Source organism: Burkholderia alba (assembly GCF_034721475.1).
GTDB classification, from domain to species: Bacteria; Pseudomonadota; Gammaproteobacteria; order Burkholderiales; family Burkholderiaceae; genus Burkholderia; species Burkholderia alba.
Window position 1 is genome coordinate 252,198 of record NZ_JAWJWL010000001.1, and the last position, 115,343, is coordinate 367,540.

Sequence of the window (115,343 nt, forward strand, 5' to 3'; positions counted from 1 at the left end):
GCACCCGCACCCGCACCCGCACCCGCACCCGCACCCGCACCCGCACCCGCACCCGCACCCGCACCCGCTCGGGCGGGCGGACACCCGGCTGTCGTTTAAGTTTGCGTTAATGCAGCGCGCTTACGATGGCCGTGCCGGTGAACGGGTCGGAGCCCCCGATGCGTGGCCGGCAGTGCGCGCGAAGGCGCCGGCGGCTGCCGCCGAGCCTTCGCGCATCGACCTCCACTCGGCATCGGCGGGGAACCATGATCAAACACTTCGACTACACGCTCGACAACGAGACGATTTCGCTCTGCGCGAGTTTCGGCGCGGGGCCGGCGTTGCGCCGGGTGCTCGTCAGCCGGTCGGATTCGATGGAAACGCTGGTGGTGCTCGACGTGCGGGGTCTGTCCGGCATGCTCAAGGTCGTGACCGAGGCGCCGGAAGGGATGCTCGACGATGCGATCCGCAAGGTCGAGAGCGAACAGCTCGTCGAGCGGGCCATTCGCGGCCGGGCGATCGTGGAAGCCGCCCTTTAGCGGCCAATCCGGCGTGCGTCGCCGCGTGCGCCGGCTCATATCATTAGGAGAACGATGAAGATGATCGGAAAACTGCTCGTGGTGGGTGCGGCGCTCGTGGGCGTCGCGACGGCCAATGTCGCATTCGCGCAGTCGACGGCGAAGACGATCGCGCCCGCGAAGATGACGTGCGCGGATTTCGTGACGCTCGAGGACGCGTATAAGCCCGCGGTCGTCTACTGGGCGACGGGCGTGGACAAGCTGGGCGTGCGCGAAACCGATCAGATCACGATCGACACCGCGCATCCGGTCGCCGAGGAGGTCACGCAGGCGTGCCGGGCGACGCCGAAGGTCAGGATCGCCGACAAGATCCGGGACCTGGCGCACACGGGCAAACTCAGCATCTACAACGCGCACTGATGCGCACGGCCGGCCGCCACGGCGCGGACCCGCATCGACGGCCCGCGCAACGGAATCGCGGCGCGGCGCGCCACCCGCGCCGCCGGTTGCGTCCGCCGGTACCGCGCGCCGGATGTCGCGCGTTGCCCCGGCGCCCCGCCGTCAGATAGCGACGGCGCGCGATGAACGGGCGGCCCGGTCACGACGGCCGCGCCGTTGCCGTCACGCTGTCGCGCGCCGGCGGGCGAGGCGCCCCGTCAGGTCGAAGGCGACCAGATTGCCCGCAACGACAAGCGCGAGCCCGAGCACCGCGAGCGGCGACCATCGGTAACCCTCGAACAGCGTCGATACGCTCAGCGCGACGATCGGGAACAGCACCGTGCAATAGGCGGCGCGCTCCGGTCCGATCCGGCCGACCAGCGTCAGGTAGGCCGTGAAGCCGATCACCGACCCCGGCACGGCCAGATACACGAGCGCGCCGAGGTAGCGCGGGTCCGGATCGAGCGTGAACGGCAGCCCCGCGAGCGCGCTGCCGGCGGTCAGCACGGCGGCGCCGATCAGCATCGCCCAGCCGTTGGTCGCGAGCGGGTGGAGCCCCATCGACTGCATCCGGCTCGATAGCAGGTTGCCCGCGGAGAAGCACATCGTGCCGGCGAGCGCGATCGCCAGACCTTGCCAGATCGCGTGCTCGCCGAGGTGGCTCGCCATCTGCTGGAAGAACAGGCAGCCGATGCCGACGAGCCCGAGCAGCGCGCCGAGGAGCGCCGACGGCTGCAGCGGACGGCCGAGGAACAGGCGGCCGTTGATCGCGTTGAGCAGCGGCGCGAGCGAGAACACGACCGCGACGAGCCCGCTCGGCACGGTCTGCTCCGCGTAGTAGAAGCACAGGAAATTGATGCAGAACAGCGTGATGCCCTGTGCGACGAGATAGCGCCAGGCTTCGCGCGGCGGGCGGATGGGGCGGCGCAGCACGCGCAGCAGCGCGAACAGCACGGCGGCGGCCAGCCAGAAGCGCCAGGCGATCGAGACGGGCGGCGGGACCGAGCCGAGCTGCCATTTGATCGCGATCCAGGTGGTGCCCCAGATCAGCACGGTGACGGCGTAGAGAAACAGATTCATGACGGTTCACGGATGGGAAAGCGGGACCGGATGGTCCGCGAATGCGACTGTGCCCGGGTTTGCCGCCGCGCGATTGTCCAGGATTGCGGTCTTTCGAGGCGCGGCCGGCACGCTCGCCCGCGTCCGCTTATACTCGGCGCATCATGCCTCTGCCTATCTCCGACTCCTCCGGCACCCGATTCTTCGCGCCGCCGGCCGACGCGCTCGCGCCGGGCGACATGCCGTTCGGCCTGCAATCGGTATGCCGCACCCTCAGCAACGCGAATGCGACGCTCGAGCGCTTCGCGTGGCTCGGCGACCATCTCGCGATCGCCGAGTGGACGCGCGTGACCGACGAAGCCGAGACGATCTACGAGCAGCCGGGCCATCACACGCTGTCCTGCTATCTCGACGGCGGCTACCGGACCGAACGCCAGAAAGTGCCGGGATACGGCGGACCGAGCCGGCTGTGCGCACTGCCGGGCGACCACGAATCGCGCTGGTGGGTGCGTGGAGAGATGCATTTCATGCACCTCTATTTCCTGCCCGAGCACTTCACGCAGCGCGCGGTGCGCGAGCTGGACCGCGAGCCGCGCGAGCTGACGCTCGCCGATCGCACGTACTTCGAGGATCCGCGCATCGCGGCGCTGTGCCGGCTGCTGATACGCGAACGGTGGGACGACGTCGACGGCCGGCTGCGTACGAACGAGGCCGCGCACGAATTGCTGAGCCAGCTGCTGCGCGAGCAGAGCGTCACGCGCGCCGGTGTCGCGCTGAAGGGCGGTCTTGCGCCGGCCGTGCGGCGCCGATTGCGCGATTACATCGACACCTACCTGATGCGGCCGATGACGATCGGAGAACTGGCGGGCGTCGCCGCGCTGTCCGAATTCCACTTCACGCGCATGTTTCGCGTGTCGTTCGGCCGCCCGCCGCATGCGTGGATCGCCGAGCAGCGGCTCGCGCGCGCCCGCATGCTGCTGCGCACGACGACGCTGCCGCTCGCGCAGATCGCCGCAGCGTGCGGCTATGCCGACGCCGCTCACCTCAGCCATCGTTTCCGCGACCTGTTCGACGCGGCACCGAACGCCTATCGCCGGGCGTTGCAGGCGGCTTGAGCCGTCACGGAGGCCCGGCCGCCGCCCATCCTCCGGCGCGGCGATCGTCGCGCGTTTGAGGGGGTGAGCGACCCCCCCTGCTTGCGCCGCCCCGCGTTTCCGCGCGTTCTCCGAAAGCCGTTCAGGCCCGGGCGCGCATTCCCCTCGCATCTCGCGCAAGCGGCGCCTGCCGCGCCGCGCTCCCCGACGACGAAGCGCCCCCAACGATTCGTCTGAAGAGACAAAACCACACAAAATTCCGCAGACGTCGACGTTGCCGGCAGTAATGGATATGTAATATGCGTGGGCGTTCGTATCGCCGCCGCAGGCTGCGTGCGAGACGCGACGGCGGGTCGGGGATGCCTTCATGCATCCGGGTGGTCGTCGGAGCGAAATCGAGTGAATCCATTAATAAGGCTTCCTGACGAAATGCAATGGCAGGGGATTTGAGCGCTTCATCATCATGAATATTCTCTACACGAACTTTCACGGCGAGTTCGGCGGCGGACACGATACCTACATCCACGATCTGGCCGCCGAGATGGGCCGGCAGCATCAGGTGACGGTCGCGTCGCCGGAAGGCAGCCGCCTGTCGCGCCTGCTGAGGCAGAGCTTCGGGGTTTCGATCGTCGGCATGGAGTTCAAGCCGCGCTGGAATCACTTCTTTCAGGAGCTGTACCGTCTGAGACGGCTGATCGACGCCGCCCGCTTCGACGTCATCCATGTGAACGGGGCGGCGGATCACCGGCAGGTCATGTTCGCGCTGCTCGGCTGCCGGACCCGGCCCGCGATTGTCTTCACGAAGCACAACACCTACCGCGCCGATAGTTTCGGCAACCGCTTCCGCGCGCGTTTCGCGACGACGCACACCATCGCGGTGAGCGACTACGTCCGGCACATGCTGGAGCAGGCGTCGCCGTACGAGCGCGTCACCGTGGTCAAGCATGGCGTGCGGGCATCGACGTCGGATCCGCTGTGCCGCGACGAGATTCGCCGCCGCAAGATCGCGCGTTTCGGTCCGGCCGGCGCGGACGCGATCGTGCTCGGCAGCACCGCCGGCACGGCCCTCGAGAAAGGCTGGCTGGATCTGATCGCCGCGCTGGGCCGGTTGCCCGACGCGCAGCGCGAGCGGTTCCGCGTGCTGATGGCCGGCGAAGTGCCGTCGGACGACGTGCGCGCGCTCGTGGCGCGGCACGGCATGGCGTCGCGAACCGTGTTCACGGGCCGGGTCGACTGCACGCGGGATCTGTTCTCGATCACCGACGTGTCGTTCGTGCTGTCCTACCGGGAAAGTCTGTCTTACGCGTGCCGCGAAGCGATGTCGATGGGATGTCCGGCCATCGTGTCGCGCGTGGGCGGCCTGCCGGAGAACATCGCGCACGGCGTCGACGGATGGATCGTCCCGGCGCGCGCGCCGGAGGCGATCGAACCGATCCTGTGCGCGATCGCGCGCGAACCCGGACTCATCGAATCGATGGGGCGCAACGCGCGGCTGAAGGGCAGCCGGGAATTCTCCTTTGAACAGTTCGTCGACGCGACGATGGCTGTGTACGAAAGTTCGGTCCGGAGGGGCGCAAGCCGCCGGACATCATCGATAAGGTCAGTGCAATGGTAATGAACATCTGGAAGAAGTACTGGGATCTTCGCGTCGACGATTGCCCGTGCGACGTTCATTTCGTCGAATGGCTCGAGGCTTGCGGCCTCAAGGAGGTGCGCATCTATCACTTCGGCACGGGCGGGCATCACTATGTCGGACAGCAGTGCGCGCGGCCCCACCTGAGCAACACGGTGTTCGGGATCACCGCCTCGCCGAAGGAGTACAAGTCGTACGTCGACCTCGTGACGATGCAGCCGGAGATCAGCAAGCACTATCTGGCGTACTTCGGCGACATCTACACGAGCAACCAGGACCTGCTTCCCCGCTTCGAAGTCGTCACGCTCTTCCATCTTTGCGAGTTCCGCAACGAGGCGAACAGCCGCTACGGCGCGAAGACCGACGAGGAGGTGCTCGACCTGTTCGCGTGCCATACCGTGCCGAACGGCCATCTGCTGTTCTACACCGGCTCGTCGGCTTACCGGCAGGCCGAACCGATCATCGCGAAATGGGCGGAGCGCGCCGATTTCACGGAAGTCGGCGGCTTCAAGACCTTGCGGATCTTCCGCAAGGCGGAATGACGCCGCTGTCGAACGAATCCTTCATGCAGGCGCCGTCCGAGATGTCCTATCCGATTCTGATGTACCACCAGATCCGCGCGCTGCCGCCGCGCAGCGACCCGTTGCGCGGGCTGAGCGTCGAACCCGCGGCGTTCCGCAGCCAGATGAAGCTGTTCAGGCTTCTGGGCTATCGCGGCCTGAGCGTGGCCGAGTTGCAGCCGTACCTGCGCGGCGAGCGGCGCGGCAAGGTGTTCGGCATCTCGTTCGACGACGGTTTTCTCAACGTGCTGACGGACGCGATGCCGGTGCTGGACGAATTGGGATTTACCGCGACGTGCTATTTCGTTGCCGACCGCTTCGGCGGCACGAACGACTGGGACGCGGACGGCGGTTCGGCCGGCTCTCCGTTGATGTCGAGCGGGGACATGATCGAATGGCGCGATCATGGGCACGAGATCGGATCGCACACGCTCGACCACGTCGCGCTGTCGCGGGTCCCGGAGCGGATGGCCCGCCTGCAGGTACGGGAATCGAAACGCCGGCTCGAGGCGCTGAGCGAACGGCGCGTCGAATCCTTCTGCTATCCGTACGGCGACCTGAACGAGCGGGTGCGCGATCAGGTCGAGGCAGCCGGATACCGCACTGCGACCACGACGCGGCGCGGACTCGCCGGCGCGCGCGACGACCCGTTCGCGTTGCCGCGGATTCCGGTGGCGGGGGGCATCGGCGCGGCTCGCCTGCTGTTCAAGTGCTCGCGATGGCGTGCTCGGCGTCGCGGCTAACCGGGAGACGTCGACGAGCGGTGTCGCGCAACGGGGATGAACGGATGGGGAGCGGGAAACGGGGGCAGGGCGGGAGGAAGGGCGCGACCGGTTGCCCGAGGGTCAAACCGGCAAGGGATCGATCCGAGCACGGAACGCCGAACGTGTGACGCGTGTCGCATCGGGCTGGCCCGGCGGTGCGGCTCGACAAGCCCCGACACCGGCGGCTTGCCGTCCATCGACTCGCGTTCGAGCGCCACGCGCCGCCGCCCGCCCCGGCGGTTCAGCGCGTCAGCGCGCTGAAGCCGTCCAGCAGCCGGTCGACATCCGCGGGCTCGATCGCGCCCATCGTCGAAATCCGGAACAGCGCCTTCGAGAGGCCGCCCTGGCCCGCGTAGATCACGAAGCCGCGCGCCTTCAGGCCGTCGTGCAGCTGCTCGTAGCTGACGCCGGCCGGCAGCCGGTACGCGCGCAGCACGACCGACGACTCGTCGTCCGGCAGCACGCTGGCCATCCCGCGCGCGGCGAGCCCCGCGCGGGCCTGTTCGGCGAGCGCGGCGTAGCGCGCGTGGCGGGCTTTCCAGCCGCCCGCCTCGTCGAATTCGCGCAGCGCTTCGACGAGCGCGTAATACGCGTGCACCGACGGCGTGAACGGCGTGTTGCGCTGCGCCTGCAGCTTCGCGAGCCGGCCGAGATCGAGGTAGTAGGTACGGCTGGCCGCCTGCGTCAGTGCACGCTTGCGGACGATCACGAACGCCGCGCCGGGCACGCCGTGCAGGCACTTGTTCGCGGTGGCGGCCACCGCGTCGATCTCGTCGCCGGCGAAGCCGATCGCCTCCGCGCCGAAGCTGCTGACGCCGTCGACCAGCATCCGCACGCCGCGCGCGCGGCACGCGGCGGCCAGCGCGTCGAGGTCGTTCAGGCGGCCGGTGGTGGTTTCGTGATGAATCACCGCGACATGCGTGAACGCGCGGTCGGCATCGAGCCGCGCGGCGACCCGATCGAGATCGGGCGCCTGCATCCAGTCGTGCTTCAGCACCTCGTGCGCGATCCGGTACTGGGCGGCGATCTGCGTGATGCGCTCGCCGTACACGCCGTTTTCGATCACGAGCAGCTTGCCGTGCTCCGGCACGAGCGCCGCGATCATGCTTTCGACGGCGGCGGTGCCCGAGCCCGTCATCAGCACGGCGGCCCATTCGGCCGGGTCGAGCGCGTACGCCGCGACGAGCCGATCGCGCGCTTCGTCCTGAAGATCGAAGAACTCGCCTTCACGGTGGCACAGGTCGGGCTGCAGCAGGCTCTTGCGCACGCGTTCCGTCAGCGTGACGGGGCCGGGGTTGAGCAACAGCATCTTCACACTCCTTCAGTCTTGCGTCGCGCCGATATGGCGCATCAGGCGCGTCTTGACTTCGACGGGCGTCACGGTCGGGCGGGGCAGGCCGTCGGGCACGCCGGTCCGGATCGACAGGCGCGCGAAACGGGCGCCGTCGGCCGGCGCCGCGTCGAGCGCCGCGTCGAGCGCCGCGTCGATCACGCCGAGATCGTCGCCTTCGCTCGCGGCCGCGTAGCCGCACGCCGCCGCCACGCCGGCGAACGACACCTGCCGAGAGACGGTGGCCTGGCCGCCCGTCGATTCGTGCGCGCCGTTGTCGAGCAGCACGTGGGTCAGGTTGGCGGGGCCATAGGCGCCGAGCGTCGCGAAGGCGCCCATGCGCATCAGCGCCGCGCCGTCGCCGTCGATCGCGACGACCTTCAGGTCGGGGCGGGCGAGGGCGAGGCCGAGCGCGAACGGCGTCACGCAGCCCATCGAGCCGACCATGTAGAGCTGGTTCGGACGATCGTCGAGCGCGTAAAGCTCGCGGCCGCAGAACCCGGTCGACGCGAGCACGACGGTCGATTCCACCGGGGTGCGGGCGATCACGCGCCGCAGCGCATCCTGGCGGGTCGGCCAGGCGGCGGGCGACGCCGCCCGCTGCGTCGCTTGCGGCGCCACGGGCGCGCGCTGCGCCGGCGCGTCGGCCGCCTTCAGTTCATACGGGGCAACGCTGCCCTTCTGCATCACGAGCGCGTACGGGCGGCCCGTCGCATCCATGTGCGCGATCGCGCGATCGAGCGCGGGGCCGATCGCGGCGGGATCGGTCGGGAAGGTCTCCCAGGGGATTTCCATCGTGTCGAGCAGGGCGGGCGTGATCGGGCCCATCAGCGCGTGCTGCGGTTCGTCGGGCACGCCGGGCTGGCCGCGCCACGTGACGATCAGCAACTGCGGCAGCCGGAACGTCCAGGTGAGCGACGTGAGCGGGCTCACCGCATTGCCGAGCCCCGAGTTCTGCATCATCGCGACGCCGCGCTTGCCGCCGAGCGTCGCGCCCGCGACGAGCGCGACCGCGTCGCCCTCGTTCGCCGCCGACACGTAGTGCAGTGCCGGATCCTGCAGCACGTAGTTGATGAACGGCGTCAGATACGAGCAGGGCACGCCCGCGTACCAGTCGAAGCCGCGCTCGCGCGCCGCTTCGACGAACTGTGCCGCTTCGATCATTGCGCCGCCCCGTGGTCCGTGCGCTGTTCGGCGAACGGCGTCTGGCCGTGCGCGAAATCGCCCGCGCGACGGAAATCCTCCAGGTCGTTCACGCCGCGCCAGTGGCCGTGCACGTACTGCACCTCGATCTTCTCGCCGGCATCGATCAGCGCGTTCAGCAGCGCGGGGATGTCGAGCGTGTCGAAATCCGGGCGCGCCTTCAGCGTGTCGATCATCGTCTTCAGGCGGGTCACGCCCGCGCCGCGCACGTTCAGCAGGCCGATCCAGCGGCCGTGGGGCTCGCCGTGCCGCGCATCGCTCGACACGCGCTGCAGATGAGCCTTCTGGCCGAACAGGCCGCGGTCGTCGGCGGCGGAGCAGAACGCGAAGTCGCGCACGCTCTGGTTCGACGGCTGGGTTTGCGACGAATCGACGACGACGCTGAACTCCGCGTCGCTTTCCGCCAGATCGCGCAGGATGTAGCTGCGGAACAGCAGGTCGCCGTAGGAGATCACGGTGTCGCCCGTCAGGCGATCGGCCGCGCACGCGAGCGACGCGAGTTCGCCGGTTTCCGCATGGCGTTCGTTGACGACGAGCTTCACGCCCGAGGTATCGATCGCGTCGGCGCGATAGCCGCCGACTACGGTGATGTCGTTGACGCCCTGTTTCTTGAAGCCGTCGACGAGCCAGCGCAGCAGCGGCTTGCCGGCGATCGGCAGCATGACCTTCGGCTTGTCCTCGGTGACCGCCTCGAGCCCGGCGCCGCGGCTCGCGGCCAGCACCAGCGCGGCGTTCGACGCGCGCGCCGACGACGACAGGTAGAGGCGTTCGGCCGCCGAATACTCGTCGGCGTCCTGCAGACGGAAGATTTCGTTGACGGTCGCGACGCGATCCTCGACGTTGACGAGCGTTTCGCTGTCGTGGATTTCGCGGGCGACGGCCTGCATCGACGACGCGGCCGCGCGGATCAGGTGGTTCGCCCAGATCACGGTGCTGATGCCGGCCTGGCGGAACGCGTCGGTCGGCGTGCTGTAGTACTTGGTCGGGACGATCACGAGCGGCGCCGCGCCGCTCCATTCGCGTGCGAACTGGAGGATCTCGTCCGGGCGCGACAGCTTGCTGTGGATCAGGATCGCGTCGGCGCCGGCTTCCGCGTAGGCATTCGCGCGGCGCAGCGCCTCGTCCATGCCCCAGCCGGCGATCAGCGCCTCGACACGCGCGACGATCGAGAAATCCGGATCGCTCTGCGAATCCTTGCCGGCCTTGATCTTGCCGCAGAATTCCTCGATCTCGGCGAGCGGCTGGCGCTCGCCGTCGATGAAGCTGTTGGTTTTCGGGAACTGCTTGTCCTCGATGCACACGCCGGCGATGCCGCGCTGCTCGAGCTTCCGCACCAGCCGGCGCACGTTGTTGAAGTTGCCGTAGCCGGTGTCGCCGTCGAGCAGGATCGGCAGGTCGCTCGCGTCCGCCATGAATTCGAGCGTGTCGACCACCTGGGTCCAGCTCGCTTCGTTGTTGTCGCGCACGCCGTATTGCGCGGAGATCGCGAGGCCCGACGCCCAGATGCCCTTGAAGCCGGCTTCGCGCACGATCCGCGCGGACAGGCCGTTGTGCGCTTCCATCAGGAATTCGAGTTCCTTGCTCGCCAGCATCCGGCGCAGGCGCGCGCTGCGCGATTCGGTGAAATTGGGTTCACGTGCGTTCATCGTGCCACTCCTACGGTGCGTTGAATCTGCGGCAGCACTTCCTGGCTCGCGCGCGAGACGTCATTGGGAAAATCGATTTCGATCCACGGGGCGCCCGTGACATCGGCGATGTCGAAGCTGCGGCCGCCTTCGAGCAGCAGGTCGCGCACGGCTTCCTCGTGGGGCAGGTTGGCGCGGCCGCTGTCGACGTAGCCGGCGACGATCTCGGTCAGCCGGCGCGCGGTGTCCTCGCGGAAGCGGAAGAAGCCGACGGATTCGCCGATCGTGTCGTAGTCGAGATCGACGGCGAGCTGCTTGCGCAGCTCGACCGGCACGCCGTTCTTCACGCACAGCTTGACGGGCTCGTCGCCCGCCTCGAAGTCGCGATCGATCAGCAGGCGGTCGATCTCGCGCTGCGGATCGGCGACCAGTGCGTGCAGGATGCTGTCGTCGTACAGCACGTCGGCGTCCATCAGCAGGACGTCGCCGCCGCGCGTCATGGCCTGCGCGGCGGTGTGCACCGTCAGCACGCTGCCGAGGTCGTAGCGCGGGTTCAGCACGACGTCGGCGCGGCGGCCGAGCCGCTTCAGTTCGGCTTCGACCTTCTCCGACTGGAAGCCGAGCGCCAGCACGACCTCGTCGACGCCGACCGCGTCGAGCAGGCGGAAGTGCCGCTCGAGGAGCGACACGTCGTCGAAGCGCAGCAGGCACTTCGGGAATTGCGCTTCGGGGGGCTGCTGCAGGCGCAAACCGAGGCCCGCGGCAAGAATGATGGCTCGCATGAATTCTCCACGCTATTAAGGCCGACCGTCCGGATCCGGATCAGTCGGCAATGGGCTGCGGCGCGCGGCGCCGCTGCCAGTTTCGTTCACGGAAATGCAGGTACAGAAGGCCGGGCAGGCCGAACGCGAGTTCCCGCGCGCGCTTCGCGAGCGACAGCGCGAGCGCCGCTTCGGGCGGCAGCCCGACGAGCGGAGCAAGCAGCAGGTAGCCGCCTTCCTGCGCGCCGAGCGAACCCGGAATCGCGAAAGCGGCGCCCCGGATCGCCTGGCCGACGCTTTCCAGCAGCAGCGCGTCGAGCCAGCTGACCGGATGGCCGAGGAAATGCAGCGCGAGCCACACTTCGCCCGTGCCGACCACCCAGCCGACGAAGCTCAGCCAGAAGGTGGACGCGACCCGGTCGCGGCGGCGGTACAACTCGCCGACGGCCGTGTCGATCGCGTCGGCGCGGGTCGCGAGCGACGACCAGTCGCGCGGGCCGAGCACCTTCGAGACGAGCCGCAGCCCGCGTCCGAACAGGCCGCGCCGCTGCGCGACGTAGAACGCGAGCGCGAACACGGCGAGCAGCGCGGTGGCGACGAGCGCGGGCGTGCGCAGATGCGAGACCGAGCTGTGCGTCGCATACAGGCTGAACGCGGCGATGCCGACCAGCGCGAACAGCAACTGCGCGAGCGCCTGCATCGTCGTGCTGACGGTGATCGCGGCGGCGGCATCCTGCATCCGCACGCCTTGCTGCGCGAGGTAGCGGACCATCAGCACCGGGCCGCCGATCTGCCCGGCGGGCAGCAGGCTGTTGACCGATTCGCCGACCCAGCGCGCGTACAGCGCCTCGCGCATCGACGCGCCGGGCGTGCCGCGCGGGAACATCGCGGCGATCGCGCGCGCGTCGATCACGAGCGGCAGCAGGTGGAACGCCGCGACGAGCGCGAGGCCCCAGCCGGCGGCGAGCAGCGTCGACGCGACCGCGCCGAAGCCTTGCCACGCGAGCAGTGCAACGAACAGGGCTGTCCCGATCGACAGCAGGATCATGCCGGCCCGCGTCATGATCCCGACGTGCGGCGCGGCACCAGCTGCTTGAACACCTGGCGGAAGCCGAAGTATGCGATCGCGTCCTTCATGTTCGAGATGAAGCGCTTCCACGGCCGCATGCCCGGATCGGTCACGTATTCGAACGTCAGCGACACGCGCATCTCGTTCTCGCCGAGCGGCGTGATCCGGTGGCGCAGCTTGTCGCCGTCGAAGAACACGATGCCGCCGTGCGCGATCTGCACCGAGCCCGGTTCGTCGGCGACGTCCGGATTGCGGGTGTGCAGCTCGTAGTCGAGGCGGCACGACGAATCGTCGATCACGCCGAACAGCAGCGTGTAGCGGCGGCCGTCGTAGTACGACGTGTCGTAGTGCCAGCCGATGTGGTCGCCGGGGCGCGTGTAGTAATAGAGCGCGTAAGCGTGCGGATCGTCGTCGGGCGACGGCTGCAGCGTGTCGCCCGTCAGTTTTTCCAGGAAACCGATCAGCGCTTTCGAGCGGTACAACTCGGCGATATACGGCGCCTTCTTGTCGATCGTATGGCGGCTCACGCTGCCGCCCTGCTTGTGGCCGGGCAGGTAATTGCGGTTCAGGTCGCCCTGCAGCGCGCGCGCCGCGTCGGCGAGACGCGCGGCGGCTTCCTTCGGCAGGAAATCCTCGAGGTACAGGAACGCGCCCTGGCGCGTGAAGTCCTGTTGGAGACGGGGAGTGTCGAGCTGGCCGACGCGGGACGCGACGGCGCGGTCGGGGGAGAGCCCCGTGCCCGCTGCCGCGGAGGGCGGCGCGTCCAGCACGGAGTCGGCTCCGGTACGCGTAGTCATTTGGTAGCTTGGATTTCGGTGGAGTGAGGGGCCGCATGGCCGCGCCGCACGATGCGCCAGTAGTCGATCACGACCCAGGCGGCGAACAGCGGGGCGCCGATCGCCGCGGCCAGCAGGAACGGCGCGACGCCGTTGAACAGCGTGACGAGCGGCAGCAGGTACAGCACGTCCTCGGTTTCGAAGCCGCCGACGAACGCCTGCTTCGTGCCGGCCTTGCCGGCGAACGACTCGATCCGCATCCGCAGGAAGAAGATCAGCGCGACGGCCGCGCCGGCGAGCGCGCCGAGCAGCACCGGGTGGGCGATCATCTGGCCGCCCCGCGCGACGATGCCGGCGCCCATGCTGACGAACAGCGCGACCGTGATCAGCGCATCGCTCGCCAGGTCGTAGAAATGGCCGATCTTGCTGGATTTGCCGCTGATTCGAGCGAGTTCGCCGTCGGTATGGTCGACGAAGTTCGACAGCACGATCAGGAACGCGCCCGCGTTGATCCAGCCGAAGCCGCCTTGCGCCAGGCAATATGCGCCCGCGAGGCCGATCAGCAGGCGCAGCGTGGTGAGGTGGTTCGGCGTGACCGGCGTATCGATCAGGGGCGTGACGAGCCAGCGGGCCAGCCGGGCGTCCCAGGTGCGCGGCGGCGGGCTTTCCACGGCGATTTTGTTGGTGGTTCTTTGGTCCATCGACGGAATATATACGGATTTACAATTTGTTGCTTTTTGATGACCAAAAACTTTGATTTTACCGGTTCAGAGGGCGGATTGGACCAGGTTTTTCGGAAAATGGGCAGCGAACGCTGAGACAATCGGGGCGGGATCGGATCGCGCGCCGCGCACCGGATACCCGGCAAATCCAACAAGGCAGTTTTGCAGCGCGCGCGTCCTATGGCCGGCCGGGCCTCTGCGATACTCCGGCCGTACCTCGTCGCCGGGCCTGCCGGGCCGGCCGCCGGGGTGGCGCGCCGCTCCCGAGACAAGCTGCCGCGGCGCCCGCGTCGTGATTGATACCAAGACAACCGTTCGACAATTCGCCATGCCCACCTCTCGTATTCTCGCCCCCCGCCTGCGTTCCCTGATCCGCACCGCCGACGAGGCGGCCGCCCTGATCGATCCGGATATGACCGTCGCGATGAGCGGCTTCACCGGCTCCGGTTACCCGAAGGCGGTGCCGGCCGCGCTCGCGACGCGGATCGCCGCCGCGCATGCGCGCGGCGAGGATTTCCGGATCAACGTGCTCACGGGCGCGTCGACCGCGCCGGAACTCGATGGCGCGCTGGCGCGCGCCGACGGCATCTCGATGCGGCTGCCGTATCAGTCCGATCCGACCCTTCGCGACAAGATCAACGCGGGCGAGCTCGATTACCAGGACATCCACTTGAGCCACGTCGCGCAATATGCGTGGTTCGGCCTGTTCGGCGAACTGGACGTCGCGGTGGTGGAGGTGGCCGGGATCCGCGAGGACGGGCTGCTGATCCCGTCGGCGTCGGTCGGCAACAACAAGACCTGGCTCGACCGGGCGAAGCGGGTCATCCTCGAAGTGAACGCGCGCCAGCCGATCGGGCTCGACGGAATGCACGACATCTACTACGGCACCGCGCTGCCGCCGCACCGCGTGCCGATCCCGCTGGCGGCGAGCGGCGACCGGATCGGCGAGCCGTATCTGCGCTGCGCGCCGGAGAAGATCATCGCGATCGTGGAGACCGATGCGCCCGATCGCAGCAATGCGTTTTCGGCACCCGACGCGACGTCCAGGCAGATCGCCGCCCATCTGATCGACTTCCTGCGCCACGAGATCGCGCGCGGCCGGCTGCCGGCGAATCTGCTGCCGCTGCAGTCGGGCGTCGGCAACATCACGAACGCGGTGCTGGCCGAGCTGGGCTCGGGCGGATTCTCGGGGCTGACGGCGTTCACGGAGGTGATCCAGGACGGCATGCTCGATCTGCTCGAGAGCGGCACGCTGAGCTTCGCGTCCGCCACGGCGCTGTCGCTGAGCCCCGATGCGGTGAAACGCTTCGCCGATGAGATCGACCGGTTCCGCGACAAGATCGTGCTGCGCCCGCAGGAAATCAGCAACCATCCGGAACTGGTACGCCGTCTCGGCTGTATCGCGATGAACGGGATGATCGAGGCCGACATCTACGGCAACGTGAATTCGACGCACGTGATGGGCACGAAGATCCAGAACGGTATCGGCGGCTCGGGCGACTTCGCGCGCAACAGCTACTTGTCGTGCTTCATGTCGGCGAGCACCGCGAAGGGCGGGACGATCTCGCGGATCGTGCCGATGGCGAGCCACGTCGACCACACCGAGCACGACGTGGCGGTGGTGGTGACCGAGCAGGGGCTGGCGGATCTGCGCGGCCTGTCGCCGAAGCAGCGGGCGCGCAAGATCATCGCGAACTGCGCGCATCCGGATTTTCGGCCGATGCTCGACGATTACTTCGCGCGGGCGAGCCGCGAGAGCTTCGGCAAGCAGACGCCTCACCTGCTCGGCGAAGCGCTGTCGTGGCACGAACGCTACGTCAGGACGGGGTCGATGAAGCCCTGAGCCCGGGATGCCCGCGGCGGGGGGCGCGCCCGCGTTCGCCCGCGCGCGGCCGGCGGCTCTTCTATTGCGCCTTGCGCGAGGCGAACAGTTCGACGTCGTTGCGGACCCCGAGTTTGCGGTACGCGGACTGCTTCTGCGCGCTGATCGTCTTGCGGCTGCGCGAGAACTTCACCGCGATCTCCGACACCGTCATGCCGTTCAGGCAGCAGCGCAATACCTCGTGCTCGCGCGGGCTGAGCGGCGTCTCGGCCAGTTGCTCCGGCGAGGGCTGCGTGACGTCGCGGTCCGCCGGCGCCCCGGCCGTGCGGCCCGGACGGCTCCGCCCGGCGGCCGGTACCACGCTCGCCAGCTCCACGCTCAAGTAGGTCCGGCCGGCCGCGACGACGTGGATCGCGTGCGCAAGTTCGCGCAGGTCCTGGCTCTTGCCGACGAAGCCCCGCGCGCCGGCCCGCAACATCAGGTTGACCGTTGCGGGCACCTCGATGCTCGACGTCATCAGAATCCGGCAGCGGGCGAACCGTGCGCGGATCAGCCGGATCAGGTTGAGGCCGTCGATCTGGTCGGGGCCTAGCACGTAGTCGAGCAGCACGACGTCGACCTCGTGGGTCTGGAGCCAGCTCAGCAGATCGCGCGAGCGCGAGAAATTCGCGCTGACCCGGATCTCGGTCAATTCGTCCAGATAATGCTCGATCCCATACTGGCACGCTGCGTGATCGTCCAGGATTGCGATCTTGATCGACTTGCGTTGCGGAATCATTGGCGGCCTCTTTCTACGAACGGTGGGCGGCGGGCGCGACGCCGGCTCCATCCGGACCGGACGCGCGGATCGGAGGGATGACGGGCTGAGCGGGTTTCGATGTGTCGCGCACGGTTATTGGTATGGCGTCGCGGATCGACTGTTCCGGATCGAAAGATTCGTCGATGGCGCAAGATTTTATAATTCGAAAACGGGTTTGTCTGCTGTTTGCGCGGTGAATGTATTTCATCGAATGAATATGGGTTTTGGGATGCCTTTATTCGTACAAGTAAATCCTCAACGATTCGGGTTTCGATATACGGAAAATCGGAGGGGTCGGGTTATCCGGATGCGCGTCCGCTCCGGATGGGACATGGAGCCTGCGGCATACGCAAGCAATCGTCGCGGACGGTGTCGATGAGTGATGTCAGCCGGATTGGCCGAACGGAGAGGCGTCATGCCGGAATCATGCATCTTGAAATGCGTTCGCACCCGTTCCCGGATAGGCGAACGATGAAAGGGTGACGGGATCGAGTGGTTCGGCCGCATGGCAGCGGTTATATTGTCGGCGAGATAGCGACGTCGCCGCATCGCGGTCGACAGGCCGTCGGCCGGCGGACATCGAGCGGGTTGGCGTCGCATCGCGCGCGGCCCGAACCGTATCCGCGATGCCGGCACGCTCGCATTGGGAGCGGCGGCGCGTCCGGCACCGATACGTTGCGCCGCGTTGAGCGGATTGATCACGAGAGATATGCCCGCAAAACTGAAACGACTCGCCGCGTCCGTCGGCACGACAGGCGGCAAGCCATTCGAACCGGGCCGGATCCGGCGCCAGCAGCAGACCCTGCTGTACGGCGGCGGCGTGGCGGTCACGGTCTTCATCCTGGTCTGCGCGGCGCTCGTCGCGCGGCTCGATATGCTGGAATACCTCGGACAGGCGCGCGCGACGTTTCTTCAGCGCGAGATGCAGTTCCATGCGAACGCAATGACGACCGATTGGCTGCTGACGACCTACGGCACCAAGGCGGAGCTGATTTGGCGGCGCGGCGTCGAACCGCAGCCCGAGATGCTGCGGACCTTCGAGGCGAACCACGGCAAGCTGGTCTGGCGCAACGCCAACGGCGGGGAGCCGTTTCTCGCCTTGGCCTACATCACCGCGGCGCGGCCCGCTGCGTCGTATGCGCGCTACCTGGCCATCGTGATCAACCAGATGGATTCGGACGGCATGCCCACGGCCGACACGGCCGATATCGAGCCGGTCGGCGGTTATCTGATCGGCCTGGACGGATCGTTGCTCGGCGTGATGGGGCGGGGGCTCGTCGTCCGAGCGCGCGCGCTCCGGGCCGACGGCAATCTGCCGGCGTTGATCGCCGCATTGATGCCGACGGGGGCCTCGGTGCAGCGCTCGGGCGTCAGTCACGGCACCTTCATGCTCGACCAGCGCTTCGATCCGGTGGTCGGGCGCACTGTCCTGCGATTTGCTCGACGACTCGACGATGCGGCGGGCCGGCCTTTCGCCTGGATGGTCTTCAACGGCAGGTTCGGGCTCGCCGAGATCATGGCGCCGCAGTCGGACGACGAGGACACGGCGGTGGTCGATGCGCGCGGAAATATCGTGATCGGGCGGATGCGCGACCGGGCGATGCTCGAGCGAGGGCTGGACAATGCGCGCGCGCCTTTCGGCGAGCATGTCGTCGCGCGCCGGGTCGGCGCGCGCTTCGTTATCAGCGACCGTTTGCCCGATTCCGGTCTGGTGATGATGACCGCCTTTTCGTGGCGCAGCGTGGCGAGCGCCACCATGGCTCGCGTGGGTGCCACGCTCGGAATCGCGCTGTTCGCCATCGGGCTGCTCTGGTTCGCCATCGTCGCGTTCGACCGGCGGGAATTGCGGCCCGCGAACCGGCGCGCGATCCGCCTGATCGAAAGCGAGGCGCTCAACCGGGCGCTGATCCGCACGGCACCCGCCGGGCTCATGCTGCTGTCGGCGGCCGACGGCGAGACCATGGTGCGCAACGACGCGGTGCTCGCGTACGACAGCGGGTCGTCGGGCGAGTCGCTCGGCAAGCGGATCTGGCAGGCATATCGCGCGCGCGAGGCCGGCGCCGGCCAGAAGCGCATCGTCACGCGGCAGGAACTGGCCGTCGAAAGCCCGGGGCAGGAGACGACGTATCTGGCGGCAAGCATCGTCCGTACCCGGTTTCGCGGCGTCGACGTGCTGCTCTGCACGCTGACCGACGTCACGGCGCGCAAGCTGACGGAAGACAAGCTCCGCGAGGCGCGGACGGCGGCCGAGGATGCGAACAAGGCGAAGTCGACGTTCCTCGCGACGATGAGCCACGAGATCCGTACGCCGCTCAACGCGATCGTCGGCCATCTGGCATTGCTGGAACGCGCGCCGCTGCCGCCGTCGCAGCGGCAGCGGCTGAAGACGATCGTGTCGTCGTCGGACGCCTTGCTGCACATCATCAACGATGTGCTCGATCTGTCGAAGGCGGAATCGAGGCAGATGACGCTGGAGAGCACGCCGTTCGATGTGCGTCGCCTGTTGCTGGGCGTCGCGGCGACTTTCCGGCCGCTCGCCGACGCGAAGGGGCTGACGATCGAGTGCGCCGTTTCGGCGGAGCTGGCCGATGGGTATCTGGGGGATCCGGCCCGGCTGCGGCAACTGGTCTCGAACCTCGTCAGCAATGCCATCAAGTTCACCGAACACGGCGGTGTGGTCATCGACGCGCGGCCGATGCGGGAGGGCGCGGATGCGCGCGGATTCGAGATCCATGTCATCGATACCGGCATCGGCATTCCCGCCGAAAGCATGCCGTCGCTGTTCGACGTCTACATTCAGGCCGATGCGTCGACCTATCGGCGCTTCGGCGGCACCGGTCTCGGGCTGGCGTTATGCCGCCATATCGTGACGCTGATGCATGGTGCGCTGACCGTCGACAGCCGTGTCGGCGAGGGCACCGCCTTCACGGCGGCGCTGCCGTTGCCGGCCGCGCCGGCCGGATGGCGGGCCGATGCGCAGCAGCCCGACGCGGCGACGGACGGCGAACCCGAGCCGGATCGGGCGACGGCACCTCTGCGCGTGCTCGTCGCGGAAGATCATCCCGTGAGCCGCGCGCTGCTGCGCGATCAACTCGAGGCGCTGCACTACGACGCGACGCTCGTCGCCAACGGCGCGGAGGCGTTGCGGGCATTCTTCGAGCAGCCTTTCGACATCGTGCTGACCGACCTCGGCATGCCGGAACTGGACGGCTACGCGCTGACGCATTTCCTGCGCGAGCAGGGGGCGCAGGTCCCCGTGATCGCGATGACGGCGCACGCGACGGAGGACGATTACCGGCGCTGCGAGCGCGTGGGCGCGGTGGACGTGGTGCTCAAGCCCTTGTCGATGCCGGCGCTGGATGCCGTGTTGCGGCGGCACGGGCATCGCGCCGCGCCTGCCGTGGTGCGCAAGGATGACGGCAAGCTTGCCGTGATGACCGGCGAAGTGCGGGAGAAATTGCACGCATCGACGCTGCGCTCGCTGGCCGCGATCGACGATGCCTTGGCGATCGGCGATGCCGATTCGATCAGGGTCGAACTGCACTCGATGCGAGGCGGGCTCGCGCTGACGGGTGAAAACGAAGCGACCGGTGCCTGCGCGCGTGCGGAAAAGATTGTGGCGGAAAGCGGGGCGGAGGGATTGGCGCCGGCCTGGCCGGCATGCCGGGCCGCGATCGAGCGGGTGCTGGACGGCATGTCCGGGCCTGAACCGCGCGAGGGCGAGCGGCGACCCGGTCAATGATGACGGGCGTGATTTTCCTGCCAGAAACGGGTGCGTCGGGCCCTGGATTGCGAGGTGCGATTGGGGGGCTGTCAGCCCGGCGGGGCGTGGAAAAACGGATGCCGAGGCCGTCAAGCTCAACTGGCCGCCTTTTTCGCCGAGGCGCTGGCTGACCATCAGCGATGCGCGATTGCGCTGTCGCCAGACGGTATCGATGGCGTAGCCGTTGCGAATCGCATCGCGCGTGCTCATCGCGTCGTTGAGGTTGAAATGCATCGGCTTATGAGTGACATCCGCGCGCGGATGCCGGGTCAACGAGGACATTCCTCAATTCCGGTAGACCCCGCATCGTCAGCGGAAGAGCCGAGCGCCTTGCCCGGGATGGAACGGCCCTCGAACCAGGGGTTCCGACATGGCTGTCATCGTTTTGCCTTGAATCACGGTTCGCGATTTCAATGATCTGAATGAAAAGCAAGCCGTCTCGGAATGGCGGTATGTCACATCCTGAAGCTTGATGGTTGATCACGGGTATTTCGGCGAATTCCGTCGCGTATGCGTGTTCCTGGAGCGGGTATCGCAGGCGTATTGATCGGCGGGCACAAGCGCCGCCGAGATCGGACAACCGGTGTGCGGAGAAGCGCGCCGGTTGCGCCGATCGGCTACCGCGCTTGCCTGCCGCATCCGTCTGTCGCGATGCGGTATCCACGGGGCCTCGACGTCGAAGGCGGGCCCGCATGCCCATTTCGTCCGGCCACGCGGCACAGATCAATAGGCGGCAGTTCGTCGGCATCGCTGAATAAAGCGCCGACCCGGCACTGCCCCAATCCTCTGCGGAATCGCCGATTCATCGCGTTACCCGCCGTAGCCCGCCTCGCACTGCTCCCCCTCCCGCCGCAAATCAGATCCCCGCCTATCCCGGCCACGTCGGCGCTTCTTTGGAAATGAAAAATAATTGGTTCGGCTTTGCTCACGGATCTTTCATAGTGGGTGCCTGATGGCTATAGACGGCGAACGCCGCCGGCCGGAACCCATGTTGCGCGCCCACGAGGCGCGAGATCCCGAAGGAGACGCCATGACGGTAGAACTCGAAGAACGCCCCGCCCATGCGGTGCTGCAGGCCGCGCGCGCCGCGGCCGAAGCGGCCGGTTTGCCCTATGCGGGCGGCGTGTCGCCGCGCGACGCGTGGGCGCTTGCGACATCCGGCGCCGCGTTGCTGGTCGACGTGCGCACGGCGGAAGAGCGGGCCTTCGTCGGCCAGGTATCGGACACCCTGCACGTCGCCTGGGCGACCGGCACCAGCCTGACCCGCAATCCGCGCTTCGTGCGCGAGCTGGAAGCGAAAACCGGCAAGGACGCGGTCGTCCTGCTGTTGTGCCGCAGCGGCAACCGCTCCGCGCTGGCGGCCGAAGCGGCCGCGAAGGCGGGCTTCACGCAGGTATACAACGTGCTCGAAGGCTTCGAGGGCGAACTCGACGCCGACGGCCATCGCGGCGCGATCAACGGCTGGCGGCGGCACGGACTGCCGTGGCAGCAGGGTTGAGATCCATCCAGTAGCGGAATCAGGAGCAGCAGCCGTGGCCGTATTCGATATCGATGAAATCGTGCAGTCGCTTCAAGGTGTGCGCCAGCGTTGGCGCGAAGTGCAACGGCGCTCGCTCGAGCCGGGTGGACGGGATCTGCCCGCCCGCGAGGCGCTGGCCGGCATCGTCGACACGCTGAAGGGCGTGCTGTTCCCGATGCGGCTCGGGCCGCCCGATCTGCGGCAGGAAAGCGAGAATTTCTACGTCGGCCATGCGCTCGACGAGGTGCTGCACGCGCTGCTCACGCAGGCGCAGCTCGAATTGCGCTACAAGGGCCGCCATCAGTCCGGCGCGGCCGCCGACGCGGCGCTCGATGCGCAGGCGGCCGCGGCGGTGCAGACCTTCGCGGTGCGCCTGCCGGAGATTCGCGCGCTGCTCGACAGCGACGTGCTGGCCGCGTTTCACGGCGATCCGGCGGCGGGCAGCGTCGACGAAGTGCTGCTGTGCTATCCCGGCGTGCTCGCGATGATCCACCACCGGCTCGCGCACGTGCTGTACCGGCTGGGTCTGCCGCTGCTCGCGCGGATCGTCGCGGAGCACGCGCATGCGGAAACCGGTATCGACATCCATCCCGGCGCGCAGATCGGCGCGGGTTTCTTCATCGACCACGGCACCGGCGTCGTGATCGGGGAGACGGCGGTGATCGGCCAGCGGGTGCGCGTGTACCAGGCGGTCACGCTCGGCGCGAAGCGCTTTCCCCGCAACGCGGCAGGCCATCTGGAAAAAGGCCTGGCCCGCCACCCGATCGTCGAGGACGACGTCGTGATCTACGCGGGTGCGACGATCCTCGGACGCGTGACGATCGGCGCGGGCGCGGTGATCGGCGGCAACGTGTGGATCACCCAGGACGTGCCGCCCGGCAGCCATGTGACGCAGGCGGTGTCCCGCAGCGACGCCGCGCGCCCCGACGCGGCGCCGGTTCCGGCCGTGCGGGCGGCGTCATGACCGCGCTCGTCCGGCGGTTCGGCGCGGTGATCCGTCAGTTGCGCGAAGCGCACGCGTGGTCGCAGGAGCAACTGGCCGAGCACGCGGGCCTCAACCGTTCGTACGTCGGCGAGCTGGAGCGCGGCACCGCGATCGCGTCGATCGTGACCGCCGACAAGCTCGCGCGCGCGTTCGACGTGCCGATCGCGCACTTGCTCGCCGCCCCCGGCGACGCAGTCGCGCCGCTCGGCGCGGTCGCGCCCGCCGACCTTCGCTGAACACCTCGCCAATCCCCCGCGCGTGACGGCTATAGCATGTTGAGCGGCCCGGACGGCGTCTCGATAATGCTTTTTCACGATAAGCATTGCAGTTTTTGTTCTATAGACCCCGGAGCCACCTATGTCGACGATAGCGAGCGGCCAGACAGCGCTCGGCGATAACGCAGCACGGCAACTAGCCAATGCCACCAAGACCGTCCCCCAACTCGCCACGATCACGCCGCGCTGGCTCACGCACCTGCTGCAATGGGTGCCGGTCGAGGCGGGCATCTATCGCCTGAACCAGGTGAAGAACCCGGAGGCGGTGCGGGCCGCCTGCACCGCGCGCGAGGACGAGGGCACGCTGCCGACGACCTTCGTGCCGTACGAGGAGCAGCCGCGCGAGTACTTCCTGAATGCGGTCAGCACCGTGCTCGACGTGCATACGCGGATCTCCGACCTGTACAGCAGCCCGCACGATCAGATCAAGGAGCAGCTGCGCCTCACGATCGAGACGATCAAGGAGCTGCAGGAAAGCCAGCTGATCAACAATCCCGACTACGGCCTGCTGGCGAATGTCGCCGACGAACAGCGCGTGTTTCCGCTGACGGGCGCGCCGACGCCGGACGATCTGGACGAACTGCTGACCAAGGTATGGAAGGAGCCGGCGTTCTTCCTCACGCATCCGCTCGCGATCGCCGCGTTCGGCCGCGAATGCACGCGGCGCGGCGTGCCGCCGCCCACCGTCAGCCTGTTCGGTTCGCAGTTCCTGACCTGGCGCGGCATTCCGCTGATTCCGTCGGACAAGGTGCCGGTCGCGGACGGCAAGACGAAAATCCTGCTGCTGCGCGTCGGCGACAAGCGGCAAGGCGTGGTGGGCCTCTATCAGCCGGGTGTCGCGGGCGAGCAGGGGCCGGGCCTGTCGGTGCGCTTCATGGGGATCAGCAATCAGGCGATCGCGTCGTACCTGATTTCGCTGTACTGCTCGCTGGCCGTCCATTCGCCGGATGCGCTGGCGGTCCTCGATGATGTGGAGATCGGCAAGTACCATGACTATCCGGACACCTACCGCTAACCCGCTGGCGGCCGCCGCCGCGCCCGAGGTGCCGGCGGCGCTGCCGCCGGCCGGGCTGCCCGACCCGGCGACGCTTGCCCGTCTCGCGAGCGAATTTCTCGCCGCGCTGCCGGGGCAGCCGGTCGCGCCGGACATGGCGACGGGCAGCGGCGCGGTGGGGGGCGTGCCGTCGGCGTTGCCGGCTGCCGCGCCGATCCTCGCGTCGGTGGGCAATCCCGCGCCGGCGGGGGCGCCGCTCGCCGGCCCAGGCGGCACCGGCACCGGCGTGCCGGGGCTTGCGCTGCCGCAGGGCAAGGTGCCGGGCGCGAACCTCGCGCCTTCCGCGCCGACGCACCTGCTGTCGCTCGGCAATCGCGCGCCGGCGCTCGCGCCGCACGCGGCCGCGCAGAACGGGCTGCCGGACAGCGTGGTGTCGGTCGCGCCCGCGCTGGAACCGCGCGTCGGCGGAGCCGCGCTCGGCGTGCCCGAGGCGCGGGAGCCGGGCACCGCAGCGCGCGGGGCGCCGTCCGCCCCGGCATCGCCGTATTACTTTGCCGACGGCGGCCGGCACGGCTGGCACGGCGACGCACAGGAGATCGTCGTGCCGGACCATGGCGTCGCGTCGCCGCTGGCGTTCGGGCTGCCGGGCGACGACACGCTGCGCGAGCTGCTGTCGATCCAGCGTCATGCGCCGGAGCCGCATGCGCCGTTCGGCACGACGTCGCGCTATTTCATCGACGATGCGGGCATTGCGCCGCCGCCGCCCGTTCTTGCCGGCGGCGTTCCGCAGGGCGCAGCGCATCCGCCGTTCGACGTGCATGCGGTACGACGCGATTTCCCGATCCTGCAGGAGCGGGTGAACGGCAAGCCGCTCGTGTGGTTCGATAACGCCGCGACGACGCACAAGCCGCAGGCCGTGATCGATCGGCTCGCCTATTTCTACGCGCACGAGAACTCGAACATCCATCGCGCCGCGCATGCGCTGGCGGGGCGCGCGACGGATGCCTACGAGCATGCTCGCAGTACGGTGCAGCGCTTCATCGGCGCGGCGTCGCCCGACGAAATCGTGTTCGTGCGCGGCACGACGGAAGCGATCAACCTGATCGCGAAGACGTGGGGCGCGCAGAACGTCGGCGAAGGCGACGAGATCGTCGTGTCGCACCTCGAACATCACGCGAACATCGTGCCGTGGCAGCAACTGGCCGCGTCGACGGGCGCGACGCTACGCGTGATCCCGGTCGACGATTCCGGCCAGGTGCTGCTCGACGCGTACCGGAAGCTGCTGAACGACCGCACGAAGATCGTGTCGGTGACGCAGGTGTCGAATGCGCTCGGCACGGTCGTGCCGGTACGCGAGATCGTCGAGATGGCGCATCGGGCGGGGGCGAAGGTGCTGATCGACGGCGCGCAGTCGATCTCGCACATGCGCGTCGACGTGCAGGCGCTCGATGCCGATTTCTTCGTGTTCTCCGGCCATAAGATCTACGGGCCGACGGGAATCGGCGTGGTGTACGGCAAGCGCGCGCTGCTCGAAGCGATGCCGCCGTGGCAGGGCGGCGGCAACATGATCGCGGACGTGACGTTCGAGCGCACCGTGTTTCAGCCGCCGCCGAACCGCTTCGAGGCGGGCACGGGCAACATCGCCGATGCGGTCGGGCTGGGCGCGGCACTGGATTACGTGACGCGGACCGGTATCGAGAACATCGCGCGCTACGAGCACGACCTGCTCGCCTATGCGACGAGCGTGCTCGCGCCGGTGCCGGGCGTGCGGCTCGTCGGCACCGCGCGCGACAAGGCGAGCGTGCTGTCGTTCGTGCTGAAGGGCTACGAGACGGAGGAAGTCGGGCAGGCGCTGAACGAGGAGGGTATCGCGGTGCGTTCCGGGCATCACTGCGCGCAGCCGATCCTGCGCCGGTTCGGACTGGAGGCTACCGTGCGGCCTTCGCTAGCGTTCTACAACACCTGCGACGAGGTCGACGCGCTGGTGGCGGTCGTGCGGCGGCTGGCGTCGCGGCGCGGGTAGCGGCTTCGAAGGTGATCCGTTGACGGATGAGCGCCGGTTCGTGACGAGCCGGCGCTTTTTTTCATGCCGACGATGGCGGGCGGGGCCTTCGTGCGTGCTCCCGTTTGCGCATCGGATCGAGGCGGGCGGATGCGGCCTGAGAGGGCGGAAGCCGGTGCGCAATGCCGAATGGATGCGCGGCGCGACCGCGATCGGATTCGCACGCTCGCCGTCACGACAAACGACGTGCGGCGACGGGGCAGGGCAACTGCGCGCGGCGGTGGCGCACGGCTACGACCCGCGCCCCCCCGATGCCGTGGGCCGGCGATGTCGCGTAGTATCGCCCTTCGTCCTTTGCGAATCCGTGTACCGCACATGACCGACCTTCGCCTGCTCGAACCCGCCGATGCCTCCGCTTTCAGGGCGCTGCGCCTGATCGCCATCGATACCTCGCCCACCGCCGTCTGGCCCACGCGCGCGGAAGAAGAAGCGGCGTCGCTCGCGCAGCTCGAGGCCCGGATCACGGCGACGCCGATGCAGGCCGTGCTCGGCGCGTGGATCGACGGCGCGCTGGTCGGCTTCACGGGCGTGCGCAAGGAGCCGTTCGAACAGGTTTCCCATCGGGTGTGGATCTGGGGGGTGTTCGTCGATCCCGCGCAGCGCGGCAAGGGCCTGGCGCGCCGTCTGGTCGAGCGGTCGATCGAGCATGCCGTTCGCGAGTGGGGCGTGATTCAGGTCAAGCTGTGCGTGAACACGGAGAACGCGCCGGCGATGGCGCTGTATGCATCGCTGGGCTTCGAGACGTTCGGTATCGAACGTCGCTCGATGAAAGTGGCCGGTCGCTTTGACGACGAGGCGCACATGGTCAGGATGCTCGACTGATCGCCGCCGCGGCCGGCGTCCGGCCGGCGGCGCGGGCGCGTCAATTCACGACGGCGATCGCAAAGCCGTCCCACCCCTTGCTGCCCACTGTCTGGATCGCGGTCGCGCTTAGGCGCGGCTCGTTCGCGATCGCATCGAAGAAGCGGCGCACGCCCTGGACGCTCGGGTCGGGGTGCGCCGGATCGAGCACGCCGCCGTCGCGGATCACGTTGTCGCCGATGATCACGGTGCCCGGCCGCGACAGCTTCAGCGCCCACTCGAGGTAGGCCGGATTGTTCGGCTTGTCGGCGTCGATGAAGATCAGGTCGAACGGCGCGTCGGCGGGCAGCGCGGACAGGCTGTCGAGCGCCGGACCCACCCGCAGTTCGACCGCGTGGGCAACGCCCGCGTGTTCGAGGTTCGCGCGGGCGACGCGGGCATGCGCGGGGTCGGCTTCCAGCGTGACGACCCGGCCGCCCTCCGGCAACGCGCGCGCCAGCCAGATCGTGCTGTATCCGCCGAGCGTGCCGATCTCCAGAATCCGGCGCGCGCCGATCATGCGCGCGAACAGATGCAGCAGCTTGCCCTGGTTCGGCGCGACATCGTGCGGCGGCAGGCCGGCGGCGTGGTTGGCGGCCAGCGCGTGGTCCAGAGCCGGATCGGGCGAGGCGAGGCGGTCGACGAGATAGGCGTCGACCTCGGTCCATTGCGTGCGCGTCATTCGACGCTCCTGAGCGGGGTGGGAGGAGATGGCGGCCGGGCGCGGTGGCGATCGGAGACGATGCGCGCGCTGCTGCCGTTTTGCGACACCGCGCGGCGGCGCGGATCGCGAGACAGATGGTATACGGCACGGGCGAAACCCGCGACGGCCTGCGTCTCGATGGAACTGCGCGTGCCTAAACCATGCGATGCCGGCTCGGACTACGCACCGTGGCGCCGAATGTCCCGCCTGCCTCGGCCTGCCCGGTCGGGTGCGCCGGTTGCGGGCGGCGCGGCGGATCCGCGTGCGCGCAGCCATGCCAGCGCTTGCGCCAGCGGGGCGAGCCGCCGCCGTCGCGGGCCCGGGTGGACGGAGATCGCACTGTGCGCGGCGCGCGGGCCCACCGCCGAGAGGTCGGCGCGGACGTCGTAAGGCAGCACGTGGCATTCGCCTTCGTCGAGGACGACCGACACCGCCGGGGGGGCGGCCATGAGCCAGTGAAGGGTCTCGTCCCGATACGTGATCCGCAGCCGTCCGTCCAGCACGACCAGCACGCTGCCGCGCGCCAGATTGCATGCGTGGACGGAGCCGGGGAGATGGCGTTGTTCGCGGGTGTGCATGTGGGGGCCTCCGGATCGTGTCTTTCGCGCGGTTGCGCCGCGTCGCGGGCCGGTTGCGGTCGCCGTCCGGCCCTGTCGGACAGAGTAAAAAAACACGCGGATCGGCAACAGATCCAGCACACTAGAATCTGTTGCGATGCAGAGCGCGGTTTTGCTCATCTGTTTCCGTTCGAAATTCGCGGATCTGTATCTGGCGAATGCTTGACCTTATGGGCACGATCCCCGCATGAAATCGAATCACGACGAGCGCCGCGCGCATCTGCCGATCGCGGGCGAACCGCTGTACGAGCGCCTCGCCGAGCACTATCGCCGGATCATCGCCGCGGGTACGCTCGTGCCCGGCGACCGCATGCCTTCCGTGCGCGCGCTGATGGACCAGCACGACGTGAGCCTGTCGACCGCGCTGCAGACCTTTCGTCGCCTGGAGGACACGGGCTGGCTGACCGCCAAGCCCCGCTCCGGCTACTTCGTGCGGCGGCCGGCCGCGGCGAAGCTCGCGGCGCTGCACGAACCCGAGGTGCCGGCGCTGCCGCCCGAAGCGCATTACGTCGGCCTGCACGAACGCGTGTCGCGGGTGATCGAACTGGGACACGCACACCCCGGTGCGCTCAATCTCGGCGGCGCGACGGCGACGGCCGCGCTGTATCCGTCCGCCCGGCTGCAGGCGCTCGCGATTCGCACCTTGCGCCAGCGGCCGACCTTGCTGACGGAGGCGGGCCAGGACGCCGGCGCGATCGAATATCGGCAGGCGGCGGCGCGGCGCGCGTTGTCGTTCGGCGTGGCGGTGTCGCCGGACGAAGTGCTGGCGACGAGCGGCGGCGTCGATGCGGTGAATCTCGCGCTGCGCGCGGTGGCGCGGCCGGGCGATACGATCGCGATCGAGTCGCCGGCGTTCTTCGGCCTGCTTCAGATCCTGGAGAGTCTTGGCCTGCGCGCGCTCGAGATTCCGGCCAGCCCGACGACCGGCTTGTCGCTGGAGGCGCTGGAGATCGCGCTGTCCGCCTACGACACGATCAAGGCATTGGTTGTAGTGCCGAATCTGCAGAATCCGCTCGGCAGCATCATGCCGGACGAGCGCAAGGCGGCGCTCGTGAAGCTCTGTGCGCGCCATGGCGTCGCGATCATCGAGGACGATCCGTACAGGGAACTGGTCGACGAGGCGGACGCGGCGAGACCGATCAAGGCGTGGGACCGCGACGGCGGAGTGATCTACTGCCCGTCGTTCAACAAGGTGCTTGCGCCGGGTATGCGGCTCGGCTGGATGGCGGCGGGCCGCTGGCATGCGCGGGCACGGATGCTGAAATTCGCGCAGAGCCGCCACAACGAGGCGCTGCCGCAGGCGGTGGCGGCGGATTTTCTCGGCTCGGGCGCGTTCGACCGGCATCTGCGACAGCTGCGCGAGCGGCTGCGCGTGCAGCGCGAGCAGACCGTCGATGCGATTGCCCGGCATTTTCCCGACGAGACGCGCCTGAATGCGCCGCCGGGCGGTTTGCTGCTGTGGGTGGCGCTGCCCGAAGGCGCGCGCTCCGAAGCGCTCTTTCACGCCGCGCTGGCCGAAGGTATCCGCGTGGCGCCGGGCGCGATCTTTTCGAACTCGGATCGCTTCGATGCGTTCGTGCGGCTGAGTTGCCCGCGGCCGTTCGATCAGACGATGGACGCGGCGTTTCGCACGCTGGGCCGACTGGTGCGGGAGGCCGGGTAGCGCCGGCTGAGCGAGGGCTGGCGTGACGACAGGCCGGCGCGCGCGGCGAAGCCAGAACGGGCTGCACGCGGATCCGGCGCCGGCGCGGTGACATCCGCCCGAACAAGGGCGTGCCTACCGGTTGGCTTGCCCGGCGAGATGCTGCCGGATCAGGGACAGATAGCGGTCGCCGACCGTGTGATCGGCCTGGGACCGGGGTGCGGGGCGACGCACCGCGACGGGCGGCCAGACCCCAAGATAGCGGCAGACCGCCGACAGATAAGGCTTGCGAACGCGCCCCATTTGATGCGCCGCGCGCTCGATGCGCTCGTCGCCGACCTGGCTGCGCAGCCAGGCGAGGATTTGACGGTCGGTTTCATTGACGATACGAACCAGGTGTTCCATCTCACACCTCACTGGATATTGATACAGTGCTGTAAATATATCCAGTATTTTCGTGGAGCGCAATCGACCTCCGAAGATTTTCTTCGCGAGTCGGCCGGGTGCGGCGTCTGCCGCGATCCGGGGCCAGGCCGGGCCGTGCGTGCCCGAAAGCGGGGCGATCGACGAGATGTCCGCGGAGGGTTGTCGATTCCCCATTCCGACGCGGCAGATCGCGGTTCCGCGATGGCCGTGTCCCGATCTTTGCCCGCGCGCAGTCTTGGCCGACCGACCCTCGCGCGGGAGGGCGTCCACGCGGGAGCCGCGCTGCGGCCGTAACGCCGGCGCGATGGCGCGGCGTTTCGTGGGGATGCCGGAAGTCGGCGCGACGCCTCGAACACGCGACGCCCCGCCGCAATCGACGCACGCACGAGCAACCGCCGACGCGCGCGTCCGGCATCACCGCGTCACTTCCCGATAACGGCCTTCGGCATCGCATCGACGTAGCGCGCATCCGTCAGCGTGCGCAGGAACGCCACGATGTCGTCGACTTCCGACTCCGTGAGCGCGGGCGTCGTGCCGGGGCGGCGGTTCATCGGCGTCGAGTTCACGTTGATGTTGCCGTGATACGCGGCCGGCACGTCGTCGAACGTCCGGCTGCCGTGATACCAGCGGGCCGGATCGGTGGAGCGGGTGTTGTAGAACGCCACGGCATCGCGCAGCGTGTCGAACACGCCGTTGTGCATGAACGTCTGCCGCAGCGCCACGTTGCGCAGCCCCGGCGTGCGCAGATAACCGCACCACTGGGCCGGTTCGGGCCAGCGCAGGCGTGTCGCCGTGTCGCAGAGGCCGTTGTCGAAATGGCGCGGATCGCGATTCGCGGGCAGCGCGCGATTGCGCGGCACCGCGATCGCGTCGTAGCCGAAATCGGTGAACAGCGAACGCTCCGGACGGCTGGCGGTGTCCGACAGCGCATGGCAACTCATGCAGTTGCCCTTGTCCGGGTTCTTGAACAGTGCGAGGCCGCGCATCTCCGGCGCTGCCAGCGGCGCACGCTTCGTCAGGTACGCGTCGAAGCGCGACGAGAAGGGCGCCATCTCGTCGCTCTGCAAATAGGCCTGCACCGCTTCGCCCAGCGCGCGCATCATCCGTTCGGGGTCGCGCCGCACGCCGGGGCCGAAGCGCTCGGCGAACGCGGGCGCCAGCTCGGTGCCGTTGAGCTTGCGCAGCAGCGCGGCCGGCGAAGCGTTGTTCATCTCGTCGGGATCGAGGAACGGGCCGCGCACCTGCTCGGCGAGCGTGTCGGCGCGGCCGTCGGCGAACAGGCCGCCGAACGGCGCGGGCGCGGGCGCGTCGTCGTCCTGGTAGAAGTGGCGGCGCGGCACGTAGCGCACGTACAGCAGCGACGGCGCATTGCGCGCGCTGAAGCGGCCCGCGCGGCTGCCCTGCGGCACGCCCGGCCCGGCGAGCGCCGCCTTCGACAGCGTCGGCGCGAACGCGCGGCCCGGGTCGTGGCAGCCGGCGCAGGACATGCCGCTCGGCGCCGAAAGACGCGGATCGAAAAACACCTTGCGGCCGAGCGCGGCGAGCGCCGGGTCCGGACGGAACACGGCCGAGGTCGGATCGATTTTCGCGGCTACCTGCGGCGTGCCCCGGCCGATCGTGTCGATCACGCGCTGCGGCGGCGCGCCGGGCAGCAGCACCGCCGTGGCGGATGAGGCGGGCCCGGCGGCGGTTGCCGGCGCGGCGGCAAGCATGCCCGCCGCCGCGAACAGCAGGGCGCGTTTTCGCACGGCGGCGCGTGTGGCGGCGTGCCGCGTCATGGCGCGATGAAGCCGGTCTTGTCGCAGGCGAGCGTCGTGCCGGCCTGGTTGCAGGTCGCGAGCAGCTTGCCTGCCGCCGTATAGGCCTTGAAGGACCAGCCGGTCGCGGGCGCGGCGCGGCGCTCCATCATCATGAAACCGAAGCTGTTGTTGTGCGACAGCCGCTCGATCACCGCGCCGGGCGCGGGCGTCAGGCCGGCCGGGAACGGATCGGGCAGCGCGACGTCGAGATTGTCCCCGCCGTTGCCCGACACGATCGTGGCCGGATGGCCCGACGAGAAATTGATGGCCTGGAAATCGTGCACGTGACCGTGCAGCGCGACCTGGATGCCGGGCGGATAGTATGCCTGCGCGTTGAGGCTCGACATCACCGACTGCAGCGCGAGATTGCCCGGCGCGGGGGTGCTGCCCGCGATCGGCGCGAAGGCGAGGATCGGATGGTGGTTCGTGAAGATCGTCGTCGTCATGCCGGCCCGGTTCGCGAGGGCCGCGACCGTCTGGAACTGTTGCTGGTAGGTCTGGAATTGCGCGTCGGAGGTTTTCAGCGCCGCGCGGCCGACCTTCGCGGTATCGAACACGATCACCTGCGAGCCGGTGCCGAGCGGGACCGCATAGGGCTCGGAGTAGTTCGCGCCGCTGTCGTTGGCCGGATCGTTGCACGACCGCGCGGCCGAGTACGGGCGCGGATCGAGGAAGCGGAACCAGCCCTGGCCCGCGCGTGCGCATTCCTCGTGATTGCCGCGCACCACCACCCAGGGTGCTTTCGCGAGGAGCGGGGCGGCGGGCTTGAAGAGATCGGCCTGCCAGGTATCCCAGCCGTAGCCCCACGGGCTGTCCTTGCAGCCCGCGATGTCCGGCGGGCAGACGTTCTCGCGATAGTGATAGTCGCCGATGTGCATCACGAGGTCGGGGTTGAGATTCGCGACGCTGGCCGCGATCGTCGCGAACGGCCAGACCGATGCGTCGTTGCAGGCCTGGAATGCGTTGTCGGCCTTTTTCATCCGACAGCCGGTGTCGGCGATGATGGCGATCCGCAGCGGCTGCGCTTTCGGCAGCGGCAGCGCGCGGCCCCCGACGCTCACCCGCTGCGCGCCGGCGGGCAGCGCGGTTTCGCAGACGGCGACCGGAAAGCTCGACGGCTTCGAATCGGCCGGATCGCTGGCCGTGGTGCGCAGCGCCGCCGTGCCGGGGCCGACGCGCAGCGTCATGCGGGCGATCCGGCCGTCGGCGTCCAGCAGTGGACAGACCGCGGCCGTTGCGTCGGCGGGGCGGTAGGTCGTGACGACGCGCGCGATCGCCTGATTGCCGTCGCCGATCTCGACCCAGGCCGCCTGGAGGTTGGCGGCCGCGCTCGCGGCATCGGGCGGGGTATCGATGTCGGTCGTGCAGGCGTGAAGGATGGCGGCGCCGGCGAGCGCGGCCGCGAGCGCCGCGACGCTGCGTGGAGTGGGTCGGTGCATGGGTATTCCTGTAGGAAAACCGTAAAAATACGCACGACCTATGTAATAAATGTGAAGCCTGATTGAATGGATCGCGCAGGGTGCGGGCGGAACGGATCAGGCATGTCGGGACGGCGCGCGTTCCGCGACGCGGGACGCGCGCCGGATGCATGGCCGGCGGCGCGGCGGCGCGATCATCCGGCGCGCATGCGCCGGATGCGGATCAGGACTCCGTGGCGGCCGTCTTGCGCGGACGCCGGGCGCGTGCCGCCGTTTTGCGCGCCGGCTTGGCGGCGGGGCTGTCGGCCGCCGCTTCCTGCGGGGCGGCTTCGGCGGGCGCGGGGGTTTCCGCGGCGGCCGGCGCCTGGGCGGCGGGCGCCGGCGCTTTCTTCGCAGCGGTCTTGCGTCCGCGCGCGCGCGCCGGCTTCTTGTCGGCCGGCGCCGGGGTGTCGTGCGCGTCGTCGCGCTCGATCGCCGCGGATTCCGGCGTCACGGCCGCGGATTCGTCGGTGGTGGCCGCCGCCGCCGCTTCGACGAGCAGCGGAATCTGCTCGTGCGCCGGCTTGCGGTTGCCCTGGCCCTTGCGATGGCCTTTCTTGCCCGCCTGCTTGGCCGGCGCCTGCGCGGCGTGGCCCGACGGCTCCGTCACCTTCGCGGCGTCGGCCTGGCGAGCCGGATCGGCGACGACCGTCAGCAGTGGACGGAACACGAAGGTGCCGGACTTATCGTCGCGGCCGATTTCCAGCAGGCCGCGCGCCTGCGCTTCCTCCAGCAGATTGCCGAATGCGCGGAACCCGTAGTAGCTCTCGTTGAAGCCCGGCTTGCGGCGCTTGATCGCGCTCTTGAGCACCGACGCCCAGATCTTGCCGCTCTCGCCGCGTTCCGAGGCGAGCGCGTCGAAGGTCTCCACGGCGATCGCGATCGCTTCCGCCTTGCGCGCCTCGCCGTCGTGCTTGCGGTGCTTCTCTTCGTCGGGGGAGCGCTTCGCGGCGGTGCGGGCTTCGCTCTTCGCGACCGCGCGCTGCTGTTCGCGTGCGAGATCGTCGTAAAAAATGAATTCGTCGCAATTCGCGACCAGCAGGTCGGACGTCGAATTCTTGACGCCCACGCCGATCACGCGCTTCGCGTTCTCGCGCAGCTTCGACACGAGCGGCGAAAAATCGGAATCGCCGCTGATGATGACGAACGTATCGACGTGCGATTTCGTATAGCAGAGATCGAGGGCATCGACGACGAGACGGATGTCGGCCGAGTTCTTGCCCGACTGGCGCACGTGGGGGATTTCGATCAGCTCGAAGCTGGCTTCGTGCATCGACGCCTTGAAGGTCTTGTAGCGATCCCAGTCGCAGTAGGCTTTCTTCACGACGATGCTGCCCTTGAGGAGCAGCCGTTCGAGGACGGGCTTGATATCGAATTTCTCGAACTTCGTGTCGCGCACGCCGAGCGCGATGTTCTCGAAGTCGCAAAACAGCGCCATGTTGACGCTTTCCTGGGGCAATGCCATGAGTTCTCCAACCGGTGGCCTGGAAGCAGGCGGAATCTGAGTTGCGCACATGATAACGGGTTGCGGCGGCGCGCCCCCGGATTTGCGGGCGGCCGCGCGGATGCGGTGCGGGGATCGACGCATGCCGGCACGGCGGATCCGGGGAAAAGCCTCGGCCGCCGCGCGGCACATGCCGCCGCAATCGCCTCATCCGGCGAAGTCTCGACCCGGGCCGCGCCGGGTACCCGACGAAGCCCGGGGCCGGGATCAGAACCGGTAGTTGACCGCGCTGAACAGATTCAGCTCGGTCTTGCGCTCCGTGATGGGGCTGTCGGCGGCAACGCGCTGGAGGCGTCCGAGCGTGAGCGCGACCGAACCGGTCCAGTGCCGGGTGAAATCGTAGCTGACATAGGTGTTCAGGTGGAGGTCGCGAATGCCGGAGCCGGTGTCGTAGGCGGGCAAGCCCGACGCCGCGCTTTGCTTCGCGTTCACGCCGAACAGGGTGTGCATGTAGGTGGCGTTCGCCCAGGTCACGCCGGGGCCGACGGAAATCAGCAGCCGCTGCGTCACCGGCAGGTTGGCGGCGAGATCCGCGCTGACGAGCAATCCCTGTCCGGTTCCGGCGATATCCTGATAGGCGGCGAGGGAGCCGGTCAGCAGCGACACCGAGTAATCCGCGAAGACCTTCAGCTTCGGGCCTTCGTTCACGTTGCCCAACCCATGCAGATGCGGATCGTCGGACGCCTTGCGGGACTGGAAATCGAAGCTGATTGCCGTGCCGAAGTGATAGTTGCTGCCCTTGAGCAGATTGACGCCGAGCACGTCGAGGCCCTGCGAGAAAATCCGGTCGTCGTACGAAATATCGAGCGACGGCAGCGGCAGCAGGCGAAGGTCGCGCGAACCGGGATACTTCGGCGAATACATCAGCCCGGGGCCGATCGAGATCTTCCACTTCGACGCGTCGCCCGGCATCGCGCCGGCGGCGGGTTCGTCCGCCAGCGCGTGCGTGAAAGCGCCGCACGCCGCGCAGAGCAGCAGGCAACGCGGTAAATCAAGCCATGTCATGAGGGCGTCCTTGCGGTCGTGCCGCAGGCGTGAGCGGGAGCGGCCGGCATGCGCGCCGGCTCACCGGTTGAGCGCGGCGATCTGCTTGAGCCGCCGCGCCAGCGCTTTCGATACCACGGGAGCGGCGCCGTCGCCCGCGCCGCTCGCCGCTGCGCTTTCGCGCAGGAAGAAGAGGATTTCTCTCGCCACGATCTCCCGCTCGTTGTCGGAGGTGATCATGTGATACGAATCGTCCAGGTAGATCGAACGCAGGAACGTCGCGCCGATCTGCGAGTCGATCAGCCGCGCGTTGAGCGGGCTGGAGGTCTCGTCGTCGATCGCGTGGATGATCAGGCAGTCGGTCTCGATCGACCGCACGAGACCCCGTACCTTCCTCGCCAGGCGGCTGGCCTCGTGCAGGGCCGGCAGCGAGATGGTGGAGGGCCCCACCTCGCTGAAATCGCTCTTCTGCATCGCGCGCGCGACCTTGGCCCGCAGCGCCTCGTTGCGCAGGCCGAACGGCGGGCCTTCCCGGTATCGCCAGCGGTGGCGCAGCGGCGTGTAGTACGCCCAGCCGAGCAGGAAGCGGTACCACGGGATCGCCCAGCCGTCGTAATCCAGCGTGATCGACAGCAGCAGCACGGCTTGCGCGGCCGGGCGTTCGTGCACGAGCGCCAGCGCCAGCGCGGCGCCGATCGACAGCCCGCACACGGAGACCCGCGCGTAGCGCTGCTGGAGCGCGTCGAATTCGCGCACCGCCGCGGCGAGCCACGCTTCCATCCTGAGTCCGCGCGAGCCGGCGCTGTAGCCGTCGAGCACCGGCGCCGTCACGCTGAAGCCTTCGCGATGCAGGGCGCGCGCCACGAAGCGCATTTCCAGCGGCGAACTCGACAGGCCGTGCAACAGCAGCACCGCGTGGTCGCCGCCTTCGTAGACGATGGGTTTCACGTCGCTCATGACGATTCCTCCACGCGGAACACGAGGAAATCGCCCGCGTGCGTCGCGAAGCGCTCGCACAGGCAGCCGACGGTGCGATAGGCGCTGCCGGTCGCGACGCGCACGCGGTGGCTGCCGGCGTGGCTCGTCGTCGACAGGCGTTTCACGTCGTCGGCATGCACGCTGTCGAAGCGGCTGCCGGGCGCGATGGCGGGAAACGCGGCCTGCCCGGGCGCGGCGCTCGCGGGTATCCGGTCGAGCGCCTTGATCAGGATGATGTCGCGCTGATAGTGCGGCAGATGGCGCAGCAGCCGGTGCGTTTCGTCGATGGCGAGATCGGCGATCGCGCGCTCGTTGTCGAGCCGCAGCAGCATCTCGTAGCGAGAGCGCGCGACCTGCGCGATGAGTTCGGCGCGGCACTGCGCGCGCCGCAGCCGCTCGATCAGACCGATCACCAGCAGGGTGACGAGCGGATACGAAATGATCAGCGCGAGATCGGATTGGTCGAGACCGTCGAACTGTCCGTAGGGCGGCACGAACAGGTAGTCCGCGATGCCCAGCCCCAGCACCATCACGGCGATGGCGGGCGCGAGCCCGAGAAAATACTCGACCAGCGCGGCGGCGATGAAGAACAGGGTCCCGGGCATGATGGGGCCGACCAGCGGATGGATGAGCGCGCGGCCGCCGCTGGCGATCGCCAGTGCCGCGCCCGCATAAAGCCAGCGCCGGGCGCCTCGCGGCGCCCATCGGCTGGCATTGTTAACTTTCATATGGCCTGCAATCTTGGAAGGCGCGAGTGGGCGTACGGTAGGCCCATGCGCGCGACGAAAGGCGCAATGTTACTCATTTTTACGTAAGGTTGGAGAGGGTGAATCGGGGGACTGAAACGCTAGCGGGTGAAAAGGGCGAGCCACGCACCGGCAGCCGGGGTCGGCCTGCCGGATCGATCGGCATCGCCGAAAGGCGATTGGAATAATTTGAGCAGTATTTTGAAAGAAAGCGATCGGCGAAATCCCTCGGTTCCCGCCGGAAAGCGGGCGCCGTGCAAGCGGCCGACGAGGCTGCCGCCGCGCGGGCCTGCCGCCGCGACTCGGCCCGCGGCGCCCGGGCGGCGATCGTGCTCGAGGCGCCGTTTCGCGCGAGTCCGGATGAGCGGCTGCACATCCGCTACCATCGGCGTGCCATGCCGGCCCGAGCCGGGCGACCCCATTCCGTCTCCCCGGGCGGGGGAACACGACGGCGCAACAGGACGACCCATCGATGCGCATCACCGATATCCGGGAACGCACCATCGCCGTTTCCCGCTACGCCGACCCGTCGATCCCGCCGGGCGGACTGACGACCAGCCTCGTCGCCGTCGTGACCGACGCCGTGCGCGCGGGGAAGCCGGTGGTCGGGCTGGGCTTCGCGTCGATCGGCCGGTTCGGCCAGGGCGGCCTGATTCGCGAACGGTTCGCCCCGCGCCTGCTGAACGCGGCGCCGGGCGCGCTCGACGACCTGCACGGCGATGGGATCGATCCGCTGCGCGCGTGGGACGTCATGATGGCCGGCGAAAAACCGGGCGGGCACGGCGAGCGGTGCGTCGCGGTCGGCGCGCTCGACATGGCGGTCTGGGATGCCGCCGCGAAGCTCGCGGCGCTGCCGCTGTACCGCCTGCTGGCCGACCGGCTCGGCCGCGAGCCGCAATCGCGCGTGCGCGTCTACGCGGGCGGCGGGTACCGCTATCCGCACGACGACATCGCACGCCTCGCGCACGAGATGCGCGCGTGCGTCGACCTCGGCTACACGCACGCGAAGATCAAGATCGGCGGCGTCGCGCCGGACCAGGATCTGCGCCGGATCGAAGCGGCGGCCGCCGTCCTGCCGGATGCATCGCGTCTCGCCGTCGATGCGATGAATCTCTACGATCCCGCGCAGGCGCTGGCGGCGGCCAACGCGTTGCGCTCGGCCGGGCTCTGGTGGTTCGAGGATGTGTGCGATCCGCTCGACTTCGCGACGCTCGCCGCCGTGGCCTCGGTCTACCCGGGGCCGCTCGCGGCCGGCGAGGCGTTGTTCTCGGCGGCGGAGGCGAAGCTGCTCGATGCGCATGGCGGCCTGCGGCGCGACCGCGACATCCTGCTGTTCGATCCGGTGCACTGCTACGGGCTGACCGGCTTTCTCAGGATCGTCGACCAGCTCGCCGCGCGCGGCTGGCCGCGCGACGCGTTCTGGCCGCATGGCGGGCACCTGTTTTGCCAGCACATCGTCGCCGCGCTCGGGCTGGGCGGCGCCGAGATCAATCCGTTCGCGTTCGGTCCGTTCAGCGGGACAGCCCGCGGCACGGAGATCGTGGACGGTCACGTGAACCTCACGCAGATCCCCGGCATCGGGTTCGAACTGCACGATCGGGCTGGGGCCGCCTTTCGCGCGCTGAGCGAGGCGGCGTGACGCCCGGGGCGCGGTTCTCGCATCGTGTCCGACGACGGTCCGGTCCGCTCACGCGGCCGGGAGCAGCGACGCGATTTCTCCGATGCTTCGGCCGACGGCCTGATGCCCCTGAGCGCGCCAGCCTTCATGGGAAGTCGTGCCGGTCACGGCGCCGATGAAGCGGATGCCGGCGGCTTGCGCCGCGAGCGCGTCGACTTCGTGGTCGCCCACGTATACCGCATGTTCGACGGGCACCGCGAGGCGGGCCAGCGCCAGTAGCAGCCCGTCCGGATGCGGCTTGTGGCGGCCGACATCCTCATGGCCGACGATCAGGTCGACCCGCTCGCGCATGCCCGCCGCGTCGAGGATCGCTTCGATCCGGTGGCGGAACTTGCTCGACACGATCGCGATTGCGACATCCATGGCGCGCAACCGGGAGAACAGCGCGGGGACGTCCTCGTACAGGCGCGTCATCGGCACCATCACCTGATCGGCGCGCGCGACGAAGCGCCGCGCGAATTCGTCGGCGCGCGCGGGGTCCGGGTCGGCGGCGAGCATCGTGAAGGTGGCGGGCAACGGCAGGCCGATGGCCGCGAAGATGCGCGCATCGCTCACGTCGCGCATGCCCATTTCCGACAGCGCATGCCGCGTGCACTCGGTCACGGCGGCGGAGGAATCCGCGAGTGTCAGGTCGAAATCGAATGCGACGGCTTTTACGGTCATGGCTGGCGGGCATGGAGTGCGTCGCGCGCGCAGCGGCGCTCGCGACTGCGATGAACGGGGGGGGGGGGCGGGCGGTCTGTTGCGTCCGGCCCGGCAGTGTATCGCGCGCGGCGCGCGAACGCAGGGACGTCGCGCACGCCGGCAGGCGACGCAACCTCGGGCTTCGACGATGTCCTCGGCGAACCGGAATGCCCGATGGCGGCGCGTGCGCGAGGCCTTGTCCGCCTCTTCGTCTGTTGCCGTGCGGCAGATTCGCCGCCTCGTCGCGCCGGACAAAACTACCGCCGGTCCGTCGCGCGTGCGTTCCGCGCGAATCCGCGTTCGGTCGTTCGCGCGGATCGTTAAGGATTCCCATTAGATGGGACGGCACTAAAAACTTTGAAACTCGCCGGCTCGCTGCTTATAGTCACTTCCCAAAACCATCGAGCTTCGTGAATCAGGCGATTTCAACGAGGAGACAACCATGGTCTGGGCGGGCAGGAAACGAGTGATGGTCGCGCTGCTGGCGGGGTGGGCGTTGAGCCTGTCCGGTTGCGGAGGGGACGCCGATTCGGCGTCGAATCCGGCGGCGAGCGTGACGAGCATGCTGAACGCGTCGAACGCGTCGGCGTCGGGGGCAAGCGCATCGGCAACCGACGCGCAGGCCGATGCCGAGGCCGCGTCAACGTCGTCGACCACGCTGCGGCAGATCGCCAGCGTCCCCCCGCCGATGGGCTGGTCGTCCTGGAACAGCCTCGAGGAAAACGTCAGTTTCGACACGATCAAGGCGGAAGCGGACGGCATGTCCGCGCTGAACGCGAAGATCTCGAGCGGCGCGAAATACCAGTACGTGAACATCGACGAAGGCTGGTGGACTTCCGGCCAGCGCGATGCGAACGGCAACTTCATCGTCGACACGACGCAATGGCCGGGCGGCATGCAGGCGATCGCGCAATACGTGCACAGCAAGGGCCTCAAGGCCGGCATCTACATCGATGCCGGCCCGCAGGGCTGCGGCACGCGCAAGGACGGCACGCACTTCGTCGGCAGCGACTTCTCGCACTACGATCACGACTTCCTGCAGTTCGCGCAGTGGGGCTTCGATTTCGTGAAAGTCGATTTCTGCGGCGGCCGGGTGGCCGGCTACGATCCGCAGCAGGCGTACACGGCGGTCTCCGCCGCGATCGACAACGCCTACGTGCAGACCGGCCAGCGCGTGACGCTCAGCATCTGCGACTGGGGCACGATCGGCAGCAACAGCACGTATCCGGACTTCAATCAGGGGCCGTGGGACTGGGGCGCCGGAGTCGGCCGGATGTGGCGCACCACCGGCGACATCTACGGCCCGAACAGCGGCGTGCCGAGCTTCGGCAGCGTGGTCGGGAATTTCAACGGCAACTACCATCCGCAAGGACAGCACACGGGCTACTACAACGATCCCGACATGATGGTGGCGGGCATGGGAATGTCGTCGGTGCACGACCAGTCGCACGTCGGCCTGTGGGCGATCGCGGGCGCGCCGCTGATTCTTGGCAACGATCTGTCGAAGCCGCTGACCGACGACGCGATCCGGCTGCTGACCAATCCGGAGGTCATCGCGATCGATCAGGATCCGCTCGGCACGCAGGGCCTGAAGGTCGCGCAATCCGGCGGGCAGCAGGTCTGGGCGAAGCTGCTGAGCGGAGCCGGGCAGCGCGCGGTGCTGCTGTTCAACAACTCGGCGGCCGACGGCCCGATGACGTTCAGCTTCGCGCAGCTCGGCCTGGTGCCGGGTGCGCGAACGGCCGTGCGGGACGTATGGGCGCGCAAGGATCTCGGCACGGCCACCGCCGCCTACACGGTGCCGAACGTGCCGGCGGGCGGCGTCGTGCTGCTCCGCCTGAGCGGGCGCGACGTCGCGCCGTCGATGTTCCTGCCGACGTCGCTCGCGGGCGGCGCGTCGTGGGCGCGGTGTCCGGAGTGCGTGGGCGGCAGGAAGGTGAAGAACCTGGGCGTGGCGAACTACGCGAACGTCGTGTCGCGGACGACCGGCGGATTCGTCGAGATCGCGTACCTCAATCGCCGCAGCGACACCCTGAAGGTGCAGCTCGTCGCGAACGGCGGCACGCCGACCACCCTCGCGTTCCCGCCGACCGGCCGAGGCGGGCGGGTCGGCACGGTGACGGTATACGTCGATCTGCAGCCGGGCAAGAACACGCTGGCGTTCTCCAGCATCGACAGCGCGGCGCCGACGCCGGAACTCAGCTCGCTCGCGGTCGTCGCGGGGCCGGTGCGGCTGCTGCCGTTCAAGGCCGCGTACGAGGCGGAAGCGCCGGGCAACACGCTGGCGGGCGGCGCGCGCGTCTCGGCCTGCTCGGGCTGCTCGGGCGGACAGGACGTCGGCTACATCGGCAACGGCGGCACGCTCACGATCAACGGCATCGCGGCGGCGGCCGACGGCGCCTATACCGTGCAGATCGGCTATGCGAACGGCGACAGCGCCGATCGCGTCGCGCAGATCAGCTTCGACGGCGCGGCCCCCGTCACGGTGTCGTTTCCGCCGACGGGCGGCTGGAGCACGACGTCGACGCTGACCGTCAGCGGCACCTTCAAGGCGGGCGGGGCGAACACGCTGATGTTCTCGAATCCGTCCGGCTGGGCGCCCGACATCGACGGTATCGGCGCGCCGGCCACGCAGTGAGCCGGGGATGCTGGCGGGCTATGCCGCCGGCGCGTCGTGCGCGGCGGCCCGATCGCAGACATCGGTCAGGCCTTGCACGACCGCCGGGATGTCATGTTCCAGCGCGGGCCCGGGCATCGGGAGGATGAGGTCCAGGTCGAGCGCCTGGATCTTGCGCGGCGCCGATCCGAGGTACGCGAGCGACGGCAGGAAATTCGATTGCCGGACCGCGGCTAGCTGCCCTTCATCAGCCGTCCCAGCCGCCGGATCGCCGTCGTCAGTTCGTCCTCGTCGAGATTGCCGTAGCCGAGCCGCAGCCCCTGCACGTCCTCGCCGTGCGCCGAGAAATACGCGCCCGCGAGCAGATGGATGCCGGCCTGCCGCGCGCGCTCGGCCAAGGCGCGAACGGGCAGATGCTCACCGAGCGTCAGCCACAGCGCCAAGCCGCCGCCCGGGAGCGTGAACGAGACGTCGTCGCCGCACGCCCGCGCGACCAGCTCGGCGCACAGATCGCGGCGGCGTTCGTAGGTTTTGAGCGCGCGGCGGATGTGCCGCTTCAGCTCGCCGCTGGCCATCAGTTCGGTCACCGCCATTTCGGTCAGCGCGTTGCCTTGCCGGTCGATCAGCATGATCTGCGCGGCGCAGCGTTCGATCACGTCCGGCGACGCGGCGACGAAGCCGAGCCGCAAACCGGGCGCGAGCACTTTCGACAGCGAGCCGATGAAGAACACCCGCTCCGGCGCGTCCATGCTCGCGAGCGGAAAGACCGGACTGTGCGCGAAGTGGAATTCCGGATCGTAATCGTCCTCGACGATCGTGAAACGGTAGCGCCGCGCGAGATCGAGCAGCTTGAGGCGCCGGTCGGCCGGCATCGTCACGGTGGTGGGGAACTGGTGATGCGGTGTCGTGAAGACCGCGCGCACCGGCTGCCTGCGGCACAGCGCTTCGAGCGACTCGGGCACGAGCCCGGACGGGTCGAGATCGACCGACGCGAGCGTCGCGCCGCAGGAGCGGAACGCCGCGCGGGCGGGCGGATAGCTCAGCGCCTCGAACGCGACCGTGTCGCCTGGCCGGGTCAGCAGCCGCGCCGCCAGAAAGATGCCCATCTGGCTGCCGCGCACGATGCAGATGTTGTCCGGGCCGACGTTGAGCGCGCGTTCGGCGCGCAGCATCGCGGCGATCGCTTCGCGCAGCTCCGGGGCGCCGCGCGGATCGGCGTAGCCGAGCGCGTTGGCCCGGGTGGACGTGACGAGCGCATGCCGGAACGCGCGGGACAGCACGTCGAACGGAATCAGCCGCGTATCCGGCACGCCGTCGGCGAAGCCGGTCTTGCGGCCGCGCCGGTCGGCCGGCGTGCCCGACCCGGCAAGGCTCCGGTACAGATCGAGACCGTCGTCGGGCAGCGCGACCGGAAACGGCTGGTCGCGCGCGCCGGCCGGCTCGGCTTCCAGCGGCGGCAGTTGCGACGACACGAAGCTGCCGCGCTTCGCCTCGGTCTCGAGCCAGCCTTGGGCGGTCAACTCGTCATAGGCGAGCACGACGGTCTTGCGGTTCACGCCGAGGTCGGCGGCCAGCACGCGCGTGCCGGGCAGCGCGGTGCCGGACGGCAGCCGCCCGCGCCGGATGTCGTCGACGATCGCCTGCACGATCTGCAGGTGAACCGGCTCGTTGTGCCGGCGCGCGGGCTTGAGCGTCAGTTTCCATGTCCGCAGCATCGGCGGTGCTCCTCTATCTGGACCAGATGAAATTCTAAATCTGGATGTTTCATGGGGTCCAGGATCTTTCTACGATGACATCCGGCGTCATGGCGCGCCGCACCGGTTCCACCCGGATCAATCATCGTATGGAGTTGCAGATGGCAGACACCCTCACAGTCTCGAAAGCCGAGCTGGTCGCGACAGCGCACCGGCAAATGACCACCGCCGTCCCCGAACTCGCGTGGAATACCCGCGAGAAACTCGCGCTGACCTGCCGGATCCTGTTCGAACAGGGTCACGATTCCGGCCTTGCCGGGCAGATCACCGCGCGTGCCGATACGCCGGAGACCTACTACACGCAGCGCTTCGGTCTCGGCTTCGACGAGATCACCGCGTCGAACCTCGTGCACGTGAACCAGGATCTGCAGCTGGTGTCCGGCGACGGCATGCCGAATCCGGCGAACCGTTTCCATACCTGGGTCTATCGCGCGCGGCCGGACGTGAACTGCATCATCCACACGCATCCGCTGCACGTCGCGGCGCTGTCGATGCTGGAGCAGCCGCTGATCGTCTCGCACATGGATCTGTGCCCGCTCTACGACGATTGCGCGTTCCTCGGGCAATGGCCGGGCGTGCCGGTCGGCAACGAGGAGGGCGAGATCATCTCCGCCGCCCTCGGCGACAAGCGCGCGATCCTGCTGTCGCATCACGGGCAGCTGGTGACCGGCCGCACGGTCGAGGAGGCCTGTTCGCTGGCGCTGCTGATCGAGCGCGCCGCGCAGATGCAGCTGCTCGCGATGGCCGCGGGCGACGTGCGGCCGATCCCCGACGCGCTCGGGCGCGACGCCCACGACTGGATTTCCACGCCGAAGCGCAATCAGGCGACCTTCGCCTATTTCGCGCGGCGCGCATTGCGCCACGCCGCGCACCGCGACTGCCTCGCGTGAGCGCTCGACCCGAACCCTTGAAGGAGAACCGCAACATGAACCTCAGCGCATTCCACGGCATCATTGCCTATCCGGTGACGCCGTTTCACCAGCACGACGGGAGCGTCGACGTGACGATGCTGAACCGGTTGATCGACCGGCTCGTCGCGGAAGGCTCGCACGGCATCGCGCCGCTCGGCAGTACCGGCGAGAGCGCCTACCTCGGCGACGAGGAGTGGGATCGGGTGGCCGAAGCGTCGATCAAGCGGGTCGCGAAGCGCCTGCCGGTGATCGTCGGCATCTCCGACCTGACGACGCGCAACGCGGTGCGCCGCGCGAAGTTCGCCGAGGCGGCCGGCGCCGACGCCGTGATGGTGCTGCCCGTGTCGTACTGGAAGCTCGGCGAGGCCGAGATCTTCCGGCATTACGCGGCGATCGCCGACGCGATTCGACTGCCGATCATGGTGTACAACAACCCGGCGACGAGTGGCATCGACATGCAGCCCGACCTGATCGTGAAGCTGGCCCGCGAGATCGACAACGTCGCGATGATCAAGGAGAGCACGGGCGACATCCAGCGGATGCACCGGATCGCGCAGTTGTCGGACGGCCGCGTGCCGTTCTTCAACGGCAGCAACACGCTGGCGCTCGAAGCGTTCGCGGCCGGCGCGGCGGGCTGGTGCACCGCGGCGCCGAATCTGGCGCCCGCGTGGCCGGCGCGGCTCTACGACGCCTGCCGGCAGGGCGACCTGGAGCGGGCGCGCACGGTGTTCTATCGCCTGCTGCCGTATCTGCAGTTCCTGATGAAGCACGGCCTGCCGACCGCCGTGAAGGCGGGGCTCGCGCTGCGCGACCTGCCGGTCGGCCTGCCGCGCCTGCCGCTCGCGCCGCTGGCCGATCCGGCCGCGCTGCGCCAGTTGCGGGATCTGCTCGACGCGCTCGATCTGGATCCGGAGGCCGCGGCATAGCGGCGCGGGCGGCGCGGGTTGTTCCGTTTTGCCAACGCCGCACCGAACCGCTAGTCTTCGGTCATTCCACACGACATGCCGGAGACCCGTCGATGCCTTTCCGCTCATTCGCCGCCGCCGCGACCGTGGCGGCCGCCGCGCTTGCCGCCTTCGCGCCGCCGCCCGCCCGGGCGGCGGACCCGGAACCGCTGAAGCTCGACGTCTACAACCCGGGCACAAAGAGCACGTTCCCGGTATCGTCGTCGATCGTCGAAGGCCGGCACGATGCGCTGCTGATCGACGCGCAGTTCCAGCGCAACGACGCCGAGGCGCTGGTCGACCGCCTGAAGGCGAGCGGCAAGACACTGACGACGATCTACATCAGCCATCACGATCCCGACTATTACTTCGGCCTCGACACGGTGCGGGCCGCGTTCCCCGACGCGAGGATCGTCGCGACGCCGCAGACGATCGCCGCGATCAACGCGAGCAAGGACGGCAAGCTCGCGTACTGGGGGCCGATTCTGAAGGACAACGCGCCGCGCGCGCTCGTCGTGCCCGAGCCGCTCGCGGGCGGCACGCTGACGCTCGAGGGCCGCACGCTGCGCATCGTCGGCCTGCGCGGCCCGACGCCGGAGCGCACGGTGCTCTGGATTCCGTCGCTGCGCGCGGTGGTGGGCGGGGTGCCGATCGCCGCGAACCTCCACGTATGGATGGCCGACACGCAGACGCCGCAGTCGCGCCGCGACTGGCTGAAGACGCTCGACCGGATCGCCGCGCTGAAGCCGCGTCTCGTCGTGCCCGGACATTTCCTGCCGAACCCCGACGGCAGCGAGCCGCATACGCTGGCCGCCGTGAAGTTCACGCGCGATTACGTGAAGGCGTTCGATCTCGAGGCGGCGCGCGCGAAGGATTCGGCGGCGCTGATCGACGCGATGCGCAAGCGCTATCCGGACCTCGGCGATGTCGAATCGCTCGAACTGAGCGCGAAGGTGGCAAAGGGCGAGATGAAATGGCCCGCCGAATGACGGCCCGCGAGGCGGCGGACGATGCGCCGCCTCGCTTCGCCTGTCAGGCGGCATACCGCCATCTGCATGCGCTGCCCGACGCCGTCGCAGCGGCGCCTTGCCGGGGAGCGGCGGGTGTCGGTGCCGACGATCCGGTATGCGTATGCGTTGCTCGAACGCGAGGGCAAGGCGGTCGCGGTGCCGAAGTCCGGCTACCGCGGCGCGGCCGCGCATGTGCCGCCGGCCCGGCGGGGCGCATCCGTCAGACGCGCATCCGCCGCAGCCGCGCGACCGTTCGCCACGCGCAGCCGGCCGTGGTGCCGGCGATGCCGGCCAGGACGACCAGCACGCCGAGCGCGAAGCCGGGCGGCATCTCGCCGGAATCCGGCGTGGCGGGCGCAGAGAACAGCATCGCTAGCGTGCCCGCGACGATCAGCGCGACGCAGGCGAGCCAGTAGAGGCGTCCGCGCGGATGCACGCAGGTCTGATACAGCGCCCAGCCCAGGCCGAACAGATAAAGCAGCGCGAGCACGCCGAGCGGGATCAGTTCGGTAGGCGTGAGCGCGGCGGCGGGAGCGAGGGCGGTGGCGGCGGACATGGAATGGCGGGTTCTCGACGGACGGGCGCGCCGACAGGATGACGCGCGAAACGACGCTATCTTAACGAATCGCCGGGTATCGGCCGCGCGGCTATCGCCCTGCCGGCGGCAGGGTTACGCGAATTACGCCGGGGCTGTCTAGAATCGACGCTTTCCGACAGACGAGGGCATCACGATGAAAACGGAGATCGACGCCGCCGCGCTGGCCGCGCGCCTGGATCGCGTATTCGATACCGCGCTGCGCGAGCGGCGCATCGTCGGCGCGGTCGCGCTGGTCGCGCGGCACGGCGACGTGCTGTACCGTCGCGCGCACGGCCAGGCCGACCGCGAGGCGCAACGTCCGATGCGGGAGGACACCCTGTTCCGGCTCGCGTCGGTGACGAAGCCGATCGTCACGGTCGCCGTCCTGCGGCTCGTCGCGCAGCGCGTGCTGACGCTCGACGACCCGGTCACGCGCTGGCTGCCCGACTTCGCGCCGAAGCTGCCGGACGGCAGCACGCCGGTGCTGACGCTGCATCAGCTGCTCACGCATACGGCGGGCCTGAACTACGGCTTCCTCGAAGAGCCCGATGCGGCGTGGCACCGCCTCGGCATCTCCGACGGCATCGACCGGGCCGACTTCGATCTCGCGGAAAACCTGCGCCGGCTCGCGCGCGCGCCGCTGTCGTTCGAGCCGGGCAGCGCATGGCGCTATTCGCTCGCGCTGGACGTGCTCGGCGCGGTGCTGGAGCGCGCGAGCGGCGTCGCGCTGCCGCAGGCGATCGCGCGGCTCGTCGGCGAACCGCTCGGCTTGCGCGACAGCGGCTTCGTCTCGCGCGACGAGGCGCGCTTTGCCGCCGCCTATGCGGAGGCTCGCCCGGAGCCGGTGCGGATGACCGACGGCATCGATGTGCCGTTGCCCGAGGGGCACGGCGTCGCGGTGCGTTTCGCGCCGTCGCGGGTGTTCGATGCGGCGGCGTTCCCGTCCGGCGGCGCGGGCATGTACGGCAGCGCGGACGACGTGCTGCGCGTGCTCGAGGCGATCCGCACGGGCGGCGGCGGGTTCCTGCCGGCCGAGCTGGTCGCCGCGATGCGCACCGATCATGCGCCGGGCGCCGAGACGCGCGGCCCCGGCTGGGGTTTCGGTTATGGCGGCGCGGTGCTGTCCGATCCGGTGGCGGGGGCTTCCCCGCAAAGCGCGGGTACGCTGCAGTGGGGCGGCGTCTATGGACACAGCTGGTTCATCGACGCCGTGCGCGGCGTCACCGTGCTGCTGCTGACCAATACCGCGTACGAAGGGATGTCGGGGCCGCTGACGGTCGAGCTGCGCGACGCGGTGTACCAGGACTGACGCGCGCCCCGCGGTCCGCCGGGCGCGCGCAGCCGTTGCGGATCAGGCCGGGCCGTCGGTGCCGGCGTGCCCCGGCGCACGGTTGAGCAGGTGGGTGCGCCGGTCGCCGGCGAGCGACACGTAGCGCTCGTACTGCCGCAGCACGTCGGCGATCACTTCGTCGCCGCGCAGGTACTCGATGTCGTAGCCGAGCCGTCCGTCCTCGAAGAACGTGACGATCTCGTACACGTGCGCGCGCTGCGGTTCCGGCTCGGCCGCCTCGCGCAGCAGAAATGCGGGAGCGGATTTGCGCGACACCCGCGCGCCGTAGACGAAGTCGCGCTGGTCCGGCGTCGGCACCGTGAGGCGCACCGTGTCGTCGTCGTCGCGCTGCACGTGCGCGTCGACGCCGCCCGCGCGCAGCTCGTCCGCGACCTTGCGCAGGGCGGGCAGCACCGTTTCGGCGACGAACTGCCGGGCTTCGGCGGCGGTGGTCTGCCGCAGGATGTGCGACAGCCGGTGCCGCCAATGCTGGCCGGTCCAGAAGTTCGTCGCGGGCGCCATGTCCTGCGAGTAGTGCGCGTGATCCGCCGTCAGTCCGCGCCATAGCCCGTAGCACAGCGCGAGCATGATCAGCGCGACCGGCAGCGCGGCGATCAGCGTCATCGCCTGCAGCGCCTTCAAGCCGCCCGCGACCAGCAGCACCGCCGCCGTCACGCCGAGCAGCGCCGCCCAGAACAGCCGCTGCCACACCGGCGAATGCGCGGCGCCGCGCGTCGCGATCGCATCGATCACGAACGCGCCGGAATCGGCCGAGGTCACGAAGAACACCGCGATCAGCAGGATCGCGACGATCGACAGCAGTTGCGACAGCGGCAGGTAATCGAAGAAGCGGAACAGCAGCGCGTCGACCTGGGTCGCGGTCTGCGCGAGCGCGCCGCCCGCGACATGGGTATCGAGCCAGATCGCGCTGTTGCCGAATACCGTCATCCAGACCAGGTTGAACGCGGTCGGCACGAGCAGCACGCCGATCACGAACTGGCGGATCGTCCGGCCCCGCGAGATGCGCGCGATGAACATCCCGACGAACGGCGACCACGATACCCACCACGCCCAGTAGAGGATCGTCCAGCCGCCGAACCAGCCCGCCTCGCGCGGCGGCGCGTAGGAGTAGGTGCGGAACGACAGTTCGACGAGGTTCGACAGGTACTGGCCGACGTTGTCGGAGAACGCGGCCAGCAGGAACGAGGTCGGCCCGGTCACGACGACGAAGGCGAGCAGCAGGAACGCGATCAGCAGATTGAGTTCGGACAGCCGCCGGACCCCCTTGTCGAGCCCGCTCGCGGCGGACAGGCCGGCGAGCAGCACGACCAGCGCGATCAGGCCGATGCGGAACGTATTGCCCGCCGTGTCCCAGCCGGCCACCGTATGCAGCCCCGCGCTGATCTGCAGCACGCCGTAGCCGAGCGTCGCCGCGATCCCCGCCACCGTGCCGACCAGCGCGAACGCGTCGACCGCATGGCCGATCCAGCCGTTCACGCGTTCGCGCAGCACGGGATACAGGCCCGAGCGCAGCGTGAGCGGCAGGTTGTAGCGAAACCCGAAGTAGGCGAGCACGAGGCCCATCACGCCGTAGACCGCCCACGCGTGGAAGCCCCAGTGGAAGAAGGTCATCAGCATCGCCTCGCGCGCCGCCTCGGGCGTGCCGCCCGCGACGGTCGGCGGCTTCAGGTAGTGCTGCATCGGTTCGCCGACGCCGAAGTACATGAGGCCGATCCCCATGCCGGCCGCGAACAGCATCGCGGTCCAGGACACGAAGCTGAATTCGGGCTCGGCATCGTCGGGGCCGAGCTTGATGTTGCCGTACTTGCTGCCGGCGATCAGCACGAGGAAGACCAGGAAGGTCGTGACCGCGAGCACGTAGAACCAGTCGAAGCGGCTGATGATCCATTGCTGGCCGGCGCCGAACAGCGCGCCGGCCTCGTCGGGCCGCAGCGCGCACACGACGAGCAGCGCGCCGATCACGAGCAGCGACGGCACGACGACGGCCGGCTTGAAGGTCGTGCGGGGTGTGGGTCGGTCTTGGGACATGGTGTTGGCATCCAGGAAAGGGCATCACGAGGTGAGAAGCCGCTCGGCCGGCGGAGCGCCGGCAAGCCCAGATGCGGCGGGCTCGTGTGATGTTACCCGGTGGAAGGACTGCAAGAGCGGGCGATGCAGATGTCTGGCTGACGAATTGTAAGCTATGCTGGCGAGCGGCCCGGAAAACGGCGCGGACGAGGCCCGGCCGCCGGATGGGGCCGATCGCCGGCCTTCGGAGCGAACGTGGATGAAAATTTATTTTTTTCCATCGAGTAAATTGTGTAAATTTACTTTCATTACGATTTCGCGCCGCCCGCTCACGCCGCATGTCCCGCTCACACCCAACCGCTCCGATCGACGCCGAACCCGCAATCGCCGTGCGCATCGAGACCGCCATGCCGTCGCTCACGCCGATTCACCGGCGCATGGGCGAGTACGTGCTGGCCAATCCGTTCCGCGCGGCGACGATGCACATCGACGAATTGGCGAACGCGGTAGGCGCGTCGGTCGCGACCGCGAACCGGTTCGCGCGGGCGCTCGGCTTCGACGGCTATCCGGCGCTGCGCGCGGCGCTCGTGCGCGGTTTCGAAGCGACCCTCGCGCCGGTCGAGCGGCTGCGCTCGGCGCAGGAGCAGGACACCGCGCTGCGCGGCGGCGAACTGATCGACGCGGCCTTCGGGCAGGCGGTCGCGAACCTCGAAGGCACGCGCGCGCGGATCGACCGCGCGAACGTCGAGGCGGCCGTCGACGCGATTCTCGGCGCGCGCCGGATCTTCATCCTCGGCACGGGCGCGAGCGGGTTCCTCGCCGGCCTGATGGAGCACGGGCTGTCGGTCTGCCATGACCACGTGCAGTCGCTCGCGCTGCTCGGCGGCCCGACGCACGCGGCGCGGCGCCTGTTCAACGCGGGGCCGGGCGATCTCGTGATCGCGATCGCGTTCCCGCGCTACGTGCAGGACACGATCGAACTGGCGCGGCGGGCCGCCGAACGCGGCGCGGCCGTGCTCGCGCTCACCGACGGCCCGGCGTCGCCGCTCGTGCCGGTCGCGTCGCTGAAGCTGTACGTGACGGCGGAGCGGCGGCTTGCCGCCACCTCCGAAGCCGCCGTGCTGGCGATGATCGAAGCGCTGATCGACGCGGTCGCGCATCGCGCGCAGCGTTCCGCGAAAGCCGCCGCGGAGATGACCGAATTCGTGCTGCCGTGGCTCACCCGGCCGCAGGCGGCGCCCGCACCCTTGCCCCGCAGTTCTCCCCGTTCGAAGAAATCATGAGCACGACCGCCGTTGTTGCGATTCACGGTGGCGCAGGCACGATCCTGCGCCAGGCGATGAATACCGAAACCGAGGCGCAATACCGCGCCGAACTGAACGCGATCCTCGCCGCCGCGCAGCAGGTGCTGGCCGACGGCGGCAGCGCGCTCGACGCGGTGAGCGTCGCCGTGCGGATGCTGGAGGATTGCCCGCTGTTCAATGCCGGCCGGGGCGCGGTGTACACCGCCGAAGGCCGGCACGAACTGGACGCCGCGATCATGGACGGCGCGACGCTCGACGCGGGCGCGGTGTGCTGCGTGACGCGGCTGCGCAATCCCGTGCTCGCCGCGCGGCGCGTGCTGGAGGCGAGCGAGCACGTGATGTTCGCGGGCCCGGGCGCCGAGGCGTTTGCCGTCGCGCAGGGGCTGGAACTGGTGGAGCCCGGCTACTTCGCGACCGAATTCCGGCACGCGCAATGGCTGAAGGCGCGCGAGGCGAACGGCACGCCGCTCGATCACGACGCGGGCGCGTCGTTCGCGTTCGGGCAGGCGCCGCGCGCGCCCGAGCCGCTCGATCCGGACCGCAAGCTCGGCACGGTCGGCGCGGTCGCGCTCGATTGCCGCGGCCATCTCGCGGCCGCGACGTCGACGGGCGGCATCACGAACAAGCAGCCCGGGCGGGTCGGCGACACGCCGCTCATCGGCGCCGGCTGCTACGCGAACGACGCGACCTGCGCGGTGTCGTCCACCGGCACGGGCGAGATGTTCATCCGCCTGGCGACCGCGTACGACGTGGCCGCGCAGATGGAATACCGGGGCGCATCGCTGCGCGACGCGGCGCACGACGTCGTGATGAACAAGCTGCCGCGCATCGCGGGACGCGGCGGGATCATCGCGGTCGATGCGCAGGGCCATGTCGCGATGCCGTTCAACACCGAAGGCATGTATCGCGGCTATGCCCGCGTGGGCGAAGCGCCGGTGACGGCGATCTACCGGGAAGAGACGGCGTAAGCCGCGGCCGCCCGGCCGACGGGCGGCGCCGCCGAACAGGAGACCTCGATGAATGCAAACAGATCCGCCACCGACCTGAGCCTGCCCGACGCGCGCGTCGTCGCGGTCGACGACCTGTCCGTCCGGTTCCGCCGCGACGGCGGCACGTTCGACGCGGTGCGCCATCTGTCGTTCCACGTCGATCGCGGCGAGACGCTCGCGATCGTCGGCGAGTCGGGCTCGGGCAAATCGGTGACATCGCTCGCGCTGATGCGCCTCGTCGAACACGGCGGCGGCGCGCTCGCCAGCGGCACGATGACGTTCCGCCGGCGCGGCGGCGCGCTGCTGGATCTCGCGAAGGCGTCGTCGGCCACGATGCGCACCGTGCGCGGCGCGGACATCGCGATGATCTTCCAGGAGCCGATGACGTCGCTGAACCCCGTGTTCACGGTCGGCGACCAGATCAGCGAGGCGATCGCGCTGCACCAGAACAAGCGCGCGGCCGACGCGCGCGCGGAGACCCTGCGCCTGCTCGACCTCGTTCGCATCCCGGAGGCGCGCCGCGTGTTCGACCGCTATCCGCATCAGCTGTCGGGCGGGATGCGCCAGCGCGTGATGATCGCGATGGCGCTGTCGTGCCGGCCGGCGCTGCTGATCGCCGACGAGCCGACCACCGCGCTCGACGTGACGATCCAGGCGCAGATCCTGCAGCTGATTCGCGGGTTGCAGGACGAAATGAACATGGGCGTGATCTTCATCACGCACGACATGGGCGTGGTCGCCGAAGTCGCGGACCGCGTGCTCGTGATGTATCGCGGCGAAAAGGTCGAGGAGGGCGCGTCCGACGCGCTGTTCGCCGCGCCCGCGCACAGCTACACGAAAGCGCTGCTGGCCGCGGTACCGCGCCTCGGCTCGATGCAGGGCACCGAACTGCCCGCGAAGTTCGCGCTGCTGAAGGTCGATGCGGCCGATCCGGCCGCCGCACCCGGCGCGCCCGCCGCCCAGCCGGCCGTCGATCGGGCCGCGCCGCCGATCCTGCGGGTGCGCGATCTGGTCACGCGCTTTCCGGTGAAAAGCGGCGCGTTCGGCCGCGTGTCGCAATACGTGCATGCGGTCGAGCGCGTGAGCTTCGAGCTGCGCGCGGGCGAGACGCTCGCGCTCGTCGGGGAGTCGGGCTGCGGCAAGTCGACGACCGGGCGCTCGCTGCTGCGGCTCGTCGACAGTCAGAGCGGCTCGATCGAATTCGACGGCCGCGAGATCAGCGCGTTGAAGGGCGCGGATCTGCAGGCGCTGCGTCGCAATATCCAGTTCATCTTCCAGGATCCGTTCGCGTCGCTGAACCCCCGGCTGACGGTGGGCTTCTCGATCATGGAGCCGCTGCTGGTGCACGGCGCGGCGAGCGGCAAGGCGGCGCAGGAGCGGGTCGACTGGCTGCTCGACAAGGTCGGGCTGCCCGCCGACGCCGCGCGCCGCTATCCGCACGAATTCTCCGGCGGACAGCGCCAGCGGATCGCGATCGCGCGGGCGCTCGCGCTGAACCCGAAGGTCGTGATCGCCGACGAGTCGGTGTCGGCGCTCGACGTGTCGGTGCAGGCGCAGATCGTCAACCTGATGCTCGACCTGCAGCGCGAACTGGGCGTCGCCTATCTGTTCATCTCGCACGACATGGCGGTGGTCGAGCGGATCAGCCACCGGGTCGCGGTGATGTACCTCGGCCAGATCGTCGAGATCGGCCCGCGCCGCGCCGTGTTCGAGGCCCCGCGCCATCCGTACACGAAGAAGCTGATGAGCGCGGTGCCGGTGGCCGATCCCGCGCGCCGCCACGCGCCGCGCCTGCTGGCCGTCGACGAGATCCCCAGCCCGATTCGCGCGGCCGGCGACGAGCCGCGCGTCGAGCCGCTCGTCGCGGTCGGGCCGGATCACTACGTGGCCGAACACCGGATCGGCGGCGCGTACTGAGCGCCGCCGCTTCGCCCGGATATTCCCGTCGACGCGGGCGCTGTTCACAACAACAAGACGAAGTTGCACTTTCCGAGCAAACACGATTCAGATCCATCCAAAGGAGCCTCTCAGATGACCACGCCGTATTCGTTTCCGTCGTTCCGCCTGCGCGCGCTGCTCGCCGCCGGCGCGGGCGCGTTCGCCCTGCTGTCCGCGCTGCCGGCCCACGCGCAGCAAACGGCGGTGATGGCCGTCGACTCGACCTTCACGACGCTCGATCCGTACGATTCGAACGACACGCTGTCGCAGGCGGTGTCGAAGTCGTTCTATCAGGGCCTGTTCGGCTTCGACAAGGACATGAAGATCGTCAACGTGCTCGCGACGAGCTACGAGGCGAGCCCGGACGCGAAGGTCTACACCTTCAAGCTGCGCCAGGGCGTGAAATTCCAGGACGGCACCGATTTCAACGCGGCGGCCGTGAAGGCGGTGTTCGACCGGGTGACGGATCCGGCCAACAAGCTGAAGCGCTACAACATGTTCCGTCGGATCGACAAGACGGAAGTCGTCGATCCGTACACGGTGAAGGTCACGCTGAAGGAGCCGTTCTCCGCGTTCATCAACGTGCTCGCGCACCCGTCGGCCGTGATGATCTCGCCGACCGCGCTGAAGAAGTGGGGCCGCGACATCGCGCTGCATCCGGTCGGCACCGGCCCGTTCGTGCTGGCCGAGTGGAAGCAGACCGACGACCTGAAGGTGAAGAAGTTCGCGGGCTACTGGAAGAAAGGCTATCCGAAGGTCGACGGGATCGACTGGAAGCCGGTGGTCGACAACAACACGCGCGCCGCGCTGATGAAGACGGGCGAGGCCGATTTCGCGTTCCGCCTGCCGTTCGAGCAGATCGGCGACCTGAAGACCAACCCGAAGGTCGACGTGATCGAGCGGTCGTCGATCGTGCAGCGCTACATCAGCCTCAACGTGCTGCAGAAGCCGTTCGACAATCCCAAGGTGCGCGAGGCGCTGAACTACGCGGTGAACAAGGACGCGCTCGCGAAGGTCGCGTTCGCCGGTTACGCGACGGCGTCGACGGGCATCGTCCCGCAGGGCGTCGACTACGCGGTGAAGCTCGGCCCGTGGCCGTACGACCCGGCGAAGGCGCGCGCGCTGCTGAAGGAGGCCGGCTATCCGAACGGCTTCGAGACGACGCTCTGGTCGGGCTACAACAACTCCACGTCGCAGAAGGCGATCCAGTTCGTCCAGCAGCAGCTCGCGCAGGTCGGCGTGAAGGCGCAGGTGCAGGCGCTGGAAGCGGGCGAGCGGGTCGCGAAGGTCGAGAGCGCGCCGGAGCCGGCGAAGGCGCCGGTGCGGATGTACTACATCGGCTGGTCCGCGTCGACCGGCGAGTCCGACTGGGCGATCAGCCCGCTGCTCGCGTCGGCGTCGTTCCCGCCGAAGCTCGTGAACACCGCGTACTACAAGAACGACGCGGTCGACAACGATCTGTCGCAGGCGCTGCAGACCACCGACCGCGCGAAGAAGGCCGAGCTGTACACCGATGCGCAGAAGCGCATCTGGGCCGACGCGCCGTGGATCTCGCTGGTGCAGGAGAAGATCGTCTACGCGCGCAGCAAGCGCCTGCAGGGCGCGTATGTGCTGCCGGACGGCTCGTTCAATTTCGACGAGATCTCGATCAAGTAACAACGGCTCGCGCCGTCGATGCGCGCGGGCGGCCGGGGACGGCCGTCCGCGCGGAACCAGGTTTAGCCTATGCTGAATTTTCTCGTCAAACGCCTGTTCGGGCTGCTGCCGACGCTGCTGATCGTCGCGGTGCTGGTGTTCCTGTTCGTGCATCTGCTGCCGGGCGACCCCGCGCGCCTCGCGGCCGGGCCGGAAGCGGACGATGCAACGGTCGCGCTGGTGCGCGCCGATCTCGGCCTCGACCAGCCGCTGCCCACCCAGTTCGTGAATTTCTTCGCGCGCATCGCGCAGGGCGACTTCGGGCTGTCGACCCGCAGCAAGCGGCCGGTGACGACCGAGATCGGCGAGCGCTTCATGCCGACCATGCTGCTGACGCTCGTCAGCATGGCGTGGGCGACGCTGTTCGGCATGGCGATCGGCATCGTGTCGGCGGTATGGCGCAACCGCTGGCCGGACCGTCTCGGCATGACGCTCGCGGTGTCCGGCATCTCGTTCCCGGCGTTCGCGCTCGGCATGGTGCTGATGGAAATCTTCTCGGTGAAGCTCGGCTGGCTGCCCGTCGTGCCGGACGGCACGTGGCGCAGCTACGTGCTGCCGTCGCTCACGCTCGGCGCGGCCGTCGCGGCGGTGATGGCGCGCTTCACGCGCGCGTCGTTCGTCGAGGTGCTGAACGAGGATTTCGTGCGCACCGCGCGGGCGAAGGGCGTGCGCGAGCCGGTCGTCGTGCTCCGGCACTGCCTGCGCAACGCGATGATTCCGGTCGTCACGATGATGGGGCTGCAGTTCGGCTTCCTGCTCGGCGGCTCGATCGTGGTCGAGGCCGTGTTCAACTGGCCGGGGCTCGGCCGGCTGCTCGTCGACGCTGTCACGATGCGCGACTACCCGGTGATCCAGGCGATCGTGCTGCTGTTCTCGCTCGAATTCATCCTGATCAACCTGACCGTCGACGTGCTGTACGCGGTCATCAATCCGACGATCCGTTTCAAGTGAGGCGCGCATGACCGCGACTGTCCAACCCACGCAGGCCAACGCCACCGCGAGCGCGATCCGCACGCCGTGGAGCGAGTTCTGGCGCAAATTCAGGAAGCAGCACGTCGCGCTCGCGGCGGGCGTGTTCGTGCTGCTGCTCGTCGTCGTCGCGATCGTCGGGCCGCATCTGGTCCCGTACGACCCGGAGAATTTCTTCGACTACGACGCGCTCAATGCGGCGCCGTCGGCCGCGCACTGGTTCGGCGTCGATTCGCTCGGCCGCGACATCTTCAGCCGGATCGTCGCGGGCACCCGCATCTCGCTGGCCGCCGGCTTCTTCTCGGTCGCGCTGGGCGCGGTGATCGGCACGTTCTTCGGGCTGCTCGCCGGCTACTACGAAGGCTGGTGGGACCGCGTCACGATGCGCGTCGCCGACGTGCTGTTCGCGTTTCCTGGCATCCTGCTCGCGATCGGCGTGGTCGCGATCCTCGGCAACGGGATGGTGAACGTGATCTGCGCGGTCGCGATCTTCAGCATCCCGGCGTTCGCGCGGCTCGTGCGCGGCAACACGCTGATGCTCAAGCACCTGACCTATGTCGAGGCCGCGCGCAGCATCGGCGCGTCCGACTGGACCATCATCATGCGGCACATCCTGCCGGGCACGGTGTCGTCGGTGGTCGTGTACTTCACGATGCGCATCGGCACCTCGATCATCACCGCGGCGAGCCTGTCGTTCCTCGGGCTCGGCGCGCAGCCGCCGACCCCGGAGTGGGGCGCGATGCTCAACGAGGCGCGCGCCGACATGGTGACGGCGCCGCACATCGCGATCTTCCCGAGCCTCGCGATCTTCCTGACCGTGCTCGCGTTCAATCTGCTCGGCGACGGGCTGCGCGACGCGCTCGATCCGAAGCTGGAGCGGCGCTGATGCGCGGCGCTTCGGACGGCGCGCCGCGCGTCGGCGCATTGCCCGCCGGACCGCTCGCGAGCATCGCGGACGTCGCGGGCGTGACGGTCGGACACGCGACGCTCGAGGCGGGCGCCCTGCAGACCGGCGTGACGGTGGTGCGGCCCCATCCGGGCGACGTGTATCGCGACAAGGTGCCGGCCGCCGCGGCAGTCATCAACGGCTTCGGCAAGAGCATCGGGCTCGTGCAGGTCGATGAACTGGGCGTGTTCGAGACGCCGATCGCGCTGACCAACACGTTCGGCGTCGGCGCGCTCGCCGACGCGCAGATCCGCGCGGCGTTCGCCGCGAACCCGGAGATCGGCCGCGCGTGGCCGACCGTGAACCCGCTGGTGTTCGAGTGCAACGACGGCTACCTGAACGACATCCAGGCGCTCGCCGTCACGCCGGCGCACTACGCGCAGGCGTTCGCCGCCGCGCAGCCCGTGTTTGCGCGCGGCGCGGTCGGGGCGGGGCGGGGGATGTCGGCGTTCGACCTGAAAGGCGGCATCGGCACGGCGTCGCGCGTCGTGCAGGCCGGGGGATTATCGTGCACGGTCGGCGCGCTGGTGCTCGCGAATTTCGGCCGGCTGCCGATGCTGACGCTCGCTGGCGTGCCGCTCGGCCGACTGCTGGCGGAGCGGCGCCGCCGCGCGGAGCAGACGCCCGATACGCAGGCGGGCGGCCCCGAACAGGGTTCGATCATCATGCTGGTGGCGACCGATGCACCGCTGTCGTCGCGCCAACTGAAGCGGGTCGCGCTGCGGGCGGCGGCGGGGCTGGCGCGCACCGGCTCCGTTTACGGACACGGCAGCGGCGACCTCGCGCTGGCATTTTCGAGCGCGTACACGGTGCCGCACGACGCGCAGCGCATCGCGCTGCCCGCGCTGCTCGCGGACGCGACGCTCGATCCGCTGTTCGCCGCGGCGGCCGAAAGCGTCGAGCAGGCGATCGTCGACGCGCTGTGGCAGGCCGTGGCCGTCACGGGGCGCGACGGCCACACGCGGCGCGCGTTGCGCGACGTCGCGCCCGATCTCGATCAATTATTGCGCGCGGCGCGCGCGGAGGCCTGATGAAAATCCTGATCTCGACCGACATCGAAGGCGTCGCGGGTGTTTTCCACACCGAGCAGACCCGTGCCGGCAATCCCGAATACGAACGCGCCCGCCGCTGGATGACGGCGGAGGCGAATGCGGCCGTCGAAGGGGCGTTCGCGGGCGGCGCGAGCGAGGTCTGGGTCAACGATTCGCATGGCGGCTTTCGCAATCTGCTGCCGGACGGCCTCGACAGCCGCACGCGCGTGGTGCTCGGCAAACCACGTCCGCTCGGCATGATGGCGGGGCTCGAGGCGGCGCCCGATCTCGTCTTCATGATCGGCTATCACGCGAAGTCGCAGACGCAGGGCGTGCTGGCGCACACGATCAACAGCTTCGCGTTCGCGCGCGTCGTGCTGAACGGAACGGAGCTTGGAGAGGCCGGGATCTACGGCGCGCTGGCGCGGGAATACGGCGCGCACGTCGCGCTGCTGTCGGGCGACGACGTATTCGCCGCCGAAACGCGGCCGCTCTTCCCGGAGGCGCGCTTCGTGACCGTGAAGCAGGCGGCGGGATTCGCGAGCGGCGCATCGATGACGCCGTCCGCCGCGTGCGCGGCGATCAGCCTGGCCGCGCGGGAAACCGTCGTGCGCGCGCGCGAGGCCGGACAGCGGGGCGAACCCCGCCGCCCGGCGGCCGCGACCTGCGAGCTGCGCACGCAAAGCACCGCGGCGGCCGACCTGTTCTGCCAGTGGCCGACGCTCGAACGCGTGGATGCCGTCACGCTCCGTTTCTCCGCCCCGTCGGTCGAGCATGCGGTACGGATGCTCAACAGCCTGTCAGCGATGTCGTTCATGCTGCGTTGATCCCGATAGCGGACGGGCGTGCCGAGGGCGGGCGGTTCCCGCTCACCCTCCTGTGCGCAGAGGCGGCGCGCGATGCCGCGCGTGCGGACATATTGACAGCCATGCGTAGCCGTGTTTTGATTGCGTCTATGTACGCCGCCCGGACCTCCCTATCGCTACGACTACTAGCCCCGCTATTCGGGCTAGGTCTGCGGCTGCGCGCTTCCAATCTGCTTCTATCCTAAAGCGCCTTCCTCCCCTGCATCACTGACCTGGCCCGGTTTTCGACCGGTGCTCGTGTTCGCCTTCAGTCCCGTCCCGGCCGATTCTCCGCCAGAACCGTATCCCAGCCGTACCCGCTGCACCTGTTTGTCGTTGCGACCGATGCCGCTTTTGTCCGGCGGTTTGCCGCGATGTCTTTTCGAACCCAGAATCCGACCGAGGACCGATCATGCTGAAGAACCCCGCTACCAAATACCGACCGTTTACGCCGATCAATCTGCCGGATCGCCAGTGGCCGACGCGCACGATCGCGCGCGCGCCGATCTGGATGAGCACCGACCTGCGCGACGGCAACCAGGCGCTGTTCGAGCCGATGGACGCCGCGCGCAAGATGCGGATGTTCAAGACCCTCGTCGCGATCGGTTTCAAGGAGATCGAAGTGGCGTTTCCGTCGGCGTCCGAGACCGATTTCAATTTCGTTCGCGAGCTGATCGAGGGCGGCCACATCCCCGACGACGTGACGATCGAGGTGCTGACGCAGGCGCGCGACGACCTGATCGAGCGTACCTTTGAATCGCTGCGCGGCGCACCGCGCGCGATTGTTCACCTTTACAACGCGACGGCGCCGGAATTCCGCCGCATCGTGTTCGGTCTCGACCGCGACGGCGTGAAGCAACTGACGGTACGGGCGGCGCGCACGATCAAGCGGCTCGCCGATGCCGCGACCGGCACCCGCTTCACGCTGCAGTACAGCCCGGAAACGTTTACGGCGACCGAACTCGATTTCGCCAAGGAAGTCTGCGACGCGGTGTTCGACGTCTGGCAGCCGACGCCCGAGCACAAGGCGATCGTGAACCTGCCGGCCACGGTCGAAATCGGCACGCCGAATTTCTACGCGGACCAGATCGAATGGATGCACCGCCATCTGGCGCGCCGCGATTCGCTGATCCTGTCGGTCCATCCGCACAACGACCGCGGCACCGCGGTGGCCGCGGCCGAGCTGGCCGTGATGGCGGGCGCGGACCGCATCGAGGGCTGCCTGTTCGGCAACGGCGAGCGCACCGGCAACGTCGATCTCGTCACGCTCGCGTTGAACCTGTACACGCAGGGCGTCGATCCGGGCCTCGACTTCTCGGGGATCAACGATGTCGCGCGCACGGCCGAGGAGTGCACGCAGCTGCCGGTGCATCCGCGCCATCCGTATGTCGGCGATCTCGTTTTCACCGCGTTCTCCGGCTCGCACCAGGATGCGATCAAGAAGGGCCTCGCGGTACAACAGCCGGATACGGTCTGGGAAGTGCCCTATCTGCCGATCGATCCGAGCGATCTCGGCCGCACCTACGATTCGATCATTCGCGTCAACAGCCAGTCGGGCAAGGGCGGCATCACCTACCTGCTCGAACAGGGCTACGGCGTGGTGCTGCCGCGCCGCCTGCAGGTCGATTTCAGCACGGCCGTGCAGCGCCTGACCGACGAAAGCGGCCACGAAGTCAGCGCCGCGCAGATCTGGACGCTGTTCCAGCAGGAATATGTCGCGAGCGATACGCCGCTGCGCTACGTCGGCCACGAATTGAGCGAGCGCGACGGGCGCGAGTTCATCGCGCTGACGGCCGATGTGCACGGCGAACGGCGCGTGTTGCGCGGCGAAGGCAACGGCCCGCTCGACGCGCTGATGAACGCGCTGCGCACGCCGCTGCGGATCCAGCACTACGAGGAGCGCGCGCTGTCGCAAGGCGCGGATGCGAAGGCGGTCGCGATCGCCGAGCTTTCGGGCGCACAGGTGCGCGGCAGCGCGTTCGGCGTCGGCATCGACGCGAACCTGACGACCGCGTCGATTCGCGCGGTGATCAGCGGGGTCAACCGTGCCTATGCGCGTGCCGACGCCGACGCCCAGCGCGGCTTCTTCGTGACCGGCCCGGTCGAGGTCGTCGCGGTCGCGTAACCGCAGTCAAAGGGAAGTAAGGCGGGAAGCAGGGCGCGGGGAGAACGGCATGCCCCGCGCCACGCGGTTCGGCATGGCGCCGGACCGCGGCCGCCCACCCTGGCCGCCGTCACGGCCGCCGCGGTCATCGCGTTTCTCCTCCACGCGCCCGTCCGGCGGCGCTTTTCTGATTTACATCAACAAACCCAGCATCGCGGCCTTCGTCGCGGCGTGCGTCTTGTTCATCGCATTGAGCTTCAGCATCGCGTTCTGCAGGTGGAACTTCACGGTGCGCTCCGCAATGCCGAAAATCCGTCCGATTTCATAAGCGGTCTTGCCGTTCGCGGTCCAGGTCAGCACCTCCCGTTCGCGCAGCGTCAGGTCGCCGCCGCCCGCCGATGCCGGCGCGCCGGCGAAGCGCGGCATCAGGTAGCCGTGCGCGGCTTGCGCGAGGCTCGCGCAGGGCGCACGCAGCGCGTCGATTTCGTCCTCGTCGAGCGGTGTCGTGTCACGCACCAGCGTCAGGATGCCCAGGTTGCCGAACCGGTCGTAGCCCGCCTGCGACCAGCCGTAGCGCAGCCCGTAGCTGGCCGCGTCGCGCCAGAAGATCGCGTCGCCGGTTTCGGCGAACGCGTTCCAGACGATCGGCCGGGGATCGTCCGCCGCGCGCCGCAGGATGGGATCGATGCCGGCATAGCCGAGCTGCGTGTAGCGGGTCTGCCATTCCTCCGGCAGGTTGCCGATGAAGTGCACGTCGGGGCGCGTGAGCGGCATCGTGCGGCGCAGCCCGTACGTGCAGTACCGGAAGCCGAGCCCCGCGGCGGCGGCGGCCAGCGGGGCGAATGCCGCATCCGCCGTGTGTGTGCGTTGCAAATGGTTGAAGCATTCGTTCAGTGTCGTCAGGTTCATTTGTTTTTCCTCGTATGGCCACGGCGCCGGTCCGTCTTGCGGCCGGCGCTCATCCTGTTCTAAAGGACAGTTTTGATGCGGGTGCGATGCCTGTTTAATGACGCTTATCGTTTCATGTCCTGCCACCGTTCGAGTTGCTGGAGAGCCTCCATGCCGGTTCTGTCGCTTGCTTCCGTCCGGATTCCCGCTGCGCGCGTGGCGGAACGTCCGCCCCCCGTCGTCGGGCGTCCGTAGCCGCTTTCCCGCGCGCAGTCGTCGTCGCGCCCCGATTTTCCGATTTCCCGATTTCACATCAGGAAGGTCCCCATGCAGAGCGTTATCGACGTGTCATCCCCGCCGTCCGCCGCGGCCCGCGCTTTCTCGGCAGGCGGTATCCGCCCGGCACCGGCGCCGCGCCCACCGGCCGCCCGTGTCGCGTGCCAGCTTCCGCACGAATACGCGCCGCACGCGCATCTGCACGGCCAACTGCTGTTCACGACGCGCGGCGTGCTCGTGCTCGACGTCGAGGGCAAGCGCTGGATCGCGCCGCCGCTGCGCGCGCTCTGGATTCCGCCGCGCGTTGTCCATGCGATGCGCCTGCCGGACGACGTACAGCTGTGCTCGTTCTATTGCGGGCCGGCACTGTGTGCGCGCATGCCGTCGACGCTCTGCGCGATGGCGGTGTCGCCGTTGCTGCGCGAGCTGACTGCCCGCGTGACGAACCTGCTCGACTATAGCTGCGACGACGGCGACGCGCTTGCGCAGTTGATCGCCGACGAACTGCGCGTCCAGGCGCAGATGCCGCTGGCGTTGCCGATGCCGGTCGACCGCCGCTTGCGCAAGCTGTGCGAACGGCTGCAACGCGAACCGCACTGCGAACTGCCGCTCGACGAACTCGCCCGCGAAGTCGCGCTGAGCCCGCGCCATCTCGCGCGATTGTTCCGCTCCGAGACCGGCATGAGCGTCGCCGCCTGGCGCCAGCAACTGCGCCTGTCGATGTCGCTCGTGCTGCTCGCGGGCGGCATGCCCGTCACGCAGGCGGCGCACCAGGTCGGCTATCGCAGCCCGACCACGTACGCCGCCACCTTCAAGCGGACCTTCGGCGTGGCGCCCAGCCAGTACTTCGCGGCGGCGGGCGCTCCGGCGGAGGGGGTATCGGCGGCCAGCCTCCCGGCGACCACCGCCAAGACCGGCGGCCTCCCGGCGACCGGTCTTCCGGCGGCCACGTCCCTCGCGGTCGCCGCCTCGGCGCGGTGAATGCGCGGCTCAGACTGCCTTGGGTCGCGGCACCCGCTCGAACGCCAGGTTGATCGCGTGCACGATCTCGTCGACTTCCTTGCGGTTGATGACGAGGGGCGGCGCGATCGCCAGGCGGTTGCCGAGCGAGCGGATCAGCACGCCGGCGTCGCGCGTCGCGTCGGCAAGCGCCGCCGCGTAGCCGTCGGACGGATCGATCGGCTCGCGGCTCGCCTTGTCCTTCACGAGGTCGATGCCGACGAGCAGGCCCTTGCCGCGCACGTCGCCGACCGCCGGATAGCGATCGACGAGCGGCTGCAGGCGTTCGAGCAGATACGCGCCTTCGCGCGCCGCGTTGCCGGTCAGATCCTCGTCGACGATGATCTGCAGGTTGGCCAGCGCGGCCGCGCAGACGATCGGGTGGCCCGCGTACGTGTAGCCGTGCATCAGCGTGCCGATGCCGGCCGGGTTCGCGGCGAACGCGTCCTCGATGCGCCGATTGAGCACGGTCGCTCCGAGCGGCAGGTAGCCGGACGACACGCCCTTCGCGAGACACATGATGTCGGGCGCGACGCCCCAGCCGCGGCTGCCGAACAGCGAACCGGTGCGGCCGAAGCCCGTGACGACCTCGTCGGCGATCAGCAGCACGCCGTGGCGATCGCAGACCTCGCGCACGAGCGGCCAGTAGTTGGCCGGCGGGACGATGATGCCGCCCGTTCCCTGGACCGGTTCGGCGATGAACGCGGCGACCGTGTCCGGACCCTGGAACACGATTTCGCGTTCGACGAGCGCGGCGCACAGGCGCCCGAGCTCCTCGGGATCCTGCGTGAACGGGTTGCGGTAGATCCACGGCGTCTCGACGTGGAAGCAGCCGGAGAGCATCGGCTCGTAGTTGCGCCGGTACGCGGTGTTGCCGGTCACCGAGTTTCCGCCGAAGTGCGAGCCGTGGTAGGCCTGGCGCAGCGCGATGAACTTGGTGCGCTCCGGCTGGCCGACCACCTTCCAGTATTGACGCGCGATCATCAGCGCCGCCTCGACGGCGTCGGAGCCGCCTGAGCCGAAGATTACCCGACGCATGTCCTCCGGCTGCAGCATGCCGACGATGCGGCTCGACAGTTCCTCGGCGCGCGGATGGCTGAAACCCGCGAACACCGGGTGATATTCAAGCTCGTCGAGCTGCTTGACGATCGCTTCCTTGATTTCCGCGCGGCCGTGGCCGACATAGACGTTGAACAGCGAGGCGACGGCGTCGAGGAGCGGCCGTCCGGTGTCGTCGTACAGATAGCAGCCTTCGCCGCGGACGATGCGCACGGGCGGGCGGCTGGCGGCGAGCGGGTGCTGACGCGGATGCCAGAAACGCGATTCGGAATACGACATGACAAAACTCCGTAATGAGACGTTGATAGGGGCGCCATTCGACGCAGATGGAGCAGATGACGCGGAAAACGGCCGAGACTTTCAGTCGGCGAGTACGGCGGATTGCGGATCGAGCGCGCCGAGGCTGCCGAGCGGCGCGAACGGATCGTCGAGCGCGGCGCGCATGAACGTCAGGAACCGGGTGACGTGGGCGTTCAGTTCGTCGCGCCGGTAGTACTGCGGGCTGGCGTCGAAATCGAAGCGGAGCGGATCGCCGTTGCGGCGGTCGATCAGGTTGACCATGAAATCGTCCGTGGTGCCGACGGCGAGGTTGTGCGGCGTCAGGGTGCAGTCGCCGAAGCGCAGGTCGAAGTCGAACGACATGATGTTGATCTCGGGACCGAATACGCCCTGGCCGTTGTCGAGCGAGGTCAGTTCGCGATGCAGGTCGCCCATCCGGTAGCGCTGGTGGCGGCTCAGTTCGCCCATTTCGCGATGGGCTTGCCGGCACAGGTCGTCGAGCGTGTGGCTCGGCTCGACATAGAGCCGCAGCGGCAGCATGTTCGCCATTTCGCTCGGGGTGCGCCGCTCGCGCGGCGACGTGCGCGACATCGCCGCGACCGACAGGATGATGTCGTGCGCGCCTGTTTGCAGGAACAGATACGCCGCGGTCAACGCGGTGAAGAGCCTCGGCACCGTCGAGTTGAACAGCTGTTTCGCGACGTGCTCGATGCGGGCGCGCTCCTCGCTCGAGACGATGCGCGTCTCGCGGAGATCGGCCAGCCCCTCGCGCTCGGGGAGCAGCGCCGGTCCGGCAAGCGTGACGGTGCGGGGCTGGTCGGCGAACCGCTCGAGCCAGTAGCGCCGGTCCTCCGCGTATTGCGGGGAGGACCGGTAGGCCCGCTCGTCTTCCAGCAGCTCGGCCAGCGTGCCGAAGTTCACGGGCGCCGGTTCGGTGCCGGCCGTGAGCGCGTTGTAGATGTCGGCGATGCGCGACGTGAGCAGGGTGACCGAATAGCCGTCGATCAGGATGTGCGCGTAGCCGTAATACCAGTAATGCCGGTCGGGCGCGATGCGGAACAGCTTGTAGCGGAAGAACGGCCCGTGCGCGAGCACGGTCAGGCTGGCGAGATGGGCGCGCATGTCGGCGAGCGCGACGGCGTGGGCGTCCGGCTCGCCGGCGAGATCGGCGTACTCGAGCGTCCAGGCATCGGCCAGCGCGGCGTCCAGCTCGCGCACCGGTGCGCCGTCCACTTCGACGATACGCACCGTGTGCAGCGTCTGGGCTTCGCGAATGCCCTGTCGCAGCGCGCGTTCGAGGAGCACCCGATCAAGCGAACCGCGAATCTCGATGTATTCGGCCGCATAGATATTCGTGGAAGGCGCGGCATACCCGCAGGCGGCTTCCCAGAAATCGAGCTGAGGAGCGGAAAGGGGTAATTTCAGCGGCGATACAGGCACGGCGTTCTCCTGGAAATTTCAATCCGGTTGATTTTGTTTCTGAAAAAAAGAACAATGAATCCACGAATTAATAATATTGCCTGATTTTTATAAGGTTTTATCGTCCAATTGGCCGGGCGTATCCTAATCAATGAAAAGCTCGGCTGTCAATTGCACCCCTCATACCTTGAGTATTTCCCGAAAACGTTGTCGAGAAAGGTTTCTGGAGGCGCGTATTTCGTCTGGTCTGGAAATGATATGGAAATGTCCGATTTGAATAGGCGCCCACTGATAAACCTATTTAGCATCTCATCCGCATATCGAGACGCCTTTTTCGGCGGATGTGCGAAAAAGACACGAGAGGTTTTTTAAGCGATTTCCGCCGGTGCATCGCCGGTGGAAGCAAGGCGGAAGCCATAAGGAGAGTGCTGTGAATCAACTGGAATTGCTGGAAGGGAAAATCGCTGAGCAGCACGAGCGACTCGCGCATCATCCGGTGTTCGGATCGATCCGTACGGTGGAAGAACTGCGCGTGTTCATGGAATGGCACGTGTTTGCCGTGTGGGATTTCATGTCCCTCGTCAAACGCCTGCAACTCGACCTGACGACGGTTTCGGTACCGTGGATCGCTCCGCGCAATATCAATGCCGCGCGCCTCATCAACGAAATCGTGCTCGGCGAAGAGTCGGATGAAACGCCGCGCGGCTATATGAGCCATTTCGACCTGTATCTGCACGCGATGCGCGATGTGGGCGCATCGACGTCGCGCATCGAGGAAATGATCTCGCTGCTGCGCTCCGGTTTCTCGGTATCCGCGGCATTGAAGGCCGTCGACGCGCCGGCGCCGGTGGTCCGCTTCGTCGAGGCGACGATGGCGACCTGCACGAACGGTGCGACGCACCAGGTGCTCGGCAACTTCTTCTATGGCCGCGAGAACGTCATTCCCGACATGTTCCGCACGCTGCTCGACGAATGGAAGATCGAGCGCTCGTCGATTCCGCTGCTCGTGTACTACCTCGACCGCCACATCGAAGTGGATTCCGGCGAGCACGGTCCGGCCGCGCAAGCCATGATCCGCGAAGCGGCGGACGGCGATGCGGCGCGTCTCGAACAGGCGCTGTCGGCCGGTCTCGAAGCGATCGACGAACGCATGCAGCTGTGGGACGGGCTGCTCGCGCATCTCGATCAGACGCGCAACGTGGTGACGGCATGAACGCCACTGTGCTGACGGAGCGGCTCGTCGATCTGACGCAGCTGCACTGGGAGCATCCGCCGCACTTCGACGCCGGCATCGATCAGGTGGTGCTCGTCGACACGCTCGACGAGCGTGCGAAGCGCGGCGTCCGCACGCGGATCGTGCGCTTCGGGGAGGGCGCGCAAACGCGCGTGCCGTTCCTGCACGACTATCACGAGGAGGTCTACCTCGTGAGCGGCGACCAGAGCCGGCTCGACAGCGTCACGCTGGAGCGTCGCGAGCGCTACGAGGAAGGCAGCTACTTCGTGCGGCCCGCCGGCACCCAGCATGGCCCGTTCGGCAGCGAGGCCGGCTGCGTGCTGCTTGAAATCCACTATTACGGCACCTGAGAGGAAACACGATGACGATCACAGAGAAATACGTGAGTCACGTCGACCGCTGGGAGGCGCGCGCGACGGTCCGTTCGCGACCGCGGCGCGTCGTCGAGGACGACGAGCTCAGCTACTACCCGATCGAGCGGCAGCCGCTGTGCGCGCATCCCGCGATCGTCGACGCGGGCGACGCGGTACGCGACTTCGTGCTGCTGCAAAGCTTCTACAAGTACATCAACGACGTGATCATCTTCGAAACGGAGATCGTCAACGCAACCGCGCTTCGCATCGCGCGCGGCCGCTTCGCGCACGATTTCCCGTTCGCCTGCCGGCAGGACGCGATGACCGTCGTGATCGACGAGGACTATCACGCGTACGTCGCGATGGACTATCTGAGCCAGGTGGAGTCGACGAGCGGCATCGCGCCGCTCCCGCCCAACGGCGAGATCGAGCTGTCGCGCGCGATTCCGCGCGCGGTGGAGCGGGTCGGCCCGCAGTATCGCGACGGCATGGAGCTGCTGTGCGTCGCGATCTCGGAAAACACCGTGACGGCCGAAGTCGCGGCGTTCTCGCGCGACGCCACCCTCAAGCGCTCCGTGAAGGGCGTGATGGCCGATCACCTGGCCGACGAGGGGCGTCACTCGGCGTTCTGGATCAATCTCGTGAAGCTCTATTGGTCCGAGATCGACGAGACCGCCCGCGTGGCGCTCGGCGAAGGCCTGCCGTGTTTCCTGCGCGAATACCTGAGCGCGGAGCTGCAGCTGCAGTTCGACCGTCGTCTGATCGACGCGCTCGACCTGCCGGCCGAGACCCGCGCGCAGATCGCGAACGACATGGTCGGCTCGTATCCGATCACGAGCCAGCATCCGATGATCGTCAACATCCGCCAGTTCTTCCGGATGAGCGGTCTGCTGGATCACGCGCCGACCCGCGCGGCGCTGGCCGACTACCTATGAGCACCGAGCAATGAAAGCGATCACGATTGCGATCGGCGGGCAGACCCGCCTGGCGGCCCGGCTTGCCGCCGACCTCGAGGAAACCGGCCATACCGTGTGTATCGCCGACGGCCGCGACGGCCCGCTGCGGGATGCGGGCGACGCGCTGCTGCTGCCCGTGCCGGCGCCCGCGGCGTTGCGCGAGCGGGCCGGCTGGCTGATCGTCTGCGGCGCGCTGGATCCGTCCGTGCCGTGCGCGGACGCCCGGCCGCTGCGCTGCGCGATTCTGGCCGATGCGCCGGCGCCGAGCCGGGCGCGGATCGAATGGCGGACCGAACTCGAAGCGGGCGACTGGCGCGTGCTGGCCGACGACGCGCTCGAATTCGACACGCTCATGTCCGGCGCGGATCTCGCCGACGCGATCGGCCAGTGCGCGGTGGAGCTGATGCACGACATCGCGAGCCGGATCGCCCGCGATCTGTGCGACCCGGCCGCCGCGCCGCGCGTCGCGCCCGCCGCGGCCGGCGAGATCGAACTCGATCTCGAACGGCTGGCCGGCTGGCACGCGTCGAACGGCGCGGCGGCGGTCTACGCATGCGAGCCGTCGTTGCCCGACATGGTGTCGCGCGCCGCGGCGGCCGCGCCGGACGCGCTCGCGCTGACGGCGGCCGACGGCAGCCTGACCTACGGCGCGCTGGTCGGCCGCGCGGCGCGGTTCGCGCGGCATCTCGCGCAGTCGCCGTCGATGCCGCCCGTCATCGCGGTGCGGCTCGACAAGGGTGTCGCGTTGTACCCGGCGCTGCTCGGCGTGCTGGGCGCGGGTGCGACCTATGTCCCGCTCGATCCCGCGTTTCCGGCCGAGCGCATGCGGATGATCCTGCGCGAATCGGGCGCCGGGGCGATCGTCGCCGACGAGAGCCTCGATCCGTCCGTGCTTGACGGCCTTGACGTCGAGATCCTCCGTTACGAAGCCGATCCGCGCGCCGATGCCGAACCGGCGCCGGCCTGGCCGATCGAGCAGGATGCCGCGCGCGCCGGGCGCTGCGCGGTCGCGATCTACACGTCCGGTTCGACGGGCGTGCCGAAGGGCGTGATGCTGTCGCACCGGAACATCGTGCATTTCTGTCACTGGTATCGCGAGCACGTCGAGATGGATGCGACGTCGCGCGTCGTGCAGTTCTCGACGATCGCGTTCGATGCGTCGCTGCTCGACATGTTTCCGACCTGGCTCGCGGGCGCCACGCTCGTCGTGCCGACGGATCTCCAGCGCCGCGAGCTGGACGCGCTGAGCGCGCTCGTCGCGCAGGAGCGAATCACGCATGCGTTCCTGCCGCCCGCGCTGCTGGCCGCGCTGCCGGACAGCGACTGGCCGAGCCTCGCGCATCTCGTCACCGGCGGCGATGTCTGCGATCCCGACACGATCGCGCGCTGGAGCGCGGGCCGGCATTTCCACAACATCTACGGACCGACCGAATGCACGGTGCTCGCGACCACCGCGCAGTTGCGGCCGGGCGACAACAATCGCCGCATCGGCTGGCCGATCGCGAACGTGCGCTGCTACGTGCTCACGGAGAGCGGCCGTCCCGCGCTGACCGGCGAGGAGGGCGAGCTGTGCATCGCCGGCGAGGGCGTCGGGCTGGGTTATCTCGGGCAGCCGGAGCTGAGCGCCGAACGCTTCGTCGTCGACCCGTTCGCGTCGCCGGACGAGGCGCTGGCGGGCGCGACCATGTACCGGACGGGCGACATCGCCTACTGGGATGCCGACGGCTCGCTGCGCTATGTCGGACGCCGCGACACGCAGCTCAAGATCCGCGGCTTCCGCGTCGAACCGGGCGAGATCGAGAACGCCGCGCTCGCGGCGGGGCTCTACCGGCAGTGCGCGGTCGTCCCCGACGAGCGCAAGCGCATTCGTCTGTTCGCGGCCAAGCCGGTCAGCGCGGCGGCGACGCCCGACGCGCTGCGCGCCGCGCTGGCGGCCGCGCTGCCGGACTACATGGTGCCGTACGACGTGACGGCGCTCGACGTGCTGCCCGCGACGCCGAACGGCAAGATCGACCGCGCCGCGCTGGCCAAGCTGCCGCTGTCGCGCGCCGCGGCCGACAGCCACGCGCCGCCGGAAGGCCCGCTCGAAACGCGCCTTTGCGCGATGTGGGCGGCGTTGCTGGAACTCGAACCCGACGAGATCGGCCGCGAGGATTCGTTCTTCGAGCTGGGCGGCCATTCGCTGCTGATATCGAAGCTGATGCTCGCCGTGAAGCGGGAGCTGGCCGGCAATGCGCCGCTTGCCCGCTTCATGGAGCAGCCGACCATCGCCGCGTTGGCCGCGCTGCTGACGGACGGTTCGCTGCAGCGCGGCTCGAACGTGCCGGCGCGCGTGCATGACGATCGCCGCCTGGCCGACGACGTCCGGCCCGCGCCGGACCAGCCGTCGGGCGAAGGCCCGGGCGCGGTGCTGCTGACCGGTGCGAACGGGTTCCTCGGCACCTTCCTGCTGAGCGAGCTGATCGCGCGCACCAACCAGATCGTCTACTGCGTCGTGCGCGGCGCCGACGATTCGGAGGCGAGCCGCCGGCTCGACGAGGCGGCGTTCATCAACGGCCTCGGCCACCTGTGCGGGCATCCGCGCGTGCGCGTGGTCTGCGGCGATCTCGGCGCGCCCCGGCTGGGCCTGTCCGAAGCCCTCTGGCGCAAGTTCGCCGACGAAGTGGGCGCGATCTATCACAACGGCGCGCACGTGAACCACGTGTACGACTATCCGTACCTGTTTGGGGAAAACGTGGGCTCCACGCTCGCGTTGTTACGCCTCTGCTGCATGGGGCGCCGCAAGGCGCTGCACTACGTCTCGACGCTATCCGCGGCGAGCGCGACCGACGCGGCGGGCCGCCTGATAGAGGCCGGCCCGTCCGACGCCGGACCCGCGTTCGTGAACAACGGCTACAACCTGACGAAGTGGGTGTCCGAACACCTCGTCGCGACGGCGGCCGAACGCGGAATCGACGCGACGATCATGCGCCCGGGCAACATCACCGGCCATACCGCGACCGGCCTGTGCCAGCCGGGGCGCAACCGGATCCTGCTGCTGCTGAAGGGCTCGCTGCAGCTGGGCCACGCGCCGCTCGTCGGCGATGCGGGCGGCCTGTTCGACGTGAGTCCCGTCGACTATCTGGCGCGGGCGATCGTGGCCTGCGCGCTGGACGGCGAGCGGCGCGATCTCGTCTTCAACCTGCACAACCCGCTGCCGCTCGACTGGGCGGGCTACATGCGCGCGCTGGTGCGGCACGGCTACCAGCTCACGCTGGAAGATCCGGATACGTGGCGTCAGCGCCTGCTGTCGATCGACGAATCGAATGCGCTGTTCGACGTCGTCGCGTTCTATCTCGACGACCGGCAGGACGACATCGGCGACATGTCGACGATCGACCACATGCGGACCGAAGCGGCGCTGCGCCGGCTCGGGGTCGCTTATCCGGAGAAGGACGAGCAACTGCTCGACGCGCATTTCGGCTACCTGATCGACAGCGGCTTCCTGCCGTCGCCCGATGCCTCCGCGCGTGACGCGGACGCCGAGCGGCGCGACGCGGAACCGGCCTGGTGATGCACGGCCGCTTGACCATTCAACGTTTAACCCAAGGAGAAACCATGCTGCAACGTACCGCTTCCGAATACCGCCCGTCGACGCTCGTCTATGCGCCGCAAACGCCGATCGTGTCGGGCTCGGCCGAGCTTGACGTGCCCGCGCGCGATGCATGGCGGGTGGTCGGCGATTTCGCCGGCTTCTCGCAGTTCATCACCGGCCTCGAGCGCACCGAGATGACGGGCGAAGGCGTGCGCTCGCTGCGCAGGAAGATCTTCGCGGACGGCAATCTCGTGATCGAGCAGTTGAACAGCCACGACGACGAGGCGATGGTGATGACGTGGAGCCTCATCTACACGACGTTCGACATCGGCAATCTGTGGGCGCTGATGCGCGTCGAGCCGCGCGGCGAGCGCGCCTGCACCGTGACCTGGGACATCGCGGGCGAGCCGTCGCACGGCGGCGCCGCCCGTCAGCCCGAGTTCGAGGCGTTCGTCGCGGGCTTCCTCGACATGGCGATGACGAACCTGCGTGCGCTGTTCAAGCAGCAGTAACGCGCGCGAGCGCCGCGCCGCCCGACGCGCGGCGCTCACACCGCCTCGGCCGCGCAAGCGGCCGAGGCGGGCGCGTCGTCCTCATCCCGGGCGTACGCGAATGCGATGCGCAGCTCGTGTTTCATGAAGTCGACCCACGCGCGCGTTTTCGCGTCGAGGTACTGGCGCGACGCATACAGCAGGAAGATGCCGATCTCGTTGAGCCGGTACTCGGGCAGCACGCGCTGCAGCGCGCCGGAGCGCAGATCCTCGGCGGCGACGAAGCTGGGCAGCAGACCGATGCCGATGCCCTGGCGCACGGCGATCGCGAGCGATGTCGCGACATCCACCGTCAGCACCGGATCGAGCGGAATCACTTCGGTCTCCGATCCGTTCGTGAAAGTCCACGCGCGCTCGTCGTAGGCGGGCGCGACGAGCTGCAGGCAGCGATGCTCGGCGATCGCCTGAGGTGAATCCGGCACGCCGTGGCGCGCGAGATACGCGGGCGATGCGCACAGCACGCTGTGGATCTTGCCCACGTCGATGGCGATCTGGTCGGACGCGGGCAGGCTGGGCATCGCCACGACCGCGACGTCGTAGCTGTCGCGGATCAGGTTCGGCAGGTTCGGCGCGAGCGTGAGATCGACGCTGACGTCCGGATAGCGCGCCTGGAAACGCGCGGCGAGCGGGATCACGAAATGATTGGCGACGCTCGCGCTGCTGTGCACCCGCAGCCGTCCGCGCGGATGCATGCGCGCGCCGCGCGCCTCGCGCTCGCTCGCGTCGATCGCGTGAACGATGTCGCGCGTTCGCGTGAGATAGCGCATGCCCGCCTCGGTGAGGCTCATCGAGCGGGTCGTGCGGTTGAGCAGGCGGATGCCGAGATGGCTTTCGAGGGACGCGATCGCGCGGCTCACCTGCGGCGTCGTGAGCCCGAGCTGCTTGCCCGTTTCGGTGAAGCTGCCCGCGTCGGCCAGCGTGACGAAGGCCTGCATGCTTTGAATCAGATCCATCGGCGTGACGGGACAGACCCGTGCAGTCGTAGTGCGATAGCTTGACTGTAGCGGCCGCGCCGGCACGAGGCGCGCGCGCATCGTCGATCGATCGTCGAGAAAATGACAATATCGCGTCAGCGGCGCCGGAAATATTCGCTGGGCGGCACGCCGAGCGCCTTGCGGAACATCGCGGCGAATGCGCTCGGGCTGTCGTAGCCGTGTTCGAGCGCCAGTTCGAGGATCGGCGTGCCGGCGGCGAGCCGCGGCAGGCTCAGCAGCAGCCGCGCATGGCGGCACCATGCGCCGTGCGTCATGCCGGTCTCGCGCTTGAACGCGCGGGCGAGGGTGCGTTCGTTCATGTGCGCGTCGTCCGCCCAGCTGGTCAGCGTGACGTTCGAGGCCGGATCGTTGATGAGGCGCGTGCACAGCGCGACCAGCGCGGGATGGCGCGGCATCGGCACGTGCAGCGACAGCGGCGGCGCGATCTCGATCTCGTCGAGGATCAGCGCGAGCACGCGGCCGGTGCGGCAGTCGAGATCGTAGTCGGGCGGCAGGTCGCCCGCCGTCACGATCAGTTCGCGCAGCAGCGTGCTGACCGCGATCACCCGGCATTCGTCCGGCAGGCCCGGGCGCACCTCCGGCGCCACGAACACCGTGCGCATCTGCACGTCGGCCGCCGTGTCGATCTCGTGCTGCGTGCCGCCCGGCACCCAGACCGCGCGGCCGGTCGGCACCACCCAGCTGCCCGCGTCGGAGCGCACGATCATCACCCCCGAGATCGCATGGATCAACTGCCCCTGGCGGTGCGAGTGCGAAGGAAACGAGGTGCCGGCCGGCGAATCGGACGCGACTACGCCGACCTGCTTGTCCTTGTCCTTGCGTTCGAGCAACTGAAAGAAATTTTCCATGTGTCTTTTTCTCGACGATGAATGCGCCTTCCGCGTGAGATCAACTCTATGACCCGAACTTAACATGACAGTACCGTTTGTTCGACTTTTATTGATCGATGCCCGACGTGCCTTTCCAGATGACTCTGCCGCACCGCCTCCGACATACGCGGCTCGCGTCCGCGCTGCTGCTGACCGCCTCGCTCGCCGCCTGTTCGGTCGGCGAGCCGTACCGGGCGCCCGCGGCCGATGCCGCCCGCGAAGCGCCGTTCGATGCCGCCGGACAGGCGCCGGTCTCGACCGCCGGCGCACTGCCCGACCGCTGGTGGAGCCTGTACGGCGACCCCGCGCTGGACGCGCTCGTGAGAGAAGCGCTTGCGCAAAACCGCGACCTGGCGGTCGCGATGGCCCGCGTCGAACGCGCGCGCGCCGTGCTCGACGAAGCCGGCGCGTCGCGCTTGCCCGATACGAAGCTCGGGTTCGGCGTCGATTACGGCAAGCACTCGCCGGACCAGATCGTGGCGGCCGCGACCGGCGCCACCGCGAAGTCGCGCTGGGGCTATGCGCCGTCGTTCGCGGTGTCGTGGGAAGTCGATCTGTGGGGGCGCGTGCGGTATCTCGTCACCGCCGCGCAGGCCGATGCGGATGCGGTGCAGGCCGCGTCCGACGCGATGCGGGTCGCCGTGGCGGCGGAGACCACGGGCGCCTATACGCGCGCCTGCGCCTACGGCGAGCGGATCGACGTCGCCGAACGCTCGCTCGCGGTGGCCGAGCGGATCGCGGATCTGACCGAGCGGCAGCGCACGCACGGGCTCGTCTCCGAACTCGAAGTGGCGCGCGCCCGCGCGTTCGCCGACGACACCCGCGCCGATTTGCCCACGCTGCAGGGGCAGCGCCGCGCGTCGCTCTATGAACTGGCGGTGCTGACGGGCCGCGCGCCCGGCGCGATTCCCGACGCGGCCCTGCATTGCAGCGCGACGCCCGCGCTCGCGCAGCCGTTCCCGGTCGGCGACGGCGCGGCGCTGCTGAAGCGGCGCCCCGATCTGCGCGAGGAGGAGCGGCGGCTGGTGGCGTCGAACGCGCGGATCGGCGTCGCGACGGCCGAGCTGTATCCGTCGATCACGCTGGGCGGCTCGGTGAACCTGCTGTCGACCACCGGCCATCTGTCGTCGCTCGGCGACAAGTACGCGGCGGCGTGGAGCGTCGGGCCGTTGATCAGCTGGCGTTTTCCGAATCTCGCGGTGAGCCGGGCGCAACTCGCGGAGGCGCGCGCCGACGATCGCGCCGCCCGCGCGTCGTTCGACGCCCACGTACTGCAGGCGCTGAAGGAAACCGAGCAGGCGCTCGCGCTGTACGGCGCGTCATGGCGCCGCCGCGACGCGCTGCAGACGGCCCGCGTGCAGCACGCGCGCGCGTTCCGGCTCGCGGAACTGAATTACAAGGCGGGGGCGGTCGATTTTCTCGACGTGCTCGACGCCGAGCGCAGCCTGGTGTCGGTCGATGCGGCGCTTGCCGCGTCGACGCAGCAGGTCGCGCTCGATCAGGTCGCCGTGTTCAAGGCGCTGGGGGGCGGTTGGCAGCAGTAAGTCGTAATGGTGGGCCGCCCGTTAATCTGCACGCTTTCATCGAACTATCATCATGAGCACCACTGTCGTACCTGAAAAAAATGCCCGGCTCACGAAGCGCCACTGGATCGTCGCGGGCAGCGGCCTGCTGATCGTCGCGATCGCCATCTTCGGCTGGCGCTGGTGGGTGGTCGGGCGCTTCATCGAAAGCACCGATGACGCCTACGTCCGCGCCGACATCGTGACCGTGAGTCCACGCGTCTCCGGTTATGTCGCGAGCGTGTCGGTCGACGACAACCAGCAGGTGAAACGCGGCGACGTGCTCGTCACGCTCGACAACCGCGACTATCGCGCCAAGGTCGACAACGCGCAGGCGGCGGTCGAGGCGGCGGCGGCCACGCTGCAGGCGGAACAGGCGGCCGCGGCGACGCTCGACGCGCAGATCGGCCAGCAGCGCAGCGTGATCGAGCAGGCGAATGCCGACTCGATGGCCGCGCAGGCCGAAGTGTCGCGCCGCGACGCCGACGCGACGCGCTACAAGCAGCTGCTCGCCGAGGAGGCGGCCAGCGGCCAGCGCTGGGAGCAGGCGCGCGCGGATGCGCTGAAAGCGCGCGCGGAGCTGGCGCGCACCGCCGCCGCCGTCCATGCGCAGACGGACCAGCAGGAGGTGCTGCGCAAGCGCCGCGTGCAGAGCGCCGCGGCGATCGAGCAGGCGCGCGCGCAGCTCGCCGCCGCCCAGGCGAAGCTCGAACTCGTGAAACTCGATCTCGAGCATACGGTGATCCGCGCCACCCGCGACGGGATGGTCGGCCAGCGCAGCGTGCGTCCCGGCCAGTACGTCGAGACCGGCATGCCGCTGCTCGCCGTCGTGCCCATCACCGACGTGTACGTGGTCGCGAACTTCAAGGAAACCCAGCTCGGCGCGATGCGGATCGGCCAGCCGGTCGAGATCGACGTCGACACCTACTCCGGCCACACGCTGCACGGCAAGGTGCTCGGCCTGTCGCCCGGCTCGGGCGCGGAATTCGCGCTGCTGCCGCCCGACAACGCGACCGGCAACTTCACGAAGGTCGTGCAGCGCGTGCCGGTCAAGATCCGCTTCGACGGGCTGCCGCAGGACGGGCTGGTACTGCGGCCCGGCATGTCGGTGATCGCGCGAGTCGATACGCGCGGCCCGTCGGGAGAGCGTTCGTGACGGCGGTCGCACACGACGAGCAGGTCTCGCTGCGGTCCTGGGTGGCGGTGCTGGGCGGGGTGTTCGGCTGTTTCATGGCCGGCATGAACGTCCATGTGACCAACGCGTCGCTGCCCGACATTCGCGGCTCGCTCGGCGCGAGCTTCGAGGAAGGGTCGTGGATCACCACGGCCTACCTGGTCGCCGAGATCGTCGTGATCCCGCTGACGGGCTGGCTCGTGCAGGTGTTCTCCGCGCGCCGCGTGCTGCTGGTGGGCGCGTCGGGCTTCCTGCTGTTTTCCCTCGCGTGCTCGGTCGCGCCGAGCATCTCGACCATGATCGTCGCGCGCGCGCTGCAGGGCGCGTTCGGCGGCGTGCTGATCCCGCTGTCGTTCCAACTGATCGTCACCGAACTGCCGCCGTCGCGCCATCCGTTCGGGATGGCGCTGTTCGCGATCGCGAACAACGTCGCGCAGGCCGCGGGGCCGTCGATCGGCGGCTATCTCACCGACATGTATTCGTGGCGCTGGATCTTCTATCTGCAGATCCCGCCCGCGATCGCGCTGATCGCGGCGATCGGCTGGGCGATTCCGGCGGTCCCCGCGCACCTGTCGCGGCTGCGCAATGCCGACTGGTTCGGCATCGCGACGATGGCGATCGGGTTGAGCGCGTTGCAGATCGTGCTGGAGGAGGGGGGGCGCAAGGACTGGTTCGCGTCGAGCATGATCGTCCAGCTCGCGATCGTCGCGGCCGTCGGGCTCGTCGCGTTCGTGGTGATCGAGCTGCGGCGCGCCGAGCCGTTCATCAATCTGCGGCTGCTGGGCCGCTACAACTTCGGCATCGCGAGCCTGATGCAGTTTCTGTTCGGCGCGGTCGTGTTCGGCGTGGTGTTCCTCGTGCCGAACTACTTCGCGGAACTGCAGGGCTACAGCGCGCGCGACATCGGCATGGCGATGATTCCCTACGGGCTCGTGCAGTTCGCGATGTCGTTCCTCACGCCGCCGCTGATGCGCCGCGTGAGTCCGCGCCTCGTGATCGTCGCGGGATTCGCGCTGGTCTCCGCCGGCTGCCTGATGAACATCCATCTGGATACCAATGCCGGATCGAACGTGATCGTGCCATCGCTGATCGTGCGCGGGATCGGGCAGGCGTTCGTCGTGATCGCGCTGGCGGTGATGGCGGTCGACGGCATGGAAAAGTCGCAGCTTGGCTCGGCGTCGGGCGTGTTCAACATGGTGCGCAACGTCGGCGGCGCGATCGGCATCGCGATCGCGAGCCAGATCGTCGTGGAGCGGCAGAAGCTGCACGCGATGCGGATCGGCGAAGCGGTTTCGCCGTTTTCCGAGGCGTTCCAGGAGCGCATGGCGATGCTCGCGCGCATTCTGTCGCGGGTTCACGTCGACCGCGCCGATGCGCTGCCCGGCACCGCGTACGGCGGCGTGCACGAGCTGGCGCTCGGTCTGATCAATCAGCGGGTGATGCGCGAGGCGCTGCTGATGGCGTACAGCGATACGTTTCTGATCGCGGGGGTGGTGATGATCGCGTGTACGGGAGGCGCATTCGTGTTGCGAGGGCGGCGCAAGACCGCCTGAACCAGCAATCCGCCGGGACGATGGCGGCCGCGCGGCAGGCGGCACGTGTCGCCCCGGCAGATGAACGCCGCTAAATCGACGGCGGGCCGGCATGCCGGCCGTACTATCCGAGGGCCAGCAGGAAAAAGCCGCGACCGGTATTGCGCCGGCCGCGGCTTTCATTTGTGCGCGTCGCGCGGTGTCGTTCCGAGGCGACACCCGTCGTTCGACGCGCCCCGAAGGGGAGCGCGAAGGGCGGGCCGTCCGCGACCCGCACGACGGTCGAGACGCCCGGCGCGGCGCCGCCGGCATCGCGGCCCCGCTTTGCCCGGAGGGCGCGGCGGGGTGCCGTCCGGCGATGATTACTTGTAGGTCGCGCTGAGCTTGCCGAAGTCCAGGCTGCCGTAGCCCGTCGCGTAATCCCAGCCCGACTTCGCGCTGTAGCCGTGGCCGCTGTAGCCGTTGTTGCCCGACGTGACGTCATGCAGCACGGTCTTGTCGGTGGCGAACGTCTTGTAGAAACCCGACGTCGGCAGCCCGATGCTGTTGTTGTGCGCGGACAGGACGCGCGCGAAGCCGCCCACGAAGATCGGCGAAGCCAGGCTGGTGCCGCCGACCGGCCCGTAGCCGGTCTTGCCCTTGAAGACCAGGTAGGCCCCCGACGCTTGCGCCGCGTCGAACGAGACGTCCGGCAGCACCCGCTTGGTGATCGAGCTGCCGAGCGCGGCGGTTTGCCAGGCCGGCGCCGCTTCGAACTGGCTCACGCCGCCGCCGGTGGCCCAGAGGCGCACGTCGTAGTCGAGCAGGTTGCCCTGGTCGTCGACGTCCGCGTAGGCCAGCCCTTCGTTCCAGACGGTTTCGCCGCTCCAGGTGGTCTTGTTGGTGGTCGACAGCGTGGTGCCGCCGACCGCGACGACGTTCGGCGAATGCGCGGGCCAGGACACGCTGTATTTCGACAGGTCGACGGTGGTCTTGACGCCGCCGCCGCTGTTCGTGCCCACGACGCCGGGTTGACCCTGCGGCGAATAGGACCACTGATAGACGCCTGCGTCGCCCGACGACACGGAGAAGATCTGGCCTTGCGCGACCGCCTGCTTGAAGGCCGCGTCGGTGGTCTTGACCGCGCCGGTGGCGTTCGCCGCGGTTTCGTCCTCGCCGAGCGAGACGTTGATGATCTTGGCTTCGTTGTCGGTGACGGCCTTGGTGATGATGGTCGCGATCGTGCCTTCGGTCACCGCGCTGTCCCGGCTATCGCCGTTGGCCCCCGTGTAGAGGATCAGCTGCTTGACGCCGCCGGACGTGCCGATGATGTCCTGGCTGTCGAGATCCCATTCGCCCGGGTCGCTGGCGGCGAAGGTGCCGGTTCCCGCCTTGACGGTCTTGGTGCTGGTGGTCGGCAGGCCCGCGTTCTTCGTGAAGATGTCGAGATCCTTGATGACCTGGCTCACGTCGCCCCAGGTGATGATGCCGACCGTGGTGTTGGTCGCGGCGGGCAGGCTGCTGGCGTTGTAGATCTTCGCGAAATCGGTCGGCTGGTGGGCGGCCTGCGAGCCCGCCGCCGCCTTGGCCGCGTCGGCGCCGACGTTTGCGGCGCGGTAGAGATACGGATGCGGCGTGACGGCGTTCTGCAGGCCGAGCACGGAATTCACGATCGGCCCCAGCGACGACGGAACCAGCGCGGCCGAGTCGTTCGCGTACACCGGCTTGCCCTTGTAGGTGAAGCGCTTGATGGTCGCGTGGAAGGCGGTTTGGACGTTGGTCGCGTTGCCGTCCGCCGTGACCAGCTGGTTGTTGGCCGACACGTCGATGTTGCTGAAGCCGCTTGCCTTCAGGTGGTCGACCACGGCCTGGACCTGCGCATCCGTCGGCGCGAAGCGCGCCTTGAATTCGGCCGGCGTCAGGAACTTCTGGTAGTTCGCGCTTTGCGGATCGTTGACTTCCTTCAGGAAGGCGTCGAGCTGGGCTTCGTTACGGCTTTTCAGCGAAACGGTGATGTGCAGCGGCTGGCTCAGTTCGAGCGGCGTCACGGCCGAGTTGGCCAGCTCGGGCGTGCCGGTACTGTTGAGCGTGTAGCCGGCGGCGGCGTCCGATGCGGTCCGGGCTCGCGCGGCGCCGCTGGCGGCCGGCGCCGCCGGCGCATTGGGCACCAGGAAGGCGCTGGTATGGGTGGACACCCAGTCGGATGCCGCGCGGGCGGACAGCGGGAGCAGGGTCGACGCGATCGCGAGCGGCAGCAGGGCGAGCGTGAGGCGCTTGGACGTTTGACGAACGGCGTGCTTGGTTTTCTGCATGAGTAGACTCCGAAACATTGACGAAGAACGATTGCAGCATCGCGGCCCCCTTAGTGAGGGCGGACGGGATGCAAGCTGACGCAAGACCAGGGCGGACAACGAGATTCACGGCGACATGGATTTCCCTCCGGAAGAACGGTCGATCGGGTTTCGTGCGGCGCGGTCCTCGGCCGGGGTTCTGCGGCTTGCCGGTCAAGGCCCAAGTCATTTTCAGGTAATTAGAATTCCTATCTGTTTGTCCAATGAAACGACGCTTTCGGATGCGGCCGGATCGGATTCGCTGCTGCTGCTGCTGCTGCTGCGGACGACGGTCGAGGCGACGCGCACGGATGTCCGGGCAAAGCGGTGCCCCGGGCGCGCATCCGGACAGGTGCGCGCCTGCTCTGCACATTCGATTTTCCGACTCAAGCCGGCGTACCCGGTTCGTACCGCCACGCAATGACTGTTTCCCGCAACGCCGCCGAACGGTCGAATGGTTTTCGATCGCCGGGGTTGCCGGTTTTCCCGACAGGGTTTTCACATCCGCATATTCGAGATAATCTCGGATATGTCGGAATTAATCGGCGCGCGATTATAAATTCCAATTCGGCATATTCTTATGCTGAAATCGGAATAATCTCATGCCGTGCCGGAAGTTAATCGGCCGTCGGGAATACTCTTGCGTTTCTGAACAGGAAGGCGCCCTCGTAAAAGCGTAATTGTATTTAAATAAATCTGTAAGGCATATGTTTGGATTGCGTATGCCCGGTAAGATTCTGTAATGCTTGAACCGGAAGATAACAATGAAAAAATCCGCTCGTCAAACTTTTTTTGATTGACGATAAAACATTTAATTGGGGGAGGGCGTCTTGCCGATTCCGGTGCGCGGGATGACGGGAAAAAACGATCAATTGCCGATCGGTCGGAATGATTGATTAACTAAAAAACTTATTTTCTCGATAAACAGCGAGGAATCGCCGTTCCCGCATCGGAGGAGAGTGAATCGACAGACATTTATCCGGTCGATTCATCCGGATGGAGCGGGAGAGGCGGCGCGGCTCTCGATGGGCGCGATGCTGGCGCGTGGGTTCGGCGCGTGTCGGGCTATGCCCGCTCAACCGGTTCGCGGTCGTTTCCCGGCCGCGATTGCGCGACGGCGAGCGGCGGACGGCCCCGCGAGGGCCGCCCGGTGTACGCATGCCGGCGCGTCGTTACAGCGCCGGCATTTTGCGTCAGACGTCGAAGAACACCGTCTCGCGCTCGCCCTGCATGCGGATGTCGAAACGGTACACCGCGATCCCTTGCGGCGCCGGTTGCTCGCGGCGGGCGAGCAGCGTGTCCCGGCGTTCGGCCGGCACGCTCGCCAGGACCGGATCGGCGGCATTGGCGGCGGCTTCGTCGGCGAAATACACACGGGTAAAGGCATGCGTGAGGATGCCGCGCATCATCACCGCGACGTCGATGTACGGTGCGCCGCCGTCTTGCGTGCGGCCGGGCTTCACGGTGCTGACGAAGTAGCGCTGCTGCGGATCGGTGCCGGTGCCCACGCGCGCGAAGCCGCTGAAGCCGTATGCCGCGATATCGGCCCGCGACGCGGGGTAGCGGCCCGCGCCGTCGACCTGCGTGAATTCGAGCAGCGCGTCGCCGACCACCTTGTCGTCGCCGTCGAACACCTGGCCGATCAGCAGGATCGGTTCGCCCGTCGCGTGCGGCGCGGCGATGACCGGCGAGAACAGACTCGCGAGGTCGTAGTTGTACTGCTGCGGACACAGACCATACGCGAAGTACGGGCCGACGGTCTGCGAAGGGGTTTGTTTCAGCGTCGTCATGGTCAGCGCTCCATCGGGGTGGCGTCGCGGCCGCGCAGCACGATGTCGAATTCGTAGCCGAGCGCGTAGCCCTCTTCCGTGGTGTCGATCGAAAAGCGCGAGATCAGACGCTCGCGCGCGGCGTCGGGGGTGCCCTGGAAGATCGGATCGAGCGCGAGCAGCGGATCGCCGGGGAAGTACATCTGCGTGACGAGGCGCGATCCGAAGTAGTCGCCGAACAGCGAGAAGTGGATGTGATTCGGCCGCCATGCGTTCGGATGATTGCCCCACGGATACGCGCCCGGCTTGATCGTCAGGAAGCGGTAGCGGCCGTCGCCGTCGGTCATGCAGCGCCCCGCGCCGAGGAAGTTCGGGTCGAGCGGCGCATCGTGCCGGTCGACCTTGTGCACGTAGCGGCCCGCGGCGTTCGCCTGCCAGATCTCGACCAGCGTGTCGCGCACCGGCCGGCCGCCTTCGTCGAGCACGCGGCCCGTGACGATGATGCGTTCGCCGAGCGGCTCGCCGTTGCGCACGGCATTGCGGGTCAGGTCGTGATCGAGCGCGCCGAGATCTTCCGCGCCGTAGACGGGCGCACGCTGGTTGCGGAGCTTTTCCTTCAGCGGAATCAGCGGCCGGGTCGGCCCGCGTTTCACCGACGACCGGTAGTCCGGATGAACGTAGGCCGGATGCGACGGCCAGTCGCGCGGCACAAGGAGGAGCGAATCCATCGCAGGTGTCTCCTGATGGTGTTGTGGTGGGGAATGTCAGAACTTTATCGAATCTGAAAAGTTATGCAAAATGATGTTTTATTGAATCTCGTATAACTAACCGTTATGAAAAACAGAATTGCCGATGCGCGGGTCAAGTTCAGGCACCTGCAGTGCTTTCTGGCGGTTGCGCAGTTCGGCGGCGTGCAGAAGGCGGCGGAGAGCCTGTCGATCACGCAGCCGGCCGTCTCGAAGACGATCGCGGAGCTGGAGGCGATCCTCGGCGTGAAGCTGTTCGAGCGCGGCCGGCAGGGGGCGCTGCCGACCCGCGAGGGTCAGCTGTTCATGCCCCACGCGAACGCGTGCGTGCTGGCGCTGCGGCAGGGCGTGAGCCTGCTGGCGCGCGACGGCGGCGCGGCGGCGGCCACCCTCGAGATCGGCATGCTGCCGACGGTGGCGGCCTCGCTCGCGCCGGCCGTGATGAAGGCGCTCGCCGCGCAGTGGCCGCGGGTCGTCGTGCGGATCGCGACGGCTGCGAATGCCGACCTGCTCGAACGCCTGAAGGCGGGCGCGATCGAATGCGCGGTCGGGCGCCTGTCGGAGCCGGAGCGGATGGTCGGGCTGGCGTTCGAACAGTTGTACAACGAGCCGCTGGTCGCGGTCGTGCGCGCCGGGCATCCGCTTGCCGGCAGCACGTCGGCGGCCGCGCGGCTCGCGCAGTTTCCGGTGGTGCTGCCGCCCTACGGCACGCTGATCCGCCAGGCGGCCGACCAGTTGTTGAGCGCGTGCGGTGCGCCGCCGCTCGAATCGTTCGTCGAGGTGCTGTCGGTGTCGGTCGCGCGGGCGCTTGCGCTCGAGAACGATGCGGTCTGGTTCGTGCCGCGCTATACGGCCGAGGCGGATTTCGCCGCGGGTACGCTCGAGCGCCTGCCGTTGCCCGCGACGGGCGCCGACGAACCGGTCGGCCTGATCCTGCGCACCGATGCGCAGCCGTCGCCCGTCGCGCGCACCCTGATCGAGGCGGTGCGCGAGGCGGCGCGCGAACGGTTCGCGCCGGCGGGCGCCCGGCGGCGGCCGCGCTTGCCACGGGGGGCGGCCGCGCTTCGTACATAATGGCCGTTTGGTATTTTTCCACTGAGATCGTGTAGCGTCGCGGTCGTCTATACAAGCATGAAATCGACACATGCCGGAGTCCGCGGACGGAGCGGTCCGGGGTACCGGATGCCGTTGGGGTACGCGGTGATCGCCGGCGGCGTAGCCGTGGCGATCGTCATGATGTCCATCTGCGCGGCGATCCTGCGCGACAGCCGCGCCGATGCGTTCGAGCGGGCGCAGGATGCCGCGCGCAATACGCTTCTGATGATCGAGCGCGACGTCTCGCGCAACTTCCATATCTACGACCTGACGCTGCAGGGCGTCGTGGAAAGCATCAACAAGCCGTGGCTGGCCGGGCTGCCCCTCGAACTGCGCCGCGAAGTGCTGTTCGACCGCGCGGCGGCGGCCGATTTCATCGGCGTGATCTACGTGCTCGATGCGAACGGACGGATCAAGCTGTCGTCGAACGGCGGCGCGGTACCGACCCGGAGCTTCGCCGATTGCGATTTCTTCATCGCGCAGCGCGACGATCCGGATCTGGGGATGTATGTCGGCTCGCCGTACCGGGCGCGGCTGATCGAGGGCGATCCGAGCATCGCGCTGTCGCGCCGGATCGACACGCCGGACGGCCGTTTCGACGGCATCGTCGTGATGGCCGTGCGGCTCGCGTATTTCCGGCGGTTGATGTCCGGGATGGAAGTCGGCGAGCACGGCTCGCTCGGGCTGGTCCACGAGAACGGCCAGCTCGTGATGCGCATGCCTTACGAGGACGGGATGATCGGCCGCGATCTGCGCGGCACCGGACCGTACACGCGGATGCTGTTCAGCCGGTCGGGTTCGTTCTCGGACGTCGCATCGGTCGACGGCGTGAAGCGCTACTACCTGTATCAGCGGATCGACGGCGTGCCGCTGGTCGTGCAGGTCGCCGTGGCCGAGCAGGACATCTACGCGGAGTGGCGCAGCCGTGCGTGGCGCTTCGGCATGTTGACCACGGCGTTCAGCATCGCATTCGTCGCGATGAGTCTGTGCCTCGCGCATTCGCTATGGCGCAAGTCGGCGGCCGAGGCGGCGCTCGCACGGCTCGCCGGCACCGACAGCCTGACCGGGCTGCACAACCGCCGCGCGCTCGACGAAACGCTGGAGCGCGAGTGGCGGCGCGCGGTGCGCGGCGGGCGGCCGCTCGCGATCCTGTTCGTCGACATCGATCACTTCAAGCGCTACAACGACGCATACGGCCATCAGGTCGGCGACGAAGTGCTCACGCGCGTCGCGCGCTGCATCGCGGGGCAGGCGAGCCGGGCGGGCGATGCCGTGGCGCGTTACGGCGGCGAGGAGTTCGTCGTCGTGCTGCCCGATACCGATCCGAACGGCGCGCGGGTGGTGGCCGAGCGGATCCGGCTGGCGGTGCGGCTGCTGGCGATCGCGCACGAGCAGTCGGAGGTGGGATTCGTCACGGTCAGCATCGGCGTCGCGGTATGGGAGCCGCACGACGGCGTGGCCGCGCCGGAAGTCGCGGCGGTCGTCGAGGCGGCCGATCAGGCGCTCTACCAGGCGAAGGCGAGCGGGCGCAATCGCGTGGTTCATGTGAGACTGGGTTAGGACGGCGCGGGGGGCCGCGCCGCCGTCCGCTCACGCCGCGCGCGTGCTGCCCTGCCGCATCCGCAGATAGGCCAGCGCCGCCGCCGCGAGCGCGAGCGGCCACGCCAGATACCAGCCGGTCGTCACGAACAGTCCCGCCACGGCCACCAGCGCGACGAACGAGCAGCGATGCGCGAAGCTGCCGCGCGGCAGCAGCTTCATCGCGGCGGCCGCGCCGAGTGCGTACACCATCACGAAGCAGCCGGACGTGACCAGCACCAGCGGCTTCGGTCCCATGCCGGTGACGACCGCGGCGACGAGCGCGCAGCCGGCCAGCGCCGCGATCAGCGCAAGGCTGCGGCGCGGCACGCCGCCCGTCTGGCTGCCGTGCGCGAGCCAGCCGGGCAGCGCACCGTCGCGGCCGAGCGCCGCGCCGAGTTTCGCCGCGCCGGCGAAATACGCGTTCATCGTACCGAGTGTCAGCAGCAGCGCGGCGGCCGCGGCCAGCGCGCCGGCATGGCCGCCGATGCCGCGCGCGATCAGCGCCGCGAGCGGCGCGTCCGAGGTGCCGGCCGATGCGCCGAGCACCAGCACGCTCGCGGCCGCGACCGACAGGTACAGCAGGCCGACCACCGCGACGGCGATGGCGGTCGAACGCGGCAGGTCGTGCGCGGGCCGGCGGAACTCGGCGGCGAGATGGGTGATCGCCTCCCAGCCGGCGAAGCTCCAGACGAGGAGCGCGGCCGCTTGCCCGATCGCGAGCCAGCCGTGCGGCGCGAACGGATGCAGGTTCGACAGCCGCGCGTGCGGCGCGGATGCGAGCACGGCCGCGAGCAGCAGCGTGACGAGAAGCGCGGACAGTACGAGCTGCATGCGTCCGGATACCGTGACGCCGAACGCGTTCGCCGCCGACACGGTAGCGATCAGCGCGGCGGCCGTGACGATCACGGTGGTCTGGCCGCCGCCGATCACGGCCGCGACGTACGCGCCGCCGAACATCGCGGCGGCGGGGGCGCCCGCGGGCACCGCGAAGTAGAAGCACCAGCCGACCACGGCGGCGGCCTTCGGGCCGAACGCGTTGCGCACATAGGTGGACACGCCGCCCGCATCCGGATAGCGCGCGCCGAGCGCGGCGAAGGTGGCCGCAAGCGGGATCGACAGGATCACGAGTCCCGCCCACGCGAGCAGCGATGCCGGACCGGCCACCTCGGCGGCCAGCGCGGGCAGCGCGATCACGCCGGTGCCGAGCACCGCGCCGATGTAGAGCGCCGCGCCCTGGAAGATCGTCAGCGAACCGGTGTGGGGCGAATGCCGAGCGGCGGCCGCGCCGGTGTCGGCGGAATGCGTCATGAGCAGGGTCTCCTGGAGCGGGTGAACGGGTCGGGTCGGCGTATCGCGAGCGCGCGGATGAGGTTCCGACGATGCGCTGCGCGCTGCGATGATAGTGGATCGCGCGACGCTTCGCGCAAGCGAATCGCGTAGTCGTGCGCGGTTGTCAGCAGATCTGGCGGGAGGGCGCCGAACGGCGGCAATGGTTCGCATGGAGGGCGGCGGCCGGACGCTGCGCGCGGGCAGGCGGCAGCCGCCGGAGATGCCGGATGCGATCCGCGCGCGGAACGAAAGAAGCGAACCGGAGACCGCTTCGAATCGGGCGCTCGTTTGTCGCTTGTCTGTCAGTAGCGGCATCGCGCGGATCGATGGATACTCCGCGATGCGAGTGCTTCACGAGATGAAGGCCTTTCACGCGGAGGCGAGCAACCCCGGCACACCGGATATCGATTTTCCCCATTCCGTCGATGCTTGGACCCTGGCGCGTCCGAGCGGAGGCCCGCACGACGCAACGCAAACAGACGCCAATCCGGATCGGATGCCGCTCCACCCTCAGACGCAAGGATCACCCATGTCACAAGCCGAGAAAGCCCGACGATTCGCCGCCCTGCATGTCCGGGGCGACCCTGTCCTGCTTTACAACATCTGGGACGCGGGCGGCGCGAAGGCCATTGCCGACGCCGGCGCCGCCGCCGTTGCAACGGGCAGCATGTCGCTGGCCGCGGCGCATGGCTATGGAGACGGCCAGCATATCCCGCTGGATCTGGTATTGCGGATCGTGTCCCGGATCGTCGCGACCGTCGATCTGCCGGTCACGGTGGATTTCGAAGGCGGGTATGCCGAAAGCCCGGAAGCACTCACCCGGAATGCGGCGAGCCTGATCGCCACGGGCGCGGTCGGCGTCAATTTCGAAGACCGGGTCGTGGACGGGGCGGGGCTGTATCCGATCGCCCGCCAATGCGAGCGTATCGCCGCGATCCGGCGGGCGGCCGATGCGGCGGATGTTCCGCTGTTCATCAACGCGCGAACCGACCTGTTCCTGAGCGAATCCGACAAAAGCCGCCATTGCGCGCTGCTCGCCGAGGCGACCGACCGTGCCGTCGCTTATGCGCAAGCCGGCGCCGACGGATTCTTTGTGCCCGGGCTTGCCGATGCCACGCTCCTCACGACGCTTTGCGATACCCTCGACCTGCCGGTCAATGCCATGCGCGTCGGCGACGTGCCGGACCGGGCGGCGCTGGCGGCGCTCGGGATCGCACGCGTGTCTTTCGGGCCGGCGCCCTATTTCGAAGCGATGGCCGGGATACGGGCCGCGTTCGGCAAGGTGTGATCGGGCGAGGACCGGCGCGTGTGCCCCGGCTTGCCCGGGCGGGTATGCGGCGACCGTTCGGCGAGCCGCTCACGGCGGCGCCGGCGTAACGGCCGCCGTCAGCGGTGGCGCGCGAGATGCACGCGTGCCGCTTCGCGTTCGTGCGCGTCGAGCGCATCCGCATAGACGAACTGACCCGCGACGAGCGATGCGACCGGCACGCCGTCGCGGTACAGCACGCGATTGCCCGCGAGCGCGGGCACCTTGTCGCCGGGCAGCAGCGTGCCGACGAGATTGAGCGGATCGGCGCCGCTCACGCAGATCATCCGGCCGTCGGGCGGCTGGCGGCGCACGTCGCGCAGCACCGGGATCGCCTCGGGCAGCGCGAACTGCTCGCCCGCGAGCCCCGCGATGAAGCGGCCGCCGCGAATCTCGCCGCGTGCTTCGAGTCGCTGGTACACGCGCAGCAATGCGCGCCAGCCGGGCAACCATGATGCTTCGCGCTCGAGTATCCGCCACCACACGACGCCGTAGCGGCGCAGCAGCGTCCACGCGACGTGTTCGAGCGTGGCGGGGGCCGTCGCGTCGAAGCCGGGCACGCGGTTCGGCGCGGTGGGCTCGCGGGTGTCGTCGACGGGCCGCCGCACCAGCGCCCAGCGTCCGGCGTCGTCCATGCCGCCGATCAGCGCGCCGCCGCGCCGGGTGCGCGGCGCCCAGTACGCGCCGCGCTTGACGGCCGGTTTCAGCAGCGCGCGCAGCCCCGCGAAACTGTCCGCGTTGACGAGGCCCGCCGCGACCAGCTCGCCGAGCGCCCCTTCCAATTCGACCTGAAGCAGATGCGTGTCCGCGAGCAGTTCGTCGAAGAACATCGCGCCGTGCGCGGCGAGCGTGTCGCGCACCCGTTCGCCGCGCGCGGACAGCGCGGGCTGCGCGGCCGGATCGCGCAGCGCCTGCCACGCGGCGAGGTCGCGGCGCGGCAGCAGCACGACCGGCGTGGTCTTGACCGGTACGCTCGCGCTTTTCGCGGGCGCGCCGATGCGCGTCCACGCCAGCTTGCCCGACCGGCACAGCGCGTCGAGTCCGCCCGTCATGTAGTCGGTCAGCCGCGCGGGCAGCAGCGCTTCCTCCCACGCGAGCGCCGCCGCCTCGAAGCCCGCCAGCTGTTCGACGACCGCCGCGAGCGCGTCGCGGCCCGTGCCGCGCGTGTCCGGCGATACGCGTTGCCAGTGGAACAGGAAGCGCATGAAATCGGCGCGCTCGACCGGCTCGATCTCGCGCCGCAGCCGCTTGACGGTATAGCGGTGGATCCGCGCGAGCAGATGCCGCTCGCACCATTCCTCGTCGGGCGCGCCCGGCGTGAAGCGGCCGCGCATCACGTAGCCTTCGCTTTCGAGCGCGGCCAGCGCCGCGTCGATCGCGGCGCGCGGCAGCCCGAGCGGCGCGGCGATCTCCGCGACGGTCGATGGACCGAAGCCGGTGAGCCGTGCGCGGACCACGTCGATCAGCGCGGCGCCGGCCTCCCACGGATCGGCGAAACCCGGCGGCGGCTTCAGCGCCGGCGCGAGCGACGCGTCGGGGTGGAGCGCGCGCAGGCACGCCACGCGCTCGGCCGGCAGCCACAGGCCGCCGCCGTCGGCGAACGCGAGCCGCGCGACCCGCTTGCCGGCGGCCAGCGCGTTGAGCCACGCGCGCCAGCCGTCACGCGCATCGGCTTCCGCGTCCGCGATGCACGCGAGGCCGATCAGCGCATCGTGCAGCTCGTGCGCGTCGCGGACCAGCGGCCACGCCTCGTCGCGCACCGCGGCGATCGCGTCGGGGTCCAGCGTGCCGAGATCGTCGGCGTTTTCCGGATCGCTCCAGCGGCGCGCGAGCACGGCTTGCGTGCGGCGCTCCTCGAGCGGCGCATCGTCGAGGAATGCGTACGGTTTCGCGTTCAGGATTTCGGCCGCGAGCGGCGACGGCGCGGGCAGGTCGCGCGCGACCAGCTCGACGTCGCCCGCCTCGATCCGCCGCAGCAGCGCGAGCCAGCCGTCGGTGTCCATCGCGTCGTGAAGGCAGTCGTCGAGCGTCTGGTCGACGAGCGGATGTTTCGGCACCTCGCGTTCGCCGACCAGGTTTTCCGCGCATGCGACCTGATCGGGGAACACCGTCGCGAGCAGATCCTCGCTTTTCATGCGCTGCAGTTGCGGCGCGGTTTTCCGGCCGCCCGTGTAGCGCGGCAGCGCGAGCGAGGTGGTGGCGTTCCAGCGCCAGCGCACGCCGAACAGCGGCGCGTCGAGCAGCGCCTGGGTCAGCACGTGTTCGGCGCTGGCCGAGCGCAGGTAGCGCCAGACCTCGTCGAGCGCGAAGCTGTGCGCGAGCGACAGCGACAGAATGATCGCGTCGTCGGTGGCGGCCGCCTGTAGTTCGAAGTTGAAGGTGCGGCAGAAGCGCTTGCGCAGCGCGAGCCCCCACGCGCGGTTGATGCGGCTGCCGAACGGCGAATGGATCACCAGCTGGGTGCCGCCCGATTCGTCGAAGAAGCGCTCCATCACGAGCGTGTCTTGGGTCGGCAGCGCGCCGAGCGCCGAGCGCGCGCGCGCCAGATAGTCGACGATCTGCCGCGCCGCGTCGTCAGGCAGCGCCAGCTCGCCGGTCAGCCAGCGCAGCGCGGGCGCGAGGCGGCTCGCGTCGGCGCCGTCCGCCGGCGGCGCGTCGTTCGGCGCGAGCAGCGCGTCGAGCCGGGCGCGCAGCCGGGCGACGCCCGCCGACAGTTCGTCGCTTCGCCCCGGCGCTTCGCCGAGCCAGAACGGAATGTTCGGCGACTGGCCGCGTGCATCCTCGACGCGCACGCGGCCCGTCTCGACCCGGATGATCCGATACGACTGGTTGCCGAGCTGGAATACGTCGCCGGCCAGGCTCTCGATCGCGAAATCCTCGTTGACGGTGCCGATGTTCACGCCCTGCGGTTCGAGCAGGACGGCGTAGTCGGCGTTGTCGGGAATCGTACCGCCCGACGTGACCGCGGTGAGCCGCGCGTTGCGCCGCCCGCGCACCGTGCCGCCGACGATGTCGCGATGCAGATACGCGCCGCGCGGCCCGCGCCGGGTGGTGAAGCCCGTCGCGAGCATCGCCATCACGTCGTCGAACTGCTCGCGCGGCAGCGCCGCATAGGGCGCCGCGCGGGTCACGCAGCGATACAGCGCCGTCTCGTTCCACTCGGCGCAGCCGGCTTCGGCGACGATCTGCTGCGCGAGCACGTCGAGCGGCGCGCGCGGGATGCGCAGCAGGTCCAGCTCGCCGCGCCGGATGCAGTCGAACAGCGCCGCGCATTCGATCAGTTCGTCGCGCGACAGCGGGAACAGCCGGCCTTTCGGCATTCCGCCGACCTGGTGGCCGGAGCGGCCGACGCGCTGCAGGAACGGCGCGATCGCGCGCGGGGAGCCGATCTGGCAGACCAGATCGACGTCGCCGATGTCGATGCCCAGTTCGAGCGACGCGGTGGCGACCAGCAGCTTGAGCTTGCCGTGCTTGAGCCGCTGCTCCGCGTCGAAGCGGTGCTCTTTCGCGAGGCTGCCGTGATGGGCGGCGATCGCCTCCTGACCGAGCCGGTCCGCGAGGTGGCGCGCGGTGCGCTCGGCCATCCGCCGCGTATTGACGAACACCAGCGTCGTGCGGTGCGCGGCGGCCAGCTCCGCGATCCGGTCGTAGACGCGCTCCCATGCCTCCGTCGACATCACGGGTTCGAGCGGAACGGGCGGCAGTTCCAGCGCGAGGTCGCGCTCGCGCGCGTGGCCGGTGTCGACGATCGCGCAGTCGAGCGGCGCGTCGTCGCGGCCGCCGACGAGGAATCGCGCGACCGCCTCGACCGGCTTCTGCGTCGCGGACAGTCCGATGCGCGGCAGCCGGCGTCCCGTCAGCGCGTCGAGCCGTTCGAGCGACAGCGCGAGATGGCTGCCGCGCTTGCTGTTCGCGAGCGCATGGATCTCGTCGACGATCACCGTGCGCACGGTCGACAGCATGCGCCGCCCCGAGTCGGACGACAGCAGCACGTACAGCGATTCCGGCGTGGTGACGAGAATATGCGGCGCGCGCTTGCGCAGCGCGTTGCGCTCCGCCTGCGTCGTGTCGCCGGTGCGCACCGCCGTGCGGATCGCCGGCACCGGCAGGCCGCGCCGCGCCAGCTCGGCGCCGATTCCGGCGAGCGGGGCGTCGAGATTGACGTGGATATCGTTGGACAGCGCCTTCAGCGGCGATACGTAGAGCGTGAGCGTCGCGTCCGGCAGCGTGCCGCCGTGCGCGAGCGCGTCGCGGACCAGATCGTCGAGCGCGGACAGGAACGCGGTCAGCGTCTTGCCGGAGCCGGTCGGCGCGGCGACGAGCGTCGAGCGGCCCGCCTTGATGTGCGGCCACGCGCGGGCTTGCGCGCCGGTAGGGGCGGCGAAGGTCTGCGAGAACCAGGCGGCGACGGCGGGATGGAACGCATCGAGCGCGCCGGCGGGACGGGTGACGGTGACGTCCATCGGGCGGTAAATGGGGCGAGAGCCGGGCGCGACAGTGCGTCCGGCCAAGCCGCCAGTGTGCCAGAGGCGGCACGGATGTGCTGGCCGACGTGCGTGCTTTCGGCGATCCGCGCGCGACCCGGGATCGAGGGCGGCGGCCGCCCGACGGGAGGCCGCGTGCGGCGCGGTCATGCGGATCGCGCGCGCGGCGGCCGATGCGCCTACACGTTGCGCAGCCACGCGAGCCAGTGGCCGAGCGGCGCCGCGTGTCCCCATGCCGCCTGGGTGAACCACAGCGCGCCGGCCCATGCCGCCGCGACGACGAGCAGGTCGCAGCGGCCGCTGTTCCACCAGTTCAACGAATGACGCTTCCAGAGCCACGGTACGCCGAGCGGATTCGGCCAGTCGGCGAGCAGGTGCATCAGGCCGCCGCACGCGAAGCCGACGAGCGGCGCGGCCCACGGGTGAGGATGGCCGAGCGCGCGATAGCCGACGACCAGCGCCGCGAGCCAGCCGATGCCCCAATGCGTGAGGGTGCGATGCGTGATCCAGAGCCGCCGCGCGCGGGTCCACCACGCGATCTCGAGCCAGTCGGGGGCGGTGCCGCCCGCGACGCCCGCCGCGAACGCGGCGAGACTGCCGATGTGCCACGGTCCCGCCGCGCCCGCCTGCGCGACCAGCGCGGCGGCGATGAGACCCGCGGCCCAGCCGGTCGCGTGATGTGCTGCGTGTGATGCCATACCGGGAAGCGTGGGTGCGCCGCAAAAAACGAAAGGGCGCTATCTTCGCAGATTGCCGCGCGCGGCGGCGCAGGCGGCAGGCAAAATTTCCGATGCCGCCTCGATCGGCCGCCATTTGTCGGCAACGTCCCGGGATGTCCGCCGCGCGGGGCCCGGCGTGCGCGGCACCGCTGCCGAGCGGGCTTTTTGTATACCCGCCGCCGCGTGCTATAAGCGCTGGACAGGCTTCGCTTCAAGTCCCGACGAGGAGATCAACATGGGAGACATGCAATGAGTATCGTGAACCGCTTCAAGACGTCGGGCGCCGTCGCGCTGGTGACGGCCGCCGCGACCGGGTTCATGCCGAATGCGCCCGCCTATGCGAAGGTGTCGCAGCACGCGGTGCTGACCAGTTCGGCGGTCGCCGTCGCCGACAGGTACAGCGCCGACGCCGCCGAGCAGATCCTCAAGGAAGGCGGCAATGCGATCGACGCCGCGGTGGCGATCGCGTTCACGCTGGCCGTCACGTATCCGGAGGCCGGCAATATCGGCGGCGGCGGCTTCATGACCGTCTACATGGACGGCAAGCCGTACTTCCTCGACTATCGCGAGCGCGCGCCGCTCGCGGCGACCCGCGACATGTACCTCGACAAGAGCGGCGAGGTCGTGCCGGGCATGAGCCTGTACGGCTATCGTGCGGTCGGCGTACCGGGCACCGTCGCCGGGATGTGGGAGGCGCAGAAGCGCTTCGGCAAGCTGAAGTGGAAGCAGGTGCTCGCGCCGGCGCTTCGCTATGCGCGCGACGGCTTCGTCGTCGACGAACAGCTCGCGCAGCGCGCGGTGGACGCGTCGAAGGAATTCGGCGGCAAGACCAATTTCGACCGGTACTTCGGCGCGATGAAGGTGGGCGCGAACTTCAAGCAGCCCGATCTCGCTTCGGTGCTGGCGCGCATCTCGAACGACGGCGCGAAGGATTTCTACGACGGCAAGACGGCCGACCTGATCGCCGCCGCGATGAAGCAGGGTGGCGGGCTGATCACGAAGCAGGATCTCGAGCAGTACAAGGCGGTATGGCGTCAGCCGATCGAGGCGAGCTGGAACGGCTATCGGGTGATCACCGCGCCGCCGCCCAGCTCGGGCGGCATCGGCCTCGTGCAGCTGTTGAAGATGAAGGAGGACCGCAAGGCCGATTTCGACGGCGTGACGCTCAATTCGCCGCAATACGTGCACCTGGTCGCCGAAATCGAGAAGCGCGTGTTCGCGGATCGCGCGCAGTATCTCGGCGATCCCGATTTCTATCAGGTGCCGGTCGCGCGGCTGACGAGCGACGCGTATATCGCGAGGCGCGCCGCCGAGGTGAACCCGGCCGCGCCGTCGGATACCAAGAGCGTGCAGCCCGGCCTCGGCACGTCGATGCCGGAGAAGGCGGAAACGACGCACTTCTCGGTGGTCGACAAGTGGGGCAACGCGGTGTCGAACACCTATACGATCAACGGCTATTTCGGCTCGGGCGTCGTCGCGGACGGCACCGGCATCGTCCTCAACGACGAAATGGACGATTTCTCGGCGAAGCCGGGTGTCGCGAATATGTTCGGCGTGGTCGGCAGCGACGCGAATGCGATCGAACCGAAGAAGCGGCCGCTCTCGTCGATGTCGCCGACCATCCTGACGAAGGACGGCAAGGTGTCGCTCGTGATCGGCACGCCGGGCGGCTCGCGGATCTTCACGTCGATCTTCCAGGTGATCAGCAATGTCTACGACTTCAAGATGCCGCTGAAGGAGGCCGTCGGCGCGATGCGCTTCCATCATCAACTGCTGCCGCCGAACACGATCTTCTGGGAGCCGTACCATCCGATCGACGGCGAGCTGGCGAAGGGGATCGAGGCGAAGGGCTATACGCTGAAGGGCCAGAATTTCAGCGGCGACATCCAGGTGATCAAGATCGACGGCAACACGCCGGAAGCCGCCGCCGATCCGCGCGGCCGGGGCGTGACCCGCATCATCCGCTGACGCGGCGCGGTTTCGCGTACAGTAGCGCCGCCGGACAGCGATGTCCGGCGGCGTTTTTTCATGCGGCGCGCCGCGTAGCGCCGCGCATGCCCACTCCCGTTTCGCGAGATATCGCTATGAGTTCCGTCGAAGTCCGGCTTGCCGTGCCCGAGGATGTGCCCGCGCTCGGGCGCCTGTTCGACCTGTACCGGCAGTTCTACGAACAGGCGCCGGACGCCGAGCTGGCCGAGCGCTTCATCGGCGAGCGGATGCGGCGGCGCGAGTCGATCGTTCTCGCGGCGCAACAGGCGGACGGCGCGATCGTCGGCTTTTGCCAGCTGTACCCGACCTTCTGCTCGGTCGAGGCCGCGCCGATCCTGGTGCTCTACGATCTGTTCGTCGCCCCCGCCGCGCGCGGCACGGGCGCGGGCAAGGCGCTGCTGCTGGCCGCGCGGCTGCACGCGGTCGCGGCGGGCGTCGCGCGCCTCGACCTGAGCACCGCGCGCACCAACCGCGCCGCGCAGACGCTGTACGAATCGCTCGGCTGGGAGCGCGACGACGTGTTCTACGCGTACCACCTGACACCCTGAGCGGCTCGCGCCGTCCGGCGTTCAGTTGCGCGCCGGCTCGGCGGGCGCGGCATTGCTCGCGAGGAAGCTGTCGACGGCTTCGAGCGATTGCTCGTCGAGCGTGCCGAGGATGCCTTTCAGTTTCAGTTGCAGCTTCAGCGCGTCGAGATAGCTTTCGAACAGCTTCTGGCGGATGGTCGAGATGTCCGTGCGTAGGTTCAGCGTTTCATAGGTCGTGCTGTAGCCGACCTGATGCGCCTTGATCGACGAGTCGTAGGCGAGCCGCGCCGCCTGCAGCGATTGCTGCAGCGCGCGAATCCGCGTGCCGATCGATTCGAGCGCCGACAGCGTTTCGCGATGGTCGGTGCTCAGCTGCTGCTCGACTTCGCGCAGGCGGTTCTGATATTGCGTCGACACGTGCTCGGCCTCGACCTGCCGGTAATGCACGCTGCCGCCCGAGAAGATCGGGATCGTCACCTGCACGCCCACCGCGCTCTGGTGGAAATCGGATGCGTCGGTCAGACCGCGCAGATTCGGGTTGAGCCCGCGCGAGTAGGAGGCGAACAGATCGACGGTCGGCAGATGTTCGGCGCCGATGCGCTTCGCCGCGAGCCGCGCGACCTGCACGTCGCGGTACGCGCGCTGATAGGAGGGGTTGTCCTGCGGCTGGTAGTCGCCGGACGGAATGCGCGGCGAGGTGCCGCGCATCACGAGGCGGGGCCAGCGCGAAAAATCGATCGCGGAGCCGAGCAGGGTCTCGTAGCGCGCCTTGCGCGCGTCGACCTCGGTGAGCGCGAGTACCGCGTCGGATTGCGAGAGCGCCCGGCGCGCCTCGATCTCGGCGGTGTCGCCGATCGTCTTCATGCCCAGTTGCGCCATCCGGCGCGTGTCGCTTTCGAGCCGCGTGAGCGCCTTCACCTCGTCGTCGGCGGACTGCAGTTTCTCGCGCGCGCTGAGCAGGTCGAAGCAGGCGTCGGATACCCGCAGGATCAGCTCCTGCTTCGCGACCTCGAACTGCTGCCTGGCCGATTCCTCGAATTCCTTCGCGCGGCTCAGGTCGTAGAGATACGGCATGTTGAACACCGCCTGCGTGACCTGCGCCGCGCCGTAGGCGGCCGTGCTGTTGCCGGATACGTCGATGCCGAACAGGTTCGCGTGCGTGCCGTAGCGCCCCCATTCGAGCTGCATGCTGGCCTGCGGCAGCATCTGCGCACGGGCCTGCGGATACTTCTGGCGGGCCGCATCGTACTCGGCCTGCGCCTGCAGGAACTTCGGATCGCTGACGACCGCATGCTGGTACGCCTCGTCGAGACAGAACGCCCGCGCGCTGGAACCGATACTCAGTAGCGCGACTGCAACGCAGGCCGCGAGACCCGTTGTGCCGCCGCCTTTCCGGCCGGTTTTTTTTGTTAAGTGAAAACCCGAATGCCGGAGTTTAGGTGGGGCACACAAATACGTCGTTTCAAACATCGCCGTCTCCGTTGTCCGCCCGTCGTCAAGGGGCGGGCGCCTGCATTGAAACGTTTCAATTGGCGGGTTTAAACAAAGGTATCAATTTGGGGATTGCCAACTGTCTCGAAACTCTTATATAAGGGTATCCGGATCTCTTGTTTCCGGTCTGCGCGCATGATAGCCTGATTTCGGCTCGTAATCGCGGCGATTATTAAATAAATGTCGTTCGGTTATTTACGGCCAGTTGCATATTAACGAAGGTTCTTGACGTCATCTTTATTCTTTACGAGGAGATAGTTATGAAGGTCATGACGATGGAACAGGCCAAACGCGTACACGGCGGCGGCCCGATCAGCTCGCTGGGCAGCCTGGCAGTCGCGGCAGCCCCGGTCGTGACGGCGCTCGGCCAGTTCCTGCCGACGCTCGGCGGCTACCTGCAGAACCCGAAGTCGTACAACAGCAACGGCAAGTAAAGGCAAGTCATCGCCTGCGCGGGGAGGCGCCCCCCGCGTGACATGACGCAATGCAATATTAAACGGTATTCCGTTTCAAATCGCGGGCAATAATAAATATTAACGCGCTCCGATTACGTAACGGCAATAATCAGGAGACGGCGATGTCGAGGCATCCCTGTGGGCGGGTTTTAAAAAATTATTTAAAGCCGCTTTCGGATTGATGACGTCGCTACAAGAGAAAGGCCACCCCGATGCAAGCCATTTCAGAACAGCAGGCCCGCCGGATCAACGGCGGCGGATCGTTGTACTCCGGCTCGGCGGCATACACCGTCGCGCTCGCCAATCAGTCGATCGGCCCCGTCATCAACGGGCTCATGACCCAATACCAGGCTCAGGCCGTCAATCAGCTGAAGATCGCGCTAGGGTCGAGCTGACCCGCGTTTCGAATTCGCCGCCGCTGCGGCCGGACCGTCCGGCCGCAGCGCCCGAGTCGCGTCCGCGCGGCGGCCGTTGAGGCGGCTGTCGCGCGCGGACCGGCATTGCTGTGTTCAGCGCATGTCCGCCTATGCTGTTCAATACGAATAAAGTCAGGCCTGTCCTGCAGGACGAGGTGACGGAGTGCGGTCTGGCGTGTCTCGCGATGATCGCGACCTGGCACGGCCGGGAGACGACCTTGCGCACGCTGCGCAACCGCTATCCGGTGAAGATCGATTCCGGCCTGTCGTTCTTCGATCTGATGGAGATCGCGAACGACCTGGGCATGCGCGCGCGCGGCCTGCAGTTCGACGCGAACGAGATCGACGCGCTGAAGCTGCCGTGCATCCTGCACTGGGGGATGAACCACTACGTGGTGCTGACCCAGGTCGGCTACGGCACCGTGCACATCGTCGACCCCGCACTCGGCGAAACGAAGCTGCCGCTCACGCAGGCGCTCACGCACATCACCGGTTACGCGCTGGAGCTGAATCCCGACATCGGCTTCAAGCATGCCGGCGCGGCCGACCGGATCCGTCTGCGCGACTACCTCGTCGGGCTGACCGGCATCCGCAAGAGCATCCTGATCGGGGTCGCGGGCGGCGTCGCCGCGCAGATGCTGCTGCTGCTCGGGCCGTCCTACGTGCAGCTGACGATCGACGAGGCGCTGAAGAAAACCGACGTCGACATCCTGTACCTGCTCACCATCCTGTTCAGTATCGTGTTCCTGTTCGACACGCTGTACGCGAACCTGGTCGGCAATATCAAGAGCTATCTGCGCAACATCGTGTCGCAGCAGCTGTCGGCCAACATGGTCGGGCATCTCGCGCGCCTGCCGATCGGCTATTACCTGTTTCACAACACCGGCGACTCGATCTCGCGGGTCGCGTCGGTCTCGGAGATCGGGCGCTTCCTGGTGGACGGGCTGATCGGCGGACTGCTCAATCTCGTCACTTGCTTGATGACGCTCGTGCTGATGCTGTACTACAGCCCCGTGCTCGCGGGCATCAGCCTCGCGGGCATGGTGCTGTTCGCGTTGAGCCGGCTCGCGATCCAGCCGCAGCTGCAGGACGCGATGTCGCAGATCCTGACGCGCGGCGCGGAGGCCGACGCGCTGCTGATCGAGAACATCCGGTCCGCGCATTCGATCAAGCTGCTGTCGTCGGAAACGTCGCGCAGCAGCCTGTGGGTGAACGCGTTCACGCAGAAGCTGCAGGCGATCCGGCAGCAGGAGCGTCTGCAGCTGCTGTTCGACGCGATCTCGAAGGGGATCGTGAACGTCGAGCAACTGGTGATCGTCACCTATGGCGCGTGGCTCGTGATGCACGGCCAGAGCACGATCGGGATCATCTACGCATTCATCCAGTACAAGAACCTGTTCGCCGACAAGTTCGTCGATTCGATCCAGCTGTACGTGCGGCGCAAGATTCTGCAGGTGCACATGGATCGCGTGGCCGACGTGCTGCAGACGGAGACCGAGGAGCCCGCGCCCGATGCGGCCGTGCGTTCGGTCGAGCATTTCGACGGCGCGCTGTCGATCCGCGCGCTGACCTATACGCCGAAGGGCGGCAGCCGTCCGATTCTGCGCGACATCCATCTCGACGTGCCGGCCGGCGCGAAGATCGCCATCGTCGGCCGCACGGGCAGCGGCAAGACCACGCTGCTCAACCTGATCTGCGGACTCTATGCGCCCGCGCCCGGCACGGTGCGGATCGGGGACGTCGATCTGGCCGAGGTCAACCTGCGGCTGTACCGCAAGCATATCGCCGCCGTCACGCAATCCGACCAGCTGTTTCGCGGCACGATTCGCGACAACATCACCAATTTCGCGCCCGCGCCGCGGCTGTCCGCGATGTTCGAGGCGGCGCGGCTCGCGTGCATCCACGACGAGATCGAGCAGCTCGACCATCGCTACGACACGCCGCTCGGCGATACGCAGAAATTCCTGTCGGCCGGGCAGATGCAGCGCCTGCTGATCGCGCGGGCGCTCTATTGCGAGCCCCGGCTGCTGATTCTCGACGAATTCTCGTCGAATCTGGACCAGGCGACGACCCACGAGATCTGCCGCAACGTGCTGACGCTGCCGTGCACGATCGTGCTGGTCACGCACGACGCGTCGATCCTGTCGATGGTGGATCGCATCTACGAGATGCGCGACGGCGTGCTGGTCGCGGCCGATGCGGCGCCGCGCGAACCGGAGCTGCCTCGATGAGCCTGCTGCGCCTGTTCCTGTTCAACGCGTTTTCCTATGCGTTCTTCGTCCGGCGCACGGTACGCCGCATCGCGCTCGGCCGTTCGCCGGACCGCGGGCTGCGGATGATGCGGTGGTGCGCGGGCACCTGCCTGCGCTGTTTTCCGTCGATTCGAGAGTCGATCGAGCGGTCGGTCGCGCACATGATGAGCGCGCACCTGAACGACGACCCGGCGCGCATTCGCGGCGTCGCGGACAGCATCGTGCGCGAGCTGTTCGAAGCCGAGCTGGCGGGCCTGATGCTGCGCACGCACAGCCTGGCGTCGATGAAGGCGCTGCTGGACGGGATGGCGTGCCACGGCGAGCCGGCGCTGCGCGCGGCGCTGGCCCGCTCCGGCCCGCTGATGCTCGCGGGGCTGCATTTCGGCAACCTGATGCTGTTCGTCACGAAGCTGCGCTTCCTGATTCCCGACGACCGCAAGCTGATGATCGTGATGCACAAGGATGCCCCCGGCGCGTTTTTCGACGATGCGACCCGCCTTGTCGACGAGTACGGCGCGGGCAAGATCGAGCTGATCGACATCGAGCAGCGCGTGCATCTGCGGCGGCTGGTCGCGAGCCTGCGGCACGAGCAGCCGGTGTTCCTGCTGTTCTCCGACCTGCACGGCCGCTTCGGCAAGACCAATCCGTGCCGGCTCGGCGGCCGCTGGGTTCGGCTGGCCGGCGGCGGCGTGAAGCTGGCCGTCGATCACGACATTCCGCTGCTCGTCGCCTACGCGACGGGCGTGCCGTTCCGCGACCGCTGCGCGATGCATTTCGTCGAGCTGGACGAGCGGGTCGCGCCGCGCATGCTGGGCGACGCGCAAGCCTCGTCGCCGGTGCTGGCGACCCATCAGCGCATCGTCGACAAGCTCGAGGAAGCGCTCGTCGGCCAGCCGGAGCAATGGCATTTCTGGGAGCACTTCACGCCTTACCTGATGCCGTCCCCGCTGCTTGAGCACGCGACGCGCGGCCCCGCGCGCGCGGCGCGCCATTCCTGACGAGCCGACCCCATGCCCCACTGGATCACGACGCTGAGAGAGCAGAAGACCCCGCGCAGGCTGATGCGCGGCACGACGTTCGGCACCGTCATCAACGGTGTCGTCGACGTGCCGGTGTCGATGCGCTTCTTCTGCTACCTGTCGATTGCGATGTTCGCGATGTTCGTGGTCGCGCTCGTCCGGCTGACCTATGCGAACACCGAGAGCGTGATGGGCATGCTGACGCCGCGCTCGGGGCTGATCGGCGTCGGCGCGCCGCCCGGCTGGGCCGTGCGCGACGTGTTCGTCGGCAAGGACCAGCAGGTGAAGGCGGGCCAGAAGCTGCTGAGCGTCACGCGCGACACGAGTTTCGTCACGCAGACGAACAACGTGCAGGGAATGCGCGAGGCGCTGAAGCGGCAGCGCGTGGAGGTCGATCAGCAGATGGACGCCGCGAAGCTCGAATACCAGTCGACGATCCAGCAGATCAACCAGCAGATCGGCGCGCTGGCGGAAAGCCGCGGCCTGATCGACAAGCAGATCCTGGATCAGAAACGCATCATGTCGGAATACGAGGAGCGGCGCGGCCGGGTCAGGCAGCTGCTGGGCGAACAGGTCGTCACGCTGGAACAGTACAACCAGGTGAACACCCAATACCTGCAGGCGAGCCAGGCTTACCAGGATCTGCTGCTGCGCAAGGCCGACCTGGTCAAGAACGTCATGAAGCTGCGCGGCGATCTCGATACGCTGCAGAACAAATACGACGGCTCCAACGCCGAGCTGAAGATCAAGCAGGAGGAGCTGAACTCGAAGGAATTCAATATCGACGAGAGCGTGAACCAGGTGCTGTACGCGCCGGCCGACGGGCAGATCGTGCGGCTCGATGTCGTGAAGGGCAGTGTGATCGACCCGCCCGGCACGCGGGTGGTCGAGATCCTGCCGGCCAAGGCGGACGGACTGATCGCCGAGCTGTACATCCCGTCGTCGAAGGCCGGGTTCGCGAAGCCGGGGCAGGAGGTGAAGCTTGCGTACGGCAGCTATCCGGTCGAGAAGTTCGGCACCTATCGCGGCACGCTGCTGTCGGTCTCGCCGGTCGCGTTTTCCGCGAAGGAGCTGAATCTGCCCGCCGAGTCGGGCACGCCGCAAACCTACTTCAAGAGCTGGGTGGCGCTCTCCGAGCGCACGCCGAGCTTCGAGGGCAAGCCGCTCGGGCTGAAGGCGGGCATGACGCTGAAGGCGGACATCGTGCTGGAGAAGCGCAGCCTGCTCGAATGGCTGTTCGAACCGCTGTACCGGATCCGTCAGCGCATGTTCGGCACGCCCGCTTGACGCGATGCGGATCGGCAAGCCGCACCGCCATCCCGATCCGCCGCGCCGCGCGCCGCTCGCGCGCTGGCTGGGCGCGACCTTGCTCGCTTGCGCCTGTTCGGCGCAGGCGCAAGCGCAGGCCGGCGGCGCGCGTTGGCAACTCGGCGCGGACGGCATCGGCTTCTATCCGGGCGGCGATGCGCCGGGCTTCGACGCCGAGGCGTGGGGGCCGACGCCCGACCCGTCGGCGGCGCGCGCAGCCGCGCCGGTGCGGCCCGTGCCGGCGTCCGGCGCGGCGCCCGAGCCGCCAGCGCGCAGGCTGTCCGATCAGACCATCACGCTGGGACTGGCGAGCGCGGCGCGAACGGCGCGCCCGCCCGGTGCCGAGGGCGACGACGGCATCGGGTTCGCCGACGCCGGCCCCGATCGGGAGGCCGATGTATCGCCCGGCGCGGCCCACCGAGGGGATTCGGACGCTGGATCGGCGCCCGGCGCCGCCTACGACGACACCCCGATACGTCCGCCCGCCGGCGCGTCGCCGCGCTTCGTCGCCGGCGTGCGCTACGATCGGATGCCCTACGAGCTGCATCCGATCGATCCCGATCTGCTGCCGGACTTGCCCGTCGCGCAAGGGCCGTCGCTGCTCGAACAGCTCGAGGGCGACGATCGCAACATGATCGGCATCGGCTGGCATTTCGTCGCGACCACGGGAAAATCGACGCCCGTCACGACCAAGACCAGCGCGCTCGGGCTCGGCAGCTTCGTCAACGCGGGCAGCGGCGTGTCGCTCAGCAACACGAACACGCTGGCGTTCACCTTCACGCACTTCTTCACCGAACACCTCGCCGCCGAACTCGGCGCGGGGATTCCGCCGGTGCTGACGCTGCGCGGCCACGGCAGCATCGGGCTGCCGTTCGACAAGATCTTCCCGGGCGTATCGGGCAAGCTGCCGCTGATCGATCTCGGCAACGGCAACAGCAATCCGCTCGGCACCACCCGCGCGTGGCTCGCGTCGACGATCTTCAAGTACTACCTTGGCGGCCGCGAGGACCGCTTCCGGCCGTTCGTCGGCCTGGGCGTCAGCTATGCGCGCTTCACCAACACCAATCTGAACCCGGTGTTCAGCGGCAAGCTGGCGTCGCTGGGCGGCCTGCTGTCGGCGGGCAATGCGATCGGCAACCTGCAGGCGCTGCTGCAGGATCCGAACGCGATCGAGCGGCTGCTGCAGGCGGGCGCCGATCTGGCGCTGCCCGCGCGCACCAACGTGTCGGCCACCATCAAGAGCGTGTGGCAGCCCGTGTTCGCGATCGGCGCGAGCTACCAGCTTACCCGGCGGCTGTGGGTGACCGGCATGGTGACCTATATTCCGCTGCGGACCACCATCACGCTCGACATCAGCCAGCCCAACAAGCTGCTGGCGTCCAACACGACCGACATCTCCGCGAATCCGGTGCTGGGCACGCTGCTGCTCAACTATCGGTTCTGAGCGGGGCGGCGGGTGTTCCGGCGCCCGTAATTCTTCTGACATCCAGGCCTGCGATAATCGCGGGGAATGCCCAGCGACGCTGAAGGAGGCGCGAGATGAGCGAGAAGGACAAGCCGGCCGACATGGCTCCGCTGCACGAACGTCAACGCCGCTTCGAGGAGGATCTGGTCGACGCGTACGACGAAGAACTCGAAATGGAGTTCGACGACCGCCGTTTCGATGGCGACGATACGCTGTTCAGCGCCGAGCATCGCGAGGCCCGCAAGCACTATTTCCGCGAATTGTTCCGCCTGCAGGGCGAGCTGGTGAAGCTGCAGGACTGGGTGGTCAGTACCGGGCACCGGCTTGTCGTGATCTTCGAGGGCCGCGACGCGGCGGGCAAGGGCGGCGCGATCAAGCGGATCACGCAGCGCCTGAACCCGCGGGTCTGCCGGGTCGCGGCGCTGCCCGCGCCGAACAATCGCGAGCGGACTCAATGGTATTTCCAGCGCTACGTCGCGCATTTGCCGGCGGGCGGCGAGATCGTGCTGTTCGACCGCAGCTGGTACAACCGCGCGGGCGTCGAGCGCGTGATGAATTTCTGTACCGATGCGGAGTACGAGGAGTTCTTCCGCTCGGTGCCGGAGTTCGAGAAGATGCTGGTGCGCAGCGGCGTTCAGATCGTCAAGTACTGGTTTTCGATCACCGACGACGAACAGGAGGTGCGTTTCCACAACCGCATCGAGGATCCGCTCAAGCAATGGAAGCTGAGCCCGATGGATCTGGAGAGCCGGCGCCGCTGGGAAGCGTATACGGCGGCGAAGGAGGAGATGCTGGCGCGCACGCACATCCCGGAGGCGCCGTGGTGGGTCGTGCAGGCCGTCGACAAGAAGCGGGCGCGGCTCAACTGCATCCATCACTTGCTGGAGCAGGTGCCGTATCACGAGGTGGAGCGCGAGGTCGTGCAACTGCCGATGCGCGAGCATCACGACGACTATATCCGCCGGCCGGTGCCGTCCACCATGATCGTGCCGGAGCTGTACTGACGCGGCGGCCGGGGCGCCGGCGGAGGCGGCCGCGCACCGGCCTACAATACGCGTCATCGCCTCTTTCGACGCCACGCCCTTGAAACGCAAAATGCCCGCGCTGAATGCGCTGAAAGCCTTCGAGATGGCCGGCCGCACCGGCAGCTTCACGCGGGCGGCCGAACTGCTGAGCGTCACGCAGAGCGCCGTGAGCCGGCAGGTCCGGCAGCTCGAGGCGCAGCTCGGCGAGACGCTGCTCGAGCGCCGCCACCACCAGCTCGAACTGACCGCCGCGGGCCGCGTGCTGTTGCGCGCGCTGCAGCAGTCGTTCGACAAGATCGAGCTGACGGTGCGCAGCCTGCAGGAAAAAACCCATCTGAACCGGCTGCGCGTGAACGTGCCGCCGACCTTCGCGGCGCGCTGGCTGATGCCGCGGCTGGGGCGCCTGCGAGACCAGCATCCGGAATTCGCGCTGAGCCTGACCACGCGCACGCACGACAGCCTCGGCCAGTCGCGCGTGCTCGATTGCGCGATCCGTTTCGGCGACGGCGAGTGGGATGAATTCGACAGCGTGCTGCTGATGCAGGAGCAGCACATTGCGGTGTGTTCGCCGGCGCTGTACGCACGGCTGCGTCAGGACGGTGCACCGATCGACCTGAACCGCTTCACGCTGCTGCACGTGCTCGCGACCGACGAGCAGCGCTACCTCACCTGGCAGCATTGGCTGAAGGCCGCCGGAATCGCCGATGTCGACACGCGCGGCGGCTACGAATTCGACCTGCTCGATCATGCGATCCGCGCGGCGGTCGACGGGCTCGGCATCACGATCGCGGACCGGCACATGGTCGCGCGCGAGCTGGCGGCGGGGCAGCTGATGCAGGTGCTCAACGTGCACGTCGACGGCCATCAGTCGTACTGGTTCGTCACGCGGCCGGAGCAGACCGCGTTACCGCATCTGATCCAGCTGCGCGAGTGGCTGCAGCAGGAGGTCTGGCTCGCGGAACACAGCCGGGCGCCGTCGACGCCCGCGCCGGCGCCGCTCCAGGCACGGCTGTGAGCGGCGCCGAGGGGATTGACAAAGGCGCGGGCATCGACGAAGCTTGCGTGCATGGACCGTCACTGCTTCCGCGTCGCGCACATTATTATTACCCTCATTCATCGAATGGTGGGTTAGCGCGCGTCTGAACGCAGTCACAGCAACCCGCCCCACGAGGCGGGTTTTTTGTTTCCGTCTCCAGGGCATGAAAAAGCACGCAGGAGCTTGTCATGCAGACCCTAGACGCGACCACGGCCACGCTCGCCGATTCGTCGGACGATACCGAACACGCGCCCCGTCCACTGGACGATTACCTGAAACGGGTGCTGACCGCGCGCGTCTACGACGTTGCGCGCGAGACGCCGCTCGAGCCCGCCCGCAATCTGTCCGCCCGGCTGCGCAACCCTGTCTACCTGAAACGCGAGGACACTCAGCCGGTGTTCTCGTTCAAGCTGCGCGGCGCGTACAACAAGATGGCGCACCTTTCCGCCGACGCGCTTGCCCGCGGCGTGATCACCGCGTCGGCGGGCAACCATGCGCAAGGCGTCGCTTTTTCCGCCGCCTGGCTCGGCGTCAAGGCGGTGATCGTCGTGCCCGTGACCACGCCGCAGGTCCAGGTCGACGCGGTGCGCGCGCACGGCGGCCCGACGGTCGAGGTGATCCAGGCCGGCGAGTCGTACAGCGATGCCTACGCGCATGCGCTGAAGATCCAGCAGGCGCGCGATCTGGCGTTCGTCCATCCGTTCGACGATCCGTACGTGATCGCCGGCCAGGGCACCGTCGCGATGGAAGTACTGCGCCAGCACCAAGGTCCGATCCACGCGATCTTCGTGCCGATCGGCGGCGGCGGGCTGGCCGCCGGCGTTGCCGCGTACGTGAAGGCGGTGCGCCCCGAGATCAAGGTAATCGGGGTGCAGACCGAGGATTCGTGCGCGATGGCGCAATCGCTGCGGGCCGGCAAGCGCGTCGAGCTGACCGAGGTCGGTCTGTTCGCGGACGGCACGGCGGTGAAGCTGGTCGGCGAGGAAACCTTCAGGCTGTGCCGTGCGTATCTCGACGAAGTCGTGACGGTCGATACGGATGCGCTGTGCGCCGCCATCAAGGACGTGTTCCAGGACACCCGCAGCGTGCTGGAGCCGTCGGGTTCGCTCGCGGTCGCGGGCGCGAAGCTCTACGCGGAACGCGAGGAGATCGAGGGCCGCGCGCTGGTCGCGATCACGTCCGGCGCGAACATGAACTTCGACCGGATGCGCTTCGTGGCCGAGCGCGCCGAGGTGGGCGAAGCGCGCGAGGCGGTGTTCGCGGTCACGTTGCCGGAAGCGCGCGGCAGTTTCCGGCGGCTGTGCGCATTGATCGGCGAGCGCAACGTGACCGAGTTCAACTACCGGATCGCCGACGCGCAGGTCGCGCATCTGTTCATCGGCGTGCAGATCAAGCGGCGCGACGAATCGGCCGCGATCGCGCGCGCCTTCGACGCGCAGGGCTTCGCGACGATCGACCTGACCGGCGACGAACTGGCGAAGCAGCATGTGCGGCATATGGTCGGCGGGCGTTCGCCGCTCGCGCGGGACGAGCGGATCTTCCGCTTCGAATTCCCGGAGCGGCCGGGCGCGTTGATGAAGTTCCTGTCGTCGATGGCGCCGGACTGGAACATCAGCTTGTTCCACTACCGCAACCAGGGCGCCGACTACAGCTCGATCCTGGTCGGCCTGCAGGTGCCGCAGGCGGATTGTCCGGAGTTCGAACGCTTCCTCGACGGGCTCGGCTATCCGTATCGGGAGGAGAGCGCGAATCCGGCGTACCGGCTGTTTCTTGGCTGAGGGCGGGTCAGGCGCGCAGCGCGTGTTTGCGTCGTGGGATGCGGCAGGCGGAGGTGTCGCGGTGCGATCGGCGAGTCGCGGCCGCTCGCCGCATGCGTGCCGGGCGGCGCGAGCCGATCGACGGGCGATGGGCGATGGGCGACCGATCGCGATCGGAAGTTTTCCTGTCCGCACGATGCGGTGACAGCCGGTCGCCATGAGCGCGCCGTTGGCGAGCCGGAAAGGTGTAGGGACAACCTCGTGAGGCGGAGAGGGCGAGCGCGGCGCGACGATATGGTGTCGACCCGGACGTGCGTTGCGCGCGCCGCTTGCATACCGTTCGCTACCTGAGCTTCCAGATGCCCCAGATGGCGATCAGCAAGCCGGCGCCGTAGCCGACGGCCAGCAGGATATAGGTGTTCATGACCGGTCCTCGATGCGAAGGTGAGGCGATGCACGCGCATTATCCGCGCCGTGTCGCGCGGTTCGCGCTTGTAATGCGGGTGAAGGGCGAAGGCAGGTCGGCCGACAGCGTCGGGACGCTACAATCAGGCGCCGTATCCTACCTACGCCTCCTTACAAAACGCATGTCGGGCTCGTCCGTTTCCAGATCGAATCTTCCTTGGGGCCTGCGCTGGGTCGCGCTGTGGGGCCCGGGCCTGCTCGTGATGCTGGCCGATTGCGATGCGGGCAACGTCGTCACCGCCGCGCAGGCCGGCGCGCAATGGGGCGCGCAGCTGCTGCCGCTGCTGCTGGGTTTGATTCCGCTGCTGTACGTCGTGCAGGAATTGACGGTGCGGCTCGGCATCTTCACCGGGCGCGGCCACGGGGAACTGATCCGCACGCACTTCGGTGCGGTCTGGGCATGGATCTCGGCCGCGGGGCTGGTGGTTGCCGTGCTGGGATCGCTGGTGACGGAGTTCACCGGCGTTGCCGGGGTCGGCGAGATGTTCGGCGTGCCGCGCGCGTCGAGCCTGCCGCTCGCGGTGCTGGCATTGATCGCCGTCGTGCTGACGGGATCGCACAAGCGGGTCGACAAGATCGCGATCCTGATCGGCGGATTCGAACTGATGTTCTTTGTCGTCGCATGGCGCGCGCAGCCGGACTGGCACGCGCTGACCGCACAGATGCTGCATCCGCCTCTGCATGACGCCGGTTTCGGCTATCTCGCCGCCGCGCTGATCGGCGCGACCTTCAATCCTTGGATGGTGTTCTACCAGCAGGCCGCCGTCGCGGACAAGCGGTTGATGCCGCGCGACTACCGTACCGCGCGGATCGAGACGGCGCTGGGTGCGGTGCTCACACAGACCTTGACGGGCGCGGTGCTGGTCGCGGCGGCCGCGACCCTGTCCGGGCACGGCGCGACGCATGCGCTGCAAAGCGTCGGCGAAATCAGCACGGCGCTCGAAACGGTGGTCGGCGCTTCCGCCGCGCGCGTGCTGTTCGGCGCGGGCGTGCTGGGCGCGTCGATGGTCGCGGCGATCGTTTGCTCGTTGTCGCTCGCGTGGGGCCTGGGCGAAGTGGCGGGCTACCAGCGTTCCCTCGACGACCGGCCCGCGCGCGCGCCGTGGTTCTACGGGATCTACGTCGCGGCCGTCACGGGTTGCGCGGGCATCGTGTGGATCGCGCCCGATCTGGTGTCGCTGAACGTCGCCGCGCAGGTGGTCAACGCGGTGATGCTGCCGCTCGTCGTCGGGTTGCTGATTGCGCTGAGCGTGACCGCGTTGCCGGCCGCGCGGCGGCCGCGCGGCCTCTATGTGTGGAGCGTCGCCGCGATCGCGCTGGCGGTGAGCGTCGCGGGCATCGCGGGCGCCGCGGCCGGATGGCTGTCGTGACGAGGCGAGGCCGGCCGGGCGGTTGCGGCGGCCGGCGCGCGCGACGGCGGCGGGGCGGAGTCGCGTCCGGCCCGGGCGTGCCGCGCGCCGTCAGTGCGAATGGCGGTGATGGATGTCGGGGAAGTGCGCGTGCGTATGCGTAATCGGCGTATGCCGGTGCGGATGAGCATGCGGTTCCTGTCCGTCCCAGTCGAAGTCGTGATCGTGCTGGTGATGTTCGTCGTGACGGTGGCGGTGGTGGTGTTCGAGCGAGGAATGCGTGTGCGCATGTTCGTGACGTTCGCGCAGATGCAGCCACACGCCGAACGCCATCGATGCGGCGGCCGCCCAGAACAGCGGGGACGGCCATGCCGGCCACAGGATCAGCGACAGGCCGACGCCGCACAGCGGCGCGATCGAGAAATAGGCGCCGGTGCGCGCGGTGCCGAGATTGCGCAGCGCGACGACGAACAGCACGAGGCTCACGCCGTAGCCCGCGAAGCCGGTGAGCATCGCGGCGGCGGTCTGGGCCGCGCCCGGCGGCGCGGCGCCGAGCCGCCACGCGATCAGCAGGTTGACGGTACCCGCCGTCAGGCCCTTGACGCAGGCGATGGCGACGGCGTCGTGAGTCGAGATCTTGCGGGTGAGGTTGTTGTCGACGGCCCAGCACGCGCATGCGGCCGCCACCAGCAGCGCGCCGGCGGGAAGGCCGGCCGCGCCCGGCTGCCAGGACAGCAGCACGCCGCCCGCGACGATCGCGATCATGCCGACGAAGATCTGCCCGTCGACGTTTTCACGGAACACGATCCACGCGATGAGCGCGGTGAACACGCCCTCCAGATTCAGCAGCAGCGAGCCCGTGGCGGCCGGCGTGGTCGTCAGGCCGAGCATCAGCAGGGCCGGGCCCGCCACGCCGCCCGCCGCGATCGCGCCGGCGAGCCACGGGAGTTCGGCCAGCGGGAAACGGCTTGCCTGACGCCGGGCCTCGGCGCCGCGCGCGGTCAGCCGGCGGACCAGCATGACGGCTGCGAGGCCCGCTCCGCTGCCGAGATAGAACAGCCCCGCGACCAGGTAGGGCGACAGCGAGCCGAGCAGCGTTTTCGCGAGCGGCGTGGTGGCGCCGAACAGCGCGGCGGCGAGCAGGGCGGTGAAGGCGGCGTTCAGGCGATGGGCGGGCATGGGGGCTCGGGGGCGTCGGCGGGATGGCGCGAAGTTGGGGGCGTCCGCGGCCGTACCGAGGACGGTGCGTTTTACGACGGATGCGTGAATTGATCGAGGTTGATGCCCAGCTCGCCCGCCATATGCTCGACGAGTGCCTGCAGACGGGCCAGCTCGGCCGCGAGATGCTTCTGTTCGGCCTTCAGCGCCTCGAATTCGGCGGGCGATCCGGCGCTCTCGGACGCGCCTGGGCCGGATGTTTCAACCGGTGCCATCTCGCCGCACAGCAGATGCATCCAGCGGCTTTCCCGTTCCCCCGGCGTGCGCGGCAGCTTGATCGCCAGCGCGGGCTGGCGTTCGGCGAGTTCGTCGAGGAACGCCTCGACCGACGAGATGTCGGCGAAACTGTGCAGACGCGCGGAGTTCAGGCGCAATTCGGCGGCCGTCTGCGGGCCGCGCAGCAGCAGCAGCGTCAGCAGCGCGGCCGACTGGGTCGGGATGCCCAGCACCCGGTTCATGTTGTGCTCGAAGCGCGGCACCCGGCTGCTGCTGCCCTCCGACACCAGGCTCAGGCGTTTGAGGCCGTCGATCGCGGTGAGGATCTCGGCTTCGGTGACGTTCATCACGGGCGCGCGCGCGGTTTTCTGGTTGCAGCCCGACGCCAGCGCGTTGAGCGATAGCGGATAGGTGTCGGGGACCGTGTGCTGCTTTTCGATCAGCACGCCCAGTACGCGGGCTTCGAGTGGCGTCAGCGCGCGGATCGCGTGGCGCGGAATGCTTTCGGGAGTGGAATTCATGTCGATGATGTCGCTCTGTGCCGCTGCTGCGTGGATGCCCGGCCGCGAACTTGCCGGCGGGTTTGGGCGGTGGGTCAGATGATAGCCGGGCTGGGCGCGCTTGGTAATACCGGGCGGCTGACGAAACGCGCGGGCCGACGCCTTTGGATCCGATCCCGGACCCATCCGTCCGGACGTCGAGCATCGCCCGAAAGATCCCGATAACATGGCTGCTGCCCAAAAAAGACGGAGCCGTGCCCATGACCGTGGAAATACGTGAAGCGGCCTACGAGGATGCCGAGACCATCGCGACGATCCATGTCGCGTCATGGCAAGCCGCCTACCCGGCGATCCTGCCGGAGCGATTCCTGAAAAACCTGTCGATCGCGGCGCGCACTGTCAGCTGGCAGAACCAGCTGCGGAGCGGGCAATCCCGGGTGTTGATGGGCCGTGTCGATGAGGCGGTCGCGGGCTGGGTTGCGTTCGGCGCGTGCCGGGACGACGACAAGGACGGTAATTGGGGTGAAGTGATGGCGATTTATTTGCTGCAGGCGTACTGGGGCCGAGGCATCGGCGCGCGCCTGGTCGATGCGGCGCGTCATGCGCTGCGCGACGCCGGTTATTCGCACGCGGGGCTGTGGGTGCTGGCGGAGAATCCGCTCGCGCGCGCGTTTTATGAACGCATCGGATTCCGGTACGACGACCTGAGCAAGGCCATGCAGATCGGCGGCGTTCCGCTGACGGAGATGCGATACGTGTGTGCGTTGACGGATTGATCGACGATGGGCGCGCGAGGCGGCATGCGTTGCGCGGCGGCGGGATGGTGGAGCCCGGGCGCAGGAGGCAACGAGGACGGGCACGGATGCTCGGCTGAAGAGGTTCTTCCCTGCCGCGCAATCCGACGCCGATCACGCAGTGCCCGGGCCGAGGCGCTCCTGCCGATCGCGATCCCGTTGTCGGCGAAGCTGGAACCCGCCCGACCGTATTTCACGAACCC

At 68.5% G+C, this 115,343-nt stretch carries 92 protein-coding genes and 1 pseudogene; 57 read left to right on the plus strand and 36 right to left on the minus strand.

Annotated features, from left to right (window positions below; translation table 11 throughout):
• Window positions 1-245: 245 nt before the first annotated feature.
• Window positions 246-518, plus strand: a complete 273-nt coding sequence (locus tag RZR99_RS01150; protein ID WP_323117877.1) for a hypothetical protein — start codon at window positions 246-248, stop codon at window positions 516-518.
• Between the two features lie 54 nt (window positions 519-572).
• Entirely contained in the window at window positions 573-917 is a 345-nt protein-coding gene (locus tag RZR99_RS01155; RefSeq protein ID WP_323117878.1) for an HdeA/HdeB family chaperone, read from the plus strand.
• 201 nt (window positions 918-1,118) lie between these two features.
• Here RZR99_RS01155 and RZR99_RS01160 read toward each other — a convergent pair whose 3' ends face one another.
• Window positions 1,119-2,015: a DMT family transporter gene (locus RZR99_RS01160; protein WP_323117879.1), complete on the minus strand. Its 897-nt coding sequence runs from the start codon at window positions 2,013-2,015 to the stop codon at window positions 1,119-1,121.
• A gap of 143 nt (window positions 2,016-2,158) precedes the next feature.
• Here RZR99_RS01160 and RZR99_RS01165 point away from each other — a divergent pair, with 143 nt between their 5' ends.
• The 4 genes from RZR99_RS01165 (at window position 2,159) to RZR99_RS01180 (ending at window position 6,024) form a co-directional block, all read left to right on the plus strand.
• Window positions 2,159-3,109 (plus strand): AraC family transcriptional regulator, encoded by a 951-nt coding sequence (locus tag RZR99_RS01165; protein WP_323117880.1) that lies wholly within the window; start codon window positions 2,159-2,161, stop codon window positions 3,107-3,109.
• Between the two features lie 442 nt (window positions 3,110-3,551).
• The gene (locus RZR99_RS01170) at window positions 3,552-4,703 is read left to right on the plus strand and encodes a glycosyltransferase (RefSeq protein WP_323117881.1); all 1,152 of its coding nucleotides are present in this window, start codon (window positions 3,552-3,554) and stop codon (window positions 4,701-4,703) included.
• Entirely contained in the window at window positions 4,703-5,263 is a 561-nt protein-coding gene (locus RZR99_RS01175; protein WP_323117882.1) for a hypothetical protein, read from the plus strand. The genes RZR99_RS01170 and RZR99_RS01175 overlap by 1 nt, the downstream gene beginning before the upstream one ends.
• On the plus strand, window positions 5,260-6,024 hold the full coding sequence (locus RZR99_RS01180) for a polysaccharide deacetylase family protein (protein ID WP_323117883.1): 765 nt from the start codon (window positions 5,260-5,262) through the stop codon (window positions 6,022-6,024). The genes RZR99_RS01175 and RZR99_RS01180 overlap by 4 nt, the downstream gene beginning before the upstream one ends.
• 262 nt (window positions 6,025-6,286) lie before the next feature.
• Here the strand turns inward: RZR99_RS01180 and RZR99_RS01185 are convergent, their stop codons facing one another.
• The 7 genes from RZR99_RS01185 to RZR99_RS01215 are packed head-to-tail and all read right to left on the minus strand — an operon-like array spanning window position 6,287 to window position 13,510.
• A complete protein-coding gene (locus RZR99_RS01185; protein ID WP_323117884.1) occupies window positions 6,287-7,354 on the minus strand; it encodes a 2-aminoethylphosphonate aminotransferase in 1,068 nt (355 codons plus the stop codon).
• A 12-nt stretch (window positions 7,355-7,366) separates the two neighbouring features.
• A complete protein-coding gene (gene aepY / locus RZR99_RS01190) occupies window positions 7,367-8,539 on the minus strand; it encodes a phosphonopyruvate decarboxylase (protein ID WP_323117885.1) in 1,173 nt (390 codons plus the stop codon).
• Window positions 8,536-10,224, minus strand: coding sequence for a phosphoenolpyruvate mutase (aepX, locus tag RZR99_RS01195; RefSeq protein ID WP_323117886.1), 1,689 nt, complete (start codon window positions 10,222-10,224; stop codon window positions 8,536-8,538). The genes aepY and aepX overlap by 4 nt, the downstream gene beginning before the upstream one ends.
• Window positions 10,221-10,985 carry a phosphocholine cytidylyltransferase family protein gene (locus RZR99_RS01200; protein ID WP_323117887.1) on the minus strand — a complete coding sequence of 255 codons (765 nt, stop codon included), beginning with the start codon at window positions 10,983-10,985 and terminating at the stop codon, window positions 10,221-10,223. The genes aepX and RZR99_RS01200 overlap by 4 nt, the downstream gene beginning before the upstream one ends.
• Before the next feature lie 40 nt (window positions 10,986-11,025).
• Complete coding sequence (locus RZR99_RS01205; RefSeq protein ID WP_323117888.1) at window positions 11,026-12,027, minus strand: HpnL family protein; 1,002 nt, start codon at window positions 12,025-12,027, stop codon at window positions 11,026-11,028.
• Window positions 12,024-12,830: a HalD/BesD family halogenase gene (locus tag RZR99_RS01210; protein WP_323117889.1), complete on the minus strand. Its 807-nt coding sequence runs from the start codon at window positions 12,828-12,830 to the stop codon at window positions 12,024-12,026. Before RZR99_RS01210 ends, RZR99_RS01205 begins: the two co-directional genes overlap by 4 nt.
• Window positions 12,827-13,510, minus strand: coding sequence for a CDP-alcohol phosphatidyltransferase family protein (locus RZR99_RS01215; protein ID WP_323117890.1), 684 nt, complete (start codon window positions 13,508-13,510; stop codon window positions 12,827-12,829). The genes RZR99_RS01210 and RZR99_RS01215 overlap by 4 nt, the downstream gene beginning before the upstream one ends.
• A 349-nt stretch (window positions 13,511-13,859) precedes the next feature.
• Between RZR99_RS01215 and RZR99_RS01220 the strand changes: the two genes are divergently transcribed.
• Entirely contained in the window at window positions 13,860-15,374 is a 1,515-nt protein-coding gene (locus RZR99_RS01220) for an acetyl-CoA hydrolase/transferase family protein (RefSeq protein ID WP_323117891.1), read from the plus strand.
• A gap of 61 nt (window positions 15,375-15,435) precedes the next feature.
• Here the strand turns inward: RZR99_RS01220 and RZR99_RS01225 are convergent, their stop codons facing one another.
• Window positions 15,436-16,131: a response regulator transcription factor gene (locus RZR99_RS01225; RefSeq protein WP_323117892.1), complete on the minus strand. Its 696-nt coding sequence runs from the start codon at window positions 16,129-16,131 to the stop codon at window positions 15,436-15,438.
• A gap of 730 nt (window positions 16,132-16,861) precedes the next feature.
• Here RZR99_RS01225 and RZR99_RS01230 point away from each other — a divergent pair.
• From RZR99_RS01230 to RZR99_RS01260, 7 genes are all read left to right on the plus strand, one after another.
• Entirely contained in the window at window positions 16,862-19,894 is a 3,033-nt protein-coding gene (locus RZR99_RS01230) for an ATP-binding protein (RefSeq protein ID WP_323117893.1), read from the plus strand.
• Between the two features lie 1,051 nt (window positions 19,895-20,945).
• Entirely contained in the window at window positions 20,946-21,413 is a 468-nt protein-coding gene (locus RZR99_RS01235) for a rhodanese-like domain-containing protein (protein WP_323117894.1), read from the plus strand.
• A 34-nt stretch (window positions 21,414-21,447) separates the two neighbouring features.
• The gene (gene epsC, locus RZR99_RS01240; protein ID WP_323117895.1) at window positions 21,448-22,398 is read left to right on the plus strand and encodes a serine O-acetyltransferase EpsC; all 951 of its coding nucleotides are present in this window, start codon (window positions 21,448-21,450) and stop codon (window positions 22,396-22,398) included.
• The gene (locus tag RZR99_RS01245) at window positions 22,395-22,655 is read left to right on the plus strand and encodes a helix-turn-helix domain-containing protein (protein WP_323117896.1); all 261 of its coding nucleotides are present in this window, start codon (window positions 22,395-22,397) and stop codon (window positions 22,653-22,655) included. Before epsC ends, RZR99_RS01245 begins: the two co-directional genes overlap by 4 nt.
• A 121-nt stretch (window positions 22,656-22,776) precedes the next feature.
• Complete coding sequence (locus RZR99_RS01250; protein WP_323117897.1) at window positions 22,777-23,709, plus strand: family 2A encapsulin nanocompartment shell protein; 933 nt, start codon at window positions 22,777-22,779, stop codon at window positions 23,707-23,709.
• The gene (locus RZR99_RS01255; RefSeq protein WP_323117898.1) at window positions 23,684-25,711 is read left to right on the plus strand and encodes a family 2A encapsulin nanocompartment cargo protein cysteine desulfurase; all 2,028 of its coding nucleotides are present in this window, start codon (window positions 23,684-23,686) and stop codon (window positions 25,709-25,711) included. The genes RZR99_RS01250 and RZR99_RS01255 overlap by 26 nt, the downstream gene beginning before the upstream one ends.
• A 354-nt stretch (window positions 25,712-26,065) precedes the next feature.
• Window positions 26,066-26,572, plus strand: coding sequence for a GNAT family N-acetyltransferase (locus tag RZR99_RS01260; RefSeq protein ID WP_323117899.1), 507 nt, complete (start codon window positions 26,066-26,068; stop codon window positions 26,570-26,572).
• Window positions 26,573-26,612: 40 nt separating this feature from the next.
• On the opposite strand, the gene RZR99_RS01265 is transcribed toward RZR99_RS01260, so the two are convergent.
• Together RZR99_RS01265 and RZR99_RS01270 are read right to left on the minus strand one after the other, a co-directional pair.
• Window positions 26,613-27,272, minus strand: a complete 660-nt coding sequence (locus tag RZR99_RS01265; RefSeq protein ID WP_323117900.1) for an O-methyltransferase — start codon at window positions 27,270-27,272, stop codon at window positions 26,613-26,615.
• A gap of 200 nt (window positions 27,273-27,472) precedes the next feature.
• The gene (locus RZR99_RS01270; protein WP_323117901.1) at window positions 27,473-27,871 is read right to left on the minus strand and encodes a hypothetical protein; all 399 of its coding nucleotides are present in this window, start codon (window positions 27,869-27,871) and stop codon (window positions 27,473-27,475) included.
• Between the two features lie 226 nt (window positions 27,872-28,097).
• Between RZR99_RS01270 and RZR99_RS01275 the strand changes: the two genes are divergently transcribed.
• Window positions 28,098-29,573: an aminotransferase-like domain-containing protein gene (locus RZR99_RS01275; protein ID WP_323117902.1), complete on the plus strand. Its 1,476-nt coding sequence runs from the start codon at window positions 28,098-28,100 to the stop codon at window positions 29,571-29,573.
• Window positions 29,574-29,687: 114 nt separating this feature from the next.
• Here RZR99_RS01275 and RZR99_RS01280 read toward each other — a convergent pair whose 3' ends face one another.
• From RZR99_RS01280 to RZR99_RS01310, 7 genes are all read right to left on the minus strand, one after another.
• Window positions 29,688-29,957 carry a hypothetical protein gene (locus RZR99_RS01280; RefSeq protein ID WP_323117903.1) on the minus strand — a complete coding sequence of 90 codons (270 nt, stop codon included), beginning with the start codon at window positions 29,955-29,957 and terminating at the stop codon, window positions 29,688-29,690.
• Between the two features lie 443 nt (window positions 29,958-30,400).
• Window positions 30,401-31,690, minus strand: coding sequence for a cytochrome-c peroxidase (locus RZR99_RS01285; RefSeq protein ID WP_323118026.1), 1,290 nt, complete (start codon window positions 31,688-31,690; stop codon window positions 30,401-30,403).
• Window positions 31,691-31,752: 62 nt separating this feature from the next.
• Window positions 31,753-33,216 (minus strand): metallophosphoesterase family protein, encoded by a 1,464-nt coding sequence (locus RZR99_RS01290; protein WP_323117904.1) that lies wholly within the window; start codon window positions 33,214-33,216, stop codon window positions 31,753-31,755.
• Window positions 33,217-33,418: 202 nt separating this feature from the next.
• Entirely contained in the window at window positions 33,419-34,699 is a 1,281-nt protein-coding gene (locus tag RZR99_RS01295; RefSeq protein WP_323117905.1) for an NYN domain-containing protein, read from the minus strand.
• Between the two features lie 246 nt (window positions 34,700-34,945).
• The gene (locus RZR99_RS01300) at window positions 34,946-35,743 is read right to left on the minus strand and encodes a MipA/OmpV family protein (protein WP_407655388.1); all 798 of its coding nucleotides are present in this window, start codon (window positions 35,741-35,743) and stop codon (window positions 34,946-34,948) included.
• Window positions 35,744-35,803: 60 nt separating this feature from the next.
• A complete protein-coding gene (locus RZR99_RS01305; protein ID WP_323117906.1) occupies window positions 35,804-36,679 on the minus strand; it encodes an alpha/beta hydrolase in 876 nt (291 codons plus the stop codon).
• Window positions 36,676-37,428, minus strand: a complete 753-nt coding sequence (locus RZR99_RS01310; protein ID WP_323117907.1) for a DUF4118 domain-containing protein — start codon at window positions 37,426-37,428, stop codon at window positions 36,676-36,678. Before RZR99_RS01310 ends, RZR99_RS01305 begins: the two co-directional genes overlap by 4 nt.
• 490 nt (window positions 37,429-37,918) lie before the next feature.
• Here RZR99_RS01310 and RZR99_RS01315 point away from each other — a divergent pair, with 490 nt between their 5' ends.
• Window positions 37,919-39,085, plus strand: coding sequence for an enolase C-terminal domain-like protein (locus tag RZR99_RS01315; protein ID WP_323117908.1), 1,167 nt, complete (start codon window positions 37,919-37,921; stop codon window positions 39,083-39,085).
• A 48-nt stretch (window positions 39,086-39,133) separates the two neighbouring features.
• Here the strand turns inward: RZR99_RS01315 and RZR99_RS01320 are convergent, their stop codons facing one another.
• Window positions 39,134-39,787: an HAD family hydrolase gene (locus RZR99_RS01320; protein ID WP_323117909.1), complete on the minus strand. Its 654-nt coding sequence runs from the start codon at window positions 39,785-39,787 to the stop codon at window positions 39,134-39,136.
• A gap of 490 nt (window positions 39,788-40,277) precedes the next feature.
• Between RZR99_RS01320 and RZR99_RS01325 the strand changes: the two genes are divergently transcribed.
• Window positions 40,278-42,446, plus strand: coding sequence for a carbohydrate-binding protein (locus RZR99_RS01325; protein WP_323117910.1), 2,169 nt, complete (start codon window positions 40,278-40,280; stop codon window positions 42,444-42,446).
• A gap of 212 nt (window positions 42,447-42,658) precedes the next feature.
• Here the strand turns inward: RZR99_RS01325 and pdxR are convergent, their stop codons facing one another.
• Entirely contained in the window at window positions 42,659-44,140 is a 1,482-nt protein-coding gene (gene pdxR / locus RZR99_RS01330; RefSeq protein ID WP_323117911.1) for a MocR-like pyridoxine biosynthesis transcription factor PdxR, read from the minus strand.
• A 140-nt stretch (window positions 44,141-44,280) separates the two neighbouring features.
• Between pdxR and RZR99_RS01335 the strand changes: the two genes are divergently transcribed.
• From RZR99_RS01335 to RZR99_RS01345, 3 genes and pseudogenes are all read left to right on the plus strand, one after another.
• A complete protein-coding gene (locus RZR99_RS01335; protein ID WP_323117912.1) occupies window positions 44,281-45,069 on the plus strand; it encodes an aldolase in 789 nt (262 codons plus the stop codon).
• Window positions 45,070-45,104: 35 nt separating this feature from the next.
• Window positions 45,105-46,016, plus strand: coding sequence for a dihydrodipicolinate synthase family protein (locus RZR99_RS01340; protein WP_323117913.1), 912 nt, complete (start codon window positions 45,105-45,107; stop codon window positions 46,014-46,016).
• A gap of 92 nt (window positions 46,017-46,108) precedes the next feature.
• Window positions 46,109-47,017 (plus strand): annotated as a pseudogene (locus tag RZR99_RS01345) (MBL fold metallo-hydrolase); the annotation flags it as partial.
• A 247-nt stretch (window positions 47,018-47,264) separates the two neighbouring features.
• On the opposite strand, the gene RZR99_RS01350 reads toward RZR99_RS01345, so the two are convergent.
• Window positions 47,265-47,600, minus strand: coding sequence for a hypothetical protein (locus RZR99_RS01350; protein ID WP_323117914.1), 336 nt, complete (start codon window positions 47,598-47,600; stop codon window positions 47,265-47,267).
• A gap of 175 nt (window positions 47,601-47,775) precedes the next feature.
• On the opposite strand from RZR99_RS01350, the gene RZR99_RS01355 reads away from it, so the two are divergent.
• Window positions 47,776-48,930, plus strand: coding sequence for a serine hydrolase domain-containing protein (locus RZR99_RS01355; RefSeq protein WP_323117915.1), 1,155 nt, complete (start codon window positions 47,776-47,778; stop codon window positions 48,928-48,930).
• Window positions 48,931-48,972: 42 nt separating this feature from the next.
• On the opposite strand, the gene RZR99_RS01360 is transcribed toward RZR99_RS01355, so the two are convergent.
• Window positions 48,973-51,000 (minus strand): BCCT family transporter, encoded by a 2,028-nt coding sequence (locus RZR99_RS01360; protein WP_323117916.1) that lies wholly within the window; start codon window positions 50,998-51,000, stop codon window positions 48,973-48,975.
• Between the two features lie 317 nt (window positions 51,001-51,317).
• Here RZR99_RS01360 and RZR99_RS01365 point away from each other — a divergent pair, with 317 nt between their 5' ends.
• From RZR99_RS01365 to leuA, 9 genes are all read left to right on the plus strand, one after another.
• Window positions 51,318-52,262 carry a MurR/RpiR family transcriptional regulator gene (locus RZR99_RS01365; RefSeq protein WP_323117917.1) on the plus strand — a complete coding sequence of 315 codons (945 nt, stop codon included), beginning with the start codon at window positions 51,318-51,320 and terminating at the stop codon, window positions 52,260-52,262.
• Complete coding sequence (locus RZR99_RS01370; RefSeq protein WP_323117918.1) at window positions 52,259-53,251, plus strand: isoaspartyl peptidase/L-asparaginase family protein; 993 nt, start codon at window positions 52,259-52,261, stop codon at window positions 53,249-53,251. The genes RZR99_RS01365 and RZR99_RS01370 overlap by 4 nt, the downstream gene beginning before the upstream one ends.
• 48 nt (window positions 53,252-53,299) lie before the next feature.
• On the plus strand, window positions 53,300-55,189 hold the full coding sequence (locus RZR99_RS01375; protein WP_323117919.1) for a dipeptide ABC transporter ATP-binding protein: 1,890 nt from the start codon (window positions 53,300-53,302) through the stop codon (window positions 55,187-55,189).
• A 114-nt stretch (window positions 55,190-55,303) separates the two neighbouring features.
• Window positions 55,304-56,866 (plus strand): glutathione ABC transporter substrate-binding protein GsiB, encoded by a 1,563-nt coding sequence (gene gsiB, locus RZR99_RS01380; RefSeq protein ID WP_323117920.1) that lies wholly within the window; start codon window positions 55,304-55,306, stop codon window positions 56,864-56,866.
• A 69-nt stretch (window positions 56,867-56,935) separates the two neighbouring features.
• On the plus strand, window positions 56,936-57,856 hold the full coding sequence (gsiC, locus tag RZR99_RS01385) for a glutathione ABC transporter permease GsiC (RefSeq protein WP_323117921.1): 921 nt from the start codon (window positions 56,936-56,938) through the stop codon (window positions 57,854-57,856).
• 7 nt (window positions 57,857-57,863) lie between these two features.
• Window positions 57,864-58,760 (plus strand): glutathione ABC transporter permease GsiD, encoded by an 897-nt coding sequence (gene gsiD / locus RZR99_RS01390; protein WP_323117922.1) that lies wholly within the window; start codon window positions 57,864-57,866, stop codon window positions 58,758-58,760.
• Window positions 58,760-59,851 (plus strand): DmpA family aminopeptidase, encoded by a 1,092-nt coding sequence (locus RZR99_RS01395; protein ID WP_323117923.1) that lies wholly within the window; start codon window positions 58,760-58,762, stop codon window positions 59,849-59,851. Before gsiD ends, RZR99_RS01395 begins: the two co-directional genes overlap by 1 nt.
• A complete protein-coding gene (locus RZR99_RS01400; RefSeq protein ID WP_323117924.1) occupies window positions 59,851-60,678 on the plus strand; it encodes a M55 family metallopeptidase in 828 nt (275 codons plus the stop codon). The genes RZR99_RS01395 and RZR99_RS01400 overlap by 1 nt, the downstream gene beginning before the upstream one ends.
• 430 nt (window positions 60,679-61,108) lie before the next feature.
• The gene (gene leuA / locus RZR99_RS01405) at window positions 61,109-62,821 is read left to right on the plus strand and encodes a 2-isopropylmalate synthase (RefSeq protein WP_323117925.1); all 1,713 of its coding nucleotides are present in this window, start codon (window positions 61,109-61,111) and stop codon (window positions 62,819-62,821) included.
• A 171-nt stretch (window positions 62,822-62,992) separates the two neighbouring features.
• On the opposite strand, the gene RZR99_RS01410 is transcribed toward leuA, so the two are convergent.
• Window positions 62,993-63,709, minus strand: a complete 717-nt coding sequence (locus tag RZR99_RS01410) for an autoinducer binding domain-containing protein (RefSeq protein ID WP_323117926.1) — start codon at window positions 63,707-63,709, stop codon at window positions 62,993-62,995.
• 306 nt (window positions 63,710-64,015) lie between these two features.
• On the opposite strand from RZR99_RS01410, the gene RZR99_RS01415 reads away from it, so the two are divergent.
• Window positions 64,016-64,945 carry an AraC family transcriptional regulator gene (locus tag RZR99_RS01415; protein ID WP_323117927.1) on the plus strand — a complete coding sequence of 310 codons (930 nt, stop codon included), beginning with the start codon at window positions 64,016-64,018 and terminating at the stop codon, window positions 64,943-64,945.
• A gap of 9 nt (window positions 64,946-64,954) precedes the next feature.
• Here RZR99_RS01415 and RZR99_RS01420 read toward each other — a convergent pair whose 3' ends face one another.
• Together RZR99_RS01420 and RZR99_RS01425 are read right to left on the minus strand one after the other, a co-directional pair.
• Entirely contained in the window at window positions 64,955-66,301 is a 1,347-nt protein-coding gene (locus tag RZR99_RS01420; protein WP_323117928.1) for an aspartate aminotransferase family protein, read from the minus strand.
• 81 nt (window positions 66,302-66,382) lie between these two features.
• A complete protein-coding gene (locus tag RZR99_RS01425) occupies window positions 66,383-67,741 on the minus strand; it encodes a condensation domain-containing protein (protein ID WP_323117929.1) in 1,359 nt (452 codons plus the stop codon).
• Window positions 67,742-68,150: 409 nt separating this feature from the next.
• On the opposite strand from RZR99_RS01425, the gene RZR99_RS01430 reads away from it, so the two are divergent.
• Genes RZR99_RS01430 through RZR99_RS01450 form a run of 5 tightly spaced genes read left to right on the plus strand, consistent with a single transcriptional unit; the run spans window position 68,151 to window position 74,349 of the window.
• Window positions 68,151-68,933 (plus strand): DUF3050 domain-containing protein, encoded by a 783-nt coding sequence (locus RZR99_RS01430; protein ID WP_323117930.1) that lies wholly within the window; start codon window positions 68,151-68,153, stop codon window positions 68,931-68,933.
• Window positions 68,930-69,304, plus strand: coding sequence for a cupin domain-containing protein (locus tag RZR99_RS01435; RefSeq protein ID WP_323117931.1), 375 nt, complete (start codon window positions 68,930-68,932; stop codon window positions 69,302-69,304). The genes RZR99_RS01430 and RZR99_RS01435 overlap by 4 nt, the downstream gene beginning before the upstream one ends.
• An 11-nt stretch (window positions 69,305-69,315) precedes the next feature.
• Window positions 69,316-70,242 (plus strand): diiron oxygenase, encoded by a 927-nt coding sequence (locus tag RZR99_RS01440; RefSeq protein WP_323117932.1) that lies wholly within the window; start codon window positions 69,316-69,318, stop codon window positions 70,240-70,242.
• Between the two features lie 10 nt (window positions 70,243-70,252).
• A complete protein-coding gene (locus RZR99_RS01445; protein ID WP_323117933.1) occupies window positions 70,253-73,816 on the plus strand; it encodes an amino acid adenylation domain-containing protein in 3,564 nt (1,187 codons plus the stop codon).
• Between the two features lie 44 nt (window positions 73,817-73,860).
• Window positions 73,861-74,349 carry an SRPBCC family protein gene (locus RZR99_RS01450; RefSeq protein WP_323117934.1) on the plus strand — a complete coding sequence of 163 codons (489 nt, stop codon included), beginning with the start codon at window positions 73,861-73,863 and terminating at the stop codon, window positions 74,347-74,349.
• A gap of 35 nt (window positions 74,350-74,384) precedes the next feature.
• On the opposite strand, the gene RZR99_RS01455 is transcribed toward RZR99_RS01450, so the two are convergent.
• Together RZR99_RS01455 and RZR99_RS01460 are read right to left on the minus strand one after the other, a co-directional pair.
• Complete coding sequence (locus tag RZR99_RS01455; protein WP_323117935.1) at window positions 74,385-75,341, minus strand: LysR family transcriptional regulator; 957 nt, start codon at window positions 75,339-75,341, stop codon at window positions 74,385-74,387.
• Window positions 75,342-75,457: 116 nt separating this feature from the next.
• A complete protein-coding gene (locus RZR99_RS01460; protein WP_323117936.1) occupies window positions 75,458-76,231 on the minus strand; it encodes an AraC family transcriptional regulator in 774 nt (257 codons plus the stop codon).
• 119 nt (window positions 76,232-76,350) lie between these two features.
• On the opposite strand from RZR99_RS01460, the gene RZR99_RS01465 reads away from it, so the two are divergent.
• The 3 genes from RZR99_RS01465 to RZR99_RS01475 are packed head-to-tail and all read left to right on the plus strand — an operon-like array spanning window position 76,351 to window position 80,541.
• The gene (locus RZR99_RS01465; protein WP_323117937.1) at window positions 76,351-77,796 is read left to right on the plus strand and encodes a TolC family protein; all 1,446 of its coding nucleotides are present in this window, start codon (window positions 76,351-76,353) and stop codon (window positions 77,794-77,796) included.
• A 52-nt stretch (window positions 77,797-77,848) separates the two neighbouring features.
• The gene (locus tag RZR99_RS01470; RefSeq protein WP_323117938.1) at window positions 77,849-78,970 is read left to right on the plus strand and encodes an HlyD family secretion protein; all 1,122 of its coding nucleotides are present in this window, start codon (window positions 77,849-77,851) and stop codon (window positions 78,968-78,970) included.
• Complete coding sequence (locus RZR99_RS01475; RefSeq protein WP_323117939.1) at window positions 78,967-80,541, plus strand: DHA2 family efflux MFS transporter permease subunit; 1,575 nt, start codon at window positions 78,967-78,969, stop codon at window positions 80,539-80,541. The genes RZR99_RS01470 and RZR99_RS01475 overlap by 4 nt, the downstream gene beginning before the upstream one ends.
• 341 nt (window positions 80,542-80,882) lie before the next feature.
• Here the strand turns inward: RZR99_RS01475 and RZR99_RS01480 are convergent, their stop codons facing one another.
• A complete protein-coding gene (locus RZR99_RS01480) occupies window positions 80,883-82,811 on the minus strand; it encodes a S53 family peptidase (RefSeq protein WP_323117940.1) in 1,929 nt (642 codons plus the stop codon).
• Between the two features lie 115 nt (window positions 82,812-82,926).
• Between RZR99_RS01480 and RZR99_RS01485 the strand changes: the two genes are divergently transcribed.
• A complete protein-coding gene (locus tag RZR99_RS01485; protein ID WP_323117941.1) occupies window positions 82,927-83,253 on the plus strand; it encodes a hypothetical protein in 327 nt (108 codons plus the stop codon).
• Between the two features lie 769 nt (window positions 83,254-84,022).
• On the opposite strand, the gene pcaG is transcribed toward RZR99_RS01485, so the two are convergent.
• Window positions 84,023-84,619, minus strand: a complete 597-nt coding sequence (pcaG, locus tag RZR99_RS01490) for a protocatechuate 3,4-dioxygenase subunit alpha (RefSeq protein ID WP_323117942.1) — start codon at window positions 84,617-84,619, stop codon at window positions 84,023-84,025.
• Between the two features lie 2 nt (window positions 84,620-84,621).
• Window positions 84,622-85,326: a protocatechuate 3,4-dioxygenase subunit beta gene (gene pcaH / locus RZR99_RS01495; RefSeq protein WP_323117943.1), complete on the minus strand. Its 705-nt coding sequence runs from the start codon at window positions 85,324-85,326 to the stop codon at window positions 84,622-84,624.
• Window positions 85,327-85,431: 105 nt separating this feature from the next.
• On the opposite strand from pcaH, the gene pcaQ reads away from it, so the two are divergent.
• Window positions 85,432-86,418, plus strand: coding sequence for a pca operon transcription factor PcaQ (gene pcaQ, locus RZR99_RS01500; RefSeq protein WP_323117944.1), 987 nt, complete (start codon window positions 85,432-85,434; stop codon window positions 86,416-86,418).
• 108 nt (window positions 86,419-86,526) lie between these two features.
• Window positions 86,527-87,999 carry a GGDEF domain-containing protein gene (locus RZR99_RS01505; RefSeq protein ID WP_323117945.1) on the plus strand — a complete coding sequence of 491 codons (1,473 nt, stop codon included), beginning with the start codon at window positions 86,527-86,529 and terminating at the stop codon, window positions 87,997-87,999.
• A gap of 30 nt (window positions 88,000-88,029) precedes the next feature.
• On the opposite strand, the gene RZR99_RS01510 is transcribed toward RZR99_RS01505, so the two are convergent.
• On the minus strand, window positions 88,030-89,328 hold the full coding sequence (locus RZR99_RS01510) for an APC family permease (protein ID WP_323117946.1): 1,299 nt from the start codon (window positions 89,326-89,328) through the stop codon (window positions 88,030-88,032).
• 181 nt (window positions 89,329-89,509) lie between these two features.
• Between RZR99_RS01510 and RZR99_RS01515 the strand changes: the two genes are divergently transcribed.
• Window positions 89,510-90,637 (plus strand): isocitrate lyase/PEP mutase family protein, encoded by a 1,128-nt coding sequence (locus tag RZR99_RS01515; RefSeq protein ID WP_323117947.1) that lies wholly within the window; start codon window positions 89,510-89,512, stop codon window positions 90,635-90,637.
• A 98-nt stretch (window positions 90,638-90,735) separates the two neighbouring features.
• On the opposite strand, the gene RZR99_RS01520 is transcribed toward RZR99_RS01515, so the two are convergent.
• Window positions 90,736-95,118: a DEAD/DEAH box helicase gene (locus RZR99_RS01520; RefSeq protein ID WP_323117948.1), complete on the minus strand. Its 4,383-nt coding sequence runs from the start codon at window positions 95,116-95,118 to the stop codon at window positions 90,736-90,738.
• Between the two features lie 200 nt (window positions 95,119-95,318).
• Window positions 95,319-95,837 carry a metal-dependent hydrolase gene (locus RZR99_RS01525; RefSeq protein WP_323117949.1) on the minus strand — a complete coding sequence of 173 codons (519 nt, stop codon included), beginning with the start codon at window positions 95,835-95,837 and terminating at the stop codon, window positions 95,319-95,321.
• 10 nt (window positions 95,838-95,847) lie between these two features.
• On the opposite strand from RZR99_RS01525, the gene RZR99_RS01530 reads away from it, so the two are divergent.
• The 3 genes from RZR99_RS01530 to RZR99_RS01540 all read left to right on the plus strand — a co-directional run bounded on the left by RZR99_RS01530 (window position 95,848) and on the right by RZR99_RS01540 (window position 98,395).
• Window positions 95,848-96,111, plus strand: coding sequence for a hypothetical protein (locus RZR99_RS01530; protein WP_323117950.1), 264 nt, complete (start codon window positions 95,848-95,850; stop codon window positions 96,109-96,111).
• Entirely contained in the window at window positions 96,108-97,826 is a 1,719-nt protein-coding gene (ggt, locus tag RZR99_RS01535; RefSeq protein ID WP_323117951.1) for a gamma-glutamyltransferase, read from the plus strand. Before RZR99_RS01530 ends, ggt begins: the two co-directional genes overlap by 4 nt.
• A 116-nt stretch (window positions 97,827-97,942) precedes the next feature.
• On the plus strand, window positions 97,943-98,395 hold the full coding sequence (locus RZR99_RS01540) for a GNAT family N-acetyltransferase (protein ID WP_323117952.1): 453 nt from the start codon (window positions 97,943-97,945) through the stop codon (window positions 98,393-98,395).
• 21 nt (window positions 98,396-98,416) lie between these two features.
• Here RZR99_RS01540 and RZR99_RS01545 read toward each other — a convergent pair whose 3' ends face one another.
• Window positions 98,417-99,844 (minus strand): TolC family protein, encoded by a 1,428-nt coding sequence (locus RZR99_RS01545; protein WP_323117953.1) that lies wholly within the window; start codon window positions 99,842-99,844, stop codon window positions 98,417-98,419.
• A gap of 281 nt (window positions 99,845-100,125) precedes the next feature.
• On the opposite strand from RZR99_RS01545, the gene RZR99_RS01550 reads away from it, so the two are divergent.
• The 10 genes from RZR99_RS01550 to RZR99_RS01595 all read left to right on the plus strand — a co-directional run bounded on the left by RZR99_RS01550 (window position 100,126) and on the right by RZR99_RS01595 (window position 112,433).
• The gene (locus tag RZR99_RS01550; RefSeq protein ID WP_323117954.1) at window positions 100,126-100,299 is read left to right on the plus strand and encodes a hypothetical protein; all 174 of its coding nucleotides are present in this window, start codon (window positions 100,126-100,128) and stop codon (window positions 100,297-100,299) included.
• A 233-nt stretch (window positions 100,300-100,532) separates the two neighbouring features.
• Window positions 100,533-100,715: a hypothetical protein gene (locus RZR99_RS01555; protein ID WP_323117955.1), complete on the plus strand. Its 183-nt coding sequence runs from the start codon at window positions 100,533-100,535 to the stop codon at window positions 100,713-100,715.
• A gap of 131 nt (window positions 100,716-100,846) precedes the next feature.
• On the plus strand, window positions 100,847-102,967 hold the full coding sequence (locus RZR99_RS01560; protein ID WP_323117956.1) for a peptidase domain-containing ABC transporter: 2,121 nt from the start codon (window positions 100,847-100,849) through the stop codon (window positions 102,965-102,967).
• Window positions 102,964-103,986 (plus strand): hypothetical protein, encoded by a 1,023-nt coding sequence (locus tag RZR99_RS01565; RefSeq protein WP_323117957.1) that lies wholly within the window; start codon window positions 102,964-102,966, stop codon window positions 103,984-103,986. Before RZR99_RS01560 ends, RZR99_RS01565 begins: the two co-directional genes overlap by 4 nt.
• Window positions 103,987-103,998: 12 nt before the next feature.
• Window positions 103,999-105,294 (plus strand): HlyD family efflux transporter periplasmic adaptor subunit, encoded by a 1,296-nt coding sequence (locus RZR99_RS01570; RefSeq protein ID WP_323117958.1) that lies wholly within the window; start codon window positions 103,999-104,001, stop codon window positions 105,292-105,294.
• A gap of 10 nt (window positions 105,295-105,304) precedes the next feature.
• Window positions 105,305-106,759 (plus strand): OmpW/AlkL family protein, encoded by a 1,455-nt coding sequence (locus RZR99_RS01575; protein ID WP_407655389.1) that lies wholly within the window; start codon window positions 105,305-105,307, stop codon window positions 106,757-106,759.
• A 95-nt stretch (window positions 106,760-106,854) separates the two neighbouring features.
• Window positions 106,855-107,784 (plus strand): polyphosphate kinase 2, encoded by a 930-nt coding sequence (gene ppk2 / locus RZR99_RS01580; RefSeq protein WP_323117960.1) that lies wholly within the window; start codon window positions 106,855-106,857, stop codon window positions 107,782-107,784.
• A 91-nt stretch (window positions 107,785-107,875) separates the two neighbouring features.
• Window positions 107,876-108,820: a LysR substrate-binding domain-containing protein gene (locus tag RZR99_RS01585; protein WP_323118028.1), complete on the plus strand. Its 945-nt coding sequence runs from the start codon at window positions 107,876-107,878 to the stop codon at window positions 108,818-108,820.
• Window positions 108,821-109,029: 209 nt separating this feature from the next.
• Window positions 109,030-110,619 (plus strand): threonine ammonia-lyase, biosynthetic, encoded by a 1,590-nt coding sequence (gene ilvA / locus RZR99_RS01590; protein WP_323117961.1) that lies wholly within the window; start codon window positions 109,030-109,032, stop codon window positions 110,617-110,619.
• Window positions 110,620-111,185: 566 nt separating this feature from the next.
• Window positions 111,186-112,433 (plus strand): NRAMP family divalent metal transporter, encoded by a 1,248-nt coding sequence (locus tag RZR99_RS01595; protein ID WP_323117962.1) that lies wholly within the window; start codon window positions 111,186-111,188, stop codon window positions 112,431-112,433.
• Window positions 112,434-112,523: 90 nt separating this feature from the next.
• On the opposite strand, the gene RZR99_RS01600 is transcribed toward RZR99_RS01595, so the two are convergent.
• Both RZR99_RS01600 and RZR99_RS01605 read right to left on the minus strand, forming a co-directional pair.
• Window positions 112,524-113,591: a DMT family transporter gene (locus RZR99_RS01600; RefSeq protein ID WP_323117963.1), complete on the minus strand. Its 1,068-nt coding sequence runs from the start codon at window positions 113,589-113,591 to the stop codon at window positions 112,524-112,526.
• Between the two features lie 71 nt (window positions 113,592-113,662).
• Window positions 113,663-114,367, minus strand: coding sequence for a YceH family protein (locus RZR99_RS01605; RefSeq protein ID WP_323117964.1), 705 nt, complete (start codon window positions 114,365-114,367; stop codon window positions 113,663-113,665).
• Between the two features lie 143 nt (window positions 114,368-114,510).
• Here RZR99_RS01605 and RZR99_RS01610 point away from each other — a divergent pair, with 143 nt between their 5' ends.
• On the plus strand, window positions 114,511-115,122 hold the full coding sequence (locus RZR99_RS01610) for a GNAT family N-acetyltransferase (protein ID WP_323117965.1): 612 nt from the start codon (window positions 114,511-114,513) through the stop codon (window positions 115,120-115,122).
• The last annotated feature ends 221 nt before the right edge of the window (window positions 115,123-115,343 follow it).

Excerpts from the sequence above, each read along its gene's own strand:
- RZR99_RS01595 (WP_323117962.1), top strand. The coding sequence starts at position 111,186 with ATGTCGGGCTCGTCCGTTTCCAGATCGAATCTTCCTTGGGGCCTGCGC.
- RZR99_RS01165 (WP_323117880.1), top strand. The coding sequence starts at position 2,159 with ATGCCTCTGCCTATCTCCGACTCCTCCGGCACCCGATTCTTCGCGCCG.
- RZR99_RS01460 (WP_323117936.1), bottom strand. The coding sequence starts at position 76,231 with ATGGAAAATTTCTTTCAGTTGCTCGAACGCAAGGACAAGGACAAGCAG.
- RZR99_RS01485 (WP_323117941.1), top strand. The coding sequence starts at position 82,927 with ATGGATTTCCCTCCGGAAGAACGGTCGATCGGGTTTCGTGCGGCGCGG.
- RZR99_RS01545 (WP_323117953.1), bottom strand. The coding sequence starts at position 99,844 with ATGTTTGAAACGACGTATTTGTGTGCCCCACCTAAACTCCGGCATTCG.
- pcaG (WP_323117942.1), bottom strand. The coding sequence starts at position 84,619 with ATGACGACGCTGAAACAAACCCCTTCGCAGACCGTCGGCCCGTACTTC.
- RZR99_RS01175 (WP_323117882.1), top strand. The coding sequence starts at position 4,703 with ATGAACATCTGGAAGAAGTACTGGGATCTTCGCGTCGACGATTGCCCG.
- aepX (WP_323117886.1), bottom strand. The coding sequence starts at position 10,224 with ATGAACGCACGTGAACCCAATTTCACCGAATCGCGCAGCGCGCGCCTG.
- RZR99_RS01450 (WP_323117934.1), top strand. The coding sequence starts at position 73,861 with ATGCTGCAACGTACCGCTTCCGAATACCGCCCGTCGACGCTCGTCTAT.
- pcaQ (WP_323117944.1), top strand. The coding sequence starts at position 85,432 with ATGAAAAACAGAATTGCCGATGCGCGGGTCAAGTTCAGGCACCTGCAG.
- RZR99_RS01585 (WP_323118028.1), top strand. The coding sequence starts at position 107,876 with ATGCCCGCGCTGAATGCGCTGAAAGCCTTCGAGATGGCCGGCCGCACC.
- RZR99_RS01465 (WP_323117937.1), top strand. The coding sequence starts at position 76,351 with ATGACTCTGCCGCACCGCCTCCGACATACGCGGCTCGCGTCCGCGCTG.
- leuA (WP_323117925.1), top strand. The coding sequence starts at position 61,109 with ATGCTGAAGAACCCCGCTACCAAATACCGACCGTTTACGCCGATCAAT.
- gsiB (WP_323117920.1), top strand. The coding sequence starts at position 55,304 with ATGACCACGCCGTATTCGTTTCCGTCGTTCCGCCTGCGCGCGCTGCTC.
- RZR99_RS01555 (WP_323117955.1), top strand. The coding sequence starts at position 100,533 with ATGCAAGCCATTTCAGAACAGCAGGCCCGCCGGATCAACGGCGGCGGA.
- gsiC (WP_323117921.1), top strand. The coding sequence starts at position 56,936 with ATGCTGAATTTTCTCGTCAAACGCCTGTTCGGGCTGCTGCCGACGCTG.
- RZR99_RS01160 (WP_323117879.1), bottom strand. The coding sequence starts at position 2,015 with ATGAATCTGTTTCTCTACGCCGTCACCGTGCTGATCTGGGGCACCACC.
- RZR99_RS01560 (WP_323117956.1), top strand. The coding sequence starts at position 100,847 with ATGCTGTTCAATACGAATAAAGTCAGGCCTGTCCTGCAGGACGAGGTG.
- RZR99_RS01250 (WP_323117897.1), top strand. The coding sequence starts at position 22,777 with ATGTCGACGATAGCGAGCGGCCAGACAGCGCTCGGCGATAACGCAGCA.
- aepY (WP_323117885.1), bottom strand. The coding sequence starts at position 8,539 with ATGATCGAAGCGGCACAGTTCGTCGAAGCGGCGCGCGAGCGCGGCTTC.
- RZR99_RS01305 (WP_323117906.1), bottom strand. The coding sequence starts at position 36,679 with ATGAGCGACGTGAAACCCATCGTCTACGAAGGCGGCGACCACGCGGTG.
- RZR99_RS01200 (WP_323117887.1), bottom strand. The coding sequence starts at position 10,985 with ATGCGAGCCATCATTCTTGCCGCGGGCCTCGGTTTGCGCCTGCAGCAG.
- RZR99_RS01220 (WP_323117891.1), top strand. The coding sequence starts at position 13,860 with ATGCCCACCTCTCGTATTCTCGCCCCCCGCCTGCGTTCCCTGATCCGC.
- RZR99_RS01520 (WP_323117948.1), bottom strand. The coding sequence starts at position 95,118 with ATGGACGTCACCGTCACCCGTCCCGCCGGCGCGCTCGATGCGTTCCAT.
- RZR99_RS01285 (WP_323118026.1), bottom strand. The coding sequence starts at position 31,690 with ATGCTTGCCGCCGCGCCGGCAACCGCCGCCGGGCCCGCCTCATCCGCC.
- RZR99_RS01375 (WP_323117919.1), top strand. The coding sequence starts at position 53,300 with ATGAATGCAAACAGATCCGCCACCGACCTGAGCCTGCCCGACGCGCGC.
- RZR99_RS01205 (WP_323117888.1), bottom strand. The coding sequence starts at position 12,027 with ATGACGCGGGCCGGCATGATCCTGCTGTCGATCGGGACAGCCCTGTTC.
- RZR99_RS01605 (WP_323117964.1), bottom strand. The coding sequence starts at position 114,367 with ATGAATTCCACTCCCGAAAGCATTCCGCGCCACGCGATCCGCGCGCTG.
- RZR99_RS01410 (WP_323117926.1), bottom strand. The coding sequence starts at position 63,709 with ATGAACCTGACGACACTGAACGAATGCTTCAACCATTTGCAACGCACA.
- RZR99_RS01435 (WP_323117931.1), top strand. The coding sequence starts at position 68,930 with ATGAACGCCACTGTGCTGACGGAGCGGCTCGTCGATCTGACGCAGCTG.
- RZR99_RS01445 (WP_323117933.1), top strand. The coding sequence starts at position 70,253 with ATGAAAGCGATCACGATTGCGATCGGCGGGCAGACCCGCCTGGCGGCC.
- RZR99_RS01320 (WP_323117909.1), bottom strand. The coding sequence starts at position 39,787 with ATGACCGTAAAAGCCGTCGCATTCGATTTCGACCTGACACTCGCGGAT.
- RZR99_RS01335 (WP_323117912.1), top strand. The coding sequence starts at position 44,281 with ATGGCAGACACCCTCACAGTCTCGAAAGCCGAGCTGGTCGCGACAGCG.
- ggt (WP_323117951.1), top strand. The coding sequence starts at position 96,108 with ATGAGTATCGTGAACCGCTTCAAGACGTCGGGCGCCGTCGCGCTGGTG.
- gsiD (WP_323117922.1), top strand. The coding sequence starts at position 57,864 with ATGACCGCGACTGTCCAACCCACGCAGGCCAACGCCACCGCGAGCGCG.
- RZR99_RS01235 (WP_323117894.1), top strand. The coding sequence starts at position 20,946 with ATGACGGTAGAACTCGAAGAACGCCCCGCCCATGCGGTGCTGCAGGCC.
- RZR99_RS01280 (WP_323117903.1), bottom strand. The coding sequence starts at position 29,957 with ATGGAACACCTGGTTCGTATCGTCAATGAAACCGACCGTCAAATCCTC.
- RZR99_RS01370 (WP_323117918.1), top strand. The coding sequence starts at position 52,259 with ATGAGCACGACCGCCGTTGTTGCGATTCACGGTGGCGCAGGCACGATC.
- RZR99_RS01295 (WP_323117905.1), bottom strand. The coding sequence starts at position 34,699 with ATGGCATTGCCCCAGGAAAGCGTCAACATGGCGCTGTTTTGCGACTTC.
- RZR99_RS01325 (WP_323117910.1), top strand. The coding sequence starts at position 40,278 with ATGGTCGCGCTGCTGGCGGGGTGGGCGTTGAGCCTGTCCGGTTGCGGA.
- RZR99_RS01150 (WP_323117877.1), top strand. The coding sequence starts at position 246 with ATGATCAAACACTTCGACTACACGCTCGACAACGAGACGATTTCGCTC.
- RZR99_RS01505 (WP_323117945.1), top strand. The coding sequence starts at position 86,527 with ATGCCGTTGGGGTACGCGGTGATCGCCGGCGGCGTAGCCGTGGCGATC.
- RZR99_RS01400 (WP_323117924.1), top strand. The coding sequence starts at position 59,851 with ATGAAAATCCTGATCTCGACCGACATCGAAGGCGTCGCGGGTGTTTTC.
- ilvA (WP_323117961.1), top strand. The coding sequence starts at position 109,030 with ATGCAGACCCTAGACGCGACCACGGCCACGCTCGCCGATTCGTCGGAC.
- RZR99_RS01515 (WP_323117947.1), top strand. The coding sequence starts at position 89,510 with ATGGTTCGCATGGAGGGCGGCGGCCGGACGCTGCGCGCGGGCAGGCGG.
- RZR99_RS01270 (WP_323117901.1), bottom strand. The coding sequence starts at position 27,871 with ATGCACACCCGCGAACAACGCCATCTCCCCGGCTCCGTCCACGCATGC.
- RZR99_RS01350 (WP_323117914.1), bottom strand. The coding sequence starts at position 47,600 with ATGTCCGCCGCCACCGCCCTCGCTCCCGCCGCCGCGCTCACGCCTACC.
- RZR99_RS01260 (WP_323117899.1), top strand. The coding sequence starts at position 26,066 with ATGACCGACCTTCGCCTGCTCGAACCCGCCGATGCCTCCGCTTTCAGG.
- RZR99_RS01155 (WP_323117878.1), top strand. The coding sequence starts at position 573 with ATGAAGATGATCGGAAAACTGCTCGTGGTGGGTGCGGCGCTCGTGGGC.
- RZR99_RS01230 (WP_323117893.1), top strand. The coding sequence starts at position 16,862 with ATGCCCGCAAAACTGAAACGACTCGCCGCGTCCGTCGGCACGACAGGC.
- pcaH (WP_323117943.1), bottom strand. The coding sequence starts at position 85,326 with ATGGATTCGCTCCTCCTTGTGCCGCGCGACTGGCCGTCGCATCCGGCC.
- pdxR (WP_323117911.1), bottom strand. The coding sequence starts at position 44,140 with ATGCTGCGGACATGGAAACTGACGCTCAAGCCCGCGCGCCGGCACAAC.
- RZR99_RS01570 (WP_323117958.1), top strand. The coding sequence starts at position 103,999 with ATGCCCCACTGGATCACGACGCTGAGAGAGCAGAAGACCCCGCGCAGG.
- RZR99_RS01365 (WP_323117917.1), top strand. The coding sequence starts at position 51,318 with ATGTCCCGCTCACACCCAACCGCTCCGATCGACGCCGAACCCGCAATC.
- RZR99_RS01225 (WP_323117892.1), bottom strand. The coding sequence starts at position 16,131 with ATGATTCCGCAACGCAAGTCGATCAAGATCGCAATCCTGGACGATCAC.
- RZR99_RS01215 (WP_323117890.1), bottom strand. The coding sequence starts at position 13,510 with ATGGACCAAAGAACCACCAACAAAATCGCCGTGGAAAGCCCGCCGCCG.
- RZR99_RS01440 (WP_323117932.1), top strand. The coding sequence starts at position 69,316 with ATGACGATCACAGAGAAATACGTGAGTCACGTCGACCGCTGGGAGGCG.
- RZR99_RS01550 (WP_323117954.1), top strand. The coding sequence starts at position 100,126 with ATGAAGGTCATGACGATGGAACAGGCCAAACGCGTACACGGCGGCGGC.
- RZR99_RS01480 (WP_323117940.1), bottom strand. The coding sequence starts at position 82,811 with ATGCAGAAAACCAAGCACGCCGTTCGTCAAACGTCCAAGCGCCTCACG.
- RZR99_RS01455 (WP_323117935.1), bottom strand. The coding sequence starts at position 75,341 with ATGGATCTGATTCAAAGCATGCAGGCCTTCGTCACGCTGGCCGACGCG.
- RZR99_RS01360 (WP_323117916.1), bottom strand. The coding sequence starts at position 51,000 with ATGTCCCAAGACCGACCCACACCCCGCACGACCTTCAAGCCGGCCGTC.
- RZR99_RS01355 (WP_323117915.1), top strand. The coding sequence starts at position 47,776 with ATGAAAACGGAGATCGACGCCGCCGCGCTGGCCGCGCGCCTGGATCGC.
- RZR99_RS01415 (WP_323117927.1), top strand. The coding sequence starts at position 64,016 with ATGCAGAGCGTTATCGACGTGTCATCCCCGCCGTCCGCCGCGGCCCGC.
- RZR99_RS01255 (WP_323117898.1), top strand. The coding sequence starts at position 23,684 with ATGACTATCCGGACACCTACCGCTAACCCGCTGGCGGCCGCCGCCGCG.
- RZR99_RS01265 (WP_323117900.1), bottom strand. The coding sequence starts at position 27,272 with ATGACGCGCACGCAATGGACCGAGGTCGACGCCTATCTCGTCGACCGC.
- RZR99_RS01525 (WP_323117949.1), bottom strand. The coding sequence starts at position 95,837 with ATGGCATCACACGCAGCACATCACGCGACCGGCTGGGCCGCGGGTCTC.
- RZR99_RS01340 (WP_323117913.1), top strand. The coding sequence starts at position 45,105 with ATGAACCTCAGCGCATTCCACGGCATCATTGCCTATCCGGTGACGCCG.
- RZR99_RS01310 (WP_323117907.1), bottom strand. The coding sequence starts at position 37,428 with ATGAAAGTTAACAATGCCAGCCGATGGGCGCCGCGAGGCGCCCGGCGC.
- RZR99_RS01540 (WP_323117952.1), top strand. The coding sequence starts at position 97,943 with ATGAGTTCCGTCGAAGTCCGGCTTGCCGTGCCCGAGGATGTGCCCGCG.
- RZR99_RS01315 (WP_323117908.1), top strand. The coding sequence starts at position 37,919 with ATGCGCATCACCGATATCCGGGAACGCACCATCGCCGTTTCCCGCTAC.
- RZR99_RS01300 (WP_407655388.1), bottom strand. The coding sequence starts at position 35,743 with ATGACATGGCTTGATTTACCGCGTTGCCTGCTGCTCTGCGCGGCGTGC.
- RZR99_RS01170 (WP_323117881.1), top strand. The coding sequence starts at position 3,552 with ATGAATATTCTCTACACGAACTTTCACGGCGAGTTCGGCGGCGGACAC.
- RZR99_RS01420 (WP_323117928.1), bottom strand. The coding sequence starts at position 66,301 with ATGTCGTATTCCGAATCGCGTTTCTGGCATCCGCGTCAGCACCCGCTC.
- RZR99_RS01210 (WP_323117889.1), bottom strand. The coding sequence starts at position 12,830 with ATGACTACGCGTACCGGAGCCGACTCCGTGCTGGACGCGCCGCCCTCC.
- ppk2 (WP_323117960.1), top strand. The coding sequence starts at position 106,855 with ATGAGCGAGAAGGACAAGCCGGCCGACATGGCTCCGCTGCACGAACGT.
- RZR99_RS01185 (WP_323117884.1), bottom strand. The coding sequence starts at position 7,354 with ATGCTGTTGCTCAACCCCGGCCCCGTCACGCTGACGGAACGCGTGCGC.
- RZR99_RS01275 (WP_323117902.1), top strand. The coding sequence starts at position 28,098 with ATGAAATCGAATCACGACGAGCGCCGCGCGCATCTGCCGATCGCGGGC.
- RZR99_RS01290 (WP_323117904.1), bottom strand. The coding sequence starts at position 33,216 with ATGCACCGACCCACTCCACGCAGCGTCGCGGCGCTCGCGGCCGCGCTC.
- RZR99_RS01245 (WP_323117896.1), top strand. The coding sequence starts at position 22,395 with ATGACCGCGCTCGTCCGGCGGTTCGGCGCGGTGATCCGTCAGTTGCGC.
- RZR99_RS01180 (WP_323117883.1), top strand. The coding sequence starts at position 5,260 with ATGACGCCGCTGTCGAACGAATCCTTCATGCAGGCGCCGTCCGAGATG.
- RZR99_RS01395 (WP_323117923.1), top strand. The coding sequence starts at position 58,760 with ATGCGCGGCGCTTCGGACGGCGCGCCGCGCGTCGGCGCATTGCCCGCC.
- RZR99_RS01510 (WP_323117946.1), bottom strand. The coding sequence starts at position 89,328 with ATGACGCATTCCGCCGACACCGGCGCGGCCGCCGCTCGGCATTCGCCC.
- RZR99_RS01600 (WP_323117963.1), bottom strand. The coding sequence starts at position 113,591 with ATGCCCGCCCATCGCCTGAACGCCGCCTTCACCGCCCTGCTCGCCGCC.
- RZR99_RS01565 (WP_323117957.1), top strand. The coding sequence starts at position 102,964 with ATGAGCCTGCTGCGCCTGTTCCTGTTCAACGCGTTTTCCTATGCGTTC.
- RZR99_RS01470 (WP_323117938.1), top strand. The coding sequence starts at position 77,849 with ATGAGCACCACTGTCGTACCTGAAAAAAATGCCCGGCTCACGAAGCGC.